The organism is Pyramidobacter sp. C12-8 (assembly GCF_002007215.1).
Lineage (GTDB): Bacteria > Synergistota > Synergistia > Synergistales > Dethiosulfovibrionaceae > Pyramidobacter.
In genome coordinates this window covers 55170-144844 of record NZ_MUHX01000002.1, presented here as the reverse complement: position 1 = coordinate 144844, position 89675 = coordinate 55170, and the positions used below count along the sequence as shown (strand labels likewise).

At 58.5% G+C, this 89675-nt stretch carries 76 protein-coding genes and 2 tRNA genes (1 of these 78 only partly in view); 52 read left to right on the top strand and 26 right to left on the bottom strand.

The annotated features are described in order from the left end of the window. Positions 1-179: 179 nt before the first annotated feature. Positions 180-674 carry a transcription elongation factor GreA gene (gene greA / locus B0D78_RS01330; RefSeq protein WP_078015186.1) on the bottom strand — a complete coding sequence of 165 codons (495 nt, stop codon included), beginning with the start codon at positions 672-674 and terminating at the stop codon, positions 180-182. A gap of 238 nt (positions 675-912) precedes the next feature. On the opposite strand from greA, the gene B0D78_RS01325 reads away from it, so the two are divergent. The 11 genes from B0D78_RS01325 (at position 913) to B0D78_RS01275 (ending at position 13572) form a co-directional block, all read left to right on the top strand. Then, positions 913-2613: a ribonuclease J gene (locus B0D78_RS01325; protein WP_233543510.1), complete on the top strand. Its 1701-nt coding sequence runs from the start codon at positions 913-915 to the stop codon at positions 2611-2613. 63 nt (positions 2614-2676) lie between these two features. Then, positions 2677-3486, top strand: coding sequence for an undecaprenyl-diphosphate phosphatase (locus B0D78_RS01320; RefSeq protein ID WP_240496081.1), 810 nt, complete (start codon positions 2677-2679; stop codon positions 3484-3486). 3 nt (positions 3487-3489) lie between these two features. Beyond that, complete coding sequence (locus B0D78_RS01315; protein WP_078015183.1) at positions 3490-4092, top strand: Maf family protein; 603 nt, start codon at positions 3490-3492, stop codon at positions 4090-4092. Further along, the gene (locus B0D78_RS01310) at positions 4089-5999 is read left to right on the top strand and encodes a DUF5693 family protein (RefSeq protein ID WP_143521668.1); all 1911 of its coding nucleotides are present in this window, start codon (positions 4089-4091) and stop codon (positions 5997-5999) included. The genes B0D78_RS01315 and B0D78_RS01310 overlap by 4 nt, the downstream gene beginning before the upstream one ends. Before the next feature lies 1 nt (position 6000). Beyond that, positions 6001-6993: a polysaccharide pyruvyl transferase family protein gene (locus tag B0D78_RS01305; protein ID WP_078015181.1), complete on the top strand. Its 993-nt coding sequence runs from the start codon at positions 6001-6003 to the stop codon at positions 6991-6993. Between the two features lie 59 nt (positions 6994-7052). After that, complete coding sequence (locus tag B0D78_RS01300; protein ID WP_078015180.1) at positions 7053-7748, top strand: cell division ATP-binding protein FtsE; 696 nt, start codon at positions 7053-7055, stop codon at positions 7746-7748. Beyond that, on the top strand, positions 7735-8619 hold the full coding sequence (locus B0D78_RS01295; RefSeq protein ID WP_078015179.1) for a cell division protein FtsX: 885 nt from the start codon (positions 7735-7737) through the stop codon (positions 8617-8619). The genes B0D78_RS01300 and B0D78_RS01295 overlap by 14 nt, the downstream gene beginning before the upstream one ends. Positions 8620-8686: 67 nt before the next feature. Continuing rightward, positions 8687-9829 carry a murein hydrolase activator EnvC family protein gene (locus B0D78_RS01290; protein ID WP_168169950.1) on the top strand — a complete coding sequence of 381 codons (1143 nt, stop codon included), beginning with the start codon at positions 8687-8689 and terminating at the stop codon, positions 9827-9829. Positions 9830-9863: 34 nt separating this feature from the next. Next, the gene (locus tag B0D78_RS01285) at positions 9864-11321 is read left to right on the top strand and encodes a S41 family peptidase (RefSeq protein ID WP_078015177.1); all 1458 of its coding nucleotides are present in this window, start codon (positions 9864-9866) and stop codon (positions 11319-11321) included. Continuing rightward, a complete protein-coding gene (locus B0D78_RS01280; RefSeq protein WP_078015176.1) occupies positions 11318-12289 on the top strand; it encodes a divergent polysaccharide deacetylase family protein in 972 nt (323 codons plus the stop codon). Before B0D78_RS01285 ends, B0D78_RS01280 begins: the two co-directional genes overlap by 4 nt. Further along, positions 12286-13572, top strand: coding sequence for an adenylosuccinate synthase (locus B0D78_RS01275; RefSeq protein ID WP_078015175.1), 1287 nt, complete (start codon positions 12286-12288; stop codon positions 13570-13572). Before B0D78_RS01280 ends, B0D78_RS01275 begins: the two co-directional genes overlap by 4 nt. Positions 13573-13645: 73 nt before the next feature. On the opposite strand, the gene purE is transcribed toward B0D78_RS01275, so the two are convergent. The 8 genes from purE to purS form a co-directional block, all read right to left on the bottom strand. After that, positions 13646-14173 carry a 5-(carboxyamino)imidazole ribonucleotide mutase gene (purE, locus tag B0D78_RS01270; RefSeq protein ID WP_078015174.1) on the bottom strand — a complete coding sequence of 176 codons (528 nt, stop codon included), beginning with the start codon at positions 14171-14173 and terminating at the stop codon, positions 13646-13648. A 12-nt stretch (positions 14174-14185) separates the two neighbouring features. Beyond that, the gene (gene purD / locus B0D78_RS01265; RefSeq protein ID WP_078015173.1) at positions 14186-15481 is read right to left on the bottom strand and encodes a phosphoribosylamine--glycine ligase; all 1296 of its coding nucleotides are present in this window, start codon (positions 15479-15481) and stop codon (positions 14186-14188) included. Between the two features lie 3 nt (positions 15482-15484). Next, entirely contained in the window at positions 15485-17005 is a 1521-nt protein-coding gene (purH, locus tag B0D78_RS01260) for a bifunctional phosphoribosylaminoimidazolecarboxamide formyltransferase/IMP cyclohydrolase (RefSeq protein WP_078015172.1), read from the bottom strand. A gap of 11 nt (positions 17006-17016) precedes the next feature. Then, complete coding sequence (gene purN, locus B0D78_RS01255) at positions 17017-17586, bottom strand: phosphoribosylglycinamide formyltransferase (RefSeq protein WP_143521667.1); 570 nt, start codon at positions 17584-17586, stop codon at positions 17017-17019. After that, positions 17583-18578, bottom strand: coding sequence for a phosphoribosylformylglycinamidine cyclo-ligase (gene purM, locus B0D78_RS01250; protein ID WP_078015171.1), 996 nt, complete (start codon positions 18576-18578; stop codon positions 17583-17585). Before purM ends, purN begins: the two co-directional genes overlap by 4 nt. A 149-nt stretch (positions 18579-18727) precedes the next feature. Next, positions 18728-20851, bottom strand: coding sequence for a phosphoribosylformylglycinamidine synthase subunit PurL (gene purL / locus B0D78_RS01245; protein ID WP_078015170.1), 2124 nt, complete (start codon positions 20849-20851; stop codon positions 18728-18730). Continuing rightward, positions 20848-21555: a phosphoribosylformylglycinamidine synthase subunit PurQ gene (gene purQ / locus B0D78_RS01240; RefSeq protein WP_078015169.1), complete on the bottom strand. Its 708-nt coding sequence runs from the start codon at positions 21553-21555 to the stop codon at positions 20848-20850. The genes purL and purQ overlap by 4 nt, the downstream gene beginning before the upstream one ends. After that, positions 21552-21809, bottom strand: a complete 258-nt coding sequence (gene purS / locus B0D78_RS01235; RefSeq protein ID WP_078015168.1) for a phosphoribosylformylglycinamidine synthase subunit PurS — start codon at positions 21807-21809, stop codon at positions 21552-21554. The genes purQ and purS overlap by 4 nt, the downstream gene beginning before the upstream one ends. 399 nt (positions 21810-22208) lie before the next feature. On the opposite strand from purS, the gene lepA reads away from it, so the two are divergent. The 4 genes from lepA to murB are packed head-to-tail and all read left to right on the top strand — an operon-like array spanning position 22209 to position 27977. Then, positions 22209-24029, top strand: coding sequence for a translation elongation factor 4 (lepA, locus tag B0D78_RS01230; protein ID WP_078015167.1), 1821 nt, complete (start codon positions 22209-22211; stop codon positions 24027-24029). Continuing rightward, positions 24019-25149 carry a radical SAM family heme chaperone HemW gene (hemW, locus tag B0D78_RS01225; RefSeq protein ID WP_240496080.1) on the top strand — a complete coding sequence of 377 codons (1131 nt, stop codon included), beginning with the start codon at positions 24019-24021 and terminating at the stop codon, positions 25147-25149. Before lepA ends, hemW begins: the two co-directional genes overlap by 11 nt. A gap of 13 nt (positions 25150-25162) precedes the next feature. Further along, the gene (locus B0D78_RS01220; RefSeq protein ID WP_078015165.1) at positions 25163-27058 is read left to right on the top strand and encodes a YgiQ family radical SAM protein; all 1896 of its coding nucleotides are present in this window, start codon (positions 25163-25165) and stop codon (positions 27056-27058) included. Beyond that, the gene (gene murB / locus B0D78_RS01215; protein ID WP_078015164.1) at positions 27027-27977 is read left to right on the top strand and encodes a UDP-N-acetylmuramate dehydrogenase; all 951 of its coding nucleotides are present in this window, start codon (positions 27027-27029) and stop codon (positions 27975-27977) included. The genes B0D78_RS01220 and murB overlap by 32 nt, the downstream gene beginning before the upstream one ends. Before the next feature lie 67 nt (positions 27978-28044). On the opposite strand, the gene yedF is transcribed toward murB, so the two are convergent. Then, a complete protein-coding gene (yedF, locus tag B0D78_RS01210; RefSeq protein WP_078015163.1) occupies positions 28045-28644 on the bottom strand; it encodes a sulfurtransferase-like selenium metabolism protein YedF in 600 nt (199 codons plus the stop codon). Between the two features lie 152 nt (positions 28645-28796). Here yedF and selA point away from each other — a divergent pair, with 152 nt between their 5' ends. The 8 genes from selA to B0D78_RS01170 all read left to right on the top strand — a co-directional run bounded on the left by selA (position 28797) and on the right by B0D78_RS01170 (position 36635). Continuing rightward, complete coding sequence (gene selA / locus B0D78_RS01205) at positions 28797-30182, top strand: L-seryl-tRNA(Sec) selenium transferase (RefSeq protein ID WP_078015162.1); 1386 nt, start codon at positions 28797-28799, stop codon at positions 30180-30182. Further along, the gene (gene selB, locus B0D78_RS01200) at positions 30179-32098 is read left to right on the top strand and encodes a selenocysteine-specific translation elongation factor (protein WP_078015161.1); all 1920 of its coding nucleotides are present in this window, start codon (positions 30179-30181) and stop codon (positions 32096-32098) included. Before selA ends, selB begins: the two co-directional genes overlap by 4 nt. Before the next feature lie 296 nt (positions 32099-32394). Continuing rightward, a complete protein-coding gene (locus B0D78_RS01195) occupies positions 32395-33030 on the top strand; it encodes a GHMP family kinase ATP-binding protein (protein WP_078015160.1) in 636 nt (211 codons plus the stop codon). Between the two features lie 31 nt (positions 33031-33061). Continuing rightward, entirely contained in the window at positions 33062-33850 is a 789-nt protein-coding gene (locus B0D78_RS01190; protein WP_078015159.1) for a phosphoribosyltransferase family protein, read from the top strand. A gap of 75 nt (positions 33851-33925) precedes the next feature. Then, positions 33926-34105, top strand: a complete 180-nt coding sequence (locus B0D78_RS01185) for a ferredoxin (protein ID WP_078015158.1) — start codon at positions 33926-33928, stop codon at positions 34103-34105. 30 nt (positions 34106-34135) lie between these two features. Next, positions 34136-34210: transfer RNA gene (locus B0D78_RS01180), tRNA-Ile, on the top strand. Between the two features lie 183 nt (positions 34211-34393). Beyond that, a complete protein-coding gene (locus tag B0D78_RS01175) occupies positions 34394-35932 on the top strand; it encodes a DUF1538 domain-containing protein (protein ID WP_240496078.1) in 1539 nt (512 codons plus the stop codon). Further along, positions 35925-36635 (top strand): hypothetical protein, encoded by a 711-nt coding sequence (locus B0D78_RS01170; RefSeq protein ID WP_078015156.1) that lies wholly within the window; start codon positions 35925-35927, stop codon positions 36633-36635. The genes B0D78_RS01175 and B0D78_RS01170 overlap by 8 nt, the downstream gene beginning before the upstream one ends. Positions 36636-36827: 192 nt before the next feature. Here the strand turns inward: B0D78_RS01170 and B0D78_RS01165 are convergent. Beyond that, positions 36828-36902 (bottom strand) — tRNA-Val (locus tag B0D78_RS01165). A gap of 176 nt (positions 36903-37078) precedes the next feature. Here B0D78_RS01165 and B0D78_RS01160 point away from each other — a divergent pair. From B0D78_RS01160 to B0D78_RS01110, 11 genes are all read left to right on the top strand, one after another. Next, positions 37079-37510: a hypothetical protein gene (locus tag B0D78_RS01160; protein ID WP_078015155.1), complete on the top strand. Its 432-nt coding sequence runs from the start codon at positions 37079-37081 to the stop codon at positions 37508-37510. Between the two features lie 120 nt (positions 37511-37630). Next, complete coding sequence (locus B0D78_RS01155; protein WP_078015154.1) at positions 37631-39289, top strand: carbon starvation CstA family protein; 1659 nt, start codon at positions 37631-37633, stop codon at positions 39287-39289. A gap of 656 nt (positions 39290-39945) precedes the next feature. Continuing rightward, entirely contained in the window at positions 39946-40572 is a 627-nt protein-coding gene (locus tag B0D78_RS01150) for a GntR family transcriptional regulator (protein ID WP_078015153.1), read from the top strand. 99 nt (positions 40573-40671) lie between these two features. Then, positions 40672-41676 carry a thiamine pyrophosphate-dependent dehydrogenase E1 component subunit alpha gene (locus B0D78_RS01145; protein WP_078015152.1) on the top strand — a complete coding sequence of 335 codons (1005 nt, stop codon included), beginning with the start codon at positions 40672-40674 and terminating at the stop codon, positions 41674-41676. Between the two features lie 15 nt (positions 41677-41691). Then, positions 41692-42669, top strand: coding sequence for an alpha-ketoacid dehydrogenase subunit beta (locus tag B0D78_RS01140; RefSeq protein ID WP_078015151.1), 978 nt, complete (start codon positions 41692-41694; stop codon positions 42667-42669). A gap of 149 nt (positions 42670-42818) precedes the next feature. Beyond that, positions 42819-43889, top strand: coding sequence for a DctP family TRAP transporter solute-binding subunit (locus B0D78_RS01135; protein ID WP_078015150.1), 1071 nt, complete (start codon positions 42819-42821; stop codon positions 43887-43889). 121 nt (positions 43890-44010) lie between these two features. Beyond that, on the top strand, positions 44011-44481 hold the full coding sequence (locus B0D78_RS01130; RefSeq protein WP_078015149.1) for a TRAP transporter small permease: 471 nt from the start codon (positions 44011-44013) through the stop codon (positions 44479-44481). Between the two features lie 16 nt (positions 44482-44497). Beyond that, the gene (locus B0D78_RS01125; RefSeq protein WP_078015148.1) at positions 44498-45796 is read left to right on the top strand and encodes a TRAP transporter large permease; all 1299 of its coding nucleotides are present in this window, start codon (positions 44498-44500) and stop codon (positions 45794-45796) included. Positions 45797-45972: 176 nt separating this feature from the next. Further along, positions 45973-47427 (top strand): 2-oxo acid dehydrogenase subunit E2, encoded by a 1455-nt coding sequence (locus tag B0D78_RS01120; RefSeq protein WP_078015147.1) that lies wholly within the window; start codon positions 45973-45975, stop codon positions 47425-47427. Between the two features lie 69 nt (positions 47428-47496). Continuing rightward, entirely contained in the window at positions 47497-49218 is a 1722-nt protein-coding gene (gene lpdA, locus B0D78_RS01115) for a dihydrolipoyl dehydrogenase (protein ID WP_078015146.1), read from the top strand. 508 nt (positions 49219-49726) lie between these two features. Further along, positions 49727-50725 (top strand): lipoate--protein ligase, encoded by a 999-nt coding sequence (locus tag B0D78_RS01110; RefSeq protein WP_078015145.1) that lies wholly within the window; start codon positions 49727-49729, stop codon positions 50723-50725. Between the two features lie 25 nt (positions 50726-50750). Here the strand turns inward: B0D78_RS01110 and B0D78_RS01105 are convergent, their stop codons facing one another. Beyond that, on the bottom strand, positions 50751-51329 hold the full coding sequence (locus B0D78_RS01105; RefSeq protein ID WP_078015144.1) for a GDSL-type esterase/lipase family protein: 579 nt from the start codon (positions 51327-51329) through the stop codon (positions 50751-50753). A gap of 591 nt (positions 51330-51920) precedes the next feature. Here B0D78_RS01105 and B0D78_RS01100 point away from each other — a divergent pair. The 11 genes from B0D78_RS01100 (at position 51921) to B0D78_RS01050 (ending at position 68451) form a co-directional block, all read left to right on the top strand. After that, positions 51921-52883 carry a 1-phosphofructokinase family hexose kinase gene (locus tag B0D78_RS01100; protein ID WP_240496076.1) on the top strand — a complete coding sequence of 321 codons (963 nt, stop codon included), beginning with the start codon at positions 51921-51923 and terminating at the stop codon, positions 52881-52883. Positions 52884-53185: 302 nt separating this feature from the next. Then, positions 53186-54130, top strand: a complete 945-nt coding sequence (locus tag B0D78_RS01095) for a M48 family metallopeptidase (RefSeq protein WP_240496083.1) — start codon at positions 53186-53188, stop codon at positions 54128-54130. A 73-nt stretch (positions 54131-54203) separates the two neighbouring features. After that, a complete protein-coding gene (gene dnaX, locus B0D78_RS01090) occupies positions 54204-56120 on the top strand; it encodes a DNA polymerase III subunit gamma/tau (RefSeq protein ID WP_078015141.1) in 1917 nt (638 codons plus the stop codon). Positions 56121-56174: 54 nt separating this feature from the next. After that, positions 56175-59642, top strand: coding sequence for a DNA polymerase III subunit alpha (gene dnaE / locus B0D78_RS01085; protein WP_078015140.1), 3468 nt, complete (start codon positions 56175-56177; stop codon positions 59640-59642). After that, positions 59632-61401, top strand: a complete 1770-nt coding sequence (gene pyk, locus B0D78_RS01080; protein ID WP_078015139.1) for a pyruvate kinase — start codon at positions 59632-59634, stop codon at positions 61399-61401. The genes dnaE and pyk overlap by 11 nt, the downstream gene beginning before the upstream one ends. 101 nt (positions 61402-61502) lie before the next feature. Then, a complete protein-coding gene (gene cdaA, locus B0D78_RS01075) occupies positions 61503-62330 on the top strand; it encodes a diadenylate cyclase CdaA (RefSeq protein ID WP_078015138.1) in 828 nt (275 codons plus the stop codon). Between the two features lie 10 nt (positions 62331-62340). Beyond that, entirely contained in the window at positions 62341-63558 is a 1218-nt protein-coding gene (locus B0D78_RS01070) for a CdaR family protein (protein ID WP_143521666.1), read from the top strand. A 24-nt stretch (positions 63559-63582) separates the two neighbouring features. Continuing rightward, the gene (gene glmM, locus B0D78_RS01065; RefSeq protein ID WP_078015136.1) at positions 63583-64953 is read left to right on the top strand and encodes a phosphoglucosamine mutase; all 1371 of its coding nucleotides are present in this window, start codon (positions 63583-63585) and stop codon (positions 64951-64953) included. Between the two features lie 279 nt (positions 64954-65232). Next, positions 65233-67056 carry a glutamine--fructose-6-phosphate transaminase (isomerizing) gene (gene glmS / locus B0D78_RS01060; protein ID WP_078015135.1) on the top strand — a complete coding sequence of 608 codons (1824 nt, stop codon included), beginning with the start codon at positions 65233-65235 and terminating at the stop codon, positions 67054-67056. A 130-nt stretch (positions 67057-67186) separates the two neighbouring features. Continuing rightward, positions 67187-67585 (top strand): hypothetical protein, encoded by a 399-nt coding sequence (locus tag B0D78_RS01055; RefSeq protein WP_078015134.1) that lies wholly within the window; start codon positions 67187-67189, stop codon positions 67583-67585. Between the two features lie 20 nt (positions 67586-67605). Beyond that, positions 67606-68451, top strand: a complete 846-nt coding sequence (locus tag B0D78_RS01050) for a GNAT family N-acetyltransferase (RefSeq protein ID WP_078015133.1) — start codon at positions 67606-67608, stop codon at positions 68449-68451. Positions 68452-68500: 49 nt separating this feature from the next. Here B0D78_RS01050 and B0D78_RS01045 read toward each other — a convergent pair whose 3' ends face one another. The 9 genes from B0D78_RS01045 to B0D78_RS01005 all read right to left on the bottom strand — a co-directional run bounded on the left by B0D78_RS01045 (position 68501) and on the right by B0D78_RS01005 (position 76196). Beyond that, positions 68501-70186 carry a sensor histidine kinase gene (locus tag B0D78_RS01045; protein WP_078015132.1) on the bottom strand — a complete coding sequence of 562 codons (1686 nt, stop codon included), beginning with the start codon at positions 70184-70186 and terminating at the stop codon, positions 68501-68503. Between the two features lie 3 nt (positions 70187-70189). Continuing rightward, positions 70190-70858 (bottom strand): winged helix-turn-helix domain-containing protein, encoded by a 669-nt coding sequence (locus B0D78_RS01040; protein WP_078015131.1) that lies wholly within the window; start codon positions 70856-70858, stop codon positions 70190-70192. Beyond that, positions 70855-71511, bottom strand: coding sequence for a phosphate signaling complex protein PhoU (gene phoU, locus B0D78_RS01035; protein WP_078015130.1), 657 nt, complete (start codon positions 71509-71511; stop codon positions 70855-70857). Before phoU ends, B0D78_RS01040 begins: the two co-directional genes overlap by 4 nt. Before the next feature lies 1 nt (position 71512). After that, a complete protein-coding gene (gene pstB, locus B0D78_RS01030) occupies positions 71513-72262 on the bottom strand; it encodes a phosphate ABC transporter ATP-binding protein PstB (protein ID WP_078015129.1) in 750 nt (249 codons plus the stop codon). Beyond that, entirely contained in the window at positions 72249-73079 is an 831-nt protein-coding gene (gene pstA / locus B0D78_RS01025) for a phosphate ABC transporter permease PstA (protein ID WP_205948236.1), read from the bottom strand. Before pstA ends, pstB begins: the two co-directional genes overlap by 14 nt. Then, the gene (gene pstC, locus B0D78_RS01020; RefSeq protein WP_078015128.1) at positions 73076-73927 is read right to left on the bottom strand and encodes a phosphate ABC transporter permease subunit PstC; all 852 of its coding nucleotides are present in this window, start codon (positions 73925-73927) and stop codon (positions 73076-73078) included. Before pstC ends, pstA begins: the two co-directional genes overlap by 4 nt. Positions 73928-73931: 4 nt before the next feature. Next, positions 73932-74789: a substrate-binding domain-containing protein gene (locus B0D78_RS01015; protein WP_078015127.1), complete on the bottom strand. Its 858-nt coding sequence runs from the start codon at positions 74787-74789 to the stop codon at positions 73932-73934. A gap of 256 nt (positions 74790-75045) precedes the next feature. After that, positions 75046-75612: a chromate transporter gene (locus tag B0D78_RS01010; RefSeq protein ID WP_199674628.1), complete on the bottom strand. Its 567-nt coding sequence runs from the start codon at positions 75610-75612 to the stop codon at positions 75046-75048. Then, a complete protein-coding gene (locus B0D78_RS01005; protein ID WP_078015126.1) occupies positions 75609-76196 on the bottom strand; it encodes a chromate transporter in 588 nt (195 codons plus the stop codon). The genes B0D78_RS01010 and B0D78_RS01005 overlap by 4 nt, the downstream gene beginning before the upstream one ends. Positions 76197-76483: 287 nt before the next feature. Between B0D78_RS01005 and B0D78_RS01000 the strand changes: the two genes are divergently transcribed. The 6 genes from B0D78_RS01000 (at position 76484) to B0D78_RS00980 (ending at position 83016) form a co-directional block, all read left to right on the top strand. Further along, the gene (locus tag B0D78_RS01000) at positions 76484-77521 is read left to right on the top strand and encodes a 3-oxoacyl-ACP synthase III family protein (RefSeq protein ID WP_078015125.1); all 1038 of its coding nucleotides are present in this window, start codon (positions 76484-76486) and stop codon (positions 77519-77521) included. 378 nt (positions 77522-77899) lie between these two features. Continuing rightward, positions 77900-78028 carry a hypothetical protein gene (locus B0D78_RS13460; RefSeq protein WP_255415953.1) on the top strand — a complete coding sequence of 43 codons (129 nt, stop codon included), beginning with the start codon at positions 77900-77902 and terminating at the stop codon, positions 78026-78028. A 78-nt stretch (positions 78029-78106) separates the two neighbouring features. Continuing rightward, positions 78107-79267, top strand: a complete 1161-nt coding sequence (locus B0D78_RS00995) for a sodium ion-translocating decarboxylase subunit beta (RefSeq protein ID WP_078015124.1) — start codon at positions 78107-78109, stop codon at positions 79265-79267. Positions 79268-79623: 356 nt separating this feature from the next. Continuing rightward, positions 79624-80805 (top strand): MFS transporter, encoded by a 1182-nt coding sequence (locus tag B0D78_RS00990; protein ID WP_078015123.1) that lies wholly within the window; start codon positions 79624-79626, stop codon positions 80803-80805. Beyond that, a complete protein-coding gene (locus B0D78_RS00985; protein WP_078015122.1) occupies positions 80805-81461 on the top strand; it encodes a ribonuclease HI family protein in 657 nt (218 codons plus the stop codon). The genes B0D78_RS00990 and B0D78_RS00985 overlap by 1 nt, the downstream gene beginning before the upstream one ends. Before the next feature lie 355 nt (positions 81462-81816). Beyond that, positions 81817-83016, top strand: a complete 1200-nt coding sequence (locus B0D78_RS00980) for a CdaR family transcriptional regulator (protein ID WP_078015121.1) — start codon at positions 81817-81819, stop codon at positions 83014-83016. A gap of 150 nt (positions 83017-83166) precedes the next feature. On the opposite strand, the gene B0D78_RS00975 is transcribed toward B0D78_RS00980, so the two are convergent. Continuing rightward, complete coding sequence (locus B0D78_RS00975; protein ID WP_078015120.1) at positions 83167-84774, bottom strand: gamma-glutamyltransferase family protein; 1608 nt, start codon at positions 84772-84774, stop codon at positions 83167-83169. 132 nt (positions 84775-84906) lie between these two features. Then, positions 84907-86112: a hypothetical protein gene (locus B0D78_RS00970; protein ID WP_078015119.1), complete on the bottom strand. Its 1206-nt coding sequence runs from the start codon at positions 86110-86112 to the stop codon at positions 84907-84909. A 195-nt stretch (positions 86113-86307) separates the two neighbouring features. Between B0D78_RS00970 and B0D78_RS00965 the strand changes: the two genes are divergently transcribed. Then, positions 86308-87630, top strand: coding sequence for a hypothetical protein (locus tag B0D78_RS00965; protein WP_143521665.1), 1323 nt, complete (start codon positions 86308-86310; stop codon positions 87628-87630). A gap of 115 nt (positions 87631-87745) precedes the next feature. Here B0D78_RS00965 and B0D78_RS00960 read toward each other — a convergent pair whose 3' ends face one another. The 3 genes from B0D78_RS00960 to B0D78_RS00950 form a co-directional block, all read right to left on the bottom strand. Next, positions 87746-88000 (bottom strand): hypothetical protein, encoded by a 255-nt coding sequence (locus B0D78_RS00960; protein ID WP_240496075.1) that lies wholly within the window; start codon positions 87998-88000, stop codon positions 87746-87748. A gap of 136 nt (positions 88001-88136) precedes the next feature. After that, a complete protein-coding gene (locus B0D78_RS00955; RefSeq protein WP_078015117.1) occupies positions 88137-88619 on the bottom strand; it encodes a YbaK/EbsC family protein in 483 nt (160 codons plus the stop codon). A gap of 10 nt (positions 88620-88629) precedes the next feature. After that, positions 88630-89675 carry the 3' portion of a phosphomannomutase/phosphoglucomutase gene (locus tag B0D78_RS00950; RefSeq protein ID WP_078015116.1) on the bottom strand. 337 nt of this gene lie beyond the right edge of the window, so 1046 of the gene's 1383 nt are visible here — the last part of the coding sequence; its start codon lies beyond the right edge, outside the window; the stop codon is at positions 88630-88632.

Genomic DNA, 89675 nt, shown 5'->3' with positions numbered 1-89675 from the left:
CAGGTCTTGGGACTCGTCCCTACGGGGGTTCTTATTCCGTAAGCGATTGCCCTGCTTTCTTGCTCCAAAAATTGCACAAACGGAAACGAGTGGGATATAATAGAAAAGAGGCACAGCCCATCATGCTGAGCCTCTCGGCGTTTTTATATCGCGGTCCGCAAAGAGTTTGGCCGTTGGAACTATTTGACTTTGATCTTGCGAATCTTGAGCTTGCGGATTCCCATCGGGACCTTGACGGGCACTTCGTCGCCCACCCTTTTGTTCATCAGGGCCCGCCCTACGGGGCTCACGGAAGAAATGAGACCCTTTTCCGGATCGGATTCTTCCGAGCTGACAATGGAGTAGACGAACTCCTTGTTGTGGGTGATATCCATGATGGTCACGGTCGTTCCCACCGAAACGTGCGAATTGTCCAAACTGGCCGAATCGATGATTTTGGCGCGTGAAAGCTGATATTCCATGACTTGGATCTTGCCTTCGAGTTTGGCCTGGTCGTCCTTGGCCGCGGCATATTCGGCATTTTCGCTGAGATCGCCGAAAGAACGGGCCTCTTCGATCCTGCGGGCGATTTTATAACGTTCTTCGCTTCTGAGCTGTTTTAATTCGGTGCTCAGTTTGTCATAGCCTTCCTGAGTCATTAAAACAGCGTCGTCGTTGTGCTTGTGTTCAGCCACTTTTATACCTCCAGTTGGGGAAAGAAAGATTGAAATGCAAAGATGCCTTATACAATACTATTCTAGCAGAATTGTTCTTTCATTGCGAGAGCCATCGCAAAAATCATAGACAAGGAATGTTGAGATGAAAAATAATTCGAAGAGTGCAATATCAACGCAGCCCGCAACGGCGTCGCCCCAGAGAAAGGGCACCAAAGGGACGTACAGCCGGCGCACAATCAGCGAAAAAGGGACGGCAATGAACGTCTCACGCGCAGCCTATGCCCGCAGAAGAAAGATCGCCTCCGCGCCGACTGAAACGCTGAAGTTTATTCCTCTGGGCGGCCTGGGGGAGATCGGCAAGAACATGTACGCCATAGAGTACGAAAATGACATTGTGGTGATCGATGCCGGTCTGATGTTTCCCGATGAGGAGATGCTGGGCATCGACTTTGTCATTCCCGACATCTCCTATCTCGAAGAAAATCGAAAAAAAATCCGCGGCATCCTGATCACCCATGGGCATGAGGACCATATCGGCGCGCTGCCGTTCGTGCTGCCCAAGCTGGACGTCCCCGTGTACAGCGCCAAGCTTACTCTGGGCATGATCGAGGGGAAGATGCTGGAAGCCGCGCCGCGGTACAAGCCGCGGCTGGTGGAGGTCAAGGCCGGAGAAACCGTTGCGCTTGGCGTTTTCAAGGTTACGTTCATTTCCGTCTGTCACTCGATCCCCGACGCTTTGGGGATCGCCGTCGAGACCCCCCTCGGCGTCGTGCTCCATACGGGCGATTTCAAGTTCGATCCCACGCCTGTCGACGAACACGTCACCGATTACGCCGCTTTCGCCGAACTGGGGCGGAAGGGCGTGCTGCTCATGGCTTCCGACTCCACGAACGCTGAACGCGAAGGTTTTACAAAATCCGAAAAGTCGTTGATCGGGTCCATCGACAATCTTTTCCGCACCTACCGCAACCGGCGCGTCATCATTTCCGCTTTCGCCAGCAACCTTCATCGCGTCCAGCTGGTCCTTGACGCGGCGGCGCGCTTCAACAGGAAGGTCGTCTTCGCCGGGCGCAGCATGGTCAACAACGTCGAGCTGGCAATACGTCTGGGCTATATAAAGGCTGATCCCGAGACCGTCGTCCCTCTTGCCGAGATGGATTCTTACAACGATTCCCATCTTGTCGTGATGACGACCGGCAGTCAGGGAGAACCTTTTTCCGGGCTTGTTTTGATGAGCAAAGGCGCTCATCATCGAGTCAAGCTTGACAGCAAGGATGTGGTGGCCCTTTTCGCCAATCCCATTCCCGGCAACGAAAAATTGGTCAGCAACACCATCAACAGACTTTTTGAACTGGGATGCGAAGTCCTGTACGGCAGGGAGGCGGGGCTGCATGTTTCCGGGCACGCCTCCAGAGAAGAGCTGAAAATGCTTCTCAGCATGGTGAAGCCTCGATATTTCGTTCCCGTTCACGGCGAATATCGCATGCAGATCCGCCACTCGCAGCTGGCCGAAGAAGTGGGGATCCCCGAAAAAAATGTTTTCATCATGAACAATGGCGACATCCTTTCCATCACGCGGAATTCGGCCGGGGTCAAAAGCAAAGCGCCGGCCGGCGCCGTGCTGGTAGACGGTATGGCGCTGGGGGAGAAGGAAGGCTCGATCCTGAAGGAACGTCAGGAACTTTCGGAGAACGGGGTCCTCGTGGTCTCGATCACGCTTGACAAGAAAGGACGTCTTGTCGGCGAGCCTTGTTTCGAGAGTTACGGCCAGATCCATTTCAAGGACGCGGAAGGGATGCGTCAGGAGTTTTCCGAAGCCGTCCGCCGCGCTTTGAAACGCGAGGCTTTGGAAGACGACGAGCTTTTGAAAAAGCAGATTTCCCTGCGATGCAAGGAGCTGCTGAGGAAGTACATGCGCAGCGCCTCCGCTGTGATTCCGTTGATCGCAAGGTTATAACGAGACACTGAGATTCGTTCAGAGCTTTTAGGCTCTGAACGAATTTTCTGGCGGATAAATTCTGTGAAACGGGTGAAAGTGATGACTCCATTTATTTCCAGCCTTTCGCAAGGCGTGTTGCAGGGATTGACCGAGTATCTGCCGGTCAGCAGCTCCGCGCACTTGGCGATATTTCAGCATGTGACGGGGAACGGCGAGGCGGGACTGGCGTTCGATCTGGTACTGCATGTGGCTACGGTCTGTTCTACGCTGGTTTATTTCGGCACAGACATTGTGCGGATGCTTTTCGAATTCTTTCGCGGTTTCAGGATGCCGGTCGGACAGAAATCAGACGGATGGTATTTCGGCTGGGCCGTCATCTTCGGATCCGTTCCCACGGCGATCATCGGTCTGCTGCTGAAGCCCTTCGTGGAGAGAATCGGCGCTTCGATGGCGGGCGTCGGCGGTGCGCTTTTGGTGACAGGCGTCTTGATGCTGATCCTTGCGGTCGTTCCCGCCGGCACGCGTAAAATTTGCGTTTCCATCGGCCTTATTGTCGGCATCGCTCAAGGGATCGCGGTGATCCCCGGTATCTCGCGTTCGGGAGCGACGTTGGTTGCAGGCGTTCTATGCGGCTTAAGCGCGGCGGAAGCGTTTCGCTTTTCGTTTTTGCTTTCTCTCCCGGCCATAACGGGCGCGGCAGTGCTTGAACTACGCCATGCCGCCGGGGCGGGCGTATCCCTTCCCGAAGGCTGGCTTTATGGCGCGCTGCTTGCCTTTGTCTCCGGATTGATAGCGTTGTATGTGCTCCATCGCGCGATCCTCCGCGGGCGCTGGTGGATTTTCGCTCTGTACTGCGGAGCGCTGGGACTTGTCGCGCTGCTCTGGCTTTGATTCATGCGCATCAGAGATGTTCACGTGATCCTCGCGTCGGCAAGCCCCCGGCGCAAGGAACTCCTTGAAAAAATCGGCCTGAGCTTCGACGTCATTCCCGCCGATGTTGCCGAAGAGAGGATGGCCGGCGAGTCTCCCGCGCGCTTGGTCATGAGGCTTTCCGAATTGAAAGGGCAATCCCTTGCCGTGAAATATCCGCAGGCATTGATCATCGCGTCCGACACGGTGGTGTCTCTGGGAGCGGAAATTTACGGCAAGCCGCACGACGGCGCGGAAGCTTTTGCCATGCTCTCGTCTCTTTCGGGCAGGGAGCACGCGGTGTACACCGGCCTGGCGCTGTTCTGGAAGAGGCGCCGACTCTGTCGGTACGAGTGTACGAAGGTGCAGTTCAGGGAACTGACCGCCTCGGTCATAAAGAGCTATGTTGCGACCGGCGAACCTTTCGGCAAGGCTGGCGGCTATGCGATTCAGGGGTTGGGCGGTCTTTTCGCGCGGGCGATCCACGGAGATTACTCGACGGTCGTGGGGTTCCCGGTGTGTCTGTTCGGCTCTATGATGGAAGAGTTGAGGTTTTCTTTAAATCAACTCTGGGAGGTGTCTTCATGATGACGAAAACTAAAAATGACGCAAGGGTGTTTGTTTATTGTCTGTTCGCGGCATTGGCGCTTGCCATACCGTCTCTCATGTGGCGGTTGTTTCAAGAGCATGCGAACCGTTCTGCGCTGCTCGTGTTTGACCTGATGGAACTTCATTCCTTAAACGCGGAAGAGGGGCAGAATAGATTTGCGGCGCTGATGGAGGCGGGAATTTCTGCGTTCATGGTGCCCGAGTGCACGGCGGAAGATCTCGTCAAGGGGGCCGTCGATCAGGTAACGGCGGTTCCGGCAGCCGACGTGCCCGATTCAGTCCTCAGGAGTTTTTCTTATCCCTCGGGGACCGTCGTCATTCTCAGGGATCCGGCGCTGGCGGAACTGCAGCAAGAATATTTAAAGAGACGCTTCAAGAGCGGAGAGCGCGTCGCTGAGGGGCGGACCGTCTATTTCAGGATCCCGCGTCCTTATGTGCAGCTGGAAAAAGCGGGCGTCCTGCCCGATCTGCGTTCCATGCAGTACCTTTCGGCGGCCGGCGTGCCGTTGGTTTTCGCGCCGTCGCCCAGTGTGGGCAGCTCGGGTGAAGGGCTTGAGGAGAGCTTGACGTTTGTCTGCGACAATTTCTCCAGCGTCAAGGTCCTCTGTCCCACCGGAGAAATTGCCACAACTTACCCTGATACGGAACGACTGGGCAGCTTTGTCAAGGAACGCGGTTTGCTGATGGCGCAGGTAGAATTCTCGCGGCAGTACGGAGCGGACAGACAGGTCGCTGCCGCCTGGCCGAACGTCGTGTCGCTGCATGCCGTGGATCGCGAGGAAGTCCTGAAAAGGAATATCATCCGCCCCATTATGCTGAATCGCTTTTACCGCGCCGCAGAGGAGAGAGAAGTGCGTCTTCTGGTGCTCCGCGCGGATCCTTTGCGCGCCGTTGCGCCTCAGCTTGCCGAATATTGCGAGGACGTCAAGGCTCTGCGGGCGCGTCTCGACGGAAACGGCTTCAAGCGTCTGTGGCCGGCCCCCGCTCCGTCCAGCCCATGGATCAATTCGTTTTTTTCGGCGATCGCTCTGCAGATTTTGTTTTTGCTGCTGCTGGCGAGATATGTCGAGCGTTATTTCGACATGTCGCTCCTTTCTCGGAAACGTTTTTTGGGCGTCCTTGCGGCGACGGCCGTCGTCCTTGGCGTGTGCTCTTTGTACGCGGGAATCCTTTCCCGACTTGGCGGAGCGTTTGCCGCCGGGTTCCTGGCGGCGGAAGCTTCGCTGTTGGCCATGGATCGCTGGAAGGTGCCCCTGCGCGGGGCGGTTGAAGGTTTTCTGCTCGTGCTTGTCGGCGGTCTCGTGATCGCCGGCCGTTTTTCCGTGCCTCTCTATATGTATCGCCTGAGCACGTTCAGCGGCGTCAAGCTGAGCTTGCTCCTTCCGCTGCTCCTCATTCTGCTGATCGACGTGCATAAGCGCGAACATCCCGAATCATTGCCCGAGATTTTGTCGCGGCCGCCGCTTTGGGGCGAAATCGTGCTGGCGGGAACGCTGCTGCTGGGCGCCGCAGTAATGCTGCTGCGCAGCGGAAATTACGGGCTCGTCGGAACGTCCGAGATCATGTTCCGCGACTGGCTTGAGAAAATCCTCGGCGCCCGTCCCAGAACCAAGGAATTTCTCATCGGCTATCCAGCCCTGGTCGTCTGGTACTATCTAAAACGTCAGGAAATGTGGGCTCATTGGCGGGAAATCCTTCGCCTGGCCGTGACGCTGGCTTTCTCCTCCGCGGTGAACAGCTTCTGCCATTTCCATACGCCCTTGCCTTTGACGTTGCTTCGGGGCTTCAACGGATGGTGGATCGGCCTGGTGCTGGGCAGCCTCGTCCTGTTTGTCGGCGTACGCGTGGGGCGGCCGCTCTTCCGGCGGCTGCGCAGTCTCTTGTAAAATGACGCGCCGCTGGAAAGTTCTGCTCTGCGGCTATTACGGCATGGGAAATCTCGGCGACGAGCTGCTGGCGGCCGCGACCATTCGGCTTCTGAAAAACTGCGGCCTGAAGGAACGCGAGATCGCCATGCTGTCGGGAGAACCGAAAAAAAGCGTGGAACAGCATCGCGTTTATCCAATCGACCGCTGGTCCCGCCGGGATGTTGTCCGGGCTTTGAGGCTCAGCGAGACTTTGCTGCTCGGCGGCGGCGGGATTTTTCAGGACAGTTCCAGTTTTCGCAGTCCGTGGTATTATTGGACGGTAGTTAGATTGGCCAAACTCTGCGGCTGCAAAACATGGGCGGTCGGCCAGTCCATCGGCCCGCTGTCGCGCCGGATCAATCGCCTTTTGGCCCAAGACGCCTTCCGAAGCTGCGAGATCGTTTCGGTCCGGGATCTTCACTCGCAGACTTTTCTCAACGGACAGTGCCTTCTTTCGGACGATCTGGCCCTGGCGCTTCCTTTCGGGAGAGAGAGCCGGCGCCCCGAATATTTCCTCGTAAATTTCCGCCGTCATGACGGGGAGCTGGAGTACGAAGCCGCGAGGGCTTACGCCCGTTCGTCTCCTGCCGGGAAACTGAAAACCGTCGGAGTCGCGATGGACAAGAACGATCTCCAGCTGATGCGGGAGATCCGGGAACGCGGCGTGTGCGGAGTCGACGAGCTTATATATCCCGACGCTGAACAGCTGTCGAAACTTTTCAGCGGCGCCGCGGGAGCGTTTGGCATGCGCCTTCACTTTGGCGTGCTCTCGCTGAAGGCGGGCGTCCCATGCACGCTGATCCCGTACGATTCGAAAGTGTCCGATTTCGCCGGGCGTTGGGGAGGAACTCTATGGAACGGCGGCGGGGTCCTCTTTCCCCCCCCATGGCAAAAGCGGGCCGATCTGGAAGCGGCGTGCGCGGCGATCCAGTCCGACTTTGTCCTCTGCTTCGAAAGGGCAATGCGCTCGTGATTGTGGTATGATAATCAGCGGCGCTTTTGATTGGGAATGGCGACAGGAGGTGCATTGCTATGGAGATCCACATAAACGGACTGACGAAAATCTTTCCGCCGAACATCCAGGCCCTCAGCGATATTTATCTGGACATTTCGGAAGGAGAGTTCGTATACCTGATCGGCACTACCGGTTCCGGAAAAACGACGCTGATGCGGATGCTGACCCGGGAAGTGCTGCCGACACGAGGACAGGTCAGCCTCGACGGAATCGACCTGCGCCGGCTCTCGTCTTCCAGTCTGCCATACTTTCGACGCGACATCGGCGTGGTGTTTCAGGATTACAAATTGTTGCCGAATCTGACGGCATGGGAGAACGTGGCCTTTGTTCTCGAAGTGTGCGGGGTGCCGCGCGCGGAGGCACGCGAAAGAACCGACGACGTCATCGATAAGGTCGGCCTTTGGAATCGCAGGGGGCTTATGCCCGATCAGCTTTCCGGCGGAGAACAACAGAGAGTCGCCATCGCGCGGGCGATCGTGAATGCGCCGCGCCTCTTTTTGGCGGACGAACCGACCGGCAACCTGGACGTGCATACGGCGGAGTACGTGATGAAACTGCTGCTGTCCATCCATGCCGCGGGAACCACCGTGATCGTGGCGACGCACGATCAGCACTTGGTCGATACGTATCGTCAGCGCGTGGTGGAACTGCACATGGGACGCCTGGTCCGCGACGAGCGGGAAGGGAGGTACAGCATCAGTGGGGACTTATAGGTATGTTGTGCGCGACACGCTGCGGCTGTTTTTTCGTCACTGGGGTTTGAGCCTTCTGACGCTGGTCACCGCCGCCTCGGTCTTTTTTCTTGTCGGGGCAAGCTCTCTTCTGGCGCTGAATATCCGCAAAATTGCCGTGAACATCCAGAGCGACTTGGTAATACAGGCTTATGCTTCCTCGGAGGAAGCGGTGCATCACATTATCGACGCTTTGAAGGATAACCGTGACATTGCGGAGCTGAAGTACATCTCCCCTCAGGAGGGGCTGGATCGTCTGCGCGCGAAAATGGGCGCCCAGTCGAAAGCGGTGACGCTGTTGGGAGACAATCCTTTGCCCTGGACGATCGAGATCAAGGTGAGACAAGCTCCGCTGGTGACTTCGATCGTCAAGCAGCTTTCGGGGATGAGCGAGATCGACGACTTGATGTACTCCGGAGCGCTGGCCGAACGTCTGGTGAAGCTGTCCTCGCTGATTTCCAAAATCGCTCTGACGGTTCTCGTGATCGCGATGCTTGTGAGCGGCCTGGTCTTCTATAACACGATTCGCATCGGCATTTATTCAAGGCGTCAGGAGATATCGGTGATGCTTCTTGTCGGCTCGACCCGCTCATACGTGGCGTCTCCCTTCGTCCTCAACGGAATGCTGCTGGGGCTGTTAGGCGCTGTGGCCGCTGTGATCCTGCTGCATTATGGACAGCTGCATGTCATGGGGACGATCGATGCGGTCCTGCCGTTTCTGCGTCAGCAGTTGCAGTGGAGAGAGATCGTTTTGCTCGATCAGGTCCTGCTTTGCGCAGGTGTGACGATGGGGTGGCTGTGCAGCTTTATCGCTGTGCGCCATTACATAAAAAATGCGGCTGCCCCGCTTTAGAACCTGCGTCCTGCCGGTCTTGAAACGCCGCTTGCGCTCAGGAAAAGCCGTCTGGCTTTCCCTTTGCGTGGCGCTCGTTCTCGGCTCTCCGGCCTTGAGCGCGTCAAGCCTCGACGACAAGATCGCTCAGCAGAAAAAGCAGCTGGATCTGCTGAACAAACGCATTCAATATCATACTCGCGAACTTGCCGAAGCGAAGGCAAAGGAAAAGGGGTATCTGCGCGAACTGTCTGTGTTCGATCACCGCGTCCAGCAGTCCGAGGAGCAGATTGCCCTGCTTGATCTGCAGATCGAAAAGAACGAGCGGGAACTCAAAGAGGTCGGCGAAAGCATTGAGGAGCATAATAAGCGCATCGGAGCTTTGCAGGATATCCTCTCAAGACGGTGCGTCGCTATTTACAAATACGGCGGCGCGGCTGATTTGAACGCGATGCTCTCGGCGGCGGACCTGGCGGAGCTCAACAACCTGACGTATCTCATGAATCGTTTGAGTCGCCAGGACGAGAAAGACATCGAAGCTCTTGAAGCGGAAAAGTTGGCTCTGAAAAGCGACGAATTGAAACTTCAACAGACGCGCGGGCAATTGGCTCAGCGCCATAAACAGCGCACGCGGGAACAACAGGCCAATAAGCAGGCTGGAGCTCACCGCAGGGAACTTTTAGCTCGCGTGGAGAAGGATAAAAAAGCCCACGAAGCGGCGATGCGGGAGAGCGAGGAAGCCGAAAAAGCCCTGCAGAAAAAGATTGCCGAATACCTTAAGAAGAAGGCCCTTGCCGCTCGACCGGGGAAAAATAAAGGCGGCCGTATTCCCGCTTACGAAGGCAACGGCAAGTTCGACTGGCCGGTTCCAGACCGAAAGGTGACAAGCCGCTTCGGGATGCGGGTTCATCCTCGGTTCAAAACGAAACGTCAGCATACGGGCATCGATATCGCCTCTCCTCTGGGAACGCCGATCAAGACTGCCGGCCCCGGGGAGGTCATCTTTGCGGGGTGGATGAGAGGATACGGCCAAGTGGTCATCATCGATCACGGCGGCGGTTACGCCACTGTTTACGCTCATATGAGCAGGATTCAGGTCGATGAAGGGGACACCGTGAAGAGAGGGGCCACGATCGGCAGGGTCGGCATGACCGGCGTAGCGACCGGGGCGCATCTCCATTTCGAAGTGCGTGTGAATGGAGAGGCTCGCAATCCGTTGAAATATTTGTAGTGGAAGGAGTAGAAAGAGCCCTTTTGGGGAACTCATGAAAATACTGAAAAAATATCGCGATGTGGCGCTGGGGATCCTGATCGGCGCGGTCCTCATGACTCTTATCCCCGTGGTGTACGCCAGCAAGGGGGAATTGTCGCAGGTCGCTCCTTTCTCGACTGATTCGCTGTGGCTCCTGAAACAGGCGCGCGTTATTGTCGAGGCGTATCAGGTCGATGCGGCAAGCAACGACATCGATGAGAGTGAAATGGTCCATGGGGCCATGCGCGGAATGCTGGGCGCGTGGAAAGACCCATATACGCGTTTTCTCGATCCTCAGCAGTTGGAAGACGAGAAAACTTCCTTGGAGGGATCCTTTGGCGGTTTGGGAATCAATATCGCCAGCCGCGACGGGAAAATCCTCGTCATAAATCCCATTGAAGGAACGCCCGCCGATAAGGCCGGGCTGCGTCCCATGGACGAAATTGTCAGAGTGAACGATGATATCGTCATCGGCTGGGACCTCGACAAGGTTGTGAAACTGCTTCGCGGCGATCCCGGCACGGAAGTCTCCGTGGGGATCCGTCGCGCCGACACGGCCAGGCTGATCGATTTCAAGATCGTGCGGGACACGATCAAGATCGAGACCGTGCACGCGGAGATCCTCAGCGACGATATCGGTTACATTCGCCTGCGCCAGTTCATCAAGACCAGCGCGCCGGATGTGGGCAAGGCCGTCATCGATCTCAAAAACAAAAAAGCGAAGGGATTGATTCTCGATCTCAGGAATAATGGCGGCGGTCTGCTCGACTCAGCGCGCGATATCTGCGACCTGTTTATCGACGGAGGACTTGTCGTTTCGACGAAGGGGCGCGTTGATTCGGCGAACGAAGAGTTCTATGCGCATGAAGGCGTCCTGACTCAATTGCCCTTGGTCGTGCTGATCAACGAGGGCAGCGCCAGCGCTTCCGAGATCGTCTCCGGCGCTCTGCGCGACCGCAACGGTACGCTTCTGATCGGCGCCAAGAGTTTTGGCAAGGGATCGGTTCAGGTCCTCTTCAATCTTTCCGATGGCTCGGGGATGTTCGTGACGACGGCTCGCTATTTCACTCCGAAGGGAGTCCGCATTGACCACGTCGGGCTTTCTCCCGATATTTACGTGAAATCCCTGTGGAGCGACGAAGATCGCGACAAGGCGGATTCAAGCCAGGGAGACAAAGGCGAGGCGGAAGGAACCGGAACGCCGAATGGGAAAACGAAAAACGGGCCGTCAGAAGAAAAATCCACAAAAGACGCCAGCCCCCGCGATCCTCAGCTGGACAAAGCGAAAGAGACGCTCTTGAAACTGATTGCGGGAGAAAAACCGGAAACGCTGAGGGATCCCATCCCTGAGCCCGTGTCTTCCGACGTTTCCGTCATTTCCGCAGATCAGGGCAGCGATGACGCTGCAGTGAAGAGCGAACGCGACGATAAGAGTTCGAATCCCGACAAGAAACCCGTTCTTGGCAAATGAAGAATCCTTCCTGGGTTCTGGCGGCGGTGATCTCCTTTGCTGTCGTTTGCGTTTTTACAAACATGATGCACAATGGAGAGAGCGTACGGCGTCGAGAGGCAAGAAAAGCGGAGAACGCGGTCGTCTTGTCGGCGGAGGAGCGGCTGTGGCGTCCAGGGGCGTTTCTTTCTCTGGAAAAAGCGCTGTCCTCGACGAAGAAAACGATTCTCGTGGCGGCCTCTTGGGTGGCGCGGCTCCAGTCGGCGGCGCTGCCAAAGAAAGGGAAGCCCGCCGCGGCGTCCCGCCCTCGTCTGGCCCTTGTTATTGATGATTTCGGCTATAATTACGGCATGGCCGAGCGCATCGCCCAGTTGAGACTGCGCGCGACGTGGGCGATTATTCCCGGTACGCCGCACGGTCACAAGATCGCCGAATATGCAGTCAGACAGGGGCAGCCTTTTCTGCTGCACGTGCCGATGCAGGCGCTGGGGGATCCGGACGGCGGACGCAATTATGTTATTGGGATTGACGTGCCGGAAAAGAAAATGGCCGAGTACCTTGCGTCGCTGCAGAAAGATTTTCCGCATGCGATCGGCATCAACAATCACAGAGGTTCAAAAGCGACTTCCGACGCGCCGACAATGCGCCGCTTTATGAAAGCGCTGTCGGCGACCCGGTGGGGCTTTCTGGACAGCCGCACCAGCGGCAGGACAGTCGCCGAAAAAACGGCGCGGAACTATCATATCCCGACCGCTCAGAACAAAGTGTTTATCGATGGGACAACGGATTTGCCCACGATGAAGGCGCGCTTCAACGCGGCGCTTCATCTGGCGAGAAAATATGGCAACGCTGTCGCGATTTGCCATGCGCGCGAGAAAACGTTCCCTTTTCTGGCCTACCTGAGCACACTTGACCTGAATTCGGTGGAGCTGGTGACGGTAGACGAGATCTGGAATTCGCAGCAGCCTGTTAAGGAGGAAAAACAATGAAGGGCAAGATCGAGGCACTTATCGGCGCTCAATGGGGAGACGAGGGAAAGGGCCGCGTTGTCGATTCCATCGGCTCGAGAGTGGATATTTTCGCCCGTTATCAGGGCGGAGCGAACGCCGGCCATACCGTGTACGTCGACGGGGAGAAATACGTGTTTCGCCTTTTGCCTTCGGGAATGCTTTATCCCGGCAAGACCTGCGTGATCGGCAACGGCGTCGTCATCGACCCCGAGCAGCTGCTGAAAGAATTGGGCGAACTGCGCGCCCGGGGGAAAGACCGCGCGTGCCTTCGCGTCAGCGGAGCGGCTCACGTGGTGATGCCGTACCATAAGCTTTTCGACCAGCTCCAGGAGGAATCCCGCGACAGCGAGCATAAGATCGGCACGACCGGGCGCGGCATCGGTCCTTGCTATGCCGATAAATACACGCGCATTGGCATCCGCGTGGAAGACCTCCTGGACGAACATGTGCTGCGCGAAAAACTCGGCGTCGCTTTGGCCGAGAAGAACCGGATCCTTACCGGCGTGTACGGCAAAGAACCGTTGGCTCTCGGCCCCATTTATGAGCAGGCGTTCCAATGGGGCAAGGAGCTCTCGCCTTATGTGGCGGACGTTTCGCTTGAGGTATACAACGCGCTCGAGAACGGACAGACGGTGTTGTGCGAAGGCGCGCAGGGCACGTTGCTCGACGTCGACCACGGCACCTATCCCATGGTGACGAGCTCCAATCCCGTTTCTTCGGGCGGCTGCATCGGTCTGGGGATCGGCATGAAGTACGTGGACCGCGTCATCGGCGTGGCCAAAGCCTATCTGACCCGCGTCGGTTCGGGCCCGTTCCCGACGGAGGATTGCGGCCCCGACGGCGAAGAGATCCGCCGCAAGGGCGGCGAATTCGGCGCCGTGACCGGACGTCCGCGCCGCTGCGGCTGGCTCGATCTCGTCGCGCTCCGTTACGCCGTGCGGGTGAACGGCTTCACCTGTCTGGCTCTGACCAAGCTCGATATCCTGACCGGCTTCAAAGAGCTGAAAGTTTGCAATTCTTATAAAGTGGGCGACAAGATCGTCGCGGATTTTCCCTCCGCCATCGCCAAGCTGGCTCAAGTCGACCCCGTGTATTACTCGCTGCCCGGCTGGAGCGAAGACATTTCGGCGGCGCGCGCCTTCGAAGATCTGCCGGAAAACGCCCGCGAATATGTGCGGCACATCGAACAGGTCATCGGCATCCCCGTCGTTCTGATCGGCGTCGGCCCGGATCGCGAGCAGCTCGTGCTGCGCGGATTGTAAAAAACTCGTAAAAACAAAAATGGAATGAGGAAACGAATTTTCGTTTCCTCATTCCATTTTTGTTTTTTGAAGATCAGCGCAACGCTTCTTCGGGGGCCATGGGCAAGTCGGCGAAGACCTGGGCGTCGCGGCGCGACGAGCGCACCTTGGCCGCTTTCTCGTCGGCGTAGGACTGCAGCTTCTCAGCGACGGCGCCGTCATGGGCGGCGACGATGCGCGCCGCCAGCAGCGCGGCGTTGGCGGCGCCGTTGATGCCGACGGAGGCCACGGGCACTCCGGGCGGCATCATCGCCGTGGAGAGCAGCGCGTCCATGCCGAGCAGCGTGCCCGACTCGACGGGGATGCCGATCACTGGCAGCGTCGTCTGGGCGGCGACGGCGCCGGGAAGAGCTGCGGAAAGGCCGGCTACGGCGATGATCGCTTCCAAGCCGCGAGAGCGCGCGCTTTGAGCGTAATGCGCCGCGTCTTCGGGCGTGCGGTGAGCCGAAGCGACCGTAACCTCGAAGGGGATGCCGAGCTCGCGCAGCGTGGCGCCGATTTTCCGGGCGTGCGGGGCGTCGCTGGCGGAGCCGAGGATGATGCCGATTCTGGGATGGTTCATAAACGTTCTCCTTTAAACGGAATTTTTCTCGAAAACCTGATGGCCGATGTCGTTTCGATACTGCATGCCTTGGAAACGGATTTTGCCGACGGCCTCGTAGGCGCGTCCCCGGGCCTGCTGCAGCGTATCGCCGGTCGCCGTGACGCAGAGCACGCGGCCGCCGGCCGCCATGATTTTGCCGTCCTGGGCGGACGTTCCCGCATGGAACACGGTCACGCCCGCGACGGCGCCGGCGGCGTCAAGGCCGTGGATTTCCGCCGCAGCGGATGCGGCGGCGGGGTAACCGGCGGAGGCGAGGATCACGCAGAGGGCGTTTTTCTTTTCCGTGCGCCACGGGAAGGACGCCAGCTCGCCCCGGGCGACATGCCAGCACAGATCGACCCAATCTCCCTCGAACAGGGGCAGGAGCACTTCCGTTTCGGGATCGCCGAGGCGCACGTTGTACTCCAGCACTTTGGGCGTGCCGTCCGGGGCGATCATCAGGCCGACGTACAGAACGCCGCGATAGTCGAGCTTTTCTTTCCCGAGCGCGGCGACGGACGGTTCGATGATCTCGCGGCGGACGCGGTCCATCAGCTCTTCCGTGACCCACGGCGCGGGGGCGTAGGCGCCCATGCCGCCGGTGTTGGGGCCGCGGTCGCCGTCGAGAAGGCGCTTGTGGTCCTGGCTGGTGCTGAGGAGCCGGTACGTCGTGCCGTCGGTGACGACCATCAACGACAGCTCGCGTCCTGGCAGCGCTTCTTCGATGACCAGCGTCTCGCCGGCGGCGCCGAGCTTTTTGCCGACGAGCATCCGACGCGCCGCCTCGCGCGCGCCCTCGAGCGTGGGTTCGACGAAAACGCCCTTGCCGGCGGCCAGACCGGAAGCTTTGACGATATAGGGACTGGAAAAGTTGGAAAGCGCGGTTTCCGCTTCCTCCATCGTGCGGCACACGTAAAAGTCCGCGGTGGGAATACGATGGCGCGCCATGAATTTTTTGGAGAACTCTTTGCTCGCTTCGAGCTGCGCGCCCGCGCCGGACGGGCCGAACACGGCCACGCCGCGGGCGCGCAGCGCGTCGGCGACGCCGGCGGCAAGCGGCCCTTCGGGACCGACGATGGCCAGGTCGATCTGATGATCCAGACAGAAGGCGGCCAAAGCGGCGCCGTCCGTGACGTTCAGCGCATGGCACTCCGCCTCCTGGGCGATGCCGGGATTGCCGGGGACGGCGTAGAGTCTGCCGCAGCGAGGCGAGCGGGCGCAGGCGGACACGAGCGCGTGTTCGCGCCCGCCGCTGCCGATGACGACGACGTTCAGTCTGCTGTCCATGGCTTAATGGCGGAAGGTTCGGTGCCCGCTGATGAACATGGACACGCCGAGTTCCTGGGCGCGCGCGGCGACTTCTTCGTCGCGCACCGAGCCGCCCGGCTGGATGATGGCGGCGATCCCGGCGGCGGCCGCTTTTTCGACGCCGTCGGGGAACGGGAAGAAGGCGTCGGAAGCCATCACCGCGCCTTTGGCCTTTTCGCCGGCCTGGCGCGCCGCGAAATCGACGGCGAAGACGCGGCTGCAAAAGCCCATGCCGATGCCGACGGCCTCGCCGTCTTTGACCATGGCGACGGCGTTGCTCTTCGACACGGCCGCGACTTTCCAGGCCAGCACGAGATCGTCCCAGAGATCGGGGCGGGGCGCGCCGACCCACTGTCCCTTGCTTTGATCGGGCAGAGGCGCCAGTTCGTCGTCCTGCATCAGCATCCCGCACCAGGTCGAAACCATCTGCTTGTCGAAGGCGCGTCCGCCCTTCCACGTCATGACGCGCAGATTTTTGCGCTTTTCGGTCAGGAGCTTCAGCGCCGCGTCGTCGATGGAGGGGCACAGCAGCACCTCGGTGAAATGTTTGGAAATGGCTGCGGCCGTTTCGAGATCGATGTGGCGGGTGACGCCGACGACGCCGCCGAACGCCGACAGCGAATCGCAGGCGAAGGCGCGGTCGTAGGCTTCGGCGACCGATTTCCCGACCGCCATGCCGCAGGGCGTGGTGTGCTTGATGACGACGGCGCCGACGTCGCTTTGCAGCATGGCGGTGGCGCGCATGGCCGCGTCGAGGTCGAGCAGATTGTTGTAGGAGAGTTCCTTGCCGGCCAGCTGCGTCACGGGCGAGTCGGCCAGCGGCGGAAGATAGACGCCGGCCCGCTGATGGGGATTTTCGCCGTAGCGCAGTTCCTGCGTGCGCACGAGCGGCAGCGTCACGGAATCCTCGCCGGATTTTTCGCCCAGCTCGCGGCGCAGTCCGTCGCCGATGGTCGCGTCGTAGCGGGCGGTGGCGTCGAAAGCGCGCAGCGCCAGGCGGCGGCGCGTCGCGGGCGTCACGTCACCTTCGGCCTTGAGCTCTTCGAGAACGGGAGCGTAGTCGGCCGGATCGGTCATGACCGTCACGTAGCGGTAGTTCTTGGCGGCCGCGCGGATCAGAGCCACGCCGCCGATGTCGATGTTTTCGATCAGCGCGTCGAGGGCGGCGCCGGAGCGGGCCGTCTTTTCGAACGGATAGAGATTGACCGCCACCATGTCGATGCCGGCGATGTCATGATCTTTCATGTCCTTGACGTCGGCGGGCAGATCGCGGCGGGCCAGGATGCCGCCGAAAACGAGAGGATGAAGCGTCTTCACCCGTCCGCCGAGGATGTGGGGGAACTTTGTCAGATCGGAAACTTCGACGACGGGGACGCCCGCGTCGCGGAACATCTTCGCCGTGCCGGAGCTCGACAAAATCTCCCAGCCCAGCTCCGCGAGAGTTTGCCCGAGCTCAAGCGCCCCCGATTTGTCGGCCACCGAAATAAGCGCTCTGCGTTTCATGTACAGACCTCCTATGAAATCCGCTTGATGTAGTCTTTCAACGCCTGCCAGTAGAGCTGATGCTCCACGGCGTGGATTTTGGCCTCGAACGTCTCGATCGTGTCTCCGCTTTCGCGGGCCACTTCGCGCTGCGCCAGGATCGGGCCGTGATCCATCTTGTCGTCGACGAGGTGGACCGTGACGCCGCTGACCGGTTCGCCGCTTTTCCAAAAGTCCTCGATGCCGTGCGCACCGGGAAACTTCGGCAGCAGCGCCGGATGGATGTTGAGGATCCGTCCTTCGTGGCGGCCGACGAACTTGCCCGTCAGCAGGCGCATGAAGCCGGCCAGGACGAGCAGGTCGATCCCGCGCTCCTGCCAGAGCTTTTCGACGGCCGCCTCGCCGGCGGCGCGTCCGTCTTCATAGGGCAGCACGGCCGTGGGAATGCCGCGCTGCCGGGCGAGGCGCAGCCCCGCCGCGGAAGCGTTGTCGCTGGCCACGAAAAGCACCTGCACGTCGGCTTTTTCCGCGGCGACGTGAGCGACGATGGCCTCCATGTTCGTGCCGCGGCCGGAGATGAGAATGCCGATCTTGCAGGTCATGCTCTGACGACGCGCCCGACGCGGCGCGGTTTTTCGCCGAGCGATTCGAGGACCGCGGCGACCTCGGCCTCGTCTTCGGGCGAGACGATGAAGACGTAGCCGATGCCGAGGTTGAAGACACGGCGCATCTCCTCTTCGGAAACGCCCTTGGAGGCGATCAGATCGAAAACGGCCGGGCGCGGCCAGTCGTAGCTCAGCTTGCAGACGCAGGGAGGGGGAACGACGCGGTTGATGTTGTCTTCGAGACCGCTGCCGGTGATGTGCGCCATGGCCCTGACCTTGCCCGTCTTCGTCGCCGCGATGGCCTGGGGAACATAGAGGCGCGTCGGCTTCATCAGCGTCTGTCCCAGCGTTTCGCCCGCGACGGGGCCTTCTTTGTCCAGACCGTGGGCGATCTCCTCCGCCAGCGCCGAACGGACCAGCGTGTAGCCGTTGCTGTGGATGCCGGAACTGTGCAGGCCGATGATGACGTCCCCCTCTTTGACCTTGGAGCCGTCGATGATCTCCGATTCTCTGAGCGTGCCGACGGCGAAGCCGGCCAGATCGAAACTTTCCCTGCCGTAAACGCCGGGCATCTCCGCCGTCTCGCCGCCGAGCAGCACGCAGCCGCAATATTCGCAGGCCTCGACGACCGACGTGACCACGGCGGACATCATCTTTTCGTTCAGCGCGCCGCAGGCGATGTAATCGAGAAAGAAGAGCGGCACGGCGCCGCCGGTGACTAGATCGTTGACGTTCATGGCCACGAGGTCCTGTCCGAGGCCGTCGTAGATCCCCGAGGCGCGGGCGATCTCGACTTTTGTCCCCACGCCGTCGCAGCAGCCGGCGATCAGCCGGTCCCCGTCGAGGCGCATCAGCCCGCTGAATCCGCCGATGCCGCCGACCACCCGCGGGTCGGATTTGCGGCGTTTCATAATGCCCTTGATCGTTTCAACCCAATGGTCGCCGCCCTTGATGTCGACGCCGGCCTTTTCGTACGTCAGATTGCCCATGATCTTCTGTCCTCCAATTAGTCAAAGCCAGATATTTCGATTGCAGACGGTTCAGCCGCGTCCGTCAGCCCAAACTTCGGCGCGGCGCGAAAAAACGCCGTGGTCACACGAGCCGCTGCCGATGAAAGGACGCGGCTTGCACTTGAATTTTAAAGATTTCTGAACGCCTTGTTCAGCTCCTCGACGCTGCGAAGGCATTTCCCGCCGACGGCGAGGCATGGACCGCCGACAACGCCGATCTCCTCGAGAGGCACGTCCTTCCAGCAGCGGCGGAATTCTTCGACCTTCGCGGTCGGCACGGCGTAGATCGCCGCGGTCGCTCCTTCTCCGAAAAGATCGGCGGCGCTGTAATCCTTCTCTTTCAGATCAACGCCGACGCCGCTCTCGATCGCCTCTTTGGCGACGACGACGAGCAGTCCGCCGCCGATGATCGGGCGGGCGCTGTCTGCCGCCTGGGCTTTCGCCGTGGCCAGCGCCGCGGCGTTGAAGGCCCGCTCGCGCTCGGGCACGAAGGGAACGGGACGGCCGGCGAAGTCGCGCGCGTAATGGCGTTGATAGACGCTCGCCGCCAAAGTGCCTTCGTTCCAGCCGGCCAGGAAGAGCACGTCGCCTTCCCTCCACTGGCCGCATTTCATCACCGCCGGCGCTTCGACGATGCCGACCACGCCGAGCAGCGGCGTCGGCAGGATCGCCGTGGCGGACGTTTCGTTATAGAGGCTGACGTTGCCGGAGACGACGGGACAGTCGAGCTCGCGGCAGGCGGAAGCCATGCCCTCGACGCTGTGCGAGAGCACCCAGAAATGCTGCGGGTTTTCCGGCGACGGGAAGTTGAGGCAGTTGGTCAAACCGCCGGGAACGGCGCCGGCGACGGCCAGCGCGCGGCAGGAACGGGCCACCAGATTGGCGGTCGCCCGCTCCGGATCGAGCTCGCAGCCCCAGGGATCGGCTTCCATGCTGACGGCGCACAGCCGTCCCGAGTCGGCGACGCGGAAGACGCTGACCGGCGATCCCGGGCCGACGACGGTGTTCGTCTGCACCATCGAGTCGTACTGGACGTAAATGTCTTCCTTGCAGTGCAGATTGGAATCTCCCAACAGATCGACAAGGGCCTGTCCCGGGCAGGGCGCGTCGAATTTCAGATCCTCGTTCCAACGGGCTTCGAGATCGGGGCGCTGCTGCGGCCAGTCGATGGTGGGGCAGTCGCTGCCGATCGTCGTCGCGGGAATGTCGGCGGCCAGCGCGCCCTTCCAGTAAATGCGGTAATGGTCGCCCTCTTCGGTGCGGCCGATCTCCGTGGCGTCGAGCCCCCACTTCTCGGCGATCGCGTAAATTTCGGGCATCTTCGCGTCTTCGACGATCAGCAGCATGCGCTCCTGGGACTCCGACAGGGCGATTTCCCACGGCTCCATGCCTTCCGCCCGCAGCGGCACCTTGTCGAAGTCGATCGTCATGCCGACGCCGCTCTTGGCGGCCACTTCCGACGAGGAAGAAAGGATCCCGGCCGCGCCCATGTCCTGCATCGACACGAACAATCCGGCGTCGCGCATCTCCAGGCACGCTTCGGTGAGCAGCTTTTCGACGAACGGATCGCCGATCTGAATCGACGGACGGCTTTCCTTGGTGTTGTCCTTCAGTTCCGCGGAGGCGAACGCCGCGCCGGCGATGCCGTCGCGTCCCGTTTTGGAGCCGAGGATGACGACCGCCTGGCCGGGTCTGGCCGTCTGTGAGCTGACGATCTTGTCGAGACGGACCGTGCCGATGTTCATGGCGTTGACGAGCGGATTGCCCTCGTAGGTGGGATCGTAACAGGTCTTGCCGCCGATGGTGGGCACGCCGATGCAGTTGCCGTAGCCGCCGACGCCCTTGACGACGCCGTCGTGGACCGGCGACTGCTCGGAGCCGAAGAACAATCCGTCAAGCGAGGCGACCGGCCGAGCGCCCAGAGCGATGATGTCGCGGATGATGCCGCCCACGCCGGTTGCCGCGCCCTGATAGGGTGCGACCGCCGAGGGATGGTTGTGGCTCTCGACCTTGAAGGCGATGCCGATTCCTGCGCCGCCGTCGATGATGCCGGCGTTTTCCCCCGGACCGAGGACGACGTACCGCCCTTCCTTGGGCAGTTTCTTGAGCAGCGGGCGCGTGGATTTGTAGCTGCAGTGCTCCGACCACATCACGCCCATGATGCGCAGTTCGAGTTCGTTGGGCTCGCGCCCCAGCGTTTTCTTTAAAGAAAGATATTCGGACTCGCGGAGTCCTGCTTCTTTGTAATTCATCGGCGAAGGCCTCCTTCAAGCCAGCTTTTTACGGAAGTCCAGAATCCGGCGCCGTCGTTTCCGCCCAGCAGCGGATCGCTGTAGCGTTCGGGATGCGGCATCAGCCCCAGCACGTTGCCGCGATCGTTGACGATGCCGGCGATGTTGTTCAGCGCGCCGTTGGGATTGCTTTCCGGGGTGATATTGCCCCGCGCGTCGCAGTAGCGGAAGGCGACCCGTCCTTCGCCTTCCAGGCGTTTCAGGCCTTCGGCGTCGATGTAATAGCGTCCCTCGTTGTGGGCGATCGGGATCGTGAGGACCTCGTTTTTCTTGTATCGAAGCGTGAAGGGCAGATCGTCGCGCTCGACGCGGACAGTTATGGGCTTGCAGACGAAATGCATGCAGTCGTTGGCCAAAAGCGCGCCGGGGAGCAGACGGCTTTCCGTCAGCACCTGAAAGCCGTTGCAGATGCCGAGAACAAGCCCGCCTTTGGCGGCGTGTCCCTTGACCGCATTCATGATCGCCGAGTTCGCGGCCATGGCGCCGCAGCGCAGATAGTCGCCGTACGAGAAGCCTCCGGGGAGGATGACCAGGTCGGTGCGGTCCGGCAGAGACGTCTCCTTGTGCCAGACCGTGACGGCCGTCGCGCCGGCGACCGAGGCCGCCGCTTTTACGGCGTCCTGGTCGCAGTTGCTGCCGGGGAAAACGACAACGGCAGTCTTCATGCGCGGGCCGCCTCTGGTTCGATCGTGAACTCTTCGATAATATCGTTGACAAGCAGATCGTCGCACATCTTCTCAACCTGCGCGACGGCTTCGGCCTCGGAGGCGGCGTCGACGTCGAGATGGATGTACTTGCCGACGCGCAGATTTTTCAGGCAGCCGTATCCCATGCCCTTGAGAGACGCCGCGACCGTTTTGCCCTGAGTGTCGAGCACGCCTTCCTTGAGAAAAACAAGCAGACGGATTCCGTAAGTCATCAGTTCATACCTCTTTCTGGAAATTGCATTCCAAATAATTTTCTCCTTCAGGTTCAAAAAATATCCACGGACCTGAACGCAAAATCGCACTGACATTATTCTTCATCATGAAATAAAAGTCAATAAATAGAGCGCATGATTTTTGCCGAAAGAGACCCCGTTTTTTGTTCGAGGCCGTTCATAACGATAAAACGAGTCGTTGCGCGAGCCTTGAAACCTCTTCCACAAATAATAACAGAGAAAGGGCTCTTTCGCGAAAGTTTTTAACTTTTTCGAGATGGATCGGCACTCGAAAGCGTCGAATCAAAAAGACTTTGTGCCGGCCGGAAAATCGTGTATACTAGCTTGCAGATCAGAAATCGCAATTTTTGTATCACGCACGAAGGAAGGACGATTTTTGTGACAGCCGATCCTCGAAAAATACGCAACTTTTCAATTATCGCTCATATCGACCACGGCAAGTCTACGATTGCCGACCGGCTGCTGGAATCGACGGGAACGATCGCCAAAAGAAACATGAAGGAGCAGATCCTCGACAACATGGCGATCGAACGGGAGCGGGGCATCACCATCAAATCCGTCCCCGTGCGCATGGAGTATCGTGCCGCCGACGGGCAGGCGTACGTGCTGAACCTGATCGACACGCCGGGGCACGTCGATTTCGGCTACGAAGTGTCGCGCTCTCTGGCGGCCTGCGAGGGCGCGCTGCTCGTCGTGGATTCCACGCAGGGGGTGCAGGCGCAGACGCTGGCGAACGCTTACAAGGCGGTCGATCACGATCTGACGGTGCTCCCGGTTCTGAACAAAATCGATCTGCCCTCGGCGCGCCCGGAGGAAATCCGCCGCGAGATCGAGGACGTGATCGGCATCGACGCTTCGGAGGCCGTGTGCTGCAGCGCCAAGGAAGGCACCGGCATCCGGGACATTTTGGAGCAGGTCGTCGCTCGCGTTCCCGCGCCGCGGGGGAGCGAGGGCGCCCCGCTGCAGGCGCTGATCTTCGACGCCGTTTACGACAACTACCGGGGCATCGTCTGCTACGTCCGCATCATGAACGGCGCCATGCGCCCCGGCGACACGGTGAAGATGATGGCGACGGGGGCTTCCTATGCGGTCGAAGAGGTGGGCGTCTTTTCACCGGGCTGGACGCCGGTCGACGCGCTCGGGGTGGGGGAAGTCGGATACTTTACGGCGAGCATCAAGACGCTTGACGAAGCGCGCGTCGGCGATACCGTGACGAGCGTCGCCCGGCCGGCGGAAAAGGCGCTGCCCGGTTACCAGGCGGTGAAATCGGTGGTCTATTGCGGCTTTTATCCGGTCGAGCGCGACGACTTCCCGCAGCTGCGCGACGCTTTGGAGAAACTGAAGCTGAACGACGCCTCGCTGACTTACGATCCCGAGACTTCGACGGCTCTCGGCTTCGGATTCCGCTGCGGCTTTTTGGGGCTGCTGCATATGGACATCTCGCGCGAGCGGCTCGAACGCGAGTTCGACGTCCGTCTCGTCGCCACGGCGCCCAACGTGGTGTACCGCGTCGTCAAAAAAGACGGCGAAGTCGTCGAAGCGCACCGTCCCAGCGATTTTCCTCCGGAAGGAGAGATCCAGGAAGTCCTGGAGCCGATGATCCGCCTGACGGTCTACACGCCCAAGGACTACGTGGGCAAGGTCATGCAGCTCTGCCAGGACAAACGCGGCGTCTATATCAACCTCGACTACATCACGCCCGAGCGGGCGCGGCTGGTCTACGATCTGCCGCTGGCCGAGTTCATCGTGGAATTCTACGACAAGCTGCAGTCGCTGACGCGCGGCTATGCGTCTCTCGATTACGAGCACATCGGCTTCCGGGCCTCGAATCTGGTCAAGGTGGACATGCTCATCAATCAGGAGCCGATCGACGCGTTCTCGTTCATCTGCCACGTCGACGACGCCTATCACCGCGGCCACGCTTCGGCCATGAAGCTGAAAACGCTGATCCCCAACCAGCTGTTCGAGGTGCCGATCCAGGCTTCGATCGGCAAAAAGGTGATCGTGCGCACCAACGTGCGCGCGCTGCGCAAGGATGTGCTCGCCAAGTGCTACGGCGGCGACATCTCGCGCAAGAACAAGCTGCTCGAAAAGCAGAAGAAGGGCAAGGAACGCCTGAAGCAGATCGGCAAAGTTTCCATCCCGCCGGAAGCGTTCCTTTCGTTCCTCGACGTGAACGATGAAGAGGATGGCAGATAAACGCCGCCTTTCGCTTTACGTCCACGTGCCTTTCTGCCGTTCCAAGTGCCCGTACTGCGCGTTTTACAGCTTTGCGCCGCGAAGCGGGCAGATGGAACGGTGGCTGGCGTGCGTCGCCGCGGAACTGGGAACGATACGTCGCGGGGTGTCGGAAGGAGAACGTTTTTCAACGGTCTACGTCGGCGGCGGCACGCCGTCGTATCTGCCGTCGTCTCTTTGGCGCGGACTGCTCGGTGCGCTGGGCACGATGCCGCGGGAGCCCGCCTGCGAGTTCACGGTCGAAGCCAATCCCGAGAGCGTCGACGAGGAAAAACTGGCGCTCTGGAAAGATTTTGGCGTCACTCGCGTCAGCGTGGGCGTGCAGTCCCTCGACGATCGGGAACTGAAGATGCTGGCCCGACCGCACGACAGCGCGCAGGCGCTGAGGATTCTCGAACTCTGCATGAAAAAAGGTTTTCGCGTCAGCGCCGATCTGATCTTCGGCCTGCCGCGCCAGACGCTGAGGCGCTGGCACGAAAACATGTCGAAACTCGTCGCCGAAGGCGTGACGCACCTGTCCGTCTACCAGCTCATGATCGAAGACGGCAGTTTCTGGGGGCGCCGTCGGCCGTCGGCGCTTCCCGACGGTTATCCGATGTACCGTTGGGCGCAGTATTATCTGCCGCGCCAAGGATTGAAACAATACGAGATCGCCAGTTTTGCGGTCCCGGGATTTGAAAGCCGGCACAATCAAGCCTATTGGAAGCGCAGCGACGTATATGCCGCCGGGCCCGCCGCCTGGGGCTTCCTGGACGGCGTCCGCTTCGCCAACTGCCGCAGCTTGGAGCTCTGGGCGGAGCGGATCGAGGACGGCCAAAGCCCCGTGGAATTTCGCGAGGAACTGTCCGGCGCCGAAGAGGCCTCGGAGGCGGCGGTACTGGCGCTGCGCACGAGCGAAGGCATCCATTTCGAGGAGTTTGCCGCGCGCTATGGCAAAAGGTGGCTCGACGCGATAACGGAGCGCCTGCATTCCTTGCCGGAGCCGGATTTTTTATGGGGCGAAGGCCGAGTGGCTGTTTCGCCGCGGGGAATGCGCGTCGGCAATTCGATCTGGGCGGAACTGATGGATTTGGAACGGTAAAGAGACCATGGGAATGAACGATTTTTTGCCGGTCTGCCGGCACGACATGGAGCGCCGCGGCTGGGAACAATTGGACTTCTTGTTTGTCACCGGCGACGCTTACGTGGACCACCCGACGTTTGCCAACGGACTGATCGCCCGCTGGATGGAGTACCTGGGCTATCGCATCGGCGTGATCGCCCAGCCCGACTGGCGCAGCCGCCGCGATTTCGAAGCGATGGGGGAGCCGCGGCTGGCCGTCTTCGTCTCGGCGGGCAACCTCGATTCCATGCTGAACAAGCTGACCGCCTCGCGCAACAAGCGGGGGCGCGACGCCTATTCGCCCAACGGCGAAGCCGGACATCGGCCCGACCGGGCCACGATCGTCTACTGCAACCGCGTCCGCGAGATCTGGGGGACGAAGCCGTTGATCGTCGGCGGCATCGAGGCCAGCATGCGCCGTTTCAGCCATTACGACTACTGGTCGGACAAGGTGCGTCGGCCGATGCTTGCCGACTGCAAAGCGGATCTTCTGATTTACGGTATGGGCGAACTTCAGCTGAAAGAAATCGCCGCCCGGCTCGAGGCGGGCGTGCCGGCGCGTGAAATCGACTCGGTGCCGGGCACCTGCGTGATGAAAAGGTCCAAACCGGAGGGCTGCGTGGAAATCCCGTCCTACGAGGCGGTCGCGGCCGACAAGACGGCTTATGCCGAAGCGTTCCGCCTGCAAAGCCTGGAGCAGGATCCCATCTGCGGCACGGCGGTGGCGCAAAAAGTCGGCGACCGCTACATGGTGCAGAACAAGCCCATGCGCCCGCTGACGACGGCAGAGTTCGATCTGGTCAACGAGCTGCCGTTTACCCGCGAAGCCCATCCCATGTACGACGCCCGCGGCGGCATCCCCGCCATTGAAGAGGTGCGCTTCAGCATCAACAGCACGCGCGGATGCTTCGGCAGCTGCGCTTTCTGCGCGATCCACGCCCACCAGGGGCGCATCGTTCAGGCGCGGAGCGAAGCTTCGATCCTGCGGGAAGCCCGCGAGATGACGCGCCACCCGAAATTCAAAGGCTACATTCACGACGTCGGCGGCCCGACGGGGAACTTCCGCGCGCCCGCCTGCGAGGCTCAGCTGCGCCGCGGCTGCTGCCGCCACCGGCAGTGCCTTTCGCCGAAGCCGTGCCCGCATCTGCACGCGACTCATCGCGAATTCATCCGGCTGCTCGAAAAACTGAGAGCCGTTCCCGGCGTGAAAAAAGTTTTTCTCCGTTCGGGACTGCGGTATGATTATATCCTCGCCGATCCCGAGGGGAAAAAGTTTATCGAGGCGCTGTGCCGCCATCACGTCTCCGGGCAGCTGCGCGTGGCGCCGGAGCATGCCAGCCTGCGCGTGCTGCGTTTGATGGGCAAGCCGCCCATCGAAGAGTACGTGCGCTTTAAAAAGCTCTTCGAAGAGGCGACGCGGCGCGCGGGAAAAGAACAGTACGTCTTGCCGTATCTGATTTCCAGCCACCCGGGATGTACGCTGAAGGACGCGGTCGAACTGGCGGAGTTCCTGCGCGACCAGCATTTTACGCCGGAGCAGGTGCAGGATTTTATCCCGACGCCGGGCAGCCTCTCGACCTGCATGTTCTATACGGGGCTCGACCCGACGACGGGCGAAAAGCTGTACGTTCCCCGCGGCGGCCACGAAAAAGCCCTGCAGCGCGCGCTGCTTCAGTATCGAAAGCCCGAAAATCGCGACCTTGTGGCGGAAGCTCTGCACAAAGCCGGCCGCGACGACCTGATCGGCTGGGACGAGCGCTGCCTGATCCGCCCGCCGAAAAGGAACCGGCAGGAATTTTCTGTGAAACGAAAAAAATTAAGCACGTCATTCGCTTCGGGAGGAGAAAAGAGGAAATATGGCCAACACACTCGCCGAAACCCTGACTGACTCGGGATTGATCTGGAGAAACGGAGTGCCGCTGCGGAACCTGTGCCACTGGAAGATCGGCGGCCCCGCGGATTATGTGATCGAACCGCGCAGCGCGGAGGAGGCTGCGGCGGCGCAGCGCATCGCCAGAGAAGCAAACGTTCCGTTTCTTGTCATCGGTCACGGTTCCAACATGCTTTTCGACGACGCCGGTTACCGCGGCGTCATCATAAAGTTGGGCAGCAGGATGAGCCGTTGCCGCTTTTCCGGCTCGAGGGTCAGGGCGGAAGCCGGGATCTGGGCGCCGATGCTGGCGCGGGCATGCGCCGGGCGTGGCCTGACGGGACTCGAACATATCGTGGGCATCCCTGGCAATCTCGGCGGACTGCTTTATATGAACGGCGGCAGCCTGAGGCAGAGCATCGGAGACGCCGTGGTCCGCGTGGACATTTTGGACGGGCAGGGGAATATCGCCGCCGTCTCTGCTGCGGAGTGTGATTTCTCCTACCGTCATTCGGTCTTTCAGGAAAAGAAGAGCATCGTTCTCGGCGTGGAATTGGAACTTCAACAAAGCACGCCCGGTGAAGTGCGCCGAAAGATGCTGGACATTCTGAGGGAACGCCGGGAAAAGTTCCCATTGGACCTGCCCAACTGCGGTTCGGTGTTCAGCAACGAGCCCCGGCTTTACGAAGCGTACGGGCCGCCGGGCATGGTGATCGAGCAGACGGGGCTGAAAGGCGCTCGTATCGGCGACGCGGAGCTCAGCGTGCGCCATGCCAACTTTATCGTCAACCGCGGACGGGCGTCCTCGGCGGATGTTTTCGCGCTGATCAGACACGTCCGGCGGAAAGTCCTGGAGCGAACGGGATTTCTGCTGCACTGCGAGGTCTGTTATGCGGCTCCGGACGGCCGATGCGGGCGTCTTGACGCTTTCCTGTAGATAAAAAATATGGAAGCTCCTCATTCTCAGAAGAGCTTCCATCATTTTTAGATTTGCAGTTGGGAATTTATAGAGAAAGAGTATTGCAGGCAAGCAAAGTGGAAACGATCTCGAACATGTTGGAGACGATCCCGACTCCGACTTTTTCCATCAGGCCGAAGTGCTTCAGGCAGGTCCCGCAGACAAGCACCGTGCCGCCCCGCGCCACATAATCGCGAAGCGTTTCGGCGCTGGACGTGCCCCGCTCCGCAAGCGTGACGCCCTCGTTCATCAGGGCGATGACTGACGGGCGTTCGTTTTCGTCGTACTGCACCAGCGTGCCGAGGAAGGCTTTCATCAGCACTTCGCCAAGCTCCGGATCGTCGCCGCCGATCCTGCTGTGAGCGATGAAAACGGCGTTCTTCAGCTTGGCCGACGGCACGAGATTGCCGCCGCAGGCTGCGGGGGCCGGCAGCGAACCGTCGCGGGTGCCGGTCACGGTGAAATCTGTGCCTTCTCCGCTGACAACGGCTTTGTAGCCCCTGCTTTCGAAGAAGCGCGAGACGTTCTGCGTGGCCGGGACGTTGTCCACGCGCACGGCGACGGCGTCAGGATTGTCGGCGACGGCGTTCTTGGTCATGATCACGGGTTCGGGGCAGGCTTTGCCTCTGGCATCGATTTGAATCATCTTTTTTCCTCCAATTCCGATATTCGTGAGATAATAAATGACAACAATAATGATTATAGCATTCAAGGTTGAAAATGCTACTCGAAATTTACTGTGGGAGCGTGTTCATATTGGTTAAGAAGCAGCGTAAGGTCGAGTCCGTCCAGGAGTTGATGCGTTCACTCCCTTCCATGGAAAAAATCCTCACCGACGGCCGCTTGGGCGAATTCGGCGGCATTATCGACCGCGACAGTCTCAAGCATCTGTGCCGCGACGCTCTGGAACGCTGGCGCGACATGATCCTCGACAGAGAGGTGCTGAATTTTGACGACGACGTTTTTTTTGCGGAACTGCGTCAGGAGTTGAAACGCCGGCTGCGTCCCAGTCTGCGTCCCGTGCTGAATTGCACCGGCGTCGTGGTGCACACGAATCTCGGACGCTCCTGCCTTTCCGCCGAAGCGGCCGAGGCGGCGCGCGCCGCCGCCTGCGGGTACAGCACGCTCGAGTACAATCTCGAAAGCGGCGCGCGCGGGCAGAGAAATTTCCACGTGGAATGGCTCCTTTGCCAGCTGACGGGAGCCGAAGCCGCGCTCGTCGTGAACAACAACGCGGGCGCGGTGCTGCTGGTGCTCGCCGCGCTGGCCGGCAAAAAGGAAGCGGTCGTGTCCCGCGGGGAGCTGGTGGAGATCGGCGGCTCGTTCCGCATCCCCGACATCATGAGTTTCGCGGGGACCCGCCTGGTGGAGGTCGGCTGCACGAACCGCACTCATCTGAAGGATTACGAAAACGCGATCGGCGAAGAGACAGCGATGCTGCTCAAAGTCCATCCGTCGAATTTCCGCATCACGGGGTACGTGTCCCTGCCGCTTCGGGAGGATCTGGCCGAACTGGCCCACGCTAAGGGACTGATGATGGTGGAGGATCTGGGAAGCGGCATTCTTGTGGACGCTCAGACGCTGGGGCTCGAGGGCGAGCCGACCGTGAACGAGTGTCTGAAAGCCGGCGTCGATGTCGTCACTTTTTCGGGCGACAAGCTTCTCGGCGGTCCGCAGATCGGCGCCATCGTCGGCAAGAAAGAGATCGTCGACCGGATCCGCAAATACCCGCTGCTGCGCGCTCTGCGCTGCGACAAAATGACGCTGGCGGCCATGGAAGCGACGCTTCGCCTCTATCTTCGCGGCGACTGGAAAAAGATTCCTTCGCTCGGCATGATCGCCGTTCCCGCGGACGAACTGAAAGCCCGCGCCGTCCGGTTGAAAAAAAGGATCGATGCCGAACTGGCCGATTTCTGTCTGCAGACGAAAGTCGTGCCGGTCGAAGACGCGGTCGGCGGCGGCGCTTATCCGGAACGTCCGCTGCCGGGCTGGGCGGTTTCGCTGCTTCCGGCCAACGAGAATTTAAACGCCGGCATTCTGCAGGAACGCCTGCGCCGCTGTACTCTGCCCGTCGTCGCCGGAGCGCGCAGCAATGAGCTTTTGCTCCATATGCGCACGCTCCCGGCCGAGAACGAGAGCGTCTTGATGAATTCGCTGAGAGAAGCTCTGGTGACGGAACGATGAGCCGGCGCGAAATTTCGCTCGTGGTCGGAACCGCGGGGCACATCGACCATGGCAAAACGCAGTTGGTCAAAGCTCTGACGGGAATCGACTGCGATCGTTTGGGCGAAGAGAAAAAACGCGGCATCACGATCGAACTGGGATTCGCGCCGCTGGTCCTGCCCAGCGAGCGCGTGATCAGCCTGATCGACGTTCCCGGTCATGACCGTTTCATCCGGCAGATGGTGTCGGGAGCTTCCGGCGTCGACGCGGTCATGCTGGTCGTCGCTGCGGACGAAGGCGTGATGCCGCAGACGCGGGAACATCTGGACATCCTGTGCCTGCTTGGCGTTCAGCACGGCATCGTCGCCATCACGAAAAAGGATCTGGTCGACGAAGAGATGCTCGCACTCGTCGAAGAGGACGTCCGCACTCTGACGGCCGGCACGTTCCTCGAGGGCTGCCCGGTCGTGAGCGTCTCTTCGGTGACCGGCGCCGGCATCGACGAATTACGGCGCGCGCTGGAGCGTCTGGTGGATCAGGTAAAGCCGCGGGAGCGCAGCGGCGCTTACTTCATGCCGATCGACCGAGCGTTTCCCGTGGCGGGATTCGGCACGGTCGTCACCGGTACGGCCTACAAAGGGAGCATTGCTCCCGGCGAGGAGATCGAAGTCTATCCTTCCGGGCGGAGATCGCGCGTGCGCTCGGTGCAGGTCCACGGGAAAACCGTCGAGTCCGCCTATGCCGGACAGCGCGTCGCCATGTGCCTGAACGATCTCGATCTGAATGAGATCCGGCACGGCGACGTCGTCTGCGCGGACGGCGTCTACAAAGCGACATCGTGTCTTGACGTGATGCTCAAACTGCTCGGCTTCGTTCCCGAACCTCTGGAACATTGGCAGCGCGTCCGGCTTCACATCGGCACGTCCGACGTCCTGGCCAGAGTTTCCCTGCTCGACGAAAAAAATCTCCGTCCCGGTCAGACCGCCCCCGTTCAGCTGGTTCTGGAAGAGCCGGTGGTCGCTTCGCTGGGGCAGCGCTTTGTGATCCGCTTTTACAGCCCGCTGCGGACGATCGGCGGCGGAGAAGTGCTCGTCCCCTATGCGAGCCGCCCCTCGGGCAGGAAACGCCGCGAATCGGAACGCGACCGTCTGGTCGCGCTCAGCGGGACGTTGACCCGCGAGGAACGGGTCGGCGCGATCGTGAACTTCGAGGGGAGCCTTTCCATGAGCGAACTCATGGTGCAGGCGCAAGAGCGCCGTCAGGACCTTGCCGCGGTCCTCGAGAAGCTGGAAAGCGGCGGCAAATTGGTGCGTCTCCACGTCGGCGACGGCATGATCTTTTCGGCGGAAAGCTATCGGAACGCCGTGGAAAAACTTCGTGCCGCAGCGAAGGCGTTCCATGCCGCTTATCCGCACCAGCGCGGGATCGCGCCGGAATCGCTGATCAATCAGGTCTTCTCTGAGTCGGAACGGAAAATCGGCCGCCTGATCCTGGAAAAGGCCGTCGAGCAGAGCCGGTTCAGAGTTGACGGAGACGTGCTGGCGCTGCCGAAGTTTGCAGCCGTCGACGATTCTGCGTACAGCGAGGCGCGGAAAAAACTGCTGGATCATTGTTCCAGGTGCGGTTTTCAGCTGCCGGAAATCGAGGCTTTGCCGAAAAACCTGAACATGACGGCCGGAGATTTTAGAAAACTGCTGGATCAGCTGAAAAAGAACAATGAAGTCGTCGTTCTTGAAGGGACGTTTGTCCTCGCGGTCGAGATTCTCAATCCGCTTCTGGCCCGGCTGAGCCGGATCGAGGGAGGGTTCACGCTGGCGCAAGTGCGGGATTTGACGGGCAGCAGCCGCAAGTTCGTCCTGCCTGTCCTTGAGTACATGGACGGAAGAGGGATCACGCGGCGCGTCGGCGAAAAGAGAATTCTCTTGAAAAAAGACTAAAAAGCAGAGTCTTCTCCGGAATGAAGAGGCGCTGATTATTTCAAAAAGAGGCTCCGGCCTCTTTTTTTGTCGCAGCGTGCAGGAGGCTGATCGAGGTGGAATTTCGGAACTGCTGGGCCAAGATAAATCTGTCTTTGCGAGTTGTGGGCAGGCTGCAATCCGGTTATCATGACCTGTGCTCCGTCTTTTTCAAAATCGGGCCGGTCGATTGCTTGACAATTAATGAGGACGTAGAGGATAATGTAAGGGTAATTTTTAGCCGGACAAAGTCAGGCATCCAGGGACGCAATATTCTTTTGAAAGCGCTGGACAGGATCCGTGCTGCGGGCATCGCCGTACCGCCGCTGGACATGTGCCTCGAGAAAAGAGTGCCGCCGGGAACGGGGCTGGGCGGCGGCAGCGGCGACGCCGCCGCGCTTTTGGATTATCTGGCGTCGGCGGGGTATCCCGTGGGACGATTCGCTGCGGAGATCGGCGCCGACGTTCCGTTTCTGCTCAGCCGGGTTTCTGCGGCGCTTGCGCGGGGGGCGGGGGAAAAACTCTCGCCGCTGCAGGCCTCCCCAGCCCAATGGCGAGTCGTCGTCGCCATACCGACGTGGCGTTGTGTGACGGCCGATATGTTTGCCAGACTGGACGAATATTTTCATGACGAATGGAAAAGCACGAGCGAGCGGGCGTGCTCGGAAGCGCGTCAAGTTTTTGACCGGCTTGTGCGCGGAGAGTTCTGCGGCCTGCTGCCGAACGATTTTTCCGATCTGCTTTTAAGGGAACGCGGCGAATATCGAGCGCTTTTTGCCGATTTTTATCGGACCGGGGCCATCGCCTGGGGAATCAGCGGCAGCGGCAGCTCTGCCTTTGCCTTGTGGAATAAGAACGACTTTCGCGGTTTCAGCACCGCGTTGCCCTGGGTGGAGGACGTGCTTGTTTTTTGAATCGATCGAAAAAGAAAAGGTGTGACACGACATGAAAGGTCAGCGTACGGAACGGCTTATTCGTATAACTTCCAAATTTCTTTCTTCCCCGTCATGTCAGATTTCACTGACCGGTCTGGCCAATGAGTTCGGAGTTTCGAAGACGGTGATCAGCGACGACGTGTCCATGGTGAACGACGCCCTGACGCGGGAAGGGTACGGCCGTCTGGTCGTAGATCGCGGCCGTACCGGCGGGGCTTTTCTCGTCCCCGCGTTGTCCTCGGAACGCCGCGAAGAGTTTTTGAAGAACGTCGCGAAAATCCTTTCCGCTCCCAGTCGTTTGCTGCCGGGAGGGCTGATCTATTATGCGGACATCCTCTTCAATCCGGTTTATACGGACGTCTTGGGATTGGCTTTCGCTTCGGATTTCAAAGATCTTCATCCCTCTCTGATCATGACCTCGGAGGTGAAAGGGATCCCCCTTGGACTGGCGACGGCCAGGGCTTTGGGCGTGCCTCTGGCGGTGTGCCGCTTTCGAAACCGCGCCAGCGATGGGCCGGCCGTCTGCGTGCATTATCCGACGCAGAGCGGCGAAGTCCGCTCAATGTATATGGGGACGAAAGTCCTTTCGCCCGGCGACAAAGTGCTTCTGATCGACGACTTCATGCACGGCGGCAGCACTGCTGCCGGAATGGTTCAGGTCGTGCATGAATTTCGCGCGGAATTGGTCGGTATGGGCGTGTTTATCGCCGTGGACGAGCCGGAGGAAAAAGCCGTCGGCGAATATAAAGCTTTGCTGAGGCTCTCTTTGCATGGCGAAGAGCGCGTTTCGCTCTTCTGAACTCCGGGTGGATGATGGGTTGACTCATGTCGTGGCGCTGGTTATAATTGTGCGTCGTGGGAAGGGGACTGGCTCATGTTTGTGACCCTAGATACGGAGAAGTGCATTGGCTGCGGCGTCTGCGTGCAAATCGCGCCGGACGTTTTTTCTCTCGACGAGGAGCGCGGTGTGGCGAAAGTCATTCGCCAGGAAGGCAATGCAGCGGTGGAACAGGCTGTGAAAAGCTGTCCGGTTTCGTGTATTGCGGTTGAATAACGTTCGTCGTCTGGCTGCATGATCTGAAGAGGGCCCATAGCTCAAGGGTAGAGCTGCCGGCTCATAACCGGGAGGTTCCAGGTTCGAACCCTGGTGGGCCCACCATTTGACTGTCAGTTGATTGAATTTCTCGAGAAACCTCGCTTGCGGCGAGGTTTTTTTGTTATACTGTGTGTGTCGCTTTGCGGCTCTCTCGGAACGCCGCAAGGTTCGAGTTTTTAAAAGGGACACTTTTGTCAAAAATACAAAGCTGCCGTGTGCGGCAGCGTTTCAGGGAGGCTGAAGGCATTGAATAAGTTGAAGGGGAAGGTCGGCGAGGCGCTCAAGTCGGTTACGCCTATTTCTCTCTTGGTCGTCGCTCTGAGCGCATTGATCGTCCCCATGCCTGCGGAGATACTGATGCTTTTTCTTGTCGGCGCGGTGCTTTTGATCGTGGGGATGGGATTTTTTTCTCTCGGCGCGGACATGGCCATGATGCCGATGGGGGAGGGCGTCGGAAAGCAGATCACTCTGCTGCGCAAACTCTCCTTTGCCGTGCCCGTCTGTTTTTTGCTCGGCCTGATCACGACGATCGCCGAGCCGGATCTGCAGGTATTGGCCGGGCAGGTGCCGGCGGTTTCGGATTTTACGCTGATCATCACGGTTGCCGGCGGTGTCGGCGTTTTTCTTGTCATCGCGATGCTTCGCCCTCTGTTGAAGATCGATCTCGCCCACGTTTTGTTGTTTCTGTATGGGGTGGTTTTCCTTCTCGCGTACTTTACGCCGCAGTCGTTTATCCCCGTCGCTTTTGACGCCGGCGGCGTCACGACGGGACCGATCACCGTCCCGTTTATCATCTCTCTCGGCGTCGGCATGGCGTCGATGCGCCACGATGAATCGTCTCAGGAGGACAGCTTCGGTCTCGTGTCTCTCTGCAGCGTCGGCCCCATCTTGACGGTGATGCTCCTGGGGATGATCTATGATCCCCAGACAACGGAGGCATCCCAAACGATTGTGCCGATGGACAAGATGACTTCGATCGACATTGCCGAAAGCTTCTTTGTGAGAATTCCCGCTTATTTGAAAGAGGTCTCGCTCGCCTTGACGCCCGTTGTCGCTTTTTTTGTCGTTTTTCAAGGGATCTTTGCCCTTTTCCGCCGTGGCTCTCTGATCCGCATCGTCGTGGGGGTCGCCTATACGTTTATCGGGCTCGTGCTTTTCCTTACCGGCGTCAACGTCGGCTTCATGCCGGCCGGGCACTTCATCGGCAAGTCGCTGGCCATGTCCGAGTACAGATGGCTGCTGTTGCCCCTCGGACTGATTATCGGTTATTATGTGGTCGACGCGGAGCCGGCCGTCCACGTTCTGAACAAGCAGGTCGAAGAGATTACCGGCGGCACCATCTCGCAACGAGCCATGCATGTCAGTTTGGCCTGCGGCGTGGCCTGCTCCGTTGCGTTTGCGATGTTGCGCGCGATTACGGGACTGTCCATTTACTGGATCATCATTCCGGGTTACGCGCTGGCGCTCGTTTTGACTTTTTTCGTTCCCCCTATTTTTACCGGGATCGCCTTCGACTCCGGCGGCGTTGCCAGCGGTCCCATGACGGCGACGTTTCTTCTGCCTTTGGCCATGGGCGCGTGCGAAGGCGCGGGCGGTTCCATCCTGACGGACGCGTTTGGCGTCGTTGCCATGGTGGCGATGACGCCGCTCATTTCGATCCAGATTCTTGGCGTGTTGTATAACATGCGTCTGAAGGCCGCTGCCAAACAGCCGCCGGTCAGTAAGGTCTACGACAACTTCGTTATTATCGAGTACACTCCGGAGGAGCTTGCCTATAATGACTGAGAAATTGCCCGTAATGGAACTCATGGTCACGATCGTTGACCGAACCAAAGCGGTCCAGGCCACAAATTTCTTCAAAGGAAAAAACGTTTCCCTGACGCTTTCCTGCTGGGGGAGGGGAACGGCGAGCACCGAGATCTTGGACATCCTGGGCATCGGCGAAAAGGAAAAAGTCGTTGTGTTCGGCTTGACCCCGCGCTCCTGGATCCCCGCCCTCATCACCCAGATCTCGGACGCCATGCAGCTTCGCAACGCCGGGCGAGGGATCCTTTTTACCATCCCGCTTTCATCCGTGAACCGGGGAATACCGCGTCGTTACCTGTCAGCCGTTCGTGAGAAAAAAAACGAGGAGCGCGTCATGTATAAGACTAACGAAAACAAATATGAATTGATCATTGTCAGCACAGAAGATGGTTTCGTCGATTCGATCATGAAATCCGCTCGGAACGCTGGCGCGCGCGGGGGGACCGTGATGAAGGCCCGCGCTGTGGGCGACGAAACTACGGAAAGTTTTTTTGGGCTGAAGCTGTATGATGAGATGGAAATCTTGGCGATACTGGTCCAACGCGAAGAGAAAGCGAAGATCATGTCCGCCGTCAGCAGAACCCTGGCGGAGAAATCTCCGGAGAAAAGCACGATTTTTTCGGTGCCGGTCGATGATGTTGTAGGGGTTGGCGCGGATCTGGAGAATCCTGCCCCAGTATAATAAAGTAAGGAGAGAGCCCAATTCGTTCGTTTTATGGGCAGCACATGAGGCGCACGGAATATTAAAACTTTTGCGCGGTCCGGCATGTCGATTTTTATGTATTAATATGCTATACTGAAGCCGCGATAACAGCGGCTCGGAGAATAAAAAAATCCGCAAGACGATTCGTCTCACGGATTTGCTGGTTCCATATGGTGGGCGATACAGGGTTCGAACCTGTGACCTCTTCCGTGTGAAGGAAGCGCTCTTCCACTGAGCTAATCGCCCTTTTTGTTTGCAACGTATGAGATTATAAATGCTCTGTGCAATTTTTGCAACCCCCAAAAGAGAAAAGTTGCTTGTATACGGCGTTTTGCTTTTGTGGTAAGATTTGAAAAGTTAGATGGATAAAATACGCTGTATGCAGTCGAATGGATACCATATCGTGCAGGAGAGTGCCCGAGATGATCGATATGTCCTACTTAACGGGTGGAAAAATTTATTGGGACGACTGGCGTTTTGTGCCATGGCAAAGTGGCAGCGCGTCGGGAGTTTATCGTCGGGTCGATTTCATAAAAGCGGGGCTGCTGGGCGAGGTGGGGCGGTATAAAGCTGATGATTATATTATCTGGAAATATGAGGATGGGGACCTTGAGTGTCTGTTTAAAAATGCCAGGCACCAAAAAGGCTTGATGCTTCAACGCTATATTTTTGTCCGCCCAGAAGGGAATACCACTTCGAGAAGCAAATCGTTCCGAATGGGATTCAACGGCTTTGTCGAGGTCTATCAGTATACCCCTCTGGGAGATTCATTGAAAAGACTGACCGATCTTACCCAGCTCATCGACGCGGCGCACAAATATGCCTTGGCTCATAAGGGGGAATCGCCGGGATAAAACACAGGGGCGACGGAATCTCATGGGGTGAGTGCCGGTGGGGAAGCAGGTCCTCCCGGTTCACGATAGAAAAACGCCCAAGACGAAAGGGCGCAAAAATTGTATGGAGGTGTGTTTTATATGCTGTTCCCAATGATGTTTGGTATTTCTGCTGTCATATTTATCATCGGCTACATCGTTTATGGGCGCTTTATGGCGAATGTGTACGGCCTTTCCGACACGAACGAGACTCCTGCTGTCAAGTTCGAAGATGGGATCGACTATTGTCCTGCCCATCCGGCCGTCTTGCTGGGGCACCACTTTGCTTCGATTGCCGGCGCTGGACCCATCACGGGGCCCATCGCCGCAGCCATGAAGTTTGGCTGGCTGCCTACGATTTTATGGTGCGTCATCGGTTCGACCTTCCTCGGCGGACCTCACGACATGGGCGCCCTGGTTGCTTCTCTTCGCCACGACGGCCAGTCGATCGGCGCGGTCGTTGAAAAATGGATCGGCAAAACGGGGAAATTCCTTTTCCTGAGTTTTACCATCCTCACGCTGATCCTTGTCGTCGCCGTCTTCCTGGTCATGTCCGCCGGCACGTTTGCGGCTGATCCTGTCGTTGCGTTTGTCAGCTCTCTTTATATCATATTGGCGATTATCGCCGGCTTCATGATTTATCGCTGGCATGTTCCTCTCTGGGTTGTCACGATCGTCATGCTCGCTTTGATCGTCGGCGGCTGCGTCAAGGTGAACGCCGAGACGGCCCCTTGGCTGATCAACACCGTTTTTGCCCATGACATCAACTTCTGGAACGCGTTCCTCGGCGTTTATATTTTCTTTGCTTCCATCCTGCCGGTGTGGATGCTCCTTCAGCCCCGCGATTACCTTGCCTCTTACTTCCTGTATTTTGCCGTGGCCATCGGCGCGTACGGCATGTTCGCCGGCAGTGCGCTTGATTCCAAGACCGTTTCCGTAGTGGCTGCCAACGTCCGCTACTTCGGTTTCTCTTCCAGCGCCATGTGGCCTGCCATGTTCGTCCTGGTTGCCTGCGGCGCCATTTCCGGTTTCCATAGCCTCGTCGGCAGCGGCACGACGTCCAAGCAGCTCCGCAAGGAGAAGGATGCCGTTCTTGTCGGCTACGGCGCCATGCTGATCGAAGGTCTGGTGGCCGTCATCTCCATCGGTACGCTGATGGTGCTTGGCCTTGAAGGCGCAAAGGGACTTTCTCCCGTGCAGATTTTCTCGTTGGGTTTCGGTAAGTTCTCGACGCTTGTGGGACTTGACGCCACGTTCGGTGCCCGTTTGGGCGCCATTGCCATCAACAGCTTCCTGCTGACTTCTCTTGATACGGCGACTCGTCTGGCCCGCTATCAAGTCCAGGAGATTACCGGCGGCAAAGTCAGCATGTATCCTGCGACGATTTTCGTTATCGTCCTCGCTCTTTGCCTGGTCTACACCAAGACTCACGATGTGAGCGGCAAGGTGATCGCGGCGTGGCTGGCGATCTGGCCGATTTTCGGCGCCGCCAACCAAATGGTCGCCGCTCTGAGCCTTCTGAGCATCGCGGCCTGGGTCAAGCTTGGCCTCAAAAAGAAGCATACTTTTGTGTATGCTCCCTTCTGGTTCATGCTTGTAACGACGGTCTTCTCGCTGATCATCGAGGTGAAGGAGCGGTTCGCGGTCGCTCAGCCCAACTATCTGCTTTCCTGCTTGGCGGTTATCCTCATCGTTCTGGGGATCGCCATGTCCATCGCGGGAATCAGGACCATGCATTCCAGCGAAAAACAAAGCGCCTGATGCAATTTAGAATTTAAACGGTACGAAAAAAATCTTCCTCTTCGGAGGAAGATTTTTTTTGTGAACGAAAAGAGTCTGTCTCATGCTCTTTCTCGGGCGAAAGACCGAATTACGAGGGGCCCCGAGACAGTCCAACCGATCGGACTGCCTCGACCGCTGTACGGTCTGCGCAGCTCGCTTTGTTGTTTTCCCTCGGAGCGCCGCAAAGTTCAATCCTTTAGTGAGAAATCGGTATAATGTCGTTTTTGGGGCAGACGCCCCAACAGTCTTTTTATGGTGAGCGATGAAGAATTTGCTCTGCGGCAAAAGATGTGTTGAAAACTGTATAGGGTTACGTGTCATGTGTTTTTTGTAACACGACTGTGTGTAAACGCGGCGCTTTTTAATTAGTTTTTTATTTGCAATGTGCGTTATCTATTTGTCAGATCCTCGTGAAATGGTGAGTTTAAGAAAAGAACCATCATTTTTATACATGTTAATTATTGTATTTGACAAAGAGTGGTAATTTTGATATTATTCAAACATAAAGCGGTATTTTCTTGGTATACTGCAAAAATACTACCGGAATTTTATGATGCTCCACTCACGTAAATGGGAAGTCGTTCTTTAAATAAGGAGATTTTACGTTATGCCACACCATTGAAGGAGGGGAAATATTGCTCACTACAAAAAGGGATATTGCGTACAAAAGAATCAAAGAAATGATTCTTCAAGGAGATTTAACGTCGGAATCCACCCCTTCGGAGAAAAGTCTCGGCGATGAGCTTGGCATGAGCCGAACTCCTGTACGTGAAGCTCTTCAGAGGCTAGTTATGGAGGGATTCATGAAGGGATTTTCGCATAAAGGTTCTATGGTCAACGAGATCTCGATAGTCGAAGCTGTGGAGATCGTGGAGTTACGTATGGCTGTGGAGGAGTTCGTCATTCAGAATCTCAGTCTTCCTCTGAGCGGCGAACAATGCGCGAAGCTGCAGGCGATGGTCGATTCTCAGGAGGGGCTCGCAGCCGCCGGCAATTCGTCGGCTTTCCTTGAGAGCGACGTGGAATTTCATGACTATCTGGCAAGTCTTTACGGCAATCAGCTGCTGAGAGATACGCTTAAAAGCGCTCGAGAGCGCTTTCTCGCCCCCGGCGGGGTCATTTTGCGCAACAAACCCCAGATGCTGGAGGCACTGGAAGGGCACGTGAAAATACTTGATGCCCTGCGAAAGGGGGACTCGGAAGAGGCCAAGCGGCAGATGCACGCCCACATGGTTTTTGCGAAGCACGTGCTGATTTCCTGATGGAACGTGAGAAAACAGAGGCTCAAGGGGGGTACTTCACCTCGCGATGGAGTCCACTTCACCGAGAGGAGTCAAAAAATCGTTAGGGAGGTTGTTTGGATGAGTGCGCTTGCCATTCATAAGGAACCGACGGTTCCTGTGAGGAAGTATAGCAAAAAACTGTTGACGGAGCTCTACGGAAAGATGGTAACCATCCGGCTTTTTGAACAGACGGTCGAATCTCATTTCCTTGCGGGTGAGATCCCTGGGTTCGTGCACCTCTACATCGGCGAAGAAGCCATTGCTGCTGGTATTATGGCAAATCTAACTAATCGCGATTACATCGAAAGTACCCATCGCGGCCATGGCCATACAATCGCCAAAGGAGCCGATCTAAAACGCATGATGGCCGAAATCTTTGGCAAAGCTACGGGCTACTGCAAAGGCAAGGGTGGTTCTATGCACATCGCGGATTTTAGCATTGGCATGCTCGGGGCTAACGGCATTGTGGGCGGCGGCTACACTTTAGCAGTTGGCGCTGGATTGGCCACAAAACTTTCTGGCGAAGACAAGGTTTCCGTTGTGTTCTTCGGCGATGGCGCTTCCAATCGCGGCACTTTTCACGAGGCTCTGAACATGGCGGCCATCTGGCAGCTGCCAGTGTTATTCGTTTGTGAAATGAACCAGTGGGCTTCCACGACTCCTTACAGAACCACCACATCCGTAGAAAACATTGCCGATCGTTGCCAGGGATACTCCATTCCCGGCTATGTTGTGGACGGAAACGATGTTTTAGCTGTGTATGAGGCCGCGAAGGACATTGTCGCAGATATCCGCGCGGGGAAAGGTCCCGCCCTCTTGGAGTGCAAGACGTATCGAATCAAGGGACACTTCGTGGGTGACCCCGAGAAATACCGCACAAAAGAGGAAGTTCAGCACGAATTCGAGACCAACAACCCGATCACCCGTTTTGAGGAAAAGGTTTTGAAGGCCGGAGCCTTGACCCAGGCTGATCTCGATGCCGTCTATAAGCAGGCGGAACAGGAAATTGCCGAGGCACTGAAGTTTGCCAAGGAAAGTCCGGAGCCATCGCCTGAAGCGATTTATGAGGATCTCTACGTATAAGGAGGCTCGTCAGCCATGAAGACCATCACTTTTTCTCAGGCAACTCAAGAGGCCATGATCGAAGAGATGGAGCGTGACCCCTCCGTATTCGTCATGGGAGAGGACATCGCCCGTCAAGGAGGCATTTTCGGCCAATTCAAGGAACTCCCGGGACGCTTCGGCACCGATAGAGTCCGCGACACGCCGATCAGTGAAACGGCGATCGTCGGTGCTGCCGTCGGGGCTGCTCTTGCGGGTATGCGTCCCGTTGCCGATATGCATTTTGCCGATTTTATGCTCGTCTGCGGCGACGAGGTGTTCAACCAAATGGCTAAAGTTCATTACATGTTCGGAGCTCAAAAGACTGTTCCCATGGTCCTCCGCGCTCCTGATGGATTGATCAGCCAGGCTGCCGCACAGCATTCTCAAATGGTTGAGGGGATTTTTGCACATATTCCTGGGTTGAAGATTGTTTCCCCCTCCAATCCCGCCGATGCGAAAGGACTCTTGAAATCTGCGATTCGTGATGACAACCCCGTTATCTACTTTGAGCACAAAGCCCTCTTCAGCACCAAAGGCGAAGTCCCGGAAGACAGCGATTTTTACGTTCCTATTGGCAAAGGCCGAATTGATAAAGTCGGTACGGATGTGACGGTGGTTTCTTGGTCTCACTGTTTGCACACTACGTGCCAGGAAGTCGTTAAACTGGCAGAAAAGGAAGGTATCAGCGTTGAGTTGATCGACCTTCGTACGATCGTTCCCTGGGATAAGGAAATGGTTCTTGAGTCCGTTACGAAGACTAGTCGCCTCTGTATTGTCCATGAAGCTGTGAAGCATGGCGGTTTTGGCGGTGAAATCGCCGCTACCGTTGCTGAAGAAGCCATCGGAATGCTTGACGCGCCGATCCTTCGTTTCGGAGCTCCCTTTACTCCGGTTCCGTTCGCTCGCACGCTGGAGCAGGCCTACCGCCTTTCGCCGGAGAAGATCGTGGCTGGCATCAGGAAAATGTTCTAGTGTTCTTAGAGACATAGCGTGAAAGTGATTTTTATTATGATCACTGGCATGCTTAAGTAAATGGATGCAATGTTCCGAGTATTGCAAGGCGTTTTCAAGCTCTTTTGAGAGCTTAATCCATGCTCAAAATAATGTGAGGAGGGTATTTTATGAAAAAGTTTGCAGCAGTGTTGTTGGCACTCCTGGCTGTTGGCATTACCGTTCCTGCTATGGCAGCCTACAAAAGCGAGTACAAACTTGATATCGTTCCCAGCATTACCACCGCCTGGGGGCAGGGAGCGCAATACTTTGCGGATCTGGTTCGTACCAGGACGGACGGGCGCGTCAACATTAAGGTCTATCCCAACGCTCAGTTGACTACCGGCAAGCAGACCAACGCCTTTATGATGATCCGCAACGGGGCTATCGACTTTGCCTGTCAGTCCTCGATCAACTGGTCTCCTCAGGTGGTGGAGCTGAATCTTTTCGCTATGCCCTTCTTCGTGGCGGAGCAGCCCGATCGCTATGCCGCGATGGACGCCATCACAGGCGGCAAAAGCGGCGCCATGATCAAGACTGCCGTGGAACTCAAGGGCGTTAAAGTTCTCGCTTACGGCGAAAACGGATTCCGCGAGTTAACCAACTCGAAAAGGGAGATCCACACCCCGGAGGATTTCAAAGGGTTGAAACTCCGCGTCGTTGGCTCCAAACTGTTCCTCGACACCTACAAAGCTATGGGAGCCAATCCCATCGCCATGAACTGGTCCGACACGATGACCGCCCTGCAGCAGGGCGTCGTCGACGGCCAGGAGAACCCAATCAACACCTTCTACCCCGTAAAAGTCTACGAGTACAACAAGTACATGCTAGACTGGCACTGTGTAATTGATCCCACATTGTTCTCGGTGAACCCTGGCGTCTGGAAGTCCTTCACTAAGGAAGATCAGGCAATCATCGAGGAGGCGGCCAAGGAAGCCGCGAAATTCCAGATTGCCCTTGCCCGGATTGGCCTTGACGACGGCTGGGCCTATGATTACCTTGCCAAGATGAACAAGTTGCCCGAAGTTACCGACTGGTATAAAGAACTCGCCAAGGTCGGAATGGTCGTCACCAAGCTGACTCCGGAGCAGACCGCCGCCTTCGCCGCTCTGGCAAAGCCGGTTCGCGACGAGTGGTACAGCAAGTTCCCTCAGATCATGGATCAGGCAGTCGCAGATATGGCCGCCGTCGCCAAGAAGTAGTTCTCTCGGTATTTCATACAGAAAGGGGAGCGCGCAAAAGCGCTCCCCACTTAACTGAGCGTTTTCTCGACAGCGCAACTTTTCTGTTCCGGTACACTTTCAACGTGAAAGGAGCAGCGTTATGTTGAAAAAATTCTTCGCCTACTTTGAAGAGATCGTGGGCGCGGTTGTCCTTTTTATAATGGTTTCGATCACCTTCGTAAACGTGATGACTCGCTATGTTATTGTTTATCCGCTTTCGTTTACCGAGGAAGTGACGGTTAACCTCTTCGTGTGGCTCGTGATGGCGGGAACATCCTTGGCCTTCCGCCAGAATGCGAATCTAGCCATGACCTTTGTATATAATCATCTACCGAAGAAAGTTCGCAAGATTTGTTTCTGCTTTTCCTGCTTTCTGACGGTGGTCTTCTTCGGTCTGCTGACGTGGCTCGGAACCTCTCAGGTGATAGATGAGATTGAACTCGGATCTGTCACAGAGTCGCTCGCTATCCCATCGGCCGTGTATTCTGCTGCGGTCCCCTTCTTTTCTGTCATTATTTTGATTAGATTTTCGCAGGCTGCGCGTGATTTCGTCGCGCAGGGCAGATATTGAGAAAGGGGCGATTCTTATGAGCGAATTCTTTTCGGATTCGGCGCTCTGGACTGTCATCCTTTTCTTCATCCCCCTGCTTCTCGGCGTGCCTATCGCCATTTCCTTGGGCATGACGGCCATCGTCGTCGCCATTGGTTGGGATATGGGTTACCAGATGCTTTCCTACAGCTACTTTTCAGGCATTGCCAAGTTCCCTCTGCTCGCAATCCCTTTCTTCGTCATGGCTGGCGTCATTATGGAGAAGGTGGGGATCGCGGAACGCCTGATCGCCCTGATTAAGCAGCTTGTGGGCGACATGCCCGGCGGACTTGCAGTGGCGACCGTTCTCGTCGCCGCTTTTTGGGGGGCCGTTTCGGGATCGGGGCCTGCTACGGTAGCCGCCCTGGGACTTATCCTTATCCCCGGCATGGTCAACGCCGGATACGACAAACCTTTTGCGACGGCCGTAGTGTCGGTCGCAGCGGGGCTCGCCATCATCATCCCTCCGAGTATTTGCTTCATCGTCTACGGGGATATCATGGAGCAGTCCATCGGCACGCTGTTTGCTGCCGGCGTGTTCCCCGGGTTGGTGGTTGCCGGATGTCTGTGCGTTCTCGTTTATCTCGTATCGGTAAAACGCGGCTACCGCGGCGCTCCCCGGGGGGCTTCCAGGGAGGTGTGGAAGGCCTTCGTGGATGCCTTGTGGGGACTTATTACTCCCGTGATTATCCTCGGCGGAGTGTACGGTGGAATTTTCACTCCGACCGAAGCCGCAGCTGTGGCCGTGTTCTACGGCCTGTTTGTCGGCATGGTGGTCTACCGCACCATGTCATGGAAGATGTTCTACGATATTCTCGTCGACACGGTAGTCTCGACCGCCGTAGTCATGCTCGTGGTCACCTGCGCCGGGCTTTACGGCTGGATTGGAGCCACTATCGGCCTGATCGATAAAATTGCGGCGGTCCTGCTGTCTGTTTCTGACAGCCCCGTCATTATCCTGCTCATGATCAACGTGATCTTGCTTTTTGCGGGCATGCTTCTCGATGCTATTTCGATCTGCTACATCTTTCTGCCCATTCTGATGCCCATTATCGCTCATTTTCAGTGGGATCCCATCTGGTTCGGCGTCATGATGACCGTCAACTTGGCAATCGGGCAGGTCACGCCTCCTGTAGCAGTCAATCTCTATGTTGGGGCTCGCATCAGCAACCTGTCGATTGAAGATATAGTCCCAGACGTCCTCCCTCAGCTTTTTGCTGCTTTGATTGCGCTGTTGCTGATCACGTTGTTTCCCTCGATTACGACGGCCCTTCCTCATTGGATGGGTATGCTGTAGGTTTCTTCGGCCTTCTCCTATCCGTTCGGATGGGAGAGTTGCAGCGATGCTTTGGCTGCGTGGATGGAGAAGGCAAGAGCAAACTTTTCTGGACACTTGGTCGGTGAGCCGGAGTGTTTGAACAGGAGGCATCTTGGCATCGGATTCTTTATTATAGGGAAAGAGGGAATTGATTCATGGCAACTTTTATTACAATGCCCAAACTCGGTCTGACGATGACTGAAGGAACGATTTCGAAATGGTTGAAGAAAGAAGGAGATTCAGTTGCGACGGGAGACTCCCTGTTCGTCGTTTCTACCGACAAGCTGACCTACGAGTATCGGGCGGAGGTAAACGGGACGCTGCTGAAGATCGTCGTGCCCGAAGAGGGAACAGTTGCCGTCGGCGGCGAAGTGGGCATTGTAGGAGGAGTCGGCGAATCGGCCGAGGCCGCTCCCGCGGCGAAGGTCGTTTCCGCCAAAGTCCCGGAAGCCAGCGTAACGTTACCCGCCGCGACGGTATCGCCGCTGCAGGAGAGCGCTGTTAACGTTTCGCCCAAGGCTCGCGCCTTTGCGAAAGCCCGTGGTATCGATGTTTCACTAATCGTGGGACACGGCGAACCTCCCATGGTTCACCTCTCGGACGCCAAGGCCTATGCGGATGCCCGTACCGTCAATGCGACGCCTAAAGCGCGGAGTCTGGCGAAAGAGAGAAAGGTGGATCTTTCCGCTGTTGCCGGTCACGGAGAGCCGCCTATGATCCACATGGCCGACGTGGAAGCATGGCTTGCCGCGAATAAGGTCAAGTCATCGCCGCTCGCTGCGAAGATGGCTGCGGAGCTTGGCGTGGACATGGCTGATTTGGGGCTCGGCCGTCGTCGCGTTATGAGCGGCGATGTCATGAAAGCCGCTGGGGTCGTTCCCGCAGCTTCTGCCACCAAAGTCTCAGAGGCTGTGAAACTCTGTGAGAACGACGCGGACGCAAGACCCATGACGAAAATGCGCCAGATTATCTCGGAGCGTATGACCGAAAGCGCCGCTGCGATTCCCTCGGTCAATTACCAGACTGAGGTGGACTGCACTGCTCTCAAGGCAATGCGCAATGCGTTGAAGAACGACGGCGCCAAAATCTCCTTCAACGACATTATCATGAAGGCCTGCGCTCAGATCCTCGTGGAGATGCCCATGTGCAACTGCTCGACCGACATGGAGCACAAGCGTTATATCATGCACAGCTTCGTCAATATCGGTCTTGCTGTGGCGGTGGACGGTGGCTTGATAGTTCCCAACGTCAAGAACGTGCAGGTCAAGGGACTGGCAGAAATTTCAGGCGAGAGTGCAGCGCTTGTGGAAAAGGCCCGCAGCGGCAGTTTGATGCCCGACGACATGTCCGGCGGCACCTTTACGATTTCCAGCCTGGGCATGTTCGGCATCAAGCACTTTACACCCATCATCAACCCGCCTGAATCCTGCATTCTTGGCGTAACCATGATTGAAGACCGCGCCGTGGTACGGAATGGACAGATCGTGATCCGCCCGATGAGCACCTTCTGCCTGACTGCCGATCACCGTTCTGTGGACGGCGCCGATGCGGCAAAGTTTCTGCAGAGGTTGAAAGAGCTTCTGGAAAACCCTTACCTGATGCTGCTCTGAAAAAGCTCTGCGAGAATTTTTGGCCCCTCCTCTTGTATTTCAGATATTGCGAAAGAAGGATAAAGATAAATGGCTCAATCCATCACCATGCCTAAGCTGGGCCTGACGATGACCGAAGGCACCATTTCAAAATGGAACAAGGCTGAAGGCGACGCTGTTGCCGTCGGCGAAGTTCTTTTCGTCGTGTCCACCGATAAGCTGACCTATGAGTATCAGTCGGAGGTCTCCGGGGTGCTTCTTAAAATTGAGGTGCCCGAGAACTGCAGCATTGCAGTGGGCGGCGAAGTCGCACTTGTCGGCGAGGCCAGCGAGATCGTCTCTTCGAAGTCCGTGCCGCCGCGGGGTTCTGACGGGAAAGAGGCGCCCGTGGCTCCGGTTGCGGTGTCCTCTGCAGCGTCTTCTGTTGGCAAGAAAAAAGTCGTCGTCATCGGCGGGGGCCCCGGTGGCTATGTCTGCGCCATCCGCTTGGCACAGCTGGGGGCCGACGTCACGCTCGTGGAGAGGGAGAGCGTGGGCGGTACCTGTCTCAACGTGGGGTGCATTCCAACCAAGGCTCTCGTCAAGTCGGCCGAGCTGTACGGCGAGATGAGACACGGGGCGGATTTCGGCGTCCTCTGCAGCGACCTTCGCGTGGACTGGGACGCTGTTCAGGGTCGAAAAAACGCGGTCGTCGAGCAGCTTGTGGGCGGGGTGTCAGGGCTTCTGACCGCCAATAAAGTTGCCGTCGTATCCGGCGAGGCTCATTTTCTCTCTCCCTCTGCCGTCGAGGTGTCGGGCAGGACCATCAAGGCCGATGCCTTTGTGATTGCCGCCGGCTCGGCTCCCGTGATTCCTCCAATCCCGGGAATCACGTCGGATGGCATCGTGACGAGTACCGAAGCTCTTTCCTTCGCGAAACTGCCCGAAAAGCTCCTTATCGTGGGCGGAGGCGTGATCGGCATGGAGTTCGCCTGCTTGTATGCGACTCTGGGCGTGGATGTGACCGTCGTCGAGATGATGCCGGCGATCCTTCCGCCCGCCGACGAGGAAATGGGAGCCATCGTCCGCAAGCGTATGGAAGCCCTTGGGGTGAAAATCCATACGAGCTGCAAGGTGACCGGTTTTGACTCCGTTTCGGGCGGCGTGGTGACTCATGTGCTCGATCCTCAGGGCAGAGAGCTGAGGTTCAGCTCCGACAAGGTTCTCCTTTCCATCGGCAGACGCGCCGATACGGCGGCTTTGAACCTTGACGCCGCGGGAGTGAAGGCCGAGCGCGGCCGCATCGTCGTCAATAAAAGGATGGAAACTTCCGTCAGGAACATTTACGCCATCGGCGACTGCTGCTCGCCCATCATGCTGGCGCATGTGGCTTCCGCGGAGGGGGAGGTCGCGGCGGAAAATATCATGGGGGGCTCCTGTGATATGAACTATAAGACCGTCCCATCCTGCGTCTATACTCTTCCTGAAATGGCCTGGGTGGGCATGACCGAGAAGGCTGCTGTTGAAACGGGACGCAAGATCAAAGTCGGGAGGTTCCCCCTGATAGGGAACGGCAAAAGTCTGATCATGAACGAAACCGATGGCATGGTCAAGATCATCGCCGATGAGAAATATGGCGAAATCCTCGGCGTTCACATCGTCGGCCCCCATGCTACGGATCTGATCGTCGAAGGTGCCCTGGCGCTCAGACTTGAGGCGACTGCGGACGAGATCATTTCTACCGTTCACGCCCATCCCACGGTGGGCGAAGCGCTCGCCGAAGCGGCGCTGGATCTGCAAGGCAGAGCCATACACTTGCCGCCACAGGCATAGACAATTTGAGGATGCATTCAGCAAGAGAGGGTGATTCGTGCGACGACCATCCTCTCTTGTCTTGATTGATGCAGCGCTTCCCATAAGATGGATTCACGCTGTTTCTTATACTATTTTTTGATAGAAAGTATTAACATAGTTCTCTGGGCGCTACGGGGGAGTTCAGTCGCTTGAACATACTCGACTGCTGCGCAGTCTGCGCAGCTCGCTTTGTGAATCTCCCCCGCAGCGCCCTCACGTTCGGCTTTTTGATCAGGAAATAGTTAATAGAAAACGACAAACGAATTGTTTCGCCCCCCGAGGGAGTCCACTCGCTTGGACATGCTCGACCGCTGTGCGGTCTGCGTAACTCGCTTAGTGGCTTGACCTTGACTTTTCCTCGGAGAATTTCTGTTGTGAATGAGTGTGAATGGCTTAGAGGCTGAACTTGGCAGCTTACGGAGTCTCTGCGTTTTTACGAGGGATCACGGACTGCGGACGACGCTTAAAGACAGGAGCGGGTAGGACGATGAATTTCACCTATATATTGAACGACAATCACGATCCCCGGTACAATCTGGCCTTGGAGGAAAGCCTTTTTCTGAAGGCGCAGAGCGACAAGGAAGGTTTTCTGATGCTCTGGAGCAACGATCCCACGGTGGTGGTGGGGCGTTTTCAAAATACGGCCGAAGAGGTGAACCGGAAATTCACCCAGGAACGGAATGTCTTCGTGGTACGCCGTATTACGGGCGGCGGAGCCGTTTACCACGATCGGGGAAACCTCAATTACACGGTCATTCTTCCCACCGAAGACGCGGCCATACTGGACGTCCACTCTTTTTCGATACCTCTGCTTGATTATCTTGCGTCGCTGGGAGTCAGGGCAGAGCGTACGGGCCGAAATGACGTGACCCTCGAGGGACGCAAATTCTCCGGCGTGGCGCAGCATTCAGGCGGCGGCGTGATGCTCCATCACGGCACGATCCTCTTTGATTCTAGGCTGGAGGACGTCGCGGACTCCTTGAGGGTGGATCCTGAAAAATTTCGGTCCAAGGGCTTGAAATCCGTACGCAGCCGCGTGACGAACCTTTTGCCCTGTCTGAAAAATCCCGTTGCCATGGAAGAATTTCAATCAGGCTTTGCCGACGAGCTGATCTCCTTTTATCGGGCTGAAACGGTCAGAACGCCTTCGAACGACGAAGCAGAGAAAGCGGAAGAACTTTTCGCTCAAAAATACTCCCGTTGGGACTGGAACTGGGGGGCTTCTCCGGAGTTCGATTTTATGGACAAACGGCGTTTTCCCGGCGGAACCGTGCAGTTCTGTCTGTCGGTGATGGACGGCGTCGTGGAGAACTGCCGTTTTTACGGCGACTTTTTCAGCTATCTTGGCACGGAAAAGATTGAGCTGCTTTTACGAGGGCGTCCCTATCCTTTTGAGGGGCTTGAGAAGATTCTGCCCGACGAGCTCCTCAAAGGCAGCTTTATCGGCGTGGCTCCCTCTCAGCTTCGGGCTTTTCTCTCTGAATGACCTGGCGAGACGGCAGCGGCGAAAGTCAGACCAGTTTTTTCAGCTCCTCGGCCATCAGATGGGCCATCATTTTATGTCCTTGGGCGGTCAGATGGAGGCCATCGAGGTAGAATGAAGTTCTCCGAGGATCTGGCATTTGCGCGAACAACCCCCAGAAATCCACGAACGGGACCCGAAAAACTTCGGCATAACGACGCAGCCATACGACATACTGGCGCAGGATCTCTGCTGCCGAGCGGAAATCCGTCAGAAGAGACCAGTCGTCCCGTACCAAGCTGGGCTCGAAAGGAACAGGAAAGCCGATTACGGGGGTAATCGCGCGGGATAATGCCTGCTGGACCAACGACCCCATATTGCACCGTGCCGTACTGTCGCTTCCCGTCAGAAAAATGTCGTTGCAGCCTCCCATAAGGATCGCGACGTCCGGCTTGATCCGGGGAACGTCGACGCAAAACCTCGCAAGCATGCCCGACGTAGTGTCGCCGTTGACCCCTCCGTTGATCATCTCATGACCGGTCGCCGCGCCGACAAGGGCAGGCCAGGCTTCGCGGCGGGAGACCCCGAAGCCGTAGGTCATGCTGTCTCCAAGACAATATACGCGCATCTTCGATCCGCTCCTTTGTGATAAGTTGATACCGTTGTTTGTCACGGCGAGCCTGCCATTCAATCCACATGGAGGAAGCGCATTCTTTAAATGTCTCCCCGCTTCGCTTCCCGTTGTTTTCAACTCCTTTTTCTGAAGCTGGTTTTATTGTACTCTTAGTGGCATAGAAAAGAAAACAAGGGAACGATATGAGCCTGTCTCGAAACTCGTAAAAAACGAGAGAAGAGACAGGCTCTTTTGTTCGATTCGCAGTGCTCTTTTGCCTTTTTGTCGCCAGGCTTTTGCCTGTCATGTGTCGATTTTTTCGTGAAAGAAATTGTCATGTTGAAGAAAACTGTAAAACTATTTCAGTGCCTATAAAACGTGGTATGATTTAGCATGGAGTGTTTTTCCGAAGAGATCGTTTCTCCTTGTCTGTGATTGATGCCGGTTCTTAATGGGACGGACTCACGGCGAACCGACGACATCCCGAGAGAATCCGGCCGCCCAAGCGTATTCGATTGCTGCGCGCTCTGGAGAGCTTGCTGTGCGGCTGCGATTCAACCTTTTGGCTGAGAATCAGAATGGATCCCCTGTATAAAAATTTTTGACGTGGCTTTCTCAAATGGAGGAATTACGATGATAGTGACTGTAACGCTGAACCCTTCGGTGGATGAAGAATATCTGCTTGACGAGATTGTTTTAGGCAGCTGGTCGCGGGCGAATTCTACCCTCAGGATGCCGGGGGGGCGAGGCATCAACGTTGCTCTGATGCTGACGCAATTGGGTTACAGTGCCGTGGCAATGGGGTTCCTGGCCGGTTTCAACGGCGAATACATTCGCGACGCGCTGCGCCGGGCAAATGTAACGACGAACTTTGTGCATATCCAGGGAGAGACGCGTACGAATGTTTATCTTTCCCTGAAAAATCCCGATGAGGGGACGAGCATTTACGAAAAAGGCCCTCTGGTCGACGACGAGGCGCGCAAAAGGTTTCTCATGAATTACAAGCGCATGATCAACAGAGCGTCAGCGGTCGTTATCGGCGGCTCCCTCCCGGCGGGAATGCCGAAAGAAACCTACAAGGAACTTTCGCTGATGGCCAAGGAAGCGGGCTTGCCGGTGTACATTGACGCCTATGGTTCTCCGTTTCTGATGGCTCTGGAGACGCAGCCCCGCATGGCGAAAGTTCCCGATACGCAGATCGAGCATCTGGCCGGCCGGCCGGTGGACTCTCTTGAGGCTTACGTCGAGGCCGCGCACAAAGTGCATGAGATGGGGATCCCCTGGGGCGTGGTCTCGTATCAGGTTTACGGCGATGTCTTTGCCACTTCTCATGGAACGTATCTCGCGAAGATGACGCGGGACAAGACCCAGGCCTTTCTGTTTACAGCGCGGGATGCTCTCGTCACCGGGATGGTGATCGCGGATGCCGAAGGGATGGATACGGAAGATTCGATTCGCTTCTCCATGGCTTGCGCGATTGAGAGCTCTACCCACGTGGACAGAAACGTGAAAGGGCGCGTGTCGATAGAGTCGTATCTTGATAAAGTGATGCTGGAAAAGCTGGATTAAGGCTCAGCATCGATTAAAGACATCGGCGGCGCAGGGTTTCGAAGCGAAGCAAATCCTCCCGTGGGGAGCTCCTGCGGAGACCGGCATGGAGAACTCTGTCTGAAAGAAAAGAGGGATGATCCGTGTTCAGCCACAGAAAAAGCCAACGTTTCTGCATATTCGTTTTTTTGCTGTGCGGCCTGCTTGTCTGCGGCTGCACGGAGCCGGCCTCTGCGCGCAAGAAAAAGGAGTCGGGGATCGAAGCTTCCGTGAAGCGGGAAGTTGCCATTGGCGCGCGGGTTGCCGAAGAGATTGCCAAAAACATGGAATTTGTCGAAGATCCTCTTGTGACGGCTCGCGTGAGAGGCATTTTTAATCGTTTGACGCCCTGGGTGAAACGCCCGCTTCCATACAACGTCCATGTCGTGAAAGAAAAATCGCCGAATGCGTTCTGTATCCCCGGCGGCAATATCTATGTCACGACGGGGCTGATAGATTTCGTCAGGTCCGATGCAGAGCTCGCTTTCGTCATGGCTCATGAGTTGAGTCATGCCGACGGGAAACATGGGATCATCCAAATGGAGCGAAACCAGAAGCTCTCGCTTGCGGCTCTGGCGATCGCCGTCGCTTCGCGGGGGGCGGGCGCCGCGATGGTCCTTTCCAATGTGGCGGCCGTTGCCGTTTCGAACGCTTACAGCCGGGATCTTGAACAGGAAGCTGACCTCGGCGCGGTGACCATCTCCGAAAATGCGGGATATGACCTGTCCGCCGGCGTCACGGTCATGGAAAGTCTTGCCGCGGAAGAGTTGAAGCAGCCCTGGGTCGATCCCGGCGTTTATCGCGACCACCCCAAGATCTCAGAACGTACCCGTTACATCGCCGGCGCTGTCGAAAGCAGAGGGCATAGAATTCAGCGCAAAAACGTCCTCAAACTGCTGATCCCTCGGCTCAGCGAGGAGGAGAACAGGCTTGTGCTGAGAGTCGACGATACGGTGATCGTGCAGGCCCCGGCCTCTTCCGAATCCAGGCAGCTCTTTGAGGAGGCGCGGATGGTTCTGCGGCGGGCTCTGCAAATGGAGACCCCCGTCTATGATATTCGCGTCGACGAGGCTGGCGGCCGTCCGTCGGCGGTCTATATCGGGGTGAGCTGCGTTTTACGGGAACCCTTGCCCGAAGGAGCAGATTCTTTGGGGCACGTTCGTTTACAGCTCGTAAAGGCCTTGACGGAAGCGAGAAAGAAGCATCCGATGGCGAATTACAATCTGTAAGGCGAATGGGGAGCGATCGTACAGATGTCTTGTAAAGTACTCATATAACGTGGCCCATTCTGGAGGTAGGAAAGTGTATATATCCCTCTATCGGCGGTACAGACCGCAAAAGTTCTCCGACGTCGTCGGCCAGTCCGCGGCAATCGGCGTGATCACACGCGCTATCGAAAGCGGCGCGATAGGTCATGCCTATCTTTTTTCCGGCCCGAGAGGCTGTGGAAAAACCACCGTGGCGCGTCTCTTTGCAAAGGCGGCAAACTGCCCGCACAGAACGGGGGCCGAGCCTTGCAATGAATGCGAAACGTGCCGGGCCATCCGCGAGGGGAGCTGTCTTGACGTCATTGAGATAGACGGCGCTTCCAACAACAGCGTCGACGAGATTCGCAATCTCAAAGAACACGTCGCTCTGGCGTCGTTTACTTGCCCGTATAAAGTTTACATCATCGACGAAGTCCACATGCTGTCGATCAGCGCTTTCAACGCGCTTCTGAAGACGCTCGAAGAACCCCCTGAACGCGTGATATTCGTTCTGGCAACGACGGCCCCTCACAAAGTGCCCGTGACGATCCGTTCCCGCTGTCAGCATATTCCGTTCCACGGCATGACGTTGGAACAGATCGTCAATCGTTTGCAGCAGGTTGCGGAAGCGGAGAATCTCGATGCCCGGGATGAAGCGCTGTGGGAGATCGCCCGTAATTCGGAAGGCGGCATGCGCGATGCGCTGTCCCTGATGGAGCAGGCGATCGCTTTAGGCTCCGGCAGCGTGACGCGGGAGACGGTGGATAAACTTTTGGGGGGCGGCAGTTCGTCCTCGATCCGTCAATGGCTGTCCGGCAGTCATGCAGCGCCGGAGAATTCGCTCCCCGTTTTGGAAGGACTCTTCCGTTCGGGCGCGGAGCCTGAACGCTTCCTGTCGGTGCTGTTTGTGTGCGTACGGAATTTGTGGCTGCAAAAGCGCTGGGGCGAGAAGATCCTGCGCGCCTTGGCGCTTTCGGAAGAAGAGCGTCAGTGGCTGGCGCAGGAGAAAGATTTTCTGCCTTTGCCGCACCTTGAAGAATTAATGGCGCGGATTGCTTCTCTCTTGCCTCAGGTCCGACGCGGACTTTCGATCGATGTTCTGTGCGGGCTGTTGGTCAGCTGGACTCTGAAGAGCGCCGCCTCTGAAGTGCCGCCGGATGGAAAGACTGTCTCGTCGGCGACGGCGGTCTCTTCTGGGGGACGCGCGGCGCGGCTTCGAAGCGACGCGCGCGATACGGTCGTTCCCGCGTTCGCTCCGGCACGGAACGGTCCGTCGGAGAGCGCGGCCTCGGTGGCGCAGAAGATCCAGACCGCCCCTGAAACAGGGATACCGTCTTGCGAAAAAGCCGCCGACGCGGAGAGCGGCGGTTCCCCTTCTGCGGCGGAGGCCCCTCCTGCGGAGAGCATCGGCAGTCCGGTCCCTCTTCACAATAACGTGAAAGACGCTCTTCTTTCCGCCGTGGAAAAACACCCCAACGTCGCGGTGCCGTTATGTCTTGCGGATATCGTGTATGACCGGGAGAGACGGGAATTGGGCGTCCTCCTGAACGAAGACGACGTTCAGGCATACGAGACGCTGAACAGCGAGCGCATGGCCAAAGCGGCTCAGTCGGTCCTGCGGCTGGACGATCTGGCGATTCAGTCCATAAAACTCCAATGTGGAAGCCGCGTCGAGCGTTTCGATCATCTCGATGCGGGTTCTGTCCCCGAGAATGCGCCTCTGCAGCTGGCGCTCGCGGAGGATCAGCCCGGGAAGGACTCGCCGTATGCGGATTTTCTGCGCCATGACGCGGAAACGGCCGCTTCGGAGCGTCTTGAGAAAAAAGAATCTCGTCCCGACAAAGCAGCCCCTTCTCCTTCGAGGAACAGTACGCTTGCGGAGTATCTGCGGGGAACTTTCATGGATGGAGATCTGCTGTACTGTCGTCCCAACGAAAAGACCGACGACGCCCCCGACGGGAATGATTCCTGAGAAGCGGAAAGCCGGGCGTTCGAACGTGTTTGTATGACATGAAAGGAGATCTTTATGCCCGCAGAGAAGAATTTTGTTCATCTGCACGTACATACCGAATATAGCCTTCTCGATGGCGCCATACGCTGCGCCGACCTGGCCAAGCGCTGCGCCGAGTGGGGAATGCCGGCGGTGGCCATGACCGATCACGGCGTGATGTATGGAGCCGTCGAATTTTATCAACAGTGCAAAAGCGCGGGCGTCAAGCCGATCATCGGCTGTGAAATGTATGTCAGCCCCGATGGCATCGACAATAAAGAAAAAAAGTACAACCACCTCCTGCTGCTTGCCGAGAACGATGAAGGCTATCACAACCTGATCAAACTTGTGTCGATCGCCAATACGAGAGGTTTTTACTACAAGCCGCGCGTTGACCATCAGCTGCTGGCCCAATACAGCAGGGGGTTGATCTGTTCTTCCGCCTGTCTGGCCGGCGAAATTCCCCGTTTTTTGCTTGAAGGGAACGAAAAAGGGGCGCTGGAACGCGCCCAGATGTACCGTGATATTTTCGGGCCGGAGAATTTCTTTCTGGAGATCATGCCCAATCAACTCCCTGAGCAGGTGGCGGTCAACAAACTGATCATCGAGATGGCGCGAAAGAGCAATTTCCCGTTGATTGCGACGAACGACGCCCATTATTTGGACAGCGGCGATTACGACTGGCACGAACTGCTGCTGTGCGTCGGCACGAAAAAGGTCATCACGGATCCTGGGCGCATGTCCTTCAAGGTGAATGACTTCTATTTCAGATCCGCGCAGGAGATGTGGGGGTATTTCGGCAGCGAAGCTCCCGACTCCCTGGAGAATACGCTGCGGATCGCGGAGCGGTGCAACTTCGATTTTGCCCTGAACACCGGGGATTATTTACTGCCCAAGTTCGAAATCCCGGCAGGGATGACGCTCGACACGTACCTTGGAAAGAAAGCGCGGGAAGGCTTGAAAGAGCGCCTTGGGGTCGAAGCGATTCCCGATGAATACGAAAATCGTCTGAGTTATGAGTTGGGAATCATCAAGCAGATGAGATTTCCCGGCTACTTTCTGATCATCGCGGACGTGATCGGCGCCTGCAAATCCCACGGCATCCCGATCGGCCCCGGACGCGGCTCTGCGGCCGGGTCTCTGGTGGCCTACGCCATGAAGATCACCGAACTGGATCCGCTCAAGTTTGGCCTGATTTTCGAACGGTTTCTCAATCCAGAACGAGTCTCCATGCCCGACATCGATACTGACGTTTCCGACAAAGGGCGCGATCGGCTGATCAAGTACGTGGTTGATAAATATGGCGTGGAAAACGTTTCGCAGATCATCACTTTCGGCCGCATGAAATCCAAGCAGGCCATCAAGGATGTCGGGCGCGCCATGGGAATGCCTTATGCGGACGTCAACAAGGTCGCCAATCTGGTGCCTGACGGCGCCAAGAGCATAAAGGAAGCCGTGGAACAGACGCCGGACCTGCAGGATCTTGAAAAGAGCGATCCGCAAATATCGAAGCTGCTGGCTTCCGCGAGCAGCATGGAAGGGCTGGCGCGTCACTGCTCTCAGCATGCGGCGGGAGTGGTCATCACCCCCAAGCCATTGACGGATCTCGTTCCGGTGCGTCAGATCGAAGAAGGGCAGGTCGCGACCCAGTTTTCCATGGATCCCGTTGCCAGTCTCGGCCTTGTCAAAATGGATTTTCTCGGCCTGCAGACGTTGTCGATCCTTGAAGAGGCGGTTGCCAACGTCAAGCGCAACGGCACGACGCTCGGCGATCTGAACCGTCTGCCGCTCGACGACCCCGAAGTCTATCGGCTGCTGCAAAACGCGGATACGTTGGGCATATTTCAGCTTGAATCGTCGGGGATGCGCCGCCTGATCAAAAAGATGCGGCCCGACCGCTTTGCCGATCTCGTCGCCATTTTGGCGCTGTATCGTCCCGGCCCTCTGGAAAGCGGCATGGTCGATCAGTACGTAAACTGCAAGCACGGCGAAGAAGTCCATTACTTGCATCCGATGCTCGAACCGGTTCTCAACGAAACATACGGGGTCGTGCTTTATCAGGAGCAGGTCATGAAATGCGCTTCGACGCTTGCGGGCTATACGCTGGGAGGCGCAGATCTGCTGCGCCGCGCCATGGGCAAGAAGAAAAAATCCGTCATGGACGAGCACCGCAGCATCTTCATCAACGGCGCGGCCAAGAACGGCATCGATGCCGAGAAGGCCGCGGAGATCTTCGATATTATCGAGAAATTCGCCGGTTACGGATTCAACAAGTCTCACAGTGCCGCTTATGCCCTCGTCACCTATCAGACGGCATGGCTGAAAGTACATTACCCCAAAGAGTTTATGGCGGCGTATCTGTCCAGCAAGATCGGCGCGAAAAAGGAAGTCATGGCCGGGTACGTGCGCGAGGTCCGCGCTTCGGGCATCGACGTTCTGGCGCCGGATATCAATCAGTCTTATGCGGATTTTACGGCGACGAAGAATGAAATTCGCTTCGGGCTTGGCGGCGTGACAAAAGTCGGGGAAGCGGCCTTGAGCTCGATTTTCAAAGCCAGAGAAGAAGGCGGCCCTTTTAAGGGTTTTTGGGATTTCATCGTTCGCGTCGACAAGCACAGCGTCGGCAAAGCCGTCATCGAAAGCCTGATCAAGGCCGGCGCCTTCGACAGCCTGAACTCGAACCGGAAGCAGCTTTTGACGTCGCTGGACAACCTGTTCGAAGTCGCTTCGAGGCGGGATTCGCAGGGCGATCAAGGGTCGCTCTTCGGCGATATGACGTCCGAAGATCAGCCGGAGCTCGCCGAAGTTGGCGACCTGAACGCGACCGAAAAGCTGGAAATGGAAAAAGAAGCGTTGGGCATGTATATCTCGGGACACCCTTTCGATGGATTCCGCCCCCTAGCAGCGCAAAAGGCGAACGCCCGTATCGCCGACCTTCCTTATTGGAAAAGCGACACCACGACGCCGACCTTTGCGGGGCTTCTGTCGGGATGGCAGGAAAAAATGACGAAGCGGGGCGACGCCATGGGAATCTTCAGCATCGACGACGGCGAGGACGAGATCAAGGTGATCTGTTTCCCCAAAGCGCGCAACGGAAAGTCGTGGCTTGAAATAAAGCCGACGTTGTTCGAGGGCAAGCCTTACCTTGTCACCGGGCGGCCGGACGACCGCGGTGAAAGATCGATCATCGCGACGGACGTTCAACCGCTTGAACATGACGCGTCAGACCACGAGTATGTGGAGATCTGCCTGTCGCTGGACGCTCTGCGGGAGATCCCGCAGAAAAGGTTCCTGGCGTTGCTGAAAGAACACCGCGGCAGGCAGACGGTTATTCTCAAGGTCGATAACGACGTCGAAACCGCGGCCATCGCGCTGCCGAATGTAAGAGTGACCTCGTCCAGAGCGCTTGAGGACGATCTTGCCTCGCTCTTTGGAAGAGGGGAAGCGCGGATCAGCGCTTCATTTCTCGGCGACAGAGAGGAGACGCCAGCCTATGGAGCATAAAGTTAAAATCGTCTGCACCCTTGGTCCTGCAAGCCTCAACAGGGAAATTCTCGGCGGCATCGTGGATGCCGGCATGAACGTGGCCCGGCTGAATTTCAGCCATGGAACGCATGAGAGCCATCTGGAAGCGCTTCGTTTGGTGCGGGATGTCGCCGCGGAGAAAAAAACGTCCGTAGCGGTCATGCTCGACACCAAAGGCCCGGAGATCCGCACGACGCTGCTCGAAAACGATCAGCCGGTCGCGCTGCAGCAGGGACAGCTCTTTGAACTGCGTCCCGATGACGGCAGCCGCGGCTGCGACAAATGGGTCGGCGTGAGCCATCCGACTCTGGCGCGCGAATGTGCGGTGGGGCAGGACGTTTTTATCGACGACGGCACGATCCATCTTAAAATCGTCGAGATCCGCGGCGACGTGCTTATCTGCAGGGTGATCGTCGGAGGCCTGCTGTCGAACCGAAAGGGGATCAACGTTCCCGATGCGGAGATCAGCCTGCCGACGCTTTCCGACAAGGATAAGGCCGACATCCTCTGGGGCGTGGAAAACGACGTCGATTTTATTGCCGTTTCCTTCGTGCGGAATCGCGACGACGTCTTGGCGGTCCGCCGTGTCGTCGAAGAAGCCGGCGGCGACATCAAGCTGATCGCGAAAATCGAGAGCCGAAAAGCGGTCGAGCGCCTCGACGAGATCGCCGACGTCGTCGACGGCATGATGGTGGCACGCGGCGATTTAGGGGTGGAGATCCCGACGGAAGACGTGCCCTTGGTTCAGAAACAGATCATCGACATTTGCCGCAGCCGGGGAAAGCTGACGATCGTGGCCACGCAAATGCTGGACTCGATGATCCGCAATCCGCGTCCCACGCGGGCGGAGGCGAACGACGTCGCCAACGCCGTTCTCGACGGCGCGGACGCGGTGATGCTGTCCGGTGAATCCGCGGCCGGAAAATATCCGGTCCGCGCGGTTGAGACCATGGCGCGGATCGTCCACCGGGCGGAGGAAGGCCTCGTTCGCTGGCAGAGGCCCTTTGCCGTTCCGACGCTGGAGGACAGCGTGCCCGACGGCGTGAGCATGGCGGCCGTCGAACTGGCGCGAAAATTGAGGGCGCGCGCGATCGTGTCGCTGACGCGCAGCGGTTCGACCGCCACCATGGTCAGCAAATACCGCCCGGAATGTCCGATCCTGGCCGTGACGCCGTCGGAAAAAAGCTGCCGGGAAATGTGCCTGTATTGGGGAGTTTTCCCTGTCATGTGCCCGGAAGGGGGCACCGAGGAGCAAACGATCAAGGACGCCGTGCGGACCGTCGTGCAGCGGGGCTACGCCGAAGAGGGCGATATGCTTGTGATCACTGCCGGAATGCCGCTGGGCGTTTCCGGGACGACGAACATGCTGCGCGTTTATACGATCGGCCAGATTGTGGCCAGAGGGCTGCCGGTGCTGCCGGGCGTCGTCACCGGACGGGTTCTCGTCGTCAAAAAGGTCGAGGATCTGGTGGGAATTCAGAATGGAGATGTTCTGGTCACCGGCAGCACGACAAAAGACTACGTCAAATATCTTGATAAAGTCTCGGCCGTGGTGACGGAAGAGGGCGGTCTCACCAGCCATGCGGCGATTGTTTCTCTGGAGCTGGGGTTGCCCTGCATCGTCGGCGCCAAGGGGGCCGTTGCGTCGCTCCGGACGGGAATGGTTGTGACGGTCGACACCAAAGCGGGACTTGTCTATAAGGGCGTCGTCAATACCGGCGCACGGACCGGCGCGTGATTTTGAGCGAAGGGGCGATGTTTTTGCGACGGGTTGTGTGATATGATTTAGCGGTTCTTCCAAAAATATCACAAAAATGAGCCGGAAAAGGAGTGTTGTTCTTGTCCGTAGGCGTGCTGAAATTTTTCAGATGGCAGGATGTCATCGATATAGCACTGGTAACCTATATTATTTATAAGACGCTCAGTCTTCTGGTCGGGACACGAGCGATACAGCTGGTCAAGGGCCTTTTCCTGCTTGTTGTTCTCTCTTTTGCCGCGCGCTGGCTCAATCTGGATACTTTTTCATGGATCTTGACCCAAGGATTCAGCGCGCTGCTCATCATCGTGCCGATCATTTTTCAGCCCGAACTGCGTCGCATCCTCGAAGAGCTTGGCCGCGGCAGCATGTGGCGGCGGAGCAAAGCGTTGAAACGGGCCGAAGTCGTCGCCGACGAAGTCTCCAAAGCGCTGATGTATTGCTGCGCGCATAAAATCGGCGCGCTGATCGTCCTGCAGAGGGGAACGGGGCTGAAGGATTACTGGCGGAACGCCGTGCTCCTCAACGCGGATATCACTCAAGAGCTGATCATCGCCATTTTCTGGCCGAACAACCCGCTTCATGACGGGGCCACGATCATCGACACGGAGCAGATCATTTCCGCCGGGTGCTATCTGCCTCTCACGGAAAATGCGGATCTGTCCCGCTGGCTGGGAACGCGGCATCGCGCCGCGATCGGCGTGACCGAAGTCTCCGACGCGGTGTCGTTGATCGTTTCCGAGGAACGCGGCGAGATCTCGCTGGCGATCGGCGGAAGAATCTCGAGAAATTTGAAAGAGTCACAGCTGAAAAAATATCTTGTCCACTATTTTTCCGGGCAGGATCAGGAGCAGCAGGGCGTTCTGGAAAGTCTCAAGGAAGAGCTGCGCTCTTTTGGCGGCAACGATTAGGTGATTGGCGATGAAAAAGAATCAGCGTGTCCGTCTTGACGATTGGCTTTCTTCCAGAAGTTTCCTGGTTGTTGTTTCGTTGATCCTCTCGTTTGTTTTGTGGTTCTACGTCGTCGGCAATCGCAACGAGGAAATTGCCAAGACGTATGAAGTGCGCCTCGATTTTTTGAACCCCCCCGCGGACCTCGCGCTTTTCCCTTCCGTGAGGACGGTTGTCGTCACGTTGAACGGCGAGCGTCGGGCGATGAACGTCCTGCAAAACTCCCAGCTCACCTCCGAAGTCGATCTGAAAGATCTGAGCGCCGGGCGTCATACCGTGCCCATTCATTTCAAAGCGCCGTCTCGTATGAACGTGGCGCAGATCGTTCCCAAGGACGTCGAAATCGAGCTGGCGCGCATGATCGACAAAGAGCTCAAGGTCAAGATCCTGCCCCCGGAGAACATGCCGGAAGGATACGTCATGGACGGCGCCGCCGCGGATCCAGGCGTGGTGATGGCTCATGGACGCGAAGATCAGCTTTCCTCGATCTACGAAATTTCCGTGCGGCCGACGTTGGAGGAACTTTTCCGCGGCGGCGCCTGGCGCATCCCGCTCAGATCCCCCAGCGGGGTGGCGCTGGATTTCTCGCCTGCCGACGTGACCGTGTCCGCAACCTACTATCAGGGAATACCGCGCAAAGAACTCCCCGTGGAAGTGAGGACTCGCGGCACCCTGCCGCCAAGCCTTCGCCTCCTTTCCGCGAAAGCGGTTCCCGAGGCCATTCTCGTCGAAGGGAGGGCGGAAGCGTTCGCTCAAGTTGCCAAGCTTTATACAGAGCCGATCAACCTGGCGCGGCTTTCCAAGAGCGCTTCCATACAGACGAAGATCGCGGAGGTCCCCGCCGGCCTGTCGCTGCTTTCTTCTCCGGCCGTGACGGTGAACGTGGAGGTGAAAACGCTGAACGATACCCGCGACTATGAAGAGATCCCCGTTTCGGTGACGGGAGCGTCCGCTGATGCGCGCTGGGCCGTTGAGCCGGCGACGGTGACCGTGTATGTCGAGGGAACCGCCGGCGTTTTGCAGGACTTGACGCTGGAAGATCTTGAACTGACGGCGTTCGTCGACGTTTCCAATATCGTCGCTCCGTCGATGCGCCTGCCGGTCCATCTGAAGCGAAAAGAAATCGCCGGAGTCGAATCGGTCGGCGTCGAACCGTTAACCGTAAAGGTGACGCGGCAGTCTCAATAATCTGCTCCGAGGGAGGAAAAACGAATGGATGTTAAAAGCACATCGGCGCCGCGTTGCCGCTGTCTGTTCGGCACCGATGGGGTGCGCGACATTGCCAACAGGGGATCTATGACTCCGGAAATGGCGCTCCGTCTGGGGAGGGCGTATGTCCTGTTTTTGATTCAGCGCGGCACGCCGCGTCCCAAGATCGTGGTCGGGCGCGACACGCGGCGTTCGGGCAGAATGCTGGAATCGGCGCTTGTGGCGGGGATGATGTCGGCGGGAGCCGAGGTTATTTTGCTGGGCGTCATCCCGACGCCGGCCGTAAGCTACGGCGTCCTTTTCTTCAAGGCGCAGGGCGGAGCGGTCATCAGCGCTTCCCATAATCCGCCGGAATACAACGGCATCAAATTTCTCAGCGGCGAGGGACAAAAGCTGCGCGACAGCGAAGAGCTGGAGATCGAGGACTATCTCGGGGACGACCTGATCGACGACTGGCGTCCGTCCGGAGCTTCCATCGGCGAGATGGCTTCGGAAGAAGGCTTTGCGATCATGTACGCCGACCGCGTGCTCCAGGTCCTCGACAGCGATCGCCTTGCCGGCATGAAAGTCGTCTTCGACTGCGCCAACGGCGCCGCTTCGACAGTCATTCCGCTGATCGCGCAAAAGCTTGAGTGCGAGAGCGTGCTGATTGGCGCCGAACCCGACGGACTGAACATCAACGAGAAAAACGGCGTCATGCATTTGGAGGCTTTGACCGAGGCGGTGCGGGCAAATGACGCCGACGTCGGCATCGCTTACGACGGAGACGCCGATCGCGTCCTGCTGGTCGACCGGCGGGGCGCGGTCATCAACGGCGACATCGTGCTCTGGGTCCTGGCGCGCTGGCTGCAGCGAGAAGGCATTCTCGGCAGCGGCGTCGTCGCGACGGTGATGAGCAACGGCATTCTGGAAAATCACCTGCGCAAGGAGGGAATTCAGGTTTTCCGCTGTGCCGTGGGCGACCGGTATGTCCTTGACATGATGAAAAGCACGGCTTCCGGACTGGGCGGCGAACAATCCGGGCACGTGATCATCGACCATTACGTGAGGACGGGCGACGGACTCTGCACGGGCTTCGCTTTCCTGCGCGCGTGCCGCGAGTTGGGGGAAGTGCCTGAAACGCTGGCGGAACGTTTCGATCCGTTCCCGCAGGAATTGACGAACATCACCGTCTCGGACCGGGATAAGGTTATGCAGGACGCGGACTTGAGAAATGCCATCGAACAGACGAATCGCGAGTTGGGGACGAACGGCCGCGTATTTTTGCGTTCTTCGGGGACGGAACCGCTGATCCGTCTGCTGGTGGAATGCAAGGACCGCGGTACGCTCGCGTCGCTGTCGAAGAAGTTCGGCGCGATGATCCGCGCTCTTTAGAGTTCGCCGCGCTCGTCGCATGGGGAGGACTGAACCGTACGGTTCAATCCTCCCCGTTTTTGTGATAAGATAAACGCCGGGAGGAGCGTACGAGCGGAAGCGCCAGGACTGAACCGTTTCTCATTCAGCGGCGACAGTCGACGAGGACGAAAGCGATCGAACCATTCGGCGGATGCTTTCGTGGCGGGCGAAGGGGAGCCATGAACCTCTGTCACAAAACCCCGGGGCGACCCGGATACAAACGGCAGAGGCCCTTCAATGCTGAGGAGGTTGCTCAGTATGTGTGGAATTGTTGGTTATGTCGGCGGCAAGAATGCCTGCGAGATTATCGTTCAAGGGCTGGAGCGCCTTGAATATCGCGGCTACGACTCTGCGGGAATTGCCGTCTGCGAGAAGGGCGTCTTCAAGACGGTCAAAACCGTGGGCAAGGTGGCGAAGCTCAAAGAACTTGTCGGCGCCGACGGGCTGAAGGGAAACGTGGGCATCGGGCATACCCGTTGGGCCACTCATGGCGGCGTGACGACGGCGAACGCCCATCCTCATACCGATGAAAAGCATTCGGTGGTTCTCGTCCATAATGGAATCATCGAAAACTATAAGGAACTTCGCGACGAACTCGTCGCCCGGAACGTGCACTTCAGCTCGGAGACGGATACGGAAGTTGCGGCGCAGCTTCTTGCCCGGCTCTATGACGGAGAGCCTGTCAAAGCTCTGTGCCGGCTTTTCAAGAAGTGCCGCGGAGCGTTTGCCTTTGTGCTTGTTTTCGGCGACCGTCCGAACGAGCTCTACTGCGTGAGAAAAGGCGCGCCGCTGGTCGTCGCGCTGGGAAACGGCGAAGCGTATTGCGCGTCGGACGTGCCGGCGATCGTCGAGCATGCGGACAAAGTGATCTTTTTGAACGAAGGCGAGATCTGTCGTCTGAGCACGTCGGGCGCCGAGTTCTGGGATCTTGACGGCGTGGCGCATCAGCGCCGCACTGTTTCCGTAGACGTGGACGCGGCGATGATCGACAAAGCCGGTTACCCGCATTTCATGTTGAAAGAAATCAACGAGCAGGGCTCCGTCCTGCGTCGCGCGCTTTTTGGCCGCACCGCAAGCGACCTGATCGACCTCAGCGGCGAATGGGGGATCACGCCTGAAAAAGCCAGGGCATTCAAGCGGCTGGATCTCGTCGCCTGCGGCACGTCCTTCTATGCCGCGACCGTCGCGCAGCGGGTGTTGGAGAAATATCTGAAGGTCGACATCCGCGTCGACATCGCTTCCGAATACCGTTACCGGCCGCTTAGAGCCGGCGGGGATACCATGGCGGTTTTCGTGTCCCAGTCGGGAGAAACGCTCGACACGCTCGAGGCGCTTCGGCATGTAAAGGCGTTGGGCGCCTACACCGTCGCCGCGACCAACGCGCCCAATTCGTCGATCGCGCGCGAAGTGGACGACGTGATCCGCCTGAACGCCGGCATCGAAATCGGCGTGGCGGCGACGAAGACGTTCACGGCGCAGATGGCGGTGCTGATTTTGGCCGGGCTGTATCTGGCCAAACTTCGCGGCGAACTGCCCGGCGCGGACGAAGAGCGCCTCGCCGAAGCGATGAAGGATCTGCCGTACAAGGTCGAACAGACGCTGCTTTTGAAAGACGTCATCCGCTCTTTGGCCCGCAAGTTCGGCACAGCGCGGGATTTTCTGTTCCTGGGAAGAGGCGTCTCGTATCCGGTGGCCATGGAAGGCGCTTTGAAGCTGAAAGAGATCTCCTACGTTCATGCGGAGGCGTATGCCGCCGGGGAGATGAAACACGGTCCCATCGCTCTGCTCGATGAAGAACTTCCGGTCGTCGTCGTCGCCCCGGCGGACGAGCTGCTGGAAAAGACGCTTTCCAACGTGGAGGAAACGCGCGCCAGAAAGGCGCCGGTGATCATCGTCACCACGGAAAACGTCCCCGACGTGAACGATGTGGCGGGGACGATCAAGGTGCCGGCGACCGAAGCCGAATTGACGCCTTTCCTGACGGTTCTGCCGCTGCAGATCTTCGCTTACGAATCCGCGCTGCTGCGCGGCTGCGACATCGATCAGCCGCGCAACCTGGCAAAGAGCGTCACCGTCGAATAGAAACGATCGTTCGGAATCGAGCCCGTTCCGAACGATCTTTTTTTGCGGAAATTTTACGGCGAAAACGGTTTGCGCACGCGCGCTCTTTTCTGTACAATAAACCCAGTTTTTGCGAAGGGATGAGCGCACCATGAGAAAGAGCGTGTTCCTGATGGCCGTCGCGGGCGTTTTCATGGGCTTCGGGTGGCGCGCCGACCACGCCGTGAAAATGCGGAAAATGGAAAACGTCGAAACGGTCGCGGCGCGGTACGTGGCGGAGCGCGCCGGACGGAAGGACTTCTTCGTCGTGGATTTGCGCGGCGCGTCTCCGGGGGGCGGACAGACGGCGGCTTACGAAGTCTTTCTGACGCCGGCTCAGCTCGAAAGCTCCGATGCCGCCGCGCGGCTCAAACGCGCGGGGATCACTTCCGACGCCGAGATCGTACTGCGCGGCGGCTCGGAGGAGCAGACCGCCGCCGCGGCGAAACGGCTTCTGACGCTGCTGAACTGGAACTCGCTGGTCGTGAAAAGACTGGCGACGGAGCCGTAAAAAAGAAAGGGAGCGGCCGGATGAGGATGACGCGCGGCGAAACGGAGATCATGCCGTTCCGGGCGGGCGACGAGCGCGAGATCCCCGCTCTGGTACGGTCGGTGTACGGAGAAAACTATGACCGGCGCTTTTACGAGCCGTCGGCGATCGCGCGCATGGTCGACGACGGTCTGTTCCTCGTCGCGGCGCGCCGGGGCGGACGCCTTGCGGGCATGACGGGATTCCGCGCCGAAGGAAGTTCCAACTGTCGGCTGTTCCGCACCTACCGCCGCATGGTCGCGCCCGAAGCGCGCGGGCTGGGGCTGGCGCGCGCCATGGAGGAACTGGGCGAACGGCTGCTGTTCGAACGGGATCTGGCCGACGCCGTTTACGCCCAGATCGAAGCGAACAGTCCGTCCAACCGGTTGCTGGCCGGGGGCGGATTCGCGCTGACGGCGGCGGAACCGGCCGCGGAGGCGCGCGCCGCCCAGACCTTTTTGTTCAAAGAGTTGGAGCCCGTTCGCGGCGGACTGAACGAAAACGGCTCGCTGACCGCGGCGTATGCGGCGGCAGACGGCGCGCTGACACAAAGGATCGACGCCGCCCGCGTCGGGCGCGGACTGTTCGACGCTCTCGAACGGCTGTGCCGCGAAGGCAAAACGTTGGAGCTTTTTATGCCGCCGCCGAGCGCGGAAGATCGCGAGAGGCTGCGCGCCCTCGGATTTTTCCGCTGCGGCGTCGCGCGCCGCTGGAGGCCGGACGGCGACAGCGAGATCTTCATGAAAGTCTTCGCGCGCGCCGAGCTGCCCGCCCCGCCGCTGCGGGACGAACGGACTCTGGCGCTGTGGGAAGCCGTGCGCCGCGGCATGGAACGCGCCGTTTTATAAAAAAGCGAATGGAGAAGCCGGACGCTCCGGCTTCCCCATTCGCTTTTTCCTAGGCGAACCCGTGAAATTCTTTGTCGAAAATCACGGTGAAACGGCTGCCCGAACCGGGCGTGCTGGTCAGCTCCACGGACGCGCCGTGAACCGCGGCGGCGTGTTTGACGATGGCCAGCCCCAGGCCGGTGCCGCCGGTTTCCTTGCTGTGGCTCTTGTCCACGCGGTAGAAACGCTCGAAGACGCGATCCTGATGTTCCGGCGGGATGCCGATGCCCGTGTCCTGCACGGTCAGCGCGACGTTTTCGTTCCCTTCGGCAACGTCGACGAGAACGGAGCCTCCCTCTCTGTTGTACTTGACGGCGTTTTCGATCAGGTTGAACGCCATCTCGTCGAGCAGGGGACGAATGCCCCAAACGCAGGCATGACAGCCTGTCAGTTCGATCAGCACGTTTCGCGCTTCGGCCGAAGGGGCGAGTCGCGACAAAATTTTTTCGCAGAGCTCGAAGAGGTCGACGTTTTCTCGGGGCGGCAGAGCCGCTTTCTCGTCGAGCTTCGACAGCTCCATGATGTCGTTGACCAGCGCGATCAGGCGGCTGGCTTCGCCGTGGATTTTTTCGGCGAAGCCGCGCAGGTCTTCCGGTTTGGCGAGTCCCGAGGCCATGATTTCGGAGTAACCGGCGATGGATGTGAGCGGCGTGCGCAGTTCGTGCGACACGTTGGCGGTGAATTCCCGGCGCTGTCGTTCCGCCTGCTGGCGGGCCGTGACGTCGAGCAGCAGCACGACCATGCCCGCTTGTTTTTGTTCGCCGGCGACGGTCACGGGCGTGGAGAGAAGACGATAAACGCGGCCGTTGACCTCGAGCAGCGCTTCGCCGCTGCGCCCCGCCTGCGCGGCCTGAACGACGCTGTGCAGTTCGGCGCTGCGGCTGACGAGGAGGATATTCTGACCGACGTATTGAGCGGGATCGACCGCGAAAATTCTCGCGGCGCTACGATTGATGGCCAGCACCGTTCCTTCTTTGTCGATGTGGAGCAGCCCTTCGCGCATGTTTTCCGTGATGGCGGCCAGTTCGCGGCGTTGGTTTTCCAGTTCGTCAAGCTGGCTGCGCAGCGTCTCGTTCTGATTTTCAAGGCGGAGCAGAAGCGGCGTCAGCTCGTCGTAAGCGTCGTTTTCCAGCGGCTCGGCGAGGTTGAGCTGGCTGATCGGAGCGGTGATGCCGCGGGCCAGAGCGCGCGAAAGAAACAGCGCCAGCAGCGCGGTCAGGGCTGCGGCGAGAGAAAGCGGCAACATGAGACGGCGCGCCAGTCCGGCGATCGTGCCGCGGGTGACGGCGACGCGCAGAATACGCCCGTCGTCCAAGCGGACGGCGCAGTAATGCGTTTTTTCCGTGAGCGTGTTTGAATAGCGATAGCTTTCGCCGCGGCCGTCGCGAAGCGCTTCCTGTACCTCGGGGCGGGCGCGGTGATTTTCCATTGCGCCGCTGGGCGCGTGATTGTCGTAAAGGACCTGCCCGTCGGCGGAGATGAGCGTGACGCGGCGGCTGTCGGGCAGCGCGCTCAGATATTCTTCGGCGTTGCGCAGAAGCGGCAGCGTCGCGGCCGCGGATCGGGCTTCGGCGCGGAGCTCTTCGGCCGCGCGCGCGTCGATGCTTTTGTAGGAGGCCCGGGCCGTAAACAGCCCGACGATGAAGACTGCGGCCAGCGCGGTGAGAAAAATGCTCCAAAAAATTCGCCGCTGCATTCGTCAACCTCCCAGTTTGTATCCCACGCCGCGCACCGTCTGGATCAGCGCAGCGCAGTCGCCGAGTTTGCCGCGCAGCGTCTGGACGTGCACGTCCACGGTGCGCGTGCCGCCCTCGTAACTGTAATCCCAGTTGCGTTCCAGAAGCTGTTCGCGCGTGAAGGCCACGCCGGGATGCCGCATCAGCAGTTCCAGCAGGGTGAATTCTTTCAACGTCAGCGCGACCGGGCGGCCGCCGGCCGTAACTTCGTGGCGCCGGCTGTCCAGTTTCAGCGCGCCGCAGCTGAGGACGGATGCGTCCTTTTCTCCGCCTGCCGCACGGAGGCGGGCTTTGACCCGCGCCACCAGCTCCATCATGCCGAAAGGTTTGGCGATGTAATCGTCGGCGCCCAGGTCGAGTCCCCGCACCTTATCGTATTCGGAACCTTTGGCGGTGACCATGACCGTCGGGACGCTTTTCAGCGAAGCGTCCTGACGGATGCGTTTGAGGATGCTCAGGCCGTCCTCGCGCGGCAGCATGATGTCGAGCAGGATCAGATCGGGCTTCCGTTCGGCGCAGGCGGCGTAGAACGCCTGACTTTCCGCAAAGCCGCGGGCTTCGAGCCCCGTCTGGTTGAGCGTGTAGACCACCAGTTCGCGGATGCCCGAATCATCTTCAACGTAATAGATCATTCTTTCTCTCCGTTTTTATGGACGCCCGTGAGGGAGAACTCCACCCATTCGGCGATGTTTTGCGCGTGGTCGCCGATCCGCTCGAAATACTTGGCGATCATGAGCAGGTCGATGGCCTGCTCGCTGCAGGAGGCGTCTTTGCGGATCAGTTCCACCAGCTCGTTCTTGACGATGCGGAAAAGTTCGTCGACCAGATCGTCGAGCTCGAAGATGCTCTTCGTTTTTTCGAGATCTTTCTGCACGAAGGCGTCGATGCTGCCGGTAACCATTTCGATGGTCCTGGCGGCCATCTGCGGCAAATGAATCAGCGGTTTGATGTAACTCTGCCCGCGCAGGCGCAGGATGATTTCCGCGATATCCGCCGCCTGGTCGCCGATGCGTTCCAGATCGGTGATCATTTTCAGCGCCGCGGAGATCAGACGCAGATCTCCGGCGACGGGCTGCTGTTCGAGCAGGAGTTTGAGACAGAGCGACTCGACGGCGCGCTCCTGAGAATCGATTTCCCGTTCAAGCTCGATCGCCCCTCTGGCGGCGTTCTCGTCCTGCTCGGACAGCGCCCGGACGGCGCTTTCGATCGCCTGTTCCGTCAGGGCTCCCATTTCCAGCAGATTGTTGTTGAGCTGGTTCAGCTGCTTGTCAAATCGGCTTCTCATTTTAACCAAACCTTCCCGTAATGTAATCTTCGGTCCGCTTGTCCCGAGGATTGGAAAAGAGGCGATCGGTCTCGTCGTACTCGACGATCTCTCCGAGCAGGAAAAACGCCGTTGTGTCCGAGACGCGCGCCGCCTGCTGCATGTTGTGCGTCACCATGACGATCGTGTATTTTTCCTTCAGCGTCGTGACGAGATCTTCGATCCTGGCTGTGGAAAGCGGGTCGAGGGCGCTGGTGGACTCGTCCATCAGCAGCACCTCCGGTTCCACCGCCAAAGCCCGGGCGATGCAGAGGCGCTGCTGCTGGCCGCCGGAAAGGCCAAGCGCGCTGGATCTGAGACGGTCTTTCAGTTCGTCCCAGATGGCGGCGTCGCGGAGGGATTTCTCGACCACGGCTTCGAGGCGGGCGCGGCTGCGAACGCCGTGAGTGCGCGGCCCGTAGGCGACGTTGTCGAAAACGCTCATCGGAAAAGGGTTGGGCTTTTGAAAGACCATGCCCACGCGCTTGCGCAGCGTCGTCGTCTCCATTGTATCGTAAATATCCTCGCCGTCGAGAAGCACTTTGCCGGTGATTCGGCAGCCTTCAACCAGATCGTTCATACGGTTTAAAGTTTTCATCAGCGTGCTCTTGCCGCAGCCGGAAGGGCCGATGAACGCCGTGATCCGACGTTCGGGAATGGAAAGGGAAACGTTTTTCAGCGCGTGGAATTTATCATAATGCAGATTGAGATTTTCGACGTCAAACCGAGCCATGGACGAATCTCCTTGCTGCAAAAGAGGACAATGCGTTGATGCCGGCGGTGATGATCAGCAGCATAACGGCGGTGGCATAAGTCTGGTTCATGTACAAACCTTCGCTGGACAACGTGTACATGTGTACGGCGAGCGTGCGCGACGAATCGAAAACGCTGCAGGCAACCTCGGCGACTGTACCCGCCGTGTAAATCAGCGCCGCCGTCTCGCCGACGATGCGTCCGATGCTGAGAATAACGCCGGCGAGAATTCCGGGAACAGCCGACGGAAGCACGACGCAAAACACCGTGCGCAGACGTCCCGCGCCGAGACCGAAGCTGGCCTCGCGATAACTGTCGGGCACGGCCCGCAGCGCTTCTTCCGCCGTGCGCATGACCAGCGGCAGAATCATCATCGCCAGCGTCATCGCTCCCGCCAGCAGCGAGATGCCCATGCGGCAGGCCGTGACGAAAAAGAGCAGCCCGAACAGCCCGTAAATAATGGAGGGGATGCCCGACAGCGTTTCCGCCGTGATGCGAACCGCTTTCACGAAAAAGCGCCCGCGCGCGGCGTACTCCGCCAGGTAGATAGCGGCTCCAAGACCGGCCGGAACGGCGGCGAGAAGCGCCAGCAGCGTCATTGACAGCGTGTTGATCAGCGCCGGCGTCAACGAAACGTTGACGGAATCGTACTTCCATGCGAAAAGATCCGGTGTCAGGTGTGGGACGCCGTGGCGCAGGATATCCGCGACGATGACCAGCAGCACGGCGACGGTAAAGAGCGAGGCGGCGTAAACGAGGCATTTCGTCAGCAGCGATTTCAAGCGGTTTATTGTCACGCCTGTGACCTCCTTCGCAGCAGGGAAAAGGTGAGATTGACGGTCAGAATGAACGCGAAAAGCACGACACCCGTCGCGATCAGCGCCTCGCGGTGCAGGTCGGCGGCGTAACCCATTTCCATGACGATGTTGCTCGTCAGCGTGCGTACGCCGCGGAACAGGCTTGTGGGGATCACGGCGCGGTTGCCGGCGACCATCATGACTGCCATAGCCTCGCCGACGGCGCGTCCGACGCCGAGGATCATCGCCGCGATCACGCCGGAACGGGCGGCGCGAAGCACGACGCTGAACACGGCGCGTTCGTGGGTGGCCCCGAGCGCCAGCGCTCCCTCGTAATAACTCTGGGGCACGGCGTTCAGGGCCGCCTCGCTGACGGCGATAATCGTCGGCAGGATCATGATGCCCAGAAGCAGCGCCGCCGCCAGCAAACTTGAACCGCTGCCGCCGAAATACCGGCGGATCAGCGGTACGATCGTCGTTACGCCCCAGAATCCGTACACGACCGACGGGATTCCCGCCAGCAGCGAGACGGCCGGACGCAGGATGCGCGTCATGCGCGGCGAGGCGAAACGCGACAGATAGACGGCCGTCAATAAACCGGCGGGAGCGCCGATAAGCAGCGCTCCCGCGGTGACGTACAGCGATCCGAGAATCATGGGCAGGATTCCGTAGATATCGTTTCCCGGCCGCCAGCGAGTTCCCGAAAGGAACTCCCAGACGCCGATCTTCATTATTCCGGGAATGCCGCCCGCGAAGAGGAAGACGCAGATCAGCGCTACGGCGATTACCGACGCCGTCGCCGCCGCGGCGAAAATCCACTTCGCAGCGTTCTCTTTGGCCTGAGTCATCGTTTTATTTCAAAGCTTCCCAGTTTTCGGTTTTGCCCGTATAGATATCGCGAACCTGTTCCACGGTCAGCCCCTCCAGCTCGTTGGCCTTGTTGACGATCACGGCGATGCCGTCCATAGCGATCACGATCGGAGTCAGGCCGGCTTTCAGCTCGCTTTCCTTGAGGCCGCGCGAAGCCATGCCGAGGTCGCAGATGCCGGAGATGGCCGAGGTCATGCCGGTCGTGGAGTCGCTCATCTGCACTTCGATCTCGGCGGCGGGGTTCACAAGCAGATAGGCTTCCTTGAGCTTTTCCATGATTGGCGTGATGCTGGACGAACCGGCGACGACCACCTTGCCCACAACGCGCTTGGCGGCGAAAGGAACCGCTTTTTCATTGACGGCGATATAGCCGTTATCGGCGACGACTTTCTGCCCCTGAGCGCTCATGATGAAGTTGAGGAAAGCTTGCGCGGCGGGGCGGAGCTGTCCTTTCGCAGCGACGTTGAACGGACGCGCGATCTTGTAATCGCCCGTGCGGATATTTTCGACCGTAGCCGCCGCGCCGCCGATGGCCAGAGCTTTTACATCCGCTTTTTTGAGCGAGCCCATCGACGCGTAGCCGATGGCGCTGGGATTGCCGGCCACCATCGTCATCATGACCGAGGTGCTGTTGGTGATGTCGGCGTTGTCGGTCGTCATGTCGACCTTTTTGCCGCCGGCGTCTTTCTGCTGCACGCCGAAGAGCTCGATGAACGCTCCTCGCGTGCCGGATCCTTCTTCGCGGGAAATGACGCTGATCTCGCTTTTCGTTGCGGCAAACGCCGCCGCGCAGCTTACGCTCATAGCCAGAACAACTGCCGCCACTTTCTTTCCACTCATTTTTTATCTCCTCTTTCCTTTCGATTTTGTGCCTCGAGGATAACGCCGTTTTGTCAGGGGAAAATATTGGGCACGTAAAGAGATTGTAAAATCGTTTACGTCTCTTTCGCGAAAGCGGATGGCGTGAGAAGACACCGAAAGGACAAAAGGCCGTTCGCGCACCGGGACGATTTCCCGGCGTGCGAACGGCCTTTTCAGCGGGACGTTTTTAAGCGCGCGTCACGTGTCTCTCAAGCGAGAGCAGTTTTTCGAAAGGTTACGCCGCGGCGAGCGACGTCATGCCGAGGGCGTAAAGGACGACGGCCAGCAGCGCCATGCCGAACAGCAGAATCTGCGGATACTTGCGCAGGAACGGCACGGCGAAGTAGAGCGCGGCGCTCAGTCCCGCAAAGGCCCAGAGCTCGCGGCGATGGAGCACGGGCAGCGCCACCGTCCACAGCGCCACGGCCAGCAGCCCTACCACGACGGGGCGCATGGCGACGCGGATGCGGTCGACCCAGAGACGCGCCGTGCCGGAAGCGTTCTCGAAGATCCACACCAGCGCCATCACCACCAGCAGCGGCGCGACGACGACGGCCACCGTGCCGGTGATGGAGCCGGCGAGACCGGCAAAACGGTATCCCAGGAGCGTGGCCGAATTGAGAATGATGGGGCCGGGCGTCATCTGCGCGAGCGCGACGGTCTCGCTGAACACGCCGGCTGTCAGCCAGGCTCTTTCGGTGACGAAGACCTCGTAAAGGAACGGCAGCGACGCCAGGCCGCCGCCGAAGGTGAGCAGACTGACCTTGGCGAAGATGAAAAACAGGACGATCAGATCCGTCATGCCTTTTCCCCTTCTTTCTCGAGAAGCAGGTTGACGATCAGCGTGACGATCGTGCCGCCGATCAGTCCCCACACCGCGGAGACCTTGAAGACCAGCACCGCGGCGGCGACCAGCAGGCAGATGACCGTGTCCTTGACGCTGACGAGAGCGTTCTTCTTGCCCAGCTTCCAGACGATGGCCCCGAGCACGACCACCAGGGCGGCCGTGGCGCCGCTGAAGAACGCGGAAATGTAGCCCGAGCCCATGTGCGCCAGCAGCCAGCTGGAGAGCACGAGAATAGCGATGAAGGGCGGCAGCGCCATGCCAAACACGGCCGCCGCCGCGCCGGCGGGGCCGCCGAGCGCCAGCCCCGCCTGGTAGGACATGCTGATGCCCATCGCGCCGGGGGCGGCCAGCGAAAGCGCCAGCATGTCGGCCGTTTTTTCTTCGGGGACGACTCCCGTGCGGTTCACCGCTTCCTGGATCAGGCCGATGAGCACGGCGCCGCCGCCGAGCGTAAAGGCGCTGATCTTGAAGATCATCATGAAGATCGAAAAAAGCCCGAGCTTCTTTTCTTCTGCCTGTCCTTCTATCCGTGATTCCACCGTAGGACGCCTCTTTTCTCGAAATTGGAAACGCCGCGGGAAAAACGGCGAATTCGTATGGCCAGAACGGTAGCAGAATTGTCGTGCCCTGTCAATGAAAATGTTTCTCTTGTGCCGCGGTACGAAACTGGGGATCCGTGCCGACGAAAGAGTCTCGGTTGGATTATGTAATTAAGATGGCGTTGCGAAATGCCCCCGCATCAGTTAAAATTTATTACTAGCCATTAAAACCAAGTCATAAAGTCTGTGCGGCGGAAACGTTTTATGATAGAGGAGGAAGTGAGCGTATGAACAGAGGTATGTCAATCGGAGGGATTTCCTGGTGCCTGCCGGAACGGTTCGAGACCAACGAGGATCTGGTCAGGGAATTCGGCACGTGGACGCCCGAAAAAATTTATAAGAAAACCGGCATCGTCAGGCGCCATATTGCCGACGCCGACAAGCCGGTGTCCCACTATCTGGCCTTGGCGGGCGAGAAGTTCTTTGCCGAACATCCGGCAGTTTCCCGCGACAGCATCGACATGCTGGTGGTCTGCTGCGAGGCCCGCGATTACATCGCGCCTGCCACTGCGTGCGTGGTTCATCACAAGCTGGGGCTGCGGAAAAGCTGCGGCGCCGTGGACTACGAACTGGGCTGTTCCGGTTACGTGTACGGCCTTTCCATCGCCAAGGGCTGTATCGCTGCCGGAATTGCCGACCGCGTGCTGCTGATCACCGGCGATCAGGTGACGCGCTATGTCAACAAGCAGGACAAGGCGATCCGCACCATTTTCGGCGACGGCTATACGGCGACGCTCCTGGAAGTCAGCGGGCGCGATCGCGTCACCGGTTTCGATCTCGGGACCGACGGCTCGGGGCTTCGTGATATCATCATCGAAGCGGGGGAGACGGCGCTGCCCCGTTCGGAAAGCACGGCCGCAGAGCGGGTGAACCGCTTCGGCAATGCGCATAGCCAGGAAAATGTGCTCATGGACGGCCGCAAGGTGCTCGAGTTCTCCTTGAGAGAAGTTCCCGGTTCGGTGCAGCGTTGCCTGGAGCGCGCCGGCGTCAGAAAAGAGGATCTTGACCTGATCGTTTTCCATCAAGCGTCCCGGCTTCTGCTGGAGCAAGTGCGCGACGAAATGCGGTTCCCCGAGGACAAGTTCGTGATCAACCTTGAAGACAAGGGGAACACGGTCTCTTCGACGATTCCGATCGCGCTGGGGGAATGCGCGGAGCAGGGGCGGCTGAAAGCGGGCATGAAGGTCCTGTTGTCCGGTTTCGGCGTTGGCTTATCGTGGGGAACGGTGTTGGTGGAGTGGGGGACGGATGACGGCGCAAAATAGCCGGCGAAAATCGTCGAGGCAGCGCCCAGTAAACCATGGTAATGCTTTTTATCAAGAAATAGTATAAATTCGAGGCGACGCATTGTATGGCGTCGCCGTTCATGACGAAAAGACGGCGCCTCGTTTTCCCGGGGGCCGCCTTTTTTGTTTTTGAGGCCGCAGCGCAGAACGAGAACGCCGGCGCCGGCCTAAGCATCTTTTATCGGGACTTGAAAATTTGTGAAATTTTTCTGCTGGCGTTTAACTTCTCTTAGCCTTTTTTGTCTTGACGCTGAACCTTTTTTCCGTTATTCTTATTCGCATCGTGTCTATGTTGAAGTTTTTTAATAGCTTGTATTTATTGGTATCCAATAGTTTATTCTTTTGGAGGTGAACGGAATGGTCTTTGACGGCATGAGCGGGGCTACGGCTCTCTCGGCGATCGCGTTCAGCGTGGTGTTTCTCGTGCTCGCGGGACTGACCGGCGTGATTTACGCGATGCGTATCGTCAGCACCGGCCGCAAGTAAAGGCTTGCGGAGGGCGTAAAACGGTTTAAAGCGGCTCGAACCGCATCATCTTACGATTTTCCCAAGGAGGAAAAAATTATGAGCGTTGTTTCTGAAGCGTTTGCCCGCATTGTCGGCGAATCCGGCTTTGCGGGACTGACGGGCGGCAACATTGTCATGTTGCTGGTGGCGTTTGCCTTGCTGTACTTGGCCATTGGCCGCGGCTTTGAACCGTTGCTGCTGATCCCCATCGCGTTCGGCTGCCTTCTGGCCAACCTGCCTCTGTCGGGCATCACCTCCGGGCCCGTGCTCGATGCGCTGGGCAACGAGACCCAGGCCGGCGGGTTCCTGTATTACATGTCCTTCGGCACGGTCAAGGAGATCTATCCCGTCATCATCTTCATGGGCATCGGCGCCATGACCGACTTTACCCCGCTTCTGGCCAACCCCATCACGTTCCTCCTCGGGGCCGCCGCCCAGCTGGGCGTTTTCATCGCGCTGTTCGGAGCCATGATGCTGGGCTTCAACGTGCAGGAAGCCGCTTCGATCGCCATTATCGGCGGCGCCGACGGGCCGACCAGCATTTATCTGTGTTCGAAACTGGCGCCGCAGATTCTCGGCGCCGTGGCCGTGGCTTCATACAGCTACATGTCGCTGGTGCCCCTGATCCAGCCTCCGATCATCAAGCTGTGCACCAGCAAAGCCGACCGTGCCATCACGATGGACAAGCTTCGTCCCGTCAGCAAGCTCGAAAGGATCATGTTCCCCATCGTCGTCACCGTCGTCACCGGGCTGATCCTGCCCATGTCGGTGCCTCTCGTCGGTATCCTCATGTTCGGTAACCTGATTCGCGAATGCGGCTGTGCCGACCGTCTCAGCGACACGGCTCAGAACGCGATCATGAACACCACCACGATCTTCCTGTCGCTGACCGTCGGCGCCACGATGGAAGCCGATAAGTTCCTGACTCTCGGCACGATCAAGATCATCGTCCTCGGACTGGTCGCCTTCATGGCCAGCACGGCCGGCGGTTGCGGCTTCGGCCAGCTTCTCAAGATCCTCAGCGGCGGCAAGATCAACCCGATGATCGGCGCTGCCGGCGTATCCGCCGTTCCCATGGCGGCCCGCGTCGTTCAGGTGGTCTGCCAGAAGGAGAACCCCGGCCATTTCCTGCTGATGCACGCCATGGGACCCAACGTGGCCGGCGTCATCGGCACGGCCGTCGCCGCGGCCGTCATGCTGACGCTGTTGTCTCACTGAGTTCTACGATCTGCACAAAATCCTCTCGTTCGCGAACGAGAGGATTTTTTGTGGACTGTCAATCCGTTTCCGGAGCCATGGTCGGGAACGCCGTCTTTCCCCGTAGAAAAGGCGGCCGACGGTAGGGCAAGACAGCGCGGCGCCAAAGCACAGAAGTTTGCTGTGCGCTTTCATGGGATGTCTTCCCTTCCGTTGGAAACGATTTGTTTGGTATCATGGAGAAAAAGGTTTTTATGCGATTCGAGGTGTACAATGTCAACGTGCGACGTCGCCGTTTCTGAAGGGCGGCGACGGTCTGCAGGTTATCCTGCCGCCACGGGCGTGCAGGCATTTTTCTCGTTCGGGAGAGAGAGCGTATGAGGCTGCCCTCTTATTTTTACAGTATTTTCACGCTGACGTTTTGCGCCCATAGCCTGGTTTCTGCCAGCTACGTGCTGCCGTCGCTGCTGCTGCAGATGGATTTCGGTTCGTGGCGGATGGGCGTGGTCATGAGCGTCTTTTACGTTGGTGCGACCTGTGCCCGTCCTCTCGGGGGCTGGATGGTGGAGCGCGTCGGCGTCCGCGGGGCCGTGACGGGGGCGGCGCTTTTGGGGGCCGCCGCAGGGCTGGGGTATCTGTCGCGGAATTTTTGCGCGCTGATGCTGGCGCGTTTTCTTGTCGGCATGGCTTACAGCGTGGTGTATGTGGCGATCACGGCGTATCAGGGGCTGGTTATCCCCGCGGCGGAACGCGGCCGGATTTTCGGTTATCTCTGCCTTGGCTCCATTCTTCCGCAGTTTGTCGTAGTGCCGTTGTCCGAATTCCTGATTGACCGCGGTTTCATCCGTCTGTTCATGATGCTTTCCTCCGCTATTTTGACAGCGCTGGCGCTTTATGCTCTGCGCATGCCTCGCGCCGGAAAAGGGGCCACAGGGCAGGCGGTCACGGGCGTGGCGTGGGGAAGCTGGGGCGAACTGATAAGGCGTCGGGAGACGTGGGCGCTGCTCGCTTCGATTTTTACGGTTTCGCTGACGGCTACGGCGGCGATTCAGTACGTACCGAACCTGATGCGCGGGCTCGGCTTCAGGGGAACATGGTTCACGTGGGCGTTGACGCCGGTCAGCGTACTCGTGCGCGTGGCTTTCTGCGCCTGGCTGCTGACGTCTTTCGATCGACGAACCTCCTTCTGTTTCTGGGCTGTGGGTGAGGCGCTTTCGCTTTTGCTGGCCGCCTCGTCGAAACAGATCCCTTGGTTCGTGGCGGCGGGCATGCTTTTCGGACTGAGCCACGGCGTCGATTATCCCGCCATCAGCGCGCTGGTACCGGACGTGTTTCCGCCGCGGCTGCTTCCCAAGGGATCGTCGTTGTACCTCCTGGCGAATGATCTGCCGCCGATTCTGCTGCCGTTGCTGATTGGCGCTCTTTCGGAACGTATGGGACTGGATGGAGTGCTGGCGGTTATCGGCTGTTTCGCGATAGGAACTTTTCCCGTGATCTACGCGACGCTGTGGCGTCATCCGCCGCTGCGCGCACAAACGAACAAGGAGGCGAGAGCCTGATGATTCGAGGCCATTTTGACGGCGCCTCGCGGGGCAATCCCGGCGACGCCGGTGCCGGCATGGTGATTTACGACGGCGAGCGGGTGATCTGGCGCCGTGCGCTGCCGTTGGGCATGAAGACCAACAACGAGGCGGAGTATATGGCGCTGAGTCTGCTGCTTGACGAGCTTGAACGCCGCGGTCTGAAGAACGCGGAAATCTGCGGCGACAGCAAACTGGTGATATCGCAGGTAACGGGGCAGTGGAAGATCAAAGAACCCCGTCTGAAAGCGCTGGCCGAGCCGATCATCGAGCGTATGCGCGCTCTGCAAGCGCGCTGCCGCTGGGTGCCGAGGGCCCGGAACGCCGAAGCCGACCGCCTGTCCAACGTGGCGCTGGACAAGGGCGAATTCATCGAGAGCGTGCCTTTGGATCCCGGCGAGCCGATTCTTGAAAAGCAGGCTGATAATTTCGCCGCAGCCCGAGGGCTGTCGGCGGGAAAGGCCGGCGGCCCCGAACTTCGGCGGGTCGGAGCAAAGGTATGGCTCGTGGAGGAAAACGGCGAAGAATTTGCCGTGGACGTGGAGCATCGCTGTTGTACCTGTGAAGAGGGGCGTAAAACCGGCCGTTGTCGTCATATTGAGCGTGTTTTAATGGAAGATCCGTTTGTGCTGTAGTATCTTTTTCGATGATTTGTGGCGAGCCGTTTCTGCTGTTTGGGCGTGATTCATCCGATGAAATCAGGCAAGTTGCCGAAAATATGACGGGACGACGCGGATCGCCCTACATTTTTGTTCATAAAAATCTCAAAATCTTGAGACGAATAAATGAAAATGAGCTCCACAAAAATGCCGAAAGTGGTATTATAATACATGTTGGAATGCGTCTATATGACTTAAAAGTTTTTTCGTAACGAAATAAAATTTCGTTACGAAAGATCTCTGATAAACTTGTCGGCGAAAAAAACTTGCCTTAATTCCCGTCAAAATCAGGCAGATACGCCGCAATTACACAATGTCCGGGAGGAGACACATGCTTAGACCTATTGCTCAGGAACTTGCGGAAAACATTTCCCGCGTCATCGGATACGACGTCGTCATCACCGATACCGACGGAATCACGATCGGCTGCAGCGACCTCGACCGCGGTATCGGCACGCTGAACGAGGCGTGCGCCATTGTCGGGCGCACGGGGCAGTCCCGCTGGGAAACGGAAGAGGACGCCCGCCGTCTGAAAGGCGTCAAGCCCGGCGTCACCTATCCGATCCTCGATACTGAGCAGCATGTGATCGGCACGATCGCTATCACGGGCGATCCCGAAAAGGTCAAGCCGTTCGCTCAGCTCGTCAAAAGCCAGGCTGAGCTGTACCTGAAAGAGCGCATGATCACGCGCGAACTGCTGGAACGCGAGCGCAACCTGCAGGCGTTGGTGGCCGACATCGCCCTGTTCCGCCCCGGCATCAACGATCCGCAGGTGATCGAGACCAAGGCGGCGCTGATGGGCTACGACAAGACGCTGGCCTATTCGGTGATCGAGATCGACACGTCGTCGCAGAGCAGCGAGGACGGCGACTATCCCGAACGCGACCGCACGCTGATGGACATCCGCCAGATCTTCAACGCTCCCGGCGACGTTTCCGGCAGCGTCGGCCCGCACCGCTACGTGGTCTTCCGCAGCGCCATGCGCGGGCGCGAGTTCAATCGCGACAAGTTCTACGTGGCGGTGCGCGAGCAGTGCCTGCAGCTGACCGACCAGCTCAAGCGCCGCGGTTTTTCCGCCGCGGTCGGCATCGGCAGCGTGCAGGACGGCATTCCCGGCCTAGTCTCGTCGTATCGCGAGGCGCAGGTCGCCTTGGGCGTCGGCAGCAAACTGCTCCCGCGCGACAAAGTCCACATCATCACCGATTTTCGCGTCGAGGAACTGCTGCTCTGTTCCGAGCCCCGCCTGCTCGACAGCATGGTGGAGCGCGAACTGGCGCCGCTTTTCGTGCGGACTGACGGCGAGGAACTGCAGGAGACGATCGCGGCCTGGTGCGAAAGCGGCTTCAGCGTCGTGCGCGCCGCCGAGCTGCTGCACGTGCATCGCACCACGGTGGATTACCGCCTTGAAAAGCTGGAGAGCATCCTCGGCGTCAAGCCGCGCGATTTCCGCGAAATGAGCCGCTTCTACTGGTCCGTGATCCTGTGGCGGAACGGCAAGGGCAATCCCAAGACGATCAAAAACAAACGCTGAAAACTCACAAAACGAAAAGGGTCGGTCGCGTGACCGACGATGTCCTCCGCAGGACAAACCAAGCGGCCGGGATCTGATGATTCAAATGAATGCATCAGTTCTCGGCCGCTTGGCGTTTGTGTGTTTCTGAGCGGAGAAGGGCGACCCGTTTTACCAGGCGGCGACGCAGCCGTCGGTGCGCGGCTCGGTGGCGCCGATGAGCACGCCGTCGTCGCCGCGCAGGATCATCTGACCGCGTCCGAAGCTGAGGAAGTCGCTGGTGACGGTCACTTCGTGACCGCGTTTGCTCAGCCCTTCGGCCACGGCGGGGTCAAAGCCGGCTTCCAGTTCCACCTTCCTGCCGCCGATCCACTGCCAGCGCGGCGCGTCGAGAGCTTCCTGGGGATTGAGGCCGTAATCGATCATGTTCATCAGCACCTGCACATGGCCCTGGGGTTGCATGAAGCCGCCCATGACGCCGAAAGGACCGACGGCCCGGCCGTCCTTCATCAGGAATCCGGGGATGATGGTGTGGTAGGGCTTCTTGCCCGGGGCAATGCAGTCGTCGGACTGCGGATCGAGCTTGAAGCCGTTGCCGCGGTCGTTCAGCGCGATACCGCAGCCGGGGATGACGATGCCGCTGCCGAAGCCGCGGAAGTTGCTCTGGATGTGCGAGATCATGTTGCCCTCGCTGTCAGCGGCGCACATGTAAACCGTGCCGCCGCACTGCGGATCGATGGGTTTCGGCAGCAGCGCCTCTGCGCCGATTTCGCCGCTGCGTCCCGCGGCATAGGCGTCGCTGAGCAGAAAATCCGTCTTCATCTTCATGAAGCGCGGGTCGGCGATGTAGGTTTGTCCGTCGATGAAAGCCAGCTTCATCGCTTCCAGCTGTTTGTGGACCGTTGGCTCGGCGTCGCGCCCCAGCGAGGTGTCCATCTTCTGCAGCATGTTCAGCGTCATCAGCGCGACGATGCCGTGGCCGTTGGGCGGGATTTCGCAGACTTCGTAGCCTTTGTAGTTGGTCGTGATCGGTTCGACCCATTCGGCCCGGTACGCCGCCAGGTCCTCGGCGCGCAGGAGGCCGCCCGTCTCTTTCGAGAACGCGTCGAACGCCGCGGCGATTCGGCCGCGGTAAAAGCTCTCGCAGTTCGTCTCGGCAAGTTCGCGCAGGGTTCTGGCGTGATCGGGGAGTTTGACCAGGCTGCCGATGGCCGGGGCGCCGTTTTTGAGGAACGTTTCGAAGAACGGACGGAATTCCGGCTTGTCCTTGAACGGCATGAAGACTTTGGCCGCGTCGTTCCAAAGACGGCCGACGATGGGGTGGACGGGATAGCCGTTTTCGGCGTAGTCGATGGCGGCAGTGAACAGGTCTTTGAAGGGCAAGCGTCCGAAACGTTGGTGCAGTTCGCTCCAGGCCGATACGGCGCCGGGCACCGTGACGGAGTCCCAGCCGCGCTGCGGCATGGAATCGTAGCCTTTGGCCTTCATCTTCTCGAGGGTCTGAAGCTTCGCGGCGCCGCCGCTGCCGTTGAGCCCGTAAAGTCTGCCGCCGAACCAGACGAGGTCGAACGCGTCCGAACCGAGCCCGTTTCCCGTGGGCTCCAATACGGTCATGCAGATCGCCGTGGCGATCATGGCGTCGACGGCGTTGCCTCCCTTTTTCAGAATGTCCAGTCCGGCCTGGGCGGCCAGCGGCTGAGAGGTGCAGACCATGCCTTTGCGCCCGTAAATGACGCTGCGGCGAGACGGATAACGATAATTCAGCATGTCGAATTTCATGATTTTTCCCTCCGGCTTTCCTTGAGTTGTGGGCGGACTCGCACGGCGCCTGACGGTGCAGAGCGTTTTTTCGAGGCCGCCGCTATTATAAAACAGATCCGTCGGTTTCGTTCGTGTTTTTCGTGGCCGGATTTACGGCGCCGGGAACAGATGCAGGAAAGAGGCGAAAATCCCCGCCATGATGATCGAGAACGTCGTCACGGAGACGAAGCCCGACACGACGAAGGCCGGCGTCAGCTTCTCGACGACGTAGTTTTTCTCGTCGTCGTTCCGCGCGACGGCCGTCGCCACTTCGTTGACGATCAGGAACGTGGCGGGGAATCCCAGCAGCTGCGACATGGCGATGCCGACCACCATGTTGCGCGAGCCGATGAACTTCCACAGCGGCAGGACGTAGAGCAGCAGGAAAGTACCGATCAGCACCGCCCCGAATACCAGCGCCAGACTGACGGCCATGCTGCCCATGTCGGAGAGCTCGATCTTCGCCAGGGCGGGGATCAAACTGCAAAACGTCGCCGTCATGAACAGCCCGCTCGACTTTCCCCGGTCGAGGATACGCGAAGGGATCAGATGCAGCTGATTGAGCAGCATGCCGAAAAGCAGGCACCAGATCGAAGCGGCGATGCCCGTGACCCTGGCGATCAGGCTGCTGACGTAGGCGACTGCGGCTGCGATGCCGAGCGTCATGTAGACGGTGTAATATTTGTCGTACCGGACGCAGAACGGAACTTTCTTCGGTTGAGCGTCCGTTTCCTGGTGGCCCTGCGGCTGAGCGGCCTTTAAAAGATCGATGCCCTGGGCCTTTTTCTCGCGGTAGTCGCTGACCAGCAGCTTCGCTTCCTTGAGGCCGAAGTGCGAGGCGGGGATGGTGCCGACGAATTTCTGCACGGCGAATACCAGCGTGCCGAGCGCGGCGGCCAGGCCGAATCCTTTTTCGAGAGCGGCGGCGGTCATGATCTGCGTGGCGACGATGCCGCCGTTGACGATAGGAATGCACACCAGAGCGCTCTGCATGCCGATCAGCGGCGCGACGGCAAGTACGGAGACGACGGCGACCAGCATCGCCGCCAGCGACATGACGACGACTTTCCATTCCCTGCGCATCTGCGACAGGTTGATGGACGAGCCCATGGAGAAAACGAGAAACGGCGTCGCCATTTTAGCCAAATCGGTGAGTCCGGCGATCTTAATTAGATCCTGAGGCAGAACGCCGCTCAGAAACAGCACCAGAAAGCACATCAGGGCGACGAACACGGAGGAGAGGCGAGCCTTCGAGACGACGCCAAGGTAATCTCCCAGCGCGAAGATGCCGAACACGACGAGAAGAGCCCAATACATGAAGAGAACCTCCTTTTCGGGAATGAAGCGCAATGAATTCGTTTGTAAAAATAAATTCACTGCTTATTTCATTATATGGGCGTCTTGGATGCTATAAAACGACCTTAATTTGACCTTAATGCAATGGCCGCGTACAATGAAGCGGCATGTCCGAACCATGCGGAACGGGCAAGATTTCTCTATCGCGAGGGAACGATGATGATCATTGGCGTGATTGGCCCCGAGACAAGTCTGAGAATCCTGCAGAAAAGATCGGCTCGGTTTTCCGTACAGCTGATGCCTCTGGCGTATCGGGATTTTCACGAGGCGATAAAACTGATCGAAGAAAACGAGAGGAAATGCGACGCTCTGCTTTTCACGGGACAGACGCCTTATCTGTACGCGACGTCTCTGCTCCAACCCGCGGTCCCGTGGGATTTTATGCCGCGCAACATGCTGTCGACCATGTGCGCGCTCGTCAAGGCGGGACTGAAATACAAAAACAGGATCCAGAACGTCAGCATGGACGGTTTTGACGATGAAATCATCGAAGAGATACGCGAAGAGCTGAAGGGGACCGAAGAAAGCGTGCGGCTTTACAATACCCGCTTTGACATCATGGCCGAAGATTATTTTCAGCAGGTCGTTCAATATCACGCGGAAAATTACCGCACCGGCAGGGCGGATCTGTGCGTGACGGGACTGGAGAAGATCTACGAAAAACTTCGGGCGATGGGGATCCCTTCGATCAAGACCGGTCCGAATTTTTCTCTTCTGCAGCAGAAGCTCCAGTTTTTGCTGCTGAGACATCAGATCACCGTTGCCGAAAGAAACCTTCCCGCGGTGGTCGTGATCCGGCCGGAATTCCAGCTGAGCCGCGAGATGCACATGTACAGCGAGCTGCAGACGCTGAGACTGCAGGCGCAGATCGGCGAGTCCGTCTGCTATTTTGCGCAGCATCTCGGCGGCGCCGTGTTTCAGACGGACATGGCTGACTATTACGTGGCGTGCGATCTGAGGACGCTGATGGCCGAGACGGGGAACTTCACCGGTCTCAGTCTGCTGCACATGCCCTTTCAAAATCCCTGTCTGGAGAAGATTTCGGCGGGCATCGGCATCGGGTATACGGCCCGGGAGGCCCGTTACGCGGCCGACAAGGCGCAGCAGAGAAGCCGAAGAAGCCCGGCATCTTGCTGTTACGGTCTTGACGAGAGAGGGCATTTTTTCGGCCCGATCTCGCTGTCGGGCGATCCCGACGCGAAAGGGCTGTTCAACGAAAATCTGCGCCAGATCTCCGTGCAGACCGGGATCGGGATCAGATCGCTGAGCAAGATCGAGCAGGCCCTTCTGCAATACCGGACCGACACGGTCACTTCGTCCGAACTGGCGCGTTACTGCTCGCTGTCGCTGCGCAGCATGAACAGGCTGCTGCAGAAGCTGGAGGAGTTTCGCTATCTGACCGTGCTGGGAAAGGAGCCGCAGGCCGCGGCAGGCCGTCCGCGGCGGATCCTGCGCATCGATCTGCGCTATCACGACTGATGGTGAGTCCCAATTAAATTTTTTAAGTAAAATCGGCATCGAGTTCGTTTTCACGCGGATACGAAAAAAGAGACCGTCTCGGCCCGCTGCAGGCCGGGACGGTCTCGTCTTGTATCTACGAGGCTGGAAGGACGCCGTCGATAGCGTCTTTCAGGTTTTCCCACTCGGGAATGCCGCGGAAGATCACCTTGCCGTTCAGCACCCAGGTGACTTCGTCGCCGCGCAGGCGATAGCGCAGCGTGTCGAAGAGAAATACGAAACAGCGCGGGTCGTAGAAGTTGATGTCGAGGCGGGGACCATACTCTTCTTTGAGCTTCATGTAAAGCTGCCCAACCGCGACGCGGTTGGCTGCACCGGGAAAATGTTTCAACTCGTTCTCGGTGTAGATGGCGGTGCTTCAGCCGCAGCCCATAATGGGACGTTCGCGATAGATCTTGAGTGCCGGAGTTTTCATGGGAAGCTCCTTTCTGTTCTTTCATCGTCAGGATGGAAGAAGGGGCGGAAGATCACGGCTGAGGGGGCTCTTTCTTGACGGCCGCTTTCTGTCCCTGGGTGTATTCTCGCAGCGTTTCCGGGGCGATGGGAAAGAAAGCGTGGTCGGTGCCGGCCGCAGCCCAGACAATGGAAAAATTCCACAAATCCTCGTCCAGCAGCGCGGGCAGCGTCCGCGGATAGCCGAGGGGCGGCACGCCGCCGATTCTGAAACCGAAGTTCTCGAAAACGTAGTCGGGCGAAGCCATAGTGACGCGATGTCCCTGGCTGAGCCGCTTGATCTTGCCCGAATGGACTTTGTTCGGACCGGACATGAGCACGAGCCAGGGCTGTCCGTCGACCATGAAGATCAGGCTCTTGAGGATCTCGCCCGGCGTGACGCCGATCGCTTTGGAAGCGTCTTCGACGGTGAAGATGGTGGCGTCGCTGTGGATGATGCTCCCTTCGTAGTGAAGTTCGTCGAGAGCCTTTTGCACTTTTTCAACGGGATCGGTCATGACAGTCTCCTTACATTTTCCATTGGAAGTCGGGCAGTCCGGCGCGAAGGATGCGGGCGCGGATGTCGGCTGCGATCTGGTCGCGCTTCTCGGGCGTCGTGCCTTCGCACCTGACGGCCAGCACGGGCTGGGTGTTGGAGGCGCGGATCAGCCCCCAGCCGCCGTCGTAGAGGATGCGCACGCCGTCGACGGTGATGGCGTCGTGGTCTTTGAGTGCCTGCGCGGTGATCTGCTTCATCACCTCGAACTTGCGCTCGTCGGGGCAGTCGATGCGCATCTCCTCGGTGTGGCAGTAGGCGGGGATTGAGGCGCGCATCTGCGCCAGCGTCTCGCGGCCGGCGGCGACGAGGCGCAGCAGCCGGGCGGCGGCGTAGAAGGAATCGTCGTAGCCGTAATATTCGTCGGCGAAGAACATGTGTCCCGAATATTCGCCGGCGAAGGGCGCGCCGATGCGCTTCATCTCGGCCTTGATCAGCGAATGGCCGGCTTTGTAATAACAGGGTTTGCCGCCGAGGCGGCGCACTTCTTCTTCGAGCGCTTTGGAGCATTTCACTTCGATGATGGCGGTGGCGCCGGGATATTTGGGCAGAATCTCGCGCCAGAACAGGGCCATGAGAATGTCGCCGCCGACGATCCCGCCTTCGTTGTCGACGACGCCGATGCGGTCGGCGTCGCCGTCGAAGCCGAAGCCGGCCTCGGCGCCGACCTCCACGACTGTGCGCGCCAAGTCCCGCATGTTCTCCTTCTTCTGAGGGTCGGGATGGTGGTTGGGAAAGGTGCCGTCGGGCGTGTCGTACAGGGCGGTGACGTCGCAGCCGAGGGCTTTGAAGAATCTGCCGGCGAACAGCGCCGCCGTGCCGTTGGCGGGGTCGATGACGATCTTCATCGGCCGCGGCAGACGCACTTTCTCCGTCAGCATGGCGACGTATCCGTCGGCGATGTCGGCTTTTTCCAGCGCTCCCGGCGCGGCGGCGAGGTCGAAGTCGCCCGTCTGCGCCATGCGGCGGATCTTCTGGATTTCTTCGCCGAACAGCGTGGCTTTTTTGAACCCCAGCT

Coding starts and splice junctions, on each gene's coding strand:
- B0D78_RS01325 (WP_233543510.1), top strand. CDS start 913: ATGAACGTCTCACGCGCAGCCTATGCCCGCAGAAGAAAGATCGCCTCC.
- B0D78_RS01315 (WP_078015183.1), top strand. CDS start 3,490: ATGCGCATCAGAGATGTTCACGTGATCCTCGCGTCGGCAAGCCCCCGG.
- B0D78_RS01310 (WP_143521668.1), top strand. CDS start 4,089: ATGATGACGAAAACTAAAAATGACGCAAGGGTGTTTGTTTATTGTCTG.
- B0D78_RS01305 (WP_078015181.1), top strand. CDS start 6,001: ATGACGCGCCGCTGGAAAGTTCTGCTCTGCGGCTATTACGGCATGGGA.
- B0D78_RS01300 (WP_078015180.1), top strand. CDS start 7,053: ATGGAGATCCACATAAACGGACTGACGAAAATCTTTCCGCCGAACATC.
- B0D78_RS01285 (WP_078015177.1), top strand. CDS start 9,864: ATGAAAATACTGAAAAAATATCGCGATGTGGCGCTGGGGATCCTGATC.
- B0D78_RS01280 (WP_078015176.1), top strand. CDS start 11,318: ATGAAGAATCCTTCCTGGGTTCTGGCGGCGGTGATCTCCTTTGCTGTC.
- B0D78_RS01275 (WP_078015175.1), top strand. CDS start 12,286: ATGAAGGGCAAGATCGAGGCACTTATCGGCGCTCAATGGGGAGACGAG.
- purE (WP_078015174.1), bottom strand. CDS start 14,173: ATGAACCATCCCAGAATCGGCATCATCCTCGGCTCCGCCAGCGACGCC.
- purD (WP_078015173.1), bottom strand. CDS start 15,481: ATGGACAGCAGACTGAACGTCGTCGTCATCGGCAGCGGCGGGCGCGAA.
- purH (WP_078015172.1), bottom strand. CDS start 17,005: ATGAAACGCAGAGCGCTTATTTCGGTGGCCGACAAATCGGGGGCGCTT.
- purN (WP_143521667.1), bottom strand. CDS start 17,586: ATGACCTGCAAGATCGGCATTCTCATCTCCGGCCGCGGCACGAACATG.
- purM (WP_078015171.1), bottom strand. CDS start 18,578: ATGGGCAATCTGACGTACGAAAAGGCCGGCGTCGACATCAAGGGCGGC.
- purL (WP_078015170.1), bottom strand. CDS start 20,851: ATGAATTACAAAGAAGCAGGACTCCGCGAGTCCGAATATCTTTCTTTA.
- purQ (WP_078015169.1), bottom strand. CDS start 21,555: ATGAAGACTGCCGTTGTCGTTTTCCCCGGCAGCAACTGCGACCAGGAC.
- purS (WP_078015168.1), bottom strand. CDS start 21,809: ATGACTTACGGAATCCGTCTGCTTGTTTTTCTCAAGGAAGGCGTGCTC.
- hemW (WP_240496080.1), top strand. CDS start 24,019: ATGGCAGATAAACGCCGCCTTTCGCTTTACGTCCACGTGCCTTTCTGC.
- B0D78_RS01220 (WP_078015165.1), top strand. CDS start 25,163: ATGAACGATTTTTTGCCGGTCTGCCGGCACGACATGGAGCGCCGCGGC.
- murB (WP_078015164.1), top strand. CDS start 27,027: ATGGCCAACACACTCGCCGAAACCCTGACTGACTCGGGATTGATCTGG.
- yedF (WP_078015163.1), bottom strand. CDS start 28,644: ATGATTCAAATCGATGCCAGAGGCAAAGCCTGCCCCGAACCCGTGATC.
- selA (WP_078015162.1), top strand. CDS start 28,797: ATGCGTTCACTCCCTTCCATGGAAAAAATCCTCACCGACGGCCGCTTG.
- selB (WP_078015161.1), top strand. CDS start 30,179: ATGAGCCGGCGCGAAATTTCGCTCGTGGTCGGAACCGCGGGGCACATC.
- B0D78_RS01190 (WP_078015159.1), top strand. CDS start 33,062: ATGAAAGGTCAGCGTACGGAACGGCTTATTCGTATAACTTCCAAATTT.
- B0D78_RS01185 (WP_078015158.1), top strand. CDS start 33,926: ATGTTTGTGACCCTAGATACGGAGAAGTGCATTGGCTGCGGCGTCTGC.
- B0D78_RS01170 (WP_078015156.1), top strand. CDS start 35,925: ATGACTGAGAAATTGCCCGTAATGGAACTCATGGTCACGATCGTTGAC.
- B0D78_RS01160 (WP_078015155.1), top strand. CDS start 37,079: ATGATCGATATGTCCTACTTAACGGGTGGAAAAATTTATTGGGACGAC.
- B0D78_RS01155 (WP_078015154.1), top strand. CDS start 37,631: ATGCTGTTCCCAATGATGTTTGGTATTTCTGCTGTCATATTTATCATC.
- B0D78_RS01145 (WP_078015152.1), top strand. CDS start 40,672: ATGAGTGCGCTTGCCATTCATAAGGAACCGACGGTTCCTGTGAGGAAG.
- B0D78_RS01140 (WP_078015151.1), top strand. CDS start 41,692: ATGAAGACCATCACTTTTTCTCAGGCAACTCAAGAGGCCATGATCGAA.
- B0D78_RS01135 (WP_078015150.1), top strand. CDS start 42,819: ATGAAAAAGTTTGCAGCAGTGTTGTTGGCACTCCTGGCTGTTGGCATT.
- B0D78_RS01130 (WP_078015149.1), top strand. CDS start 44,011: ATGTTGAAAAAATTCTTCGCCTACTTTGAAGAGATCGTGGGCGCGGTT.
- B0D78_RS01125 (WP_078015148.1), top strand. CDS start 44,498: ATGAGCGAATTCTTTTCGGATTCGGCGCTCTGGACTGTCATCCTTTTC.
- B0D78_RS01120 (WP_078015147.1), top strand. CDS start 45,973: ATGGCAACTTTTATTACAATGCCCAAACTCGGTCTGACGATGACTGAA.
- lpdA (WP_078015146.1), top strand. CDS start 47,497: ATGGCTCAATCCATCACCATGCCTAAGCTGGGCCTGACGATGACCGAA.
- B0D78_RS01110 (WP_078015145.1), top strand. CDS start 49,727: ATGAATTTCACCTATATATTGAACGACAATCACGATCCCCGGTACAAT.
- B0D78_RS01105 (WP_078015144.1), bottom strand. CDS start 51,329: ATGCGCGTATATTGTCTTGGAGACAGCATGACCTACGGCTTCGGGGTC.
- B0D78_RS01095 (WP_240496083.1), top strand. CDS start 53,186: ATGGAATTTGTCGAAGATCCTCTTGTGACGGCTCGCGTGAGAGGCATT.
- dnaE (WP_078015140.1), top strand. CDS start 56,175: ATGCCCGCAGAGAAGAATTTTGTTCATCTGCACGTACATACCGAATAT.
- pyk (WP_078015139.1), top strand. CDS start 59,632: ATGGAGCATAAAGTTAAAATCGTCTGCACCCTTGGTCCTGCAAGCCTC.
- B0D78_RS01070 (WP_143521666.1), top strand. CDS start 62,341: ATGAAAAAGAATCAGCGTGTCCGTCTTGACGATTGGCTTTCTTCCAGA.
- glmM (WP_078015136.1), top strand. CDS start 63,583: ATGGATGTTAAAAGCACATCGGCGCCGCGTTGCCGCTGTCTGTTCGGC.
- glmS (WP_078015135.1), top strand. CDS start 65,233: ATGTGTGGAATTGTTGGTTATGTCGGCGGCAAGAATGCCTGCGAGATT.
- B0D78_RS01055 (WP_078015134.1), top strand. CDS start 67,187: ATGAGAAAGAGCGTGTTCCTGATGGCCGTCGCGGGCGTTTTCATGGGC.
- B0D78_RS01050 (WP_078015133.1), top strand. CDS start 67,606: ATGAGGATGACGCGCGGCGAAACGGAGATCATGCCGTTCCGGGCGGGC.
- B0D78_RS01045 (WP_078015132.1), bottom strand. CDS start 70,186: ATGCAGCGGCGAATTTTTTGGAGCATTTTTCTCACCGCGCTGGCCGCA.
- B0D78_RS01040 (WP_078015131.1), bottom strand. CDS start 70,858: ATGATCTATTACGTTGAAGATGATTCGGGCATCCGCGAACTGGTGGTC.
- phoU (WP_078015130.1), bottom strand. CDS start 71,511: ATGAGAAGCCGATTTGACAAGCAGCTGAACCAGCTCAACAACAATCTG.
- pstB (WP_078015129.1), bottom strand. CDS start 72,262: ATGGCTCGGTTTGACGTCGAAAATCTCAATCTGCATTATGATAAATTC.
- pstC (WP_078015128.1), bottom strand. CDS start 73,927: ATGACTCAGGCCAAAGAGAACGCTGCGAAGTGGATTTTCGCCGCGGCG.
- B0D78_RS01015 (WP_078015127.1), bottom strand. CDS start 74,789: ATGAGTGGAAAGAAAGTGGCGGCAGTTGTTCTGGCTATGAGCGTAAGC.
- B0D78_RS01010 (WP_199674628.1), bottom strand. CDS start 75,612: ATGACGGATCTGATCGTCCTGTTTTTCATCTTCGCCAAGGTCAGTCTG.
- B0D78_RS01000 (WP_078015125.1), top strand. CDS start 76,484: ATGAACAGAGGTATGTCAATCGGAGGGATTTCCTGGTGCCTGCCGGAA.
- B0D78_RS13460 (WP_255415953.1), top strand. CDS start 77,900: ATGGTCTTTGACGGCATGAGCGGGGCTACGGCTCTCTCGGCGATCGCG.
- B0D78_RS00995 (WP_078015124.1), top strand. CDS start 78,107: ATGAGCGTTGTTTCTGAAGCGTTTGCCCGCATTGTCGGCGAATCCGGC.
- B0D78_RS00990 (WP_078015123.1), top strand. CDS start 79,624: ATGAGGCTGCCCTCTTATTTTTACAGTATTTTCACGCTGACGTTTTGC.
- B0D78_RS00985 (WP_078015122.1), top strand. CDS start 80,805: ATGATTCGAGGCCATTTTGACGGCGCCTCGCGGGGCAATCCCGGCGAC.
- B0D78_RS00980 (WP_078015121.1), top strand. CDS start 81,817: ATGCTTAGACCTATTGCTCAGGAACTTGCGGAAAACATTTCCCGCGTC.
- B0D78_RS00975 (WP_078015120.1), bottom strand. CDS start 84,774: ATGAAATTCGACATGCTGAATTATCGTTATCCGTCTCGCCGCAGCGTC.
- B0D78_RS00970 (WP_078015119.1), bottom strand. CDS start 86,112: ATGTATTGGGCTCTTCTCGTCGTGTTCGGCATCTTCGCGCTGGGAGAT.
- B0D78_RS00965 (WP_143521665.1), top strand. CDS start 86,308: ATGATGATCATTGGCGTGATTGGCCCCGAGACAAGTCTGAGAATCCTG.
- B0D78_RS00955 (WP_078015117.1), bottom strand. CDS start 88,619: ATGACCGATCCCGTTGAAAAAGTGCAAAAGGCTCTCGACGAACTTCAC.